Here is a 110342-nt window from a genome sequence, read left to right as displayed (position 1 = left end):
GTCCGGCAGGTCTGCCGCTCAACGGTTCCGGCCGGCACCGTCGAGCGCTGGACGCTGCCGTCCGAGCCCGGCTGCATCGCGCCGGCGCGCACCGGGGGCACAAATACCGGCCTGGTCATCGCGCTGCGGGGCGGCATCTACCGCGCCCGGCACTGGGGCGGTGAACTGGCGCTGCTTGCGCCCGCGCTGCACGACGCGGCCACCACGCGCTTCAACGACGGCAAGGCCGATCCGCTGGGCCGCTTCTGGGCCGGCACTATTTACGAGCCGCGCGACGCCGCCCGCGCGCAGCTTTTTTGCCTGGATGGCCGTGATGGCCGCGCGTCCGTGCTCGAACCCAAGGCCGGCAACGCTACCACGGCCAACGGCCTGGCCTGGTCGCCCGATGCGGCCACGCTGTACTGGACCGACACGCCAAGCCATGCCATCCGCGCCTGGGACTGGAACGCCGCCGGCAACACCCTGAGCCATGAGCGGGTGTTCCGGCAGTTTGCGCCCAAGCCCGCCGGCTGGCAGCCCGGCATGGCGGGCTACGGCGGCCGGCCCGACGGCGCGGCGGTCGATGTGCAGGGCAACTATTACGTCGCCATGTACGAAGGCGGGCGACTGCTCAAGCTGTCGCCGGCTGGCGAGGTACTGGCCGAGTTCGCCGTGCCCGCGCAATGCCCGACCATGCCCTGCTTTGGCGGCGCCGATCTGCGGACGCTCTACCTCACGACCGCGCGCCAGGGCCGCCCGGCCGAGGAGTTGCAGCGCTGGCCCGCCTCGGGCTGCGTGCTGTCGATGCCGGTCGAGGTGCCGGGGCTGCAGGTGAATTTCTTCATGGACTGAAGACAAAACCTGCTGTTTATTGATAAAAACAGGCTTTTGCGCATGACAGCCGTGCGTTTACAGCTATTTTATTCATAGCATTTGCGGGCTTTGCATCGCGCGTCATGGCTTTCGCGGGCGCTAGTGTCGCGTCAGGCGCAAACTGCCGGTTCTCGCTGGCCATCGCCGCGCATCGCCGCGTTGCAGCCCTTGCCAGGGCTTCAGCCCTGGCAAGGGCTGCGCCTTGCGCTGCACGCCGCTGGCGACGCGATCTCCCGACACTTTGCGCCTGACGCGACACTAGATGCCAACCCGCAAAAAACCGAACACGCTGCATTCAAAAAAATCAAAGACCCTGAACGCCGCGCACGCGTACCATTCCTGCCATGAATGCAGACACTGACACGATGACTTTGATGGCCGGGCGCGTTCGCGATGCGGCGCGGGCAGGAACACCCCTGCGTATCCGCGGTGGCGGCAGCAAGGACTTTTACGGCCAGGCGCTGACGGGCGAGGTGCTTGACATGGGCGCTTATTCCGGCGTCATCAGCTACGAGCCCAGCGAGCTGGTCGTGACGGTGCGCGGCGGAACCCCGCTGGCCGAACTGGAGGCGCTGCTGGCCGGACAAGGCCAGTGCCTGCCGTTCGAGCCGCCGCACTATGGACCGAATGCCACGGTCGGCGGCATGGTCGCCAGCGGGCTGAGCGGCCCGGCGCGCGCCAGCAGCGGCGCGGTGCGCGACTACCTGCTGGGCGCCGTGCTGCTCAACGGCAAGGGCGAATGCCTGACCTTCGGCGGCCAGGTGATGAAAAACGTCGCCGGCTACGATGTCTCGCGCCTGATGGCCGGCACGCTCGGCACGCTCGGCGTGCTGCTTGAGCTGTCGCTCAAGGTGCTGCCCGTCGCTCCCGGCGAAGCCACGCTGATGTGCAGCGGCTTGAGCCAGCAAAAGGCGCTGGACCTGCTCAACCGCTGGGGCGGCCAGCCGCTGCCGCTCAACGCCAGCTGCTGGGTGCGCGACGAAAGCGCTGCCCCGGTGCAGGACTTCCTGTTCGTTCGCCTGCGCGGCGCGCTGGCCGCCGTCGAGGCCGCGTGTCCGCGCATGATCGCCGATGTGCAGGCGGCCGGCGGCCAGGCGGTGCCGATGGAGCAGCCCCAAGCCGGCGACGACTGGAACGCCTGCCGCGAGCAGACGCTGCCGTTTTTCGCGCAGCCGCCGTCCCTTGATGCCTGCCTGTGGCGCCTGAGCGTGCCGCAGACCGCCCCTGCGATGGACTTGCCGTACGCGCCGCTGGTGGAATGGCACGGCGGCCTGCGCTGGCTCTGGGCGCCGGCGTCCGCAGCCGCGCAACTGCGCCAGCTGGCCGCGCAGGCGGGCGGCCACGCAACCCTGTTCCGGCGCGCTGCCCTGATGCCGGCGAACCTGCCGGTGTTCACTCCGCTGTCCCCGGTGCAGTCACGCATCCAGCGCGAACTCAGGAAGCAGTTCGACCCCGCCGGCATTTTCAATCCGGGCCGCATGCCGATCGACGGTTAAGGCACAAGGCAGCGCATGCGCCGTTTTCGCCACCTGACCAGCCAGCACCGGACCGCGTCCACCAACCGCCTGCTCGGCGGCATCCTGGCTTTCAATGCCGGCGCCGTCAATGCCGGCGGCTTCCTGGTGGTGGCGATGTACACCTCGCACATGACCGGCTTTGCCTCGCTGCTGGCCGACAACCTGGTGCTGGGGAACATGCGCCTGGTGCTCAACGCCATCGGCGCCTTGCTGGCCTTTACCTGCGGCGCGGCCTTCACCGCCGTCCAGGTGAACTGGGCGCGCCAGCACGGGCTGCGCAGCGAATACGCACTGCCCCTGCTGGTGGAAGCCTTGCTGCTGCTGCTGTTTGGCCTGATGGGCGCCACGCTGAACCGCCAGACGCCGTTTGCCGTTCCCCTCACCGTGCTGGTGCTGTCCTTCATCATGGGGCTGCAAAACGCGCTGGTCAGCAAGATCTCGTCGTCGCAGATCCGCACCACCCACATGACCGGCATCGTGACCGACATCGGCATCGAGCTGGGCAAGCTGTTTTACTGGAACCGCACGGGAAGCCCGTTCGAATCGCGGGTGCGCGCCAACCGCATCAAGCTGCGGCTGCTCGGCACGCTGCTGGGCGCCTTCATCGGCGGCGGCATCGTCGGCGCGGCGGGCTTTAAGTATGTCGGTTTCGTCTGGGTGCTTCCGCTGGCGCTGCTGCTGCTCGGCCTGTGCCTGCCGCCCCTGTATTCCGACCTCGTGCGCACCATCCGGCGCAAAACCGCCCGCCAAAGTACCTGAAGAACACCATGCAGACCCAACTCGCCCCCGAATTCCAGAACACCCCCGACGGCCTGCAGGCCGAGGCCATTTTGCGCAAATGCGTGCATTGCGGCTTTTGCACCGCCACCTGCCCGACCTACCAGCTGCTCGGCGATGAACTCGACGGCCCGCGCGGCCGCATCTACCTGATCAAGCAGGTACTCGAAGGCGAAACGCCGACGCGCAAGACCCAGCTGCACCTGGACCGCTGCCTGACCTGCCGCAACTGCGAAACCACCTGCCCCAGCGGCGTGCAGTACGGCCATCTGGTGGACATCGGCCGCAAGCTGGTCGATGAACGCGTGCCGCGCCCGGCCGGCGAGCGCGCGGTGCGCTGGGCGCTCAAGGAAGGCCTGCCGTCGCCGCTGTTCGCGCCGGCCATGAAGATCGGCCAGGCGGTGCGCGGCCTGCTGCCGCACAGCCTGCAAAACAAGGTGCCACCCAAACAGGACGACGGCCAGTGGCCCGTGCGCACCCATGCCCGAAAAATGCTCATGCTGGCGGGCTGCGTGCAGCCGGCCATGATGCCCAACATCAATTCGGCCACCGCCCGGGTGCTGGACGCCGCCGGCATCGAGGCCGTGCTGGCGGCCAAGGCCGGCTGCTGCGGCGCGGTGAAGTTCCACCTGAACGACCAGGATGGCGGCAAGCTTGAAATGCGCCGCAACATCGATGCCTGGTGGCCTTACGTCGAGGGCGGCGTCGAAGCGTTGGTAATGAACGCCTCGGGCTGCGGCGTCACGGTCAAGGAATACGGCCACATCCTCCAGGACGATCCGGCCTATGCCGAAAAAGCCGCGCGCATCAGCGCGCTGACGCGCGACCTGAGTGAATTGCTGCCGGTGATCACCGAATCCCTGCGGTCCAGCCGCCCTGACCTGATGGAGAAAATTGCCGCCAGCGCGCCCAAACTGGTGTTTCACCCGCCCTGCACCCTGCAACATGGCCAGCAGCTGCGCGGCGGCGTCGAGCAGCACCTGGGCAGCCTGGGCTTTGACATCAAGGTGTCCATGAACGAAGCGCACCTGTGCTGCGGTTCGGCGGGCACCTATTCGGTGCTCCAGCCGGAAATTGCCTACCAGCTGCGCGACCGCAAGCTGGCCAATCTGGGCGACATGGCACCCGAAGTGATCGTATCGGCCAACATCGGCTGCATCACCCACCTGCAAAGCGGGACCGCCACGCCGGTGCGCCACTGGGTCGAGGTGCTGGATGCGGCGCTGAGCGCGGCCTGAAGCGCCGGGGCTGGCCGCGGGGTGGGCCGCCAGCCCGCACAGGCGTGCTGCCCTCATGCAATCATGCGGGCACGGGGCGCGTCCCTGAATGCTGGACCGACGGCTGCGGCAGCGCTTATTTTTCGTAATACCCGACGCCCAGCAGCACGTCATCGACGCGCTGGATCACCGAATGCTTGGACTCGACCGCATTGGTGGCCGGGTTGCGCCAGACATAGTCCACCTGGCCGCTGCCGCTTTTTCTGGCCACTGCAATCATGTCCTGAACGATCGGCTTGCCGGCGACATCGTGCAGATCGCGCACATTCTGGCCGCTCAGCTGCGGGGCGGCGCCCGAGGCCCGGTATTTGCCATCCTCCAGGCCGATGGCGAAGACGTACAGGTCATCGCGCACAAAACCGCCTTTCGGGTCGTTGAAGGCCTTGAAGGCGGTGCCGGCGCCGGCTTTTTTCATCTCGGCCACGGCCTTGTCCAGCAGAGCCCGGGCCTGCTCGAAAGTGGCACGCGGCAGGTAGTAACCCACCACCACGACGTGGTTGCCGACCTTGCGGAATTTGGCGGTCTTGTTTTCAACACGGTTGTCGGCGCGGTTCAGCCAGTGGTACTCGATCGCCCCGCTGTCATGGCTGGCGGCCGCCTGCAGCAAGTCGCTGATCAGCGGCTTGCCGGCGGCATCGCGCAAATCGAGCACATTCTTGCCGGCCAGCACGTCCGGCGCGCCGCCGTTGGCATGCATGATGCCGTCCAGCCCGACCACATAGACGTAATACGGGCCGCTGACGAAATCGCCGCTGCGGTTGTTGAACGCTGCAAACGCCTGGTCGGGCCCCTGTTTTTGCAGGTAGTCCACCGCACGATTGAGCATCGCCTCGGCTTTTTGGGCTTCACCCCGTTCCACCGAGCCGACCGACTTCGCCGTTTTAGCCATCTCCTCGCCAGCGGCATGCAGGCAGGGCGTGACTGACAGCGCAGCGCAAAAGGTCACGGTCCATATTCCGTAGTGAGTTGTTTTCATGAGTGTTTCCCTTGCAGTAAATGATGAGCCGGTGGACCCGAAGAATGACCTTGCAACAAGGCGGCAGGGCTGAAGCGTCACACCCCATGATGATTCGGCCCCCTACAGGCCATCCCTTTTTTCGCATGCTGGAAAGGATGCGCAGGCAAACCATTGAACAGCAAGGTGTATGCCATGCCGGGTTTTGCGCCGTTCTCAGCGGGCAGGCTGCGGCCAGCGTCGTGATGTTGCGTCAAAACCTGTCATCTGTCACAAAACAGAACAACCGCTGTCCCAGCGGCACCCGGGTTGAAACGCCCTCTCAGGATGCCGTCTGCGCTGGCGAAAAATGGCTGCGGCAATTGGCAGTTTCCTGCACATATTCCGACGATCGGACTACCCTGCGCAGTCGTCTGGTGCGCGTCAATAAGCAAGCGGCGAACAAGGGTTTACCGCACATTCCGGTACAGCAGCAGCGTCAGTTCAGGTGGCACGTCCGAGCAGCATTCACAAGCTGGCCGTCAGAGCCACAAAAACGACAACAAGTAATCGAGCCTGGACAAGGGTGCGTTTCCGGCGCCCCTTACCCCATGCGGCATCAGCCGCCTTTTTGCTTGTTGGCCCCTCAGCCATCAGGACCCGAGGGAAAGCCTGGCGCTATCAAATAAAAAGCCACCCGCGCCCGCCAGTCCGGTGAAAAACACGTTTTCCATCAAAAATCAGGCAGCCAGCGCGGTCTCGATGTCCTTGGCCATATCGTCCGGCTTGTCCAGCGGCGCATAGCGCCTGATCACCCGGCCGTCCTTGCCGACCAAGAACTTGGTGAAGTTCCACTTGATGGACTTGCTGCCCAGCAGGCCGGGCGCTTCGGCTGAGAGCCACTGGTACAGCGGATGCGCGGCCGGGCCGTTGACGTCGATCTTGGACATCATCGGAAAACTCACGCCGTAGTTGACCTGGCAGAACGTGGCGATGTCGCTGTCTGGGCCCGGGTCCTGCGCGCCGAACTGGTTGCACGGGAAGCCCAAGACCACCAGCCCCTTGTCGGCATAGGCCTTGTGCAGTTCCTCCAGCCCGCCGAATTGCGGCGTGAAGCCGCACTGGCTGGCGGTGTTGACGATCAGCATCACCTTGCCCTTGAAGGCCGACAGGGCAATGTTCTGGAAGTCGATCTGGCGGGCTTCGAAGTCGTACACCGTGGATGTGTTGCTGGCCATGAATCAGGCTCCTGTTCGTGTGGATGAAGAAGGCCTATTTTGCGCCCGTTTGGCCCTTTTTCGCAGATGGCGCCACCGCCGCCAGTACCGCCGCCAGCACGATCAGGCTGCCGCCGAGCAGCACGCGCGGCGTCAGTTCGGCGGCGCCCAGGGCGGCCGACGACAGGCTGGCAAACAGGATTTCTGTCAGCATCACGATGGCCGTCGTGCCGGCCGTCAGCCGCGCCGCGCCATACAGCAGCGCGGTGTTGCTGGCCATGAAGGCCAGGCCCAGCCCGAGCATCACCGGAATGCCGGCCACCTGCAGCGCCGGGCCGGGCACCACCTCCAGCGCCATGCCGAGCAGCGCGGCCAGGGCCGCCAGCAGGCCGCTGCCGCCGAACATGGCCAGCATGCGCGCGCTGCCGGGCGTGTCGGCACACTTGCGCAGCAGCGAATTGGTCACCGCAAAACTGAAGCCGCCGGCAATGGCCAGCCAGTCGGCGGCGCCGTGCGGCACCGGCCAGGCGGAATCGGGCGTCTTCAGCACGACCAGCACGCCGGCCATGGCCAGGGCCAGCCGGAAAAGCGATGCGGCGCTCGGTTTTTCTCCCAGCAGCCACCAGGCGACCAGCACCGACCAGGCGGGCATCAGGTAGAAAAGCAGCACCACCCGCACCACGTCGCCCACCGTCACGGCCCAGTTGAAGCCGACATTCGTCAGACCCGCCGCAGCGCCCAGCAGCCACAGCTGCGGATACGCCAGAAAACCGCGCCAGGCTTTGGAATTCACGGCCATCAGGCCGGCGACGATCATCAGGTACATCAGCGCCGTGGCCCACAGCGGATGCAGGCCATGGCCCTGCAACTGGCGAAACGGCCACCAGGAAACACCCCACACCAGCGCATTGAGCACCAGCGCGCCGACCGCCAGCGCCGCCGTCTGCCCGGAGGCAGCGCGTGTCAGGCCCACCCCCGCCATCAGTGCGTCTTGTCGCTGCGGGCGATGCTGATCAGGTGGTCGAGCTGCACCTTGTGATGGATGGTGTTGCTCTTGTGCCAGCGCTGGATCAGCCACATGAAGCCGGCCACCACGATGCCAAAACCGGTGATCGCGCCAAAGGCCGACAACCCCATGCCGGTGGACAGGCTGTAGCCCGCGCCCAGGCTCAGGATGCACGCCTGCTCGTTGAAGTTCTGCACGGCAATCGACCGGCCCGCGCCCATCAGGTTGTGGCCCCGGTGCTGCAGCAGCGCGTTCATCGGCACCACCAGGAAGCCGCCCAGCCCGCCCAGCAGGATCAAAAAGGGCGCGGCCACCCAGACGTTGTCGATGAAGTTCATCAGGATCACCAGCACGCCCATGGCAATGCCCAGCGGCATGACCTTGGGGGCATGCTCCAGCCGCATGCGCATCGACGCCAGGATGGCGCCAACCGCCGTGCCGATCGCCACCACGCCCACCAGCGACGACGCCTGCGTGGTGCTGTAGCCGAGCGCCGCAGCGCTCCACGCCAGCACGATGTAGCGCAGGTTGCCCGACACGCCCCAGAACAGCGTCGTGGTGGCCAGCGAGATCTGGCCCAGCTTGTCGCGCCAGAGCGCCGAGTTGCAGCTCCAGAAATCGGGCAGCAGCTCGAACTTGTTGCGCGGCATGGGCCGCATCTCGACGCCGGTGTCGGGAATGCGCAGGTTGAACCAGGCGGCAATCGCATACAGCACGATCAGCAGCGAAATGGCCGCTTCCGGCGCGCTGTCGATGCCGGTGTTGATCAGCGGAAAGTCAAACGCCAGCAGGTGGCTGGAAATCGCATGGCCGACCAGCTGGCCGCCCAGCAGCACGCCCAGGATGATCGATGAAATCGTCAGCCCCTCGATCCAGCCGTTGGCCTTGACCAGCTGCGAGGCCGGCAGCAGTTCGGTCAGGATGCCGTACTTGGCCGGCGAGTAGGCGGCGGCGCCCAGGCCGACGATGGCATAGGCCAGCAGCGGGTGCGAGCCGAACAGCATCATCAGGCAGCCGATGACCTTGATGGCATTGCTGACGAACATGACGTTGCCCTTGGGCCGGGCGTCGGCATAGGCGCCGACGAAAGGCGCCAGAATGACGTAGAACAGCGCGAACATCGGCACCAGCGCGGCCGGTTGCCACTTGGGCGCCCCATTGGTCTTGAGCAGTTCGACGGCCGCTACAAAGAGCGCGTTGTCAGCCAGCGAACTGAAAAACTGGGCTGCCATGATGGTGTAAAAACCGCGCTTCATTGAACTGTATTGATCACCGCAGAAAAATGCACCAGTGGGTCCGGTGTCTCAAGATAGGGGGTGAATGTCTCCAAAATATCGCTGTTTATAGCATGGGGGCCAGATGTCAAAATGAAGGCTAGCCCGTAGTCCGATGCCAGCCCTGCCCGCACTTGCGCGGACCCGGCTGCCCCTGGCCGCCGATTCCTGTCCTTACCCACTTCCATTGCGCCATGCCACGTCCCATTCTTGCCACCGTTCACACCGCCGCCCTGAGCCACAATCTTGCGCGGGTGCGCGCTGGCGCGCCGGATTCCCGCGTCTGGGCCGTCGTCAAGGCCAATGCCTACGGCCACGGCATCGAGCGTGTGTTCGACGCGCTGCGCAGCGCCGACGGCTTTGCGCTGCTCGACCTGGCCGAGGCGCAGCGGCTGCGCGCGCTCGACTGGCGCGGCCCGATCCTGCTGCTCGAAGGCTGCTTTGACGCGCGCGACCTGGAGCTGTGCTCGCGCCTGGGCCTGTGGCACACGGTTCACTGCAACGAGCAGATCGACCGGCTGGCCGCGCACAAGACGCAGCTGCCGCACCGCGTGTTCCTGAAGATGAACACCGGCATGAACCGCCTGGGCTTCAGGCCCGAGCGCTTTCGCGCCGCCTGGACGCGGCTGAATGCGCTGCCCCAGGTCGAGGAAATCTCGCTGATGCAGCATTTTCCCGATGCCGACGGCCCCCGGGGCATCAGCGCGCAGCTCAAGGCCTTTGACGCCGTCACCCACGACTTGCCCGGCGAGCGCACCCTGAGCAACAGCGCGGCCATCCTGCGCCACGGCGAGATGCTGGCCGGCCGCTCCGACTGGGTCCGGCCCGGCATCGTGCTCTACGGCAGCGCGCCCGACGTTCCCGAGCACAGCGCCGCCCACTGGGACTTGCAACCCACCATGACGCTGTCGTCGCGGATCATCGGGCTGCAGCAACTGCAGGCCGGCGACACGGTCGGCTACGGTTCGAGCTTTACCGCCGAAGCGCCAATGCGCGTCGGCGTGGTCGCCTGCGGTTACGCCGACGGCTACCCGCGCCACTGCCCGACCGGCACGCCGGTGCTGGTGAACGGCGTTCGATGCCGCATGGTCGGCCGCGTCAGCATGGACATGATCACGGTGGACCTCACGCCGGTGCCGGGCGCCGGCATGGGCAGCGAGGTCACGCTCTGGGGCTGCGCGTCCGGCGGCGCGGTGCTGCCGATTGACGACGTGGCGCGGGCCGCCGGCACGGTGGGCTATGAGCTGATGTGCGCCGTTGCGCCGCGCGTGGCGTTTGCGCCGGTCCTGGCATGAACCGCCAGGCGATCCTTCAAACGCTGCAAGGCCGCGTGCCGGACCTGCTGGCCATCTACGCCTTTGGCAGCCGCACACAGGGCACGGCGGGGCCGCAAAGCGACCTGGACCTGGCGGTGCTGGTGGCCGGATACGCCGATCCGCTGGCCTTGTGGGATCTGTCGGGCGACTTGGCCGACGTAGCCGGCTGTCCGGTGGATTTGCTCGACCTGCGCTCGGCCTCGACCGTCATGCAACATCAAATCATCACCACTGGCCAACGCTGGTGGGCCGGGGATTCTCAGGCCGCTTTGTACGAGGCCGCCATTCTGAGCGAAAAAACCGCGCTTGACACCGCCCGCGCCGGCTTGCTGGACGACATTCAAAAAAGGGGAAGCATTTATGGCCGATGACGTGCTGATCAACAAGGCCGCCACCATCGAGCGCTGCGTCAAGCGCGCGCGAGAAGAATACGCACGCGACCCGGCCACTTTCGCCCTTGATTTCACCCGCCAGGATGCCGCCATCCTGAACATCCAGCGCGCTTGCGAAGCGGCGCTGGACATGGGCCAGCACCTGATTCGCCGGGAGAAGCTGGGCGTGCCGCAAAGCGCCCGCGACGTGTTTGCGCTCTTGGCGCAGGGCGGCTGGATGGATGCGGCGCTGGCCGATGGACTCAAGCGCATGGTCGGCTTTCGCAATATCGCCGTGCATGACTACCAGAGCCTTCAATTGCCCATCACGGTTGCCATCATTCAGAAGCACCTGGACGAGTTTTTGCAGTACAGCCAGGGTGTTCTGCTGCGCGATGCGGCGCAAGCAGCGCCCTAATACAGCCCCCTGACACGCGCCTTCAGCCGCGCCAGGCCGAGCAGCGCGTCAGTGAACGGCGTGGGCACCCCGGTCAGCTGGCCCAGCTCCTTGACGACCGTCACCAGCGCGTCGAGCTCCAGCGCCTTGCCGGCCTCGACATCCTGCAGCATCGACGTCTTGAAGGCGCCGAGCTTGCGGGTGATCTGGTGCCGGTCTTCGGGCTCTTGCTCGATCGGGACGCCGATGCGCGCGCCGATTTCCTTGGCCTCCAGCATCACGTGCGAGATGAAGCCGCGCACCAGCTCGTCATTCATGATCAGGTCGGTGGTGGCGCCGGTCAGCGCGCTGATCGGGTTGACGGTCATGTTGCCCCAGAGCTTGAACCAGATGTCCTTCTGGATCTGGTCGGAAACCGCCACATCGAAGCCGGACTTTTCCAGCAGCGCGGCCAGTTGCTGCACGCGCCCGGTTTTTTCGCCCGACGGCTCGCCAATGATGAGCTTGTTGCCAAAGTGGTGCTGCACCTGTCCGGGCGCATCGACCGAGCAACTGGCATGCACCACGCAGCCTATGATGTGTTTAACAGGCAGCGCCTGGGCTAGCGCGCCGTCGGGATCGACCGACGCCAGGCGCGTGCCGGCCAGCGCGCCGCCAAAGCCCTGAAGAAACCACCACGGCACGCCGTTCATCGCCGTCATGACGATGGTGTCCGGCCCGATCAGCGGGGCGATATGGCGCGCCACCTCGGGCAGCGACGGCGCCTTGACGGCGAGCACCACCAGGTCCTGCACGCTAAGTTCGGCCGGCGTGTCGGTTGAGGCCACGGCTTGCGACGTGATGGCCTTGCCCTCATGCAGGAGCAGCCCGTGAAGCTGCAGCGCATCGAGCGTGGTGCCGCGCGCCACCACGCTGACGCTGCAGCCGGCATGCGCCAGCCGGTGGGCTATCCAGCCGCCAATGGCGCCTGCGCCGTAAATGCAAACTTTCATGGTGTGGGTCTCCAGAAGTCAAAATTTAAGGGAAAAAGGCCTTTTGCGCAAGTCGGACGGGCGCGAGCAGCTATTGATTAAATAGCAAGTCAGTCCCGGCTCAGGCCGGTGTCAGGTGCGCTGGCAGGTTGTTGTGCTTGCCTTCATAGACCGGCGCGCCTTCGTCGATCTGCAGCGTCAGCCCGACGGCATGCGCTTCAAACACCGCCGCCAGGTGCGCCTTGCAGCTCGCCAGCAGCGCGTCGCCGGCGCGCTGGATCATCGCCGCACTGCGGCCCGGCGTGACGAGCAGGTTCAGGTAGATGAAGGCCCGGTCGCTCTGGCCGTCGGCCACGGCGAAATGCGGCGCTGGCCAGGCCATCACGCGCGTGCCGGCCACCGGAAACAGCGGGGCGCCGTCGTCATGGCGCAGCGCCACCAGCGTGGCCGCCAGGGTTTTGCACAGCGCGCCCATGTCGGCTGTGGCTTCAAGATTGGCGGTGTAGTCGATTCTCAGGTGCGGCATGGAAACTCCAGTGGAAAAACATCCGGCTCAATAGGTCTGGCTGGCGGCGGGCAGCGGCACGCCGCTTTTGAAGCGCGCCGCCAGCGCGCTGGTGGTCTTGGCCAGCAGGTTGGTGTCCAGGCCCACGGCGACAAAGGTGGCGCCGAGTTCCAGGTAGCGTCTGGCCTGGCTTTCGTCGGGCGTCAGGATGCCCGCCGCCTTGCCGGCCTTGACGATGCGCGCAATGCCGTCGGCAATCGCCGCCTGCACGGCAGGGTGGCCGGGGTTGCCCGCATGGCCCATCGACGCCGACAGGTCGGCCGGGCCGATGAACACGCCATCGACGCCCTCCACCCCGGCAATCGCGTCCAGGTGGCGCAGCGACAGCTCGGTTTCGGCCTGCACCAGCAGGCAGACCTGTGCATTGGCCTCATGCACATAGGCCGGGTTGCGGCCCCAGCCCGACACCCGCGCGCCGGCCATGCCGCGAATGCCCTGCGGGGGGTAGCGCATGGCGCGCACCAGTTCGGCGGCCTGTTCGGGCGTGTCCACCATCGGCACCAGCAGCGTCTGTACGCCCAGGTCGAGGTACTGCTTGACCAGCGTGGTGCCGATGTGGCCCGCGCCGACCGGAATGCGCGCAATCGGGTGCGAGGCATACGGCGCGATCGCCTGCAGCTGGCCCAGGATGCTGCGCAGGTCGTTGGGCGAGTGTTCACCGTCGATCAGCAGCCAGTCAAAGCCGGCGCCGGCGCACAGTTCGGCGCTGTACGCGTCGGCCAGGCCCAGCCACAGGCCGATCTGCGGCCGCTTGTCGGCCAGCGCTTGCTTGAAAGGGTTGACGAGGGTGGTCATGGATTCATTCCGTGGTGGTGATGGGAGTGCAGGAGCGCATGCTACAACGCTCCCGCGCCGCGTGCGGGCTTCGGGGCGCGCCGCCCGGCGCGGCAGGGCGGTCAATACACTAGCCGCATGGCCAAAGAAAAAACGATTTACACCTGCACCGAATGCGGCGGCATCAGCCCCAAGTGGCTGGGAAAATGTCCGCACTGCAACGCCTGGAACACGCTGATTGAGTCTGTCGCCGAGAACCCCGGCGCCGTCAAAAACCGCTACAGCACCCAGCGCCAGGGGCTGGCCAAGGCGTCCGAAGTCACCGCGCTGGCCGACATCGAGGCCACCGACATGAGCCGCACGCCGACCGGCCACGAGGAACTCGACCGGGTGCTGGGCGGCGGCATCGTCGAGGGCGGCGTGGTGCTGATCGGCGGCGACCCGGGCATCGGCAAATCGACGCTGCTGCTGCAGGCGCTCGACTCGCTGCAGCGCGCCGGGCTGAACACCCTCTACGTCACCGGCGAGGAAAGCGGCGCGCAGGTCGCGCTGCGCTCGCGCCGGCTCGGGCTGGACGGCTCGCAGGTGAAAGTGATGGCCGAGATCCAGCTCGACAAGATCCTCGCCACGCTCGAAGCCGTGCAGCCGGCGGTCGCCGTGATCGACTCGATCCAGACGGTGTATTCCGACCTGCTCACGTCGGCGCCGGGCTCTGTGGCGCAGGTGCGTGAATGCGCCGCGCACCTGACGCGCGCGGCCAAGTCCAGCGGCGTGTGCATCATCCTGGTCGGCCACGTCACCAAGGACGGCGCGCTGGCCGGCCCGCGCGTGCTGGAGCACATGGTCGATACCGTGCTGTATTTCGAGGGCGACACGCATTCGAGCTTCCGGCTGGTGCGCGCCATCAAGAACCGCTTTGGCGCGGTCAACGAGATCGGCGTGTTCGCCATGACCGAGAAGGGCCTGAAGGGCGTGACGAATCCAAGCGCGATGTTCCTGAGCCAGCACAGCGAGCCGGTGCCCGGCAGCTGCGTGATGGTGACGCTCGAAGGCACGCGGCCGCTGCTGGTCGAGATCCAGGCGCTGGTCGATGACGGCGGCCCGAACCCCCGCCGCCTGAGCGTCGGCCTGGACCGCGACCGGCTGGCGATGCTGCTGGCCGTGCTGCACCGCCATGCCGGCGTCGCCTGCATGGACCAGGACGTGTTCGTCAATGCCGTCGGCGGCGTGCGCATCAGCGAGCCGGCGGCCGACCTGGCGGTGATGCTGGCGATTGCGTCGAGCCTGCGCGGCAAGGCGATGCCCAAGGGTTTCCTGGCCTTTGGCGAGGTCGGGCTGGCGGGCGAGGTGCGGCCCGCGCCGCGCGGCCAGGAGCGGCTGAAGGAAGCGGCCAAGCTGGGTTTCAGCGTGGCCGTCGTGCCCAAGGCCAACGCGCCGAAAAAGCCGATCGAGGGGCTGACCATTCACCCGGTTGAGCGGATCGAGGAAGCGTTGGACCTGGTGCGCCGCCTGCAGTGAAAGAAGCCGGCGCGCCAGGGTCATCAGTGCAGCATTTTGCTATAAAAATAATAGCTGTTTGCGCATGTCCGGCGTGCGCTACAGGCCTTATTTGCTTAAATTTTGTTAACTATTGACGTTCCCAGCAAAAGGAATCAAGGAAGCATTTCAAGTTACGGTGAGCAATTCTTTGTCGCGCATCGGGACAGTTCTATCAGTTCCACCGGGCATACAGCCAGGCGCACAGCGCGGCGCCGACTGTCCAGAGCAGCCAGGTTTGCGGCACGGCATATGGGTACACCATCAACGCCACGCCGGTCCAGGTCAGCGCGGGGGCCGATGTCTTGCGGCCCCGCCGGAACGCCGCGTAGCCAATGAGGCCGAACACGATGGCGCCCAAAATATAAGCCGGGCTAGGCAAGACCAGTCCCAGCGACTGGAGGGTTTTGAGTTCGTCCATGCGGCATGGTAAACCGGACTTTCCCGGGCTCGCCCTGGCTACGCATTCCCCACAGACCGGCTGCCTGCCCAGGCTGCGAAAATAGCGCCATGAACTTCCAGAAAATATTGATTCCTGTCGCCGGCGTGGCGGCGGTGGCGCTGGCTTACCGGCAGTATGGCTGGCTTGGCGTGGCGGCGGTCGCCACCGGCCTGGTGATGTGGATGCTGCTGCATTTCACCCGCATGATGGCCGTCCTCAAGCGCGCCGCCGACCGGCCCATCGGCTATGTCGGCAGCGCCGTGATGCTTAACGCCAAGCTCAAGCCCGGCGTGACGCTGATGCATGTGATCGCCATGACGCGCGCGCTGGGCAAGCTGCAGTCCGAAAAAGACGCCCAGCCCGAGGTGTTCCGCTGGACCGACGGCACGGCCTCGCACGTCACCTGCACGTTTGTGGGCGGCAAGCTGGCGCACCACGAGTTGTTTCGGCCCGCTGAAAACGAGCTGCCGCCCGCGCCGTAGAATCATTGTTTCGGGTTTTGGCAGCGCCTGCGCCGGCTGTTTTTGTGAAGCAGCAGGCCGGCAGCGCGCCAGTCCCTTGTTCAGGCCCACACCTTTCACTCATCACAGGATCACTCATGTCCCCAGCAGCCCCTTCCATGGAAAATCGCGACGGCAAAATCTGGATGGACGGCCAGATGGTCGAGTGGCGCGAAGCCAAGATCCATGTGCTGACGCACACGCTGCACTACGGCTGCGGCGCCTTCGAGGGCGTGCGCGCCTACAAGATGCAGGGCGGCGGCACGGCGATTTTCCGGCTCGAAGAACACACCGAGCGGCTGTTCAACAGCGCCAAGATTTTGCGCATGAAAATCCCGTTCACGCCGCAAGAGGTGATGGACGCGCAACTCGCCGTGGTGCGTGAAAACAAGCTGGAGAGCGGCTACATCCGTCCGCTGACCTGGATCGGCTCCGAGAAACTCGGCGTCAGCCCCAAGGGCAACACCATCCATTTGATGGTCGCCGCCTGGACCTGGGGCGCGTACCTCGGCGAAGAGGGATTGAGGCGCGGCATCCGTGTCAAGACCAGCAGCTTCACGCGCCACCATGTCAACATCACCATGATCCACGCCAAGGCGGTGAGCAACTACACCAACTCGATCCTGGCCAACATGGAAGCGACCGACGAGGGCTATGACGAGGCGCTGCTGCTCGACCCGCAGGGTTTTGCCTCCGAAGGCGCAGGCGAGAACCTGTTCATCGTGCGCAAGGGCGTGGTCTACACGCCGGACTCCAGCGCCGGTGCGCTCAATGGCATCACGCGCAACACCATCTTTTCCATCTGCAAGGACCTGGGCGTCGAGATCAAGGAAAAGCCTATCACCCGCGACGAAATCTATATTTCGGATGAGGCGTTCTTCTCGGGAACGGCGGCTGAAGTGACGCCGATCCGTGAGCTTGACCGCATCGAGATCGGCAGCGGCTCGCGCGGCCCGATCACCGAGAAAATCCAGGCGGCGTTTTTCGACATCGTCAATGGCCGAAATCCAGCGTACGCGTCCTGGCTGACCCGCGTCTGAAGTTTCAGATCAAGACAACAACACGAAAAGCCTGAAAAATGAGCAAATCATCCTTTATCGAACTGCTGGCCAGCGACCTCAACCACCAGGGCGGCGTGTACTGCCCCAGCCCCAAGGCTGATATGAAGATATGGAACAGCCACCCCAAGGTGTATCTGGACGTGGCGCGCACCGGCGAAGCCAAGTGCTCTTACTGCGGCACGGTGTACAAGCTCAAGGCCGGCGAGCACTTTGGCGGTGGGCATTAAGCCCCCACGCTTGTCGCTTCGCGTACTGCGCTGCCCCCCGAGGGGGCTGTTGCGCCTGCGGCCCGGCAAAGCCGGTTCCGCGGCCCTGGCTGTTAGGGAAGGCATGCGCGGCTGGCGATGAGCAACGCTAAACCGGAAATGATCAACGCCCTCGTCATCGCGCCGCAGTGGATTGGCGACGCCGTCATGACCGAGCCGCTGCTGCGCCGTCTGGCCGCGCGCGGCGAACGCCTGACGGTGGGCGCCTTGCCGTGGGTCGCGCCGGTGTACCGCGCCATGCCGCAGGTGGCCGATGTGATCGAGTTTCCGTTTGCCCATGGCGGGCTGCAGTTCAAGGCGCGCCGCAGCATTGCCAAACGCATCGAAGGCCAGTTCAGCAAAGCCTACGTGCTGCCCAATTCGCTGAAAAGTGCGCTGCTGCCCTTGCTGGCGCGAATCCCCGAGCGAATCGGCTATCTCGGCGAAACCCGCATCGGCCTGCTGACGCACCGGCTGAAAAATCCAAAAGACAAGCCGCCCATGGTGGCGTTTTATTCGGCGTTGAGCGGCGAGGGCGACCTGCAGGCCGACAGGCCGGCGTTGCATATGGACGCGGCGCAGGTCGAGATGACGCTGCGTGAACTCGGCTTGCAGCGGGGCGGTTACGTGGTGTTTGCGCCGGGCGCCGAATTTGGCCCGGCCAAACGCTGGCCAGCGCGCCATTTTTCGGAACTGGCCGCCCGCCTGAGCTTGCCGGTGGTGCTGCTCGGCTCGGGCAAGGAAGCAGCGCTGTGCGACGAAATTGCCACGCCTGTGAATGCGCAGCAATCAGGAAAATGCCTCAACCTGGCCGGCAAGACTTCGCTGCCGCAGGCGCTGGCGCTGATTGCCGCGAGCCACAGCACCGTCAGCAACGACTCGGGCCTGATGCATGTGGCCGCCGCACTGGGCGTGCCGCAGGTGGCGATTTTCGGCTCGTCCAGCCCGCTGCACACGCCGCCGCTGAATGAAAAAGCCCGCGTGCTCTGGCTGAAAGCCGACCCGGCCTACCAGCCGCCGCTGGATTGCGCGCCGTGCTTTGCGCGCGAATGCCCGCTGGGACATACGCGGTGCCTGAATGACATCGACCCGCAGCAGGTGCTGAAGGCGCTGCATTCCCATTGACTGGCGGCCAAGCACGAAGCGCAAAAAAAAAGGCCACCTTGCGGTGGCCTTGTAAAAGTCCTCTCAGAAAAATCTTTTTCGGTGAAGCGCTGAATCTTTCTTGATTTGTAGCCTCGGCCGAATTTATTTTTAACTTTTTCTGGTTTCCAGTGTTGTGACAGCAACGCCTCTACTGTGCTTCAGCTTGTGTGTTCTGAACATCCCCAAAAGAGGGGATTTTTGCATTTTCAGTTGAAACTTCCAGTTTCGTGAACTAATTCACGGTCTTGTTTCCCCCACGGGCAGCTCGACAATGAATGAAGCCCCGCCGCCGGGCCTGGCTTCGCAACGCACGGTGCCGCCATGGCGCTCGCTGATCGACTTGACCAGCGCCAGCCCCAGGCCCACGCCGCCTTCGCGCTCGCTGGCGCCGGGCAGCCGGTAAAACGGCTCGAAGATACGCTTTCGCTGCTCGGCCGGCACGCCCGGCCCCCGGTCATGCACGCGGACGATGGCTTTTTGCTGTTGGCCTGCGCCGGTTTGTGCCAGCTCCAGCGTGATGTCGCCATGGCCGTAACGCCGTGCATTTTCCAGCAGATTGCGGATCAGCCGGCGCAGCAGCCGGGGCGAGCCCTGCAGCGTCAGGCTGTGCTCCGCGTCCGGCCCGGTTCCGAGTTCGGCCATCAGCTCGGCATTGACGCGCGAGCATTCCTCGGCGGCCAGTCCGGTCAGGTCCAGCGTTTCAAAAGGCTCGGCATCAGCCTGTTTGGTGTCGAGCCGGCTGGCCAGCAGGATTTCGTCGATCAGCTGGTCCAGCTCGGTGATTGAGCGCGATATTTCCATGCGCTGGGGCGACGCCTTGTCCACGCACATCAGTTCCAGCCCCATGCGGATGCGCGCCAGCGGCGAGCGCAGTTCGTGCGACGCATTGGCCAGCAGCGATTTGTGCGATTCCATCAGCGTCTCGATGCGCTCGGCGGCGTGGTTGAAGCGCCGCGCCAGGAAAGCCACCTCGTCGCGGCCTTCGGTGTTGATGCGCGCCGACAGGTCGCCCGCGCCCCAGCGCTCGACGCCGCGCTGCAGCGCCTCCAGGCGCAGCGTCAGGCGCCGCATGACCGGGTAGGCGCCCAGCGCCACGGCCAACCCGACCAGTCCCAGCATCCAGCCAAAACCGAAAGGGGGCCGGTTCCAGGAGTTGCCGGGCGGACGCTGGGGCCGGGGCAGCAGCAGGTTCAGGGTCTGGCCGTCGGTGGTCACCACGTCAAATTCAATGTCTTCGCCGCGCTGGCGGTCGGGCTTGGTCTGGGCCTTGCCGATGACTTCGCCGGCGGCGTTGTGTACCAGCACTTCACGGATCGGCAACTGGGGCGGGTCACGGCTGAATTGCCAGGCCGCGCCGACCAGGAAGGTCAGCACCATGACGGTGGCCACGACGGCCAGCCAGATGCGCACATACAGGTGGGAGGTGAAGCGGGACCAGATCTGCGAGCTCACGCGGCGCTCAGTCTTGCTGCTTGGCAAACACGTAGCCGACGCCGCGCACCGTCAGGATGCGCTTGGGGTCCTTGGCGTCGAGTTCGATGGCGCTGCGGATGCGGCCCATGTGGACATCGATGGAACGGTCGAAGGCTTCGAGTTCGCGGCCGCGCACGGCTTCCATGATCTGGTCGCGGCTGAGCACGCGGCCTGCGCGCTCGGCCAGCGCCACCAGCAGGTCGAACTGGTAGGAGGTCAGTTCACACGGATTGCCTGACACTGAAACACTGCGGGCATCGCGGTCGATCTCCAGCGAGCCGAAGCGCATCACCTTGTGGCTGCACGCCGAGGCATGGTTGCTGCCGCTGCTGTCGCCGCCCCGGCGCAGCACGGCGCGGATGCGCGCCAGCAGCTCGCGCGGCTCGAAAGGCTTGGGCAGGTAGTCGTCGGCACCGATTTCCAGGCCGACGATGCGGTCCATCGGGTCGCCCTTGGCGGTGAGCATCAGCACGGCGGTACGCGCCGCCTCGCCGCCCTGGCCCTTGATGCGGCGGCACACTTCCAGGCCGTCCATGTCGGGCAGCATCAGGTCCAGGATCACCAGGTCGGCCGGACTGTCTTGCAGCGCCTGCAGGCCGCTGCTGCCGGTGGCGGCGTGGGTGAAGCCGTAGCCGGACTGGCGCAGGTATTCGCCGACCATGCTGGCCAGGCGGGTGTCGTCTTCGATCATCAAAAGTTGTTGTGTCATGGACCGTCCTCTTATTGGAATGGCGAGTCCTTGCGCAGGACTGGTCGCCATAGGCTTTCATGGTGCGCCGGGCGCAACAATTGCGCTTGAAGCGGCCGTAAAGTTGATGTAAACAAATATTTCAATTTGCTATTTAAATAATAGCTGTTAGTGCTCGTGTTCATTGCGAAGGAGCCGTTTTTGATCGTGAAGCCAGGCCAATCAGCAACAGCACCGGCACGCCGAGCAGTGCGGTGGCGGTAAAGAAGTTGCTGTAGCCGAACGCATCCACATACGCGCCCGAATAACCGGCCAGCGTCTTGGGCAGCAGCAGCATCATCGAACTGAACAGCGCGTACTGCGTGGCCGAATAGTTGATGTTGGTCAGGCTCGACAGATAGGCGATGAAGGCCGCCGAGGCAATGCCGCTGGACAGGTTGTCGGCCGAGATCACGAAGATCAGCGCCGTGACGTCGTGGCCGGCCGTGGCAAGCCAGGCGAACAGCAGGTTGCTGGCCGCGCTCAGCACCGCGCCGAGCATCAGCACCTTCATCACGCCAAAGCGCATCGCCAGCCCGCCACCCAGAAAAGCGCCGACCAGCGTCATGATGACGCCGTAGATCTTGGTGACGGTGGCCACTTCGTCCTTGGTGTAGCCCATGTCCACGTAAAAAGGATTGGCCATGATCCCCATCACCACGTCGCTGATGCGGTAGATCGCGATCAGGCCCAGGATCAGCAGCGCCTGCTTGCCGTAGCGGCGCAAAAAGTCGGCAAACGGCTCGATCAGCGCCCCCTTGAGCCAGTCGGCGGCGTTCTTGCTGGGCGGCAGTTCGCGGTGCTGCGGCTCGGGCGAGCACAGCACCGTGACCACGCCCAGCAGCATCGACGCGGCCATGACCAGGTAAGCGGCCTGCCAGGCGCCATGCTGGTAGCTGGTCACGCCGACGACTTCGGCCCGCGCGGCAATCCACAGCGCGCCCGCGCCCGACCAGATCATCGCCATGCGGTAGCCGGTCTGGTAGCTTGCTGCCAGCGCGGCCTGGCGCTGCGTGTCGGCCGACTCGATACGGTAGGCGTCCAGCGCAATGTCCTGCGTCGCCGAGCCAAAGGCGACGGCCAGCGCGCACCACACCACCGGCATCAAGGCCACTTTCGGATCGGTCAGCGCCATGCAGACCAGCGCCGTCATGATGACCGCCTGCGACAGCAGCAGCCAGCTGCGCCGCCGGCCCAGCCAGCGCGTGAGCAGCGGAATCGGCAGCCGGTCCACCAGCGGCGCCCAGGCCCACTTGAAGCCGTAAGCCAGGCCGACCCAGCTCAGGTAGCCAATGGTGGTGCGGTCGATGCCCGCTTCGCGCAGCCAGAAGCTCAGCGTGCCGAACACCAGCAGCAGCGGCAGTCCGGCCGAAAAACCGAGCAGCAGCATGCGCAGCGTGGCCGCTTCGGCATAGACGCGCCAGACCTCGCGCCAGCCGGGCTTGGGCGCTGGCGCCGGATCGGTTTGCGCAGCGAGCGTTGCCGTGGGAGATGGCGACGTGGGGAGAGGGGGAGAAAAGGTTTTGTCTGACATGGGGATTGCGGTTTGTGGCTATTATTCCCGCATGTGCTTTTTATGCGATGTCAAACACTCTGCCTGGCCTGGCCGGCGTGGCTTTTTGCTGGCGGCTGCCGGTTCTGCGGCCACGCTGGCCACCACGCCCTTGCTGGCCCAGGTGGACGTGGGCGGGTCGTCGAGCCTGCGCAACCTGGTGCCGGCCGAAGAACTTGAAGCCGCGTCCACCCAGCAATATGCAAAACTCCTTGCCGAAGCCAAATCGCAGGGCGCGCTGGCGCCGGCTGGCAACGCGCAGTTGCAGCGGTTGAACGCCATTTCCAGGCGCCTGATTCCCCATACCGCGCAATGGAACGACCGCGCCAGGCAATGGCGCTGGGAAGTCAACCTGATCGGCAGCAAGCAGATCAACGCGTTTTGCATGCCCGGCGGAAAGATTGCCTTTTACACCGGCATCCTGGAGCAGCTCCAGCTTACCGACGACGAAGTCGCCATGATCATGGGCCACGAAATGGCCCATGCCCTGCGCGAGCATGCCAGGGCGCGCATCGCCAAGAGCCAGGGCACCGGCACGCTGCTGTCGCTGGGCGCGCAACTGCTGGGGCTGGGCGAACTGGGCAACGTGGCGGCCAATGTCGGCACCGAACTGCTCACGCTGCGCTTTAGCCGCGACGACGAAAGCGACGCCGATCTGGTCGGGCTGGAGCTGGCCGCGCGCGGCGGCTTCAACCCGCAGGCCGCCGTCAGCCTGTGGCAAAAAATGGCAAAGGCTGGCGGCGGCGCCAGCGGGCCGAGCTTTTTGTCAACCCACCCCTCGGGTCCGCAGCGCATCCAGGAACTGCAGTCCAACGTGCCCAAGGTGCAGGGCTTGTACCAGCGCGCACGCAGCTAGCAGACGGCTCAAACCCTGTTTTTTCAGGGTTCCGGCGTTCCCCGAACGCTCGCTTTTCCTGGTCTTGGTGAAGGCTGGAGAAACATTTTCCAAATATCAGTTCCGGCCCCGGGACGGTAAACGCCAAACCGCCCGGCAACCGCCTGCATTAGTAATGCAGGGCTGACTTGGGGCAGGCCGAAAAGCATTGCGCCATCAGTGCAAACGCCTCGTGCAGCAAATTCGCAGCGCTGTGAAGCGCCATGCGCCCGCCATTCAGCATCACGCGCTTTTCAAGGCGGCGCCGACGGACGCCCTGCAAGGTGTCTGTTTCCGTCATCTGCCGCCTCAGGCCACTCAAAACGTAAGCGTGAATCAAGTTGATTACATATAGTGACAACTTAGATACATGGAAACATTTTTATTCAAACTCCGGCATGCATTTCGGCGGTGTTCTGGCCTCTCTCAAAATCACTCGCGCACCACCCAAAAGCGAGCAAACAAGTTAACTACTTCTCATATACCCAGTACAAGGCTAAAAGTTGTGCGGCAAAACGTTTCCGGTGGCAGAATTTAATCAACGCTTCCCCAGGAAAAAGCTTACTAAAAAGACAATTGAACGCCTGGGACTTGGGACGGCAAGAAAGCAAAAAATAAAAATACAGGTGCATTTGTTTTTTTAATAAGCACCTGAAAGTTGACAGTGATAAAAGTTTCCTGTGTAAGCCACAAAAAAATGAACAAGGGAGTTGAGGGAATGAACATTGCGCTGTCGTATGTCGAGTCGTCCGAGCCTGTCAAAGAGGAATCGGACGAGCAGGGCTGGTATGTCGCCTATACCCAGCCGCAGCGCGAGCAGCTTGCCCAGATTAATCTGGCGCTTCAGGGATTTGACGTATATCTTTGCCAATATAAAGCATTCAAAAAATCACCGGAGGGTTTGCTTGAAGTCTGGCAGCCCATGTTTCCACGTTATATATTCTTCAGGCCGGCACATGCCGGGCAATCCATTTCGGTGGTGCGTTCAACACGCGGCATTGCCTTTGTGCTGCGGTTCGGGGTGACGCCCGCCATGTTGAAACCCGAAGAGCTTCGCATGCTCAAGGCGCTGGAAAGCGCGCAAAACCAGGCTGACGCCGGGCAAAACAGTCCCTTTCAGCCAGGACTCAAGGTGCGCTTGAAAAACTGCGGCCTGAGCGGTCTTGAAGGATTGGTCCATTCCGTTTCCAGCAAGCGAGTTACTTTGCTGATCGAGTTGCTGGGGCGAGAGAAAAAACTGCATCTGGAACATCACCAGGTCGAACTGCTGGATCAATAAACATTGCGTTTGAAAAGATAGCGAGGACAGCGTTGTCTGGACTCTGCTGTTTGCGTTGGCAGGTGAATGGGATTGAAGTGGGTTGAGTGAGTGCAAGGAAAGAAGAAAAAAAGTGTTTTTGAGCCTTAAAAAGCCGAAAACACTGCGGTAGCCATCCCTTTTTAGTTTTTTAGTCAAAAAATCGGGTTGTGAGTCACTGAATCACCGGTATTCCAGTGAAATAAAAATCACCATAAATCTGGCTGACTTAAATTTTGCTGTATCTGTCCATTGTTTTCAAATCTCAATAACCTGAGCCTGCTGTAATTCTCCCGATCAAACTGATTTTTTAAATTTGCCTTGAAAATATACGGAAGATTTTTATCTCCGTTGGCATTATAAAAAATTAGCGGCAGATGATTTTCTGCAGCTTTGAATCCGTTTTTCTTTATTGCAATGGCTGGGGTGTGTTCACTTTGACACATCCGCACTGTCTCTCCTTGGTCAAGCAAATTCTGTTTTTACTGTAACTGGGCTAACACTGCCCGATTCAAAAAGCGAGGTCCGTGATGTACATCCAGCAGTTAAGCCTTCCGTCGCCCCAGCCGGTCGTGTTACAGGAGCCTGAAACCACTTTGTCCGATCTGATGGGCGTGGTGGCCGAAAACCGCTGGCTGATCGCCGGCGTCACTGCGGTGGCATTGCTTCTTGGAGGGGCGTATGCCGCCCTGACGACGCCCGTGTACGAAGCCAATGCCCTCATACAGGTGGAGGAAACCAAGGAAAACACGACCACCACGGGCAGCGCGCTGGGAGCGGCCGCCAACCTGTTTGAAATCAGATCGCCGGCGTCGGCCGAAATGGAAATCCTGCGCTCGCGCCTGGTCGTCGGACAGGCCGTGCAAAGCCTCAACCTGGATTTGGCGGTCTGGCCCAAATACGTTCCCCTGATCGGCAAGTGGCTAGCGCGCGGGGCCACCTCGCCCTCCGAGCCAGGTTTCCTGGGCCTGAAGGGTTACGTCACCGGCAACGAATCTTTGAAAGTGGAAAGTTTTGTGGTTCCAGCCAAGTTGGAAAACAAACGCTTTTTGGTCCGGCTCAGCGGCGATGGCTACGACCTGGTGTCGCCCGATGGCGCCGTCCTGGCCAGTGGCCGCTTTGGAACGCCACTTGCGTTCACGGTGGGCGGTCAAAAAGGGCAATTGCTTGTCAGCGCGGCCGTGGGAAAGCCTGGGGCTGAATTCAATCTCGTGCGGTTTCCAAAACTGGCGGTCATCGAAAGGTTGCAGCACTCGCTCCTGATTGTTGAGCAAGGCCGCCAGTCGGGCGTCATTCTGACCAGCCTGACTGGCAACGATCCGGAAATCATTGCGCAAACCCTCAATGAAATCGGCTCGATGTATGTCCGCCAGAACGTGGCGCGCAAAGTGGCCGAGGCTGAAAAAATGCTGGCTTTCCTTAAAACCAATTTGCCGCAGCTGCGCGCAAAGATTGAACTGTCCGAAAGCAAGTTCAACCAGTTTCGCAACCGTAACGGCTCTTTTGACCTGACCACCGAATCCAAGGTGGTGCTTGACCAGTCCATCAAGCTGCAGACGTCATTGCTCGACCTGCAGCAAAAGCGCTCAGACCTGGACGCGCGCTTTGGTCCACAGCATCCCAGCATTCAAACCATTGACGTGCAGATCAGGAGCTTGACCAATGAATTGAACACCATCAACAACCGCATGAAATCGTTCCCAGCGGTGGAGCAGGATTATTTGCGAATGACTCGCGACATGAAGGTGGACACGGAACTGTATGCCAGCTTGCTCAACAGTTCGCAGCAGCTCCAGCTGGTCACGGAAGGCAAAGTCGGAAACGTGCGCATCGTCGATGTGGCGGCGGTGCCCCAGGTTCCCATCAGGCCCCTGCCCATGAACATCACGGCCATCGCCGGCATGCTGGGCCTGCTGACGGGCCTGCTGTTTGCATTTTTGCGAAACAGCAGGCGCGATGGAATCAGGCGTCCGGCTGATATTGAACAGCGCACGGGGCTGCACGTGTTTTCGAGCATCCCGTTCAGCAAGGCACAGGCCAGGCAATTCGTCAGGATTGGCAACCGCACCATCGGGCAGCGCATCTTGGCACTGACGTCGCCGGATGAGCCGGCCATTGAAAACCTGCGCAGCCTGCGCACTTCGCTGCAGTTTGCGATGCTCGATGTCGCCACCCCCATCGTGCTGGTGACCGGCGCCACGTCGGGCAGCGGCAAGTCCTTCATCAGCACCAACTTTGCGGCAGTCATGGGCGCTGCCAATAAAAAAGTGCTGTTGATTGATGCGGACCTGCGCAAAGGCCACCTCCATCAATATTTTGGCCTGGCCAAGGGCAGCGGGTTCAGCGATGTCCTGGGCGGCACGGTCAAGCTCGAAGACGCGCTGCACCGCAAAATCGCGCCCAATGTTGACTTTCTGGCCGCCGGAACCGCGCCCTCCAATCCGGCGGAGCTGCTGATGACCGACGCCACGCAGCAGTTGCTGCAACTGGCCTCCCAGTACTACGACCTGGTCATCGTGTGCTCGGCTCCCGTGCTGGCCGTCTCGGATGCCGCGATCCTGGCGCCGATGGCGGGGGCCGTGTTTCTGGTGGCGCGCGCCGAAGACACCAGCCTGGGCGAGCTTCATGAGTCGGGCAAACGCCTCTCGCAAAACGGTGCTTCCGTGAAGGGCGTCATCTTCAACGGGCTCGATGCCAGCAAGAACCGTTACAGCCGTGGCTATGCCTTCGAGGGGCACAACCGCTACTCCACCAGCAACCAGACCTGAGGTGCGCACCATGTTCCAAGCCCCTGAACTCTCAGCCCATTATTTCAGCGGATTGCCTGCTGATCACCATGTGGTGCAGCCGGTCATTCTGTGCGGCGGCTCGGGCACGCGCCTGTGGCCCCTGTCAAGAAAGTCGTTCCCCAAGCAGTTTGTCCCCCTGATCGGCGACAAGAGCCTGCTGCAGCTGACGCTTGAGCGCGTCGCCCAGCTGGGCGGCGCCACGGCCGTCGAGGTGCTTTGCGTGGCGGCTGAAGAACACCGCTACCTGGTGGTCGAGGCCATGCAGGCCGCCAGGGTCAGCGGCTCGGTGATTCTGGAGCCGGTGGCGCGCAACACGGCGGCGGCCATGGCGCTGGCTGCGCTGAAGGCGCAACCCAGCCAATGGCTGCTGTTTTGTCCGGCAGACCACCATATTCCCGACGCGCGGGCCTTTGCCGCCATGGTGGAGCAGGGCAAGTCGGCAGCGGGTGCGGGCGCCATTGTTTCGTTTGGCGTCAAGCCGAGCTATCCCAGCACGGCGTATGGCTATATCGAGCAGGGCGAACTGCGTTGCGACAGCAGCTACTCGGTGGCGCGCTTCATTGAAAAACCCTTGCTGCACAAAGCCCAGGACCTGATCTTGCAAGGCAATGTGCTCTGGAACGCGGGCATCTTCCTGTGCAAGGCCGCTACCCTGCTTGAAGCGCTTGGCCAGCATGCCCCGGACATCCTGGCCAGTTGCCGCAAGGCCATGGACGCCGCCGTTTCCGATGAACCGTTCATTCGCCCCCAGACGCAGGCCTTCACCGCCTGCCGTGCGCAAAGCATTGACTACGCGGTGATGGAGCACCACGCGAACATTGCCGTGGTGCCTTTCGCCGGCGCCTGGAGCGACGTGGGCAGCTGGAACGCGGTGGCCGACATGACCGTGGCCGATGCGGATGGCAACCGGGTCGCCGGCCAGGGCCTGGCCATCGAGGCGACCAAGACCTATATCCATGCCCCTTACCGCCCGGTGGTGGCGCTGGGCACCCACGACCTGCTCATCATCGACACGCCCGATGCCGTGCTGGTGGCCACCGCCGACCATGCCGAAAGCGTGAAGATCGTGGTGGCTGAACTCGAAGCGCGCCGCACGCCGCAGGCCGCCATGCACCGCAAGGTGTCGCGTCCCTGGGGCTCGTACGACAGCATCGACACCGGCGAAAGGTTTCAGGTCAAGCGCATTGTCGTCAAGCCCGGCGGGACCCTGAGCCTGCAAAAGCACTACCACCGGGCCGAGCACTGGATCGTCGTCAAGGGCACGGCGAAGGTGACCTGCGGCACTGAAACATTCCTGCTGACTGAAAACCAGTCCACCTACATTCCCATCGGCGAGCTGCACCGTCTGCACAACCCCGGCAAGACGCAGCTGGAAATGATCGAAGTGCAGTCCGGAAGCTACCTGGGCGAAGACGACATCGAGCGGTTTGAAGACAGCTACGGCCGCGTGATTCCGGTTGAAGCAGCCAAGAAACGGGCTTGATGCCTGCCCCAACACAAAGCCACCCCATGAAAAACAACAACACCCAAAAAGTCGCCCTGATCACCGGCATCACCGGCCAGGACGGCTCCTACCTTGCTGAACTCCTGCTGGCCAAAGGCTATGTGGTGCATGGCATCAAGCGGCGCGCCAGCCTGTTCAACACCACGCGCGTTGACCATATCTACCAGGACCCGTGCATCAACAACCGCAACTTCGTATTGCATTACGGCGACCTGAGCGACAGCTCCAACCTGATCCGGATCGTCCAGCAGACCCAGCCCGACGAAATCTACAACCTGGGCGCGCAAAGCCATGTGGCGGTGAGCTTCGAACTGCCCGAATACACCGCCGACGTCGATGCCCTGGGCACGCTTCGGCTGTTAGAGGCCATACGCATCCTGGGGCTGGGAAAGAAAACCCGTTTCTACCAGGCGTCCACCTCCGAGCTGTACGGCCTGGTGCAGGAAGTGCCGCAAAAGGAAACCACGCCGTTCTACCCGCGCAGCCCCTATGCGGTGGCCAAGCTGTATGCCTACTGGATCACCATCAATTACCGCGAAGCCTATGGCATGTATGCCTGCAACGGCATTTTGTTCAACCACGAAAGCCCGCGACGCGGTGAGACCTTCGTCACCCGGAAAGTCACGCGCAGCCTGGCCAACATCGCGTTCGGGCTTGAGAACTGCCTTTACATGGGCAACATCGACGCGCTGCGCGACTGGGGCCATGCCCGGGACTACGTACGCATGCAGTGGCTCATGCTGCAGCAGGACCAGCCGCAAGACTTCGTGATTGCCACGGGCCAGCAGGTCAATGTGCGCGACTTCATCACGCGCAGCGCGGCGCAGCTGGGCATCACCCTGGCCTTTGAAGGGCACGGCCTGGACGAGGTCGGCATGGTCCAGGCCATCAGCGGCGACAACGCGCCAGCCCTGGCCGTGGGCGACGTCATCGTGAAGATTGACCCGCGCTATTTCCGGCCCACCGAAGTCGAAACCCTGCTGGGCGACCCGACCAAAGCCAGAGAGACCCTGGGATGGGTGCCGGAAATCACCCTGGACCAGTTGATTGCAGAAATGGTGGCCCACGACCTGGACCACGCCCGTCGCCATGCGCTGCTCAAGACGCACGGCTATCCCATGACCGTCAGCGCGGAGTAAACCAGCATGCTCAATGAACCCCGGATTTTCGTGGCAGGCCATCGCGGCATGGTCGGCAGTGCCGTTTTGCGCTGCCTCGTGGCCAAGGGCCGAAAAAACATCGTGACCCGCACCAAGGCAGAACTGGACTTGACGCAGCAGCAAGCCGTCCGCGACTTTTTTGCCAGGGAAAAGATTGACCAGGTGTACCTGGCCGCCGGCAAGGTGGGCGGCATTCATGCCAACAACACCTATCCCGCCCAGTTCATCTACCAAAACCTGATGATGGAAGCCAATGTGATCCACGAAGCGTGGCATGCCGGCGTGCAAAAAATGCTGTTCATGGGCAGCAGCTGCATCTACCCCCGGATGGCGCCGCAACCCATGGCGGAAAACGCCTTGCTGGGTGGGCAGCTGGAGCCCACCAACGAGCCCTACGCCATCGCCAAGATTGCCGGCATCAAGCTGTGTGAAAGCTACAACCGCCAATACGGCCAAAGCCATGGCACCGATTACCGCAGCGTCATGCCGACCAACCTGTACGGGCCTGGCGACAACTACCACATTGAAAACAGCCACGTCATTCCCGCGCTGATCCGCCGCTTTCACGAAGCCAGACTCCACCAGGCCCCTGCCGTGACCATCTGGGGTTCCGGAACGCCGCTGCGCGAGTTTCTCTACGTCGGGGACATGGCCGCCGCCAGCGTGCATGTCATGGACATTGACAAGGCAACCTATGACGCGCACACGCAGCCCACGCAAAGCCACATCAACATCGGATTTGGCAGCGACATCAGCATCTCGACCCTGGCTTTCGCGGTGGCAAAGGTCGTGGGCTACACCGGCCACATCGATTTTGACAAAAGCAAGCCCGACGGACCGCCCCGCAAGCTGCTGGAATCATCCAAGCTCAAGAACCTGGGCTGGCGTCCGAAGGTCGAACTCGAAGCCGGTCTGGCACTGGCTTACGCTGATTACTGCAAAACTGATTCAGTCCTGAACCTTCCCATCGTCGTGAAGGAAAAGAAGCAATCAATCAGTGAATTTGCCTCTCCCTGGTTAAGGGATGTCACACCGGGCGCGGCAATGAACCACCACCTGAACGGCGCCCATGCACCCCAGGCCGGCAACGCCTGATCAATTTCCCCGCATGGGCGCAAGCCCGGTGGCAAAAGCAAAACCGGGACTTTGATTAAACCTGCAACGGGTGGTCGGGCTTGCTTTTAGTCTGTCCGGCCTGTTGCTGCAACCAGGGAAAGCGCTCATGTCCGTTGTCAAAAGAGTCGTTTCCGGAAGTCTGGCGTCGTGGATGCGGATAGCGGTGACGATTTTCAGCCAGATCATCGCAGTGCCCATTTACCTGCACTACTGGTCGGTTGAAACCTACGGTGCATGGATTCTGGTGCAGAGCATCGTCAGTTTTCTGACGATATTCGACATTGCGCACCACAATTACCTGGGCAATGAATTCATGAAAATAGGCGCCCAGAAACGCGATGAAATGGCGGCGGTATTTTCTACCGGCATGGTGGTGGCGTTCATCGTCTCCATCATCACGTTCAGCATTATTTGTGCCTTCACGCTTTCTGGAACCATCAGCCAGTGGGTGGGAATCCATGCCGCTATCGTTCAGCCTTTTGAAACCGCGCTTTTGCTGACCTGCGCCACCTGGGTTCTCACCATCACGTTCACCGGCCTGCTGGGCCGGGTGCTCAATCCATTCGGCCATTTCCCCTTGTCCGCCTGGAGCGGGGTCTTGTTTGCCATCGTGTCCACTGCGGCGTCCGTGGCGGCTGTCCATTTTGGCGCCGGCCTTGTGGCCACCACCGTTGCCACCTGCATCGTGACATTCATATGCCACAGCACGCTGGCGGTCGTTCTTTATCGACTGGCGAGGCAGGAAAAACTGATTTCCACCGAGCTGGAAATGGCCAGGGGATTTTCAAGATTCTATGCATCGCTTGCGCTGGGCGCGCAGTCGGGGCTGGAGATTCTCCGGCAGCAGGGGGTGCGTTTCATCTTGCTGCCTTTGTCGGGCATGGCCCAGATGATTGCGTTTTCGACCATGCGCACCGGCGCAAACCTGGCTTTGCAGGGTGTGGGAACCATCACCGCGCCCTTGATGCCCGAACTGATGTCATTTTTGGTAAATCGCGACCAGCCGCGAACCGAAAGCGCGTTTTCAGTCATCTGGCTGATGCTGTGCGTGGTGCTGGTGCCCGCCGTGCTGGTGGTTCAATACCTCGCGCCCGCGCTGTTTCCGCTGTGGACGCAGGGCAAGATCGAATTCGATCCGGTTTTGTTTGCCTTGCTGTCGCTGGCTGTGCTGGTATATGCCCTGGTGCAGCCTGCCATCGCCGTGGTGAATGGAAACAATCTGATCCGCGAGCAGGTCGTGATTTCCACCATTGCCACGGTCATCACGGTGGGCGCCATCTACCTGCTGGTTCCGCTCATGGGGGTCAGGGGTGCGGCGCTGGCCCTGTTGGCAGGAGAAGCCAGTTCCTTGTTTTTCTATGTGCGCGCGGCAAAAAAATGGCTTGCCGGCGTGGCGATGCGCTGGCCGACTTCGGCTTTTGCCAATGCTTCCCTGTCGCTGGTCGTTGCCGCTGCCGGCATGGGTTCGATCATCGTGTTTCAAAAATTTGCCGGCGCGTGCCTGCTGGCGGCATTGATTGCCCAGGTTTTTATAGTGATCGGCTACTGGTCGCAACTGCCTTCGATTGCCCGCGAGGCGGCAGCAGCGCAGGCATCCCGATTTTTACCCCGGTTGTTGCGAAAACAACGGGACAAGGCCGTAGGCAGAACCAGTTGATCATCTTTCCTGTCTGGAGTGACGAGCCATGCGAATTTCAGTGCTTATTCCTGTTTACAACGGCATCCTTTATATTGCCGAAGCCGTGGATTCGGTGCTGGCCCAGGATTGCCAGGACTGGGAACTGGTGATCAGCGACAACGGCTCGAAGGACGGAACGCGTGATTATTTGCGCACCTTGTGCGACCCCCGCATCCGGGTCCATGAGCAGCCGGTGAATCTTGGCATCATGGGCAACCTGAATTTTCTGCTGGCCCAGGCCCAGGCCCCGATTGCAAAAATCCTGGGCCACGACGACACCTTGCTGAGCGGGTCGCTCGAACGCATTGCACGCTTCATGGAGGAACGCCCCGACTGCGCCGTGAGCCGTTGCTGGGCGCTGGGGGATGAACGTCGCTACTCAAAAGGCGGACAGCTGGAGTGGGAAGGCCTGCTGCCGTCCAGGCTGGAGCCCGCCGCATCGATCCTGGCATTTGCCACCTTCGGCAATCTGGTCGGCAATATCTGCCGGGCGGCATGCCGCCCGCGCATGGTGCTGCAAGCCGGCGGATTTGACCTGAAATATCCTTCGGCGGGCGACTATGAAGGCTGGAAGCGCGTGGCGGGCATGTTTGGAATATGTTTGCAGAATGAAGAACTCGTCTTTGAGCGCATCCATGCATTGCAGGATTCCAACGTGCTCACGCAAAGAAATGAATTAGACACGCAGGTCAATTCAATCATTGAAATACTGGCCAGGGAAGTGGACCCTTCGCTGCTTCACGTGTTGCGGCGCCACTGGACCATCCATGTTTTTTCGCACAGGTGTTCACGGTTTGCGAGGCAGCTGTTCAGTGGCCGGTTTTTCCTGGCCGCCTCGGTCTGGAAAAATTTGCCTTCGGGGGTGTCGGCGTTTTCAAGCATTGCAGCGTATCCGCTGGTCAAGCTGAAACTTGTCCAGGCCAATACGACCACCCATTACCTGTTGAACCATATTTTAAAAAATAACAAAGCCTGCCATTGCCAGTAAGCCAGGCACCACTGATTTTTAATAAAAGTTTGAATCCTGCACTGACTCATCATTTCAAGAATTGACATGAAATATCTTACAAGCGGGTTTTTGCAGCTTTTATATTGTGGTCTGTTGCTGGTCGCCATGCCCGACAGCCCCATGGTGTTTTTTCTTATTGCACTGGCCATGAGTGTTGTGGCGGTAAATAATATATATAAATATATTAAAAGGCCCGGCAATGTGTGTCTTTTTGATTTTTTTGCAACTTCCATTTTATTGGCTTATGCGCTCAGCACGGTGACGACGCAGGTCAAAATCTATTCACTCTATTCCATGGATGTGGGGCAATACTTTCATCTTTCCCAGTATTCCCTTTCGATTGCGCTGGCAGGCGTTTCATTCACCTCGGCCGTTCTGATTGGCCTGAGCTATCTGTTTCCTTCGCCGGTTCAGCTTCCGGGCTTCAGCAGGCAGCAACTCAAGGAAGGCGTGCTGGTCGTTTTCATGGTGTTGCTCGCCAGTATTTATTGCATACTGACCGGGTTGATGGCATTTCAGGGTCTGATGTTCACCGATGCCGAGCATTCGTCCATATCCCCTTTTGCATCCATGGTGAGTTTCGCCATTGCACCCGCAGGGGTGGTGGCCATGTTCCTGGCTTCAGGAAAGTATGAAGTGAGCCGGGTGAACCGCTGGCTTTTGTACGCATTGGCTGCTTCCTTGTGGCTGGTGACTTTTACCCAAGGCCGCCGCCTGCTGGTGTACCTAGCATTGCTTTACCTGATTTTTTACGCTTACGATTCCTCGGGGCGGCTGGTATGGCGCAATAAATTATTATTCATAGGCGTTGTCGGCTTTGTAGCTTATTTTGGGGTGAAGATTTTCTTTGCCTTCCGGGTGGCCGGCTGGGAGTCTCCGGGCACAAAAGATGCCATGCAGCTGATTTATTCTGCAATTGATATTTTGCAAAATCCTTCCCGCTACGATTATGACTACCTGCTCAGCGCAACGTCGCTTGAGCGGCCTTTCGTCATCAAATACTTTTCCCAGATTATAGAAAAAGCCAGTTTCGACAAATGGCTGTCGGGCGAGGCGATTCATGCGACCGTCATGTTCAGCATTCCTTCAGCCATGATCGGACTGAAAACATTCCTGATTGACGAGGAATTGATTCATCCCCGGCTTGGGCTTCCCATTGATGACGACGCAAACACCATTTTGACAACGGGTGTTGCCGATTTCGGATGGGCTGGAATGATTTTTTATCCAATACTTATCGTGCTGGTATTGAAATGCCTGATTTTAGTGGTCAGGGCATCACACATCAAATGGCTTGATTATTTCACGCAGTTTGGCGTCCTGTTCCTTTTGCTGAACGTGGAATGCTCGATGTCTTCATACTGGTTTTTTGTAAGAAGCACATTGATTGTGCTGATCGTGGCGTATGCCGCCAAAGTGCTGATCAACAGCATGGTTGTCCGCCATGTCAAATTAAGCTGAACTGTTCATCCCATGGCCCGCATACTTTATATAGGCAACTCTGGCACTGGCGGCACCAGCCGGCATCGGGCGGATGCGTTGAGGCGATTGGGCCATGAGGTGCTTGTCGCTGATCCTTACCTGGCGCTGAAGGCATCGCTTGAAAATCGGTGGCTGGGCGCTTTTCATTACCGCACGGGTTACTGTTTTCTTCAATCCGCTGTCGAGCACTGGATGCGTCGCTTGCTTGCGGAAGCAAAAGATGTTGATATCGCCTGGGTGGACAACGGTGAACTGCTGGGTTCCAGGTCTGTGCGCATGTTGAATGCCGCAGGGCTGACCACGCTGCTTTTCAACCACGACGACCCTGCCGGAAAGCGCGATGGCCGGCGGTTTGACTCCATGCTCAAGGCGCTAGCGTTTTACGACCTTTGCGCGGTGGTGCGTCAACAAAACATTCAGGAATACCAGGCTCTCGGCGCAAAAAACGTGCTGCGCATCTGGATGAGCTACGACGAGATCGTGCATGCGCCTTATCCCGACCCAGCCGGCATACCGGACATTTTTCGTTCAGAGGTGGTGTTCATCGGAACCTGGATGCGCGGCGAAGGGCGCGACCAGTTCGTGCTGGACCTGCTTGAGCGTGGCATACCGGTTTCCATCTGGGGCCAGCGGTGGGAAAAGTCGCCACTGTGGGAGCAGCTCAAGGGTTGCCATCGTGGCGGCAACCTGAGCGGCCGAGACTATGTGGCGGCCATCCAAGGGGCCAAGGTGTGTCTGGGGATGCTGTCCAGGGGAAACCGCGATCAGCACACCACCCGGTCCATGGAAATTCCCTACGCAGGCGGCGTGCTGTGCGCCGAACGCACCAGCGAACACCTCGAACTTTACCGGGAAGAGGTTGAAGCCGTTTTCTGGAGTAGCGCGGACGAATGCGCCCGGAAGTGCCGGCGCCTGCTGGCCGATGCCCCGTGGCGGGAATCCGTTCGCCTTGCCGGCATGGCGCGCATCAGGGCTTCCCGCCATGGGCATGAAGATGTCTGCCGCCTGCTGGTCGAGGCTGCGCTGCGCGAACAGGCCGTGCCGCCAGCCGCCGCCATCCTTGCCATGAATTAGCGCCAGATTCGCGCCACCCTGACCGCGACTTTGAATGGAAAAAATTCATGCACATTGTTCAGTTCGTCCATCCGGATTTTCTCAATTCACAAAGCATGCCGCGCTTTGCAAAAATGATTGCCGAAGGCATGCGGGCACGGGGCCATGACGTCGATACCTGGACGGCCAGGCCCCTGGCCTACAGTTTTCCCGCACCGGCGCGCCTGAAAAAGTGGCTGGGCTACATCGACCAGTTCATCTTTTTTCCGCTCCTGGTGCGCTGGCGCCTTCGCCGGCTTGCGGCCGATACCTTGTTCGTTTTTGGCGACCAGGCCCTGGGGCCATGGGTTCCCCTGGTAGCGTGCAGGCCGCATGTGATCCATGTGCATGACTTCATGGCGCTGCGCTCGGCGCTGGGCGAGTTTGCGCAAAACCCGACAGGCTGGGCCGGGCGCCAATACCAGGCGCTGATCCGGCGCGGGTTCAGCCAGGGAAGCTATTTTGTGTCGGTGTCCGACAACACGCGGCGCCAGTTGCAGCGTTTTTTGCCGCACCAGCCTGACGTGTCGGAGGTGATTTACAACGGGCTGAACTATCCGTTTCGGCGCATGAGCGCGGCCGAAGCCCTGGCTGAACTGCTACCTGCCGGGCTGGTGCCGCCGCCGCAGGGCTTCCTGCTTCATGTGGGTGGCAACGAATGGTACAAAAATCGCCAGGGCGTGCTGGAGATCTACCACGCCTATGCGAGGCACGCCCAAAATCCCTTGCCGCTGTGGCTGGTGGGAACCGAACCCACGGCCGACTTGAAAGCGCTGGCCCAGCGCGTGGAGGGAAAAGGCACGGTCCGGTTTGTTTCCGGCCTGTCGAACAAACAGGTTTGCGCTGCGTATTCGGCGGCGCGCTTGATGGTGTTTCCCAGCCTGGCCGAAGGCTTTGGCTGGCCGATTGCCGAGGCCATGGCCTGTGGCTGCCCGGTGCTGACCACTGGCGAGGCGCCCATGACGGAAGTGGGCGGCGATGCCGCGTTCTACATTCCTGCCAGGCCCGCGCATGGTGCCCAGGCATGGGCCGAACAAGCCGCTGCCCGCGTGGTGGAAATACTCCAGGTCACGCTTGATGAAACCAGCAGCCGCCGGCAATCGGGCTACCGGCAGGTCGCTCAGTTCGATGCCGAGCAGACGCTCAATGCCTATGAGCGAATTTACCGGCAAGCGCTTGGAAAAACCCGGGCTTGAGCTTTTTGCAGAGCGTCTTCGTTTTCGCCAGCCCACAAAATTCAAGCATCAAATAGGCTTCTTGCGCACGTCTGGCATGCGCAAGCAGCTATTAATTCAGTAGCATAAACCATTGGCTGCCTCATTCGCGCCAATGTGGCGTGGTGCCATTGGCATGCTAGACAAGCCAAAACACCTGTTTTCAAAGCAAAAATAGCTTTTCACGCAACAGTGGCGGGCATTGACGGCTATTGATTTTGTAGCGTCGTAAGCCGCCTGCCTCGCTGAAATTTGGCCAGCCGTCCTCCTATTTGAATCTTTCCGCGCCATTCGCCTGGCGCCGCCCTCCCATGAAACTCCTTCAGGTCATCTCTTCCACGAATCCCCGGGACGGCGGTCCGATTGAAAGCGTCAGGCAGCTTTGCGAGCCCTTGAAGGAATTGGGCGTGAGCGTGGAAATTGTCTGCTGCGACGCCCCGGATGCGCCCGACCATACGGCAGACGGCATGCCCACCGTGCATGCGCTCGGGCCTTCGCATCTGGGTTATGCCTACACGCCCAGCCTGGTGCCCTGGCTGCGCCGCAACGCCACGCGCTTTGACGCCGTGATTGTCAATGGCCTGTGGCAGTACAACGGTCTGGCGGTGCAGCAGGCGCTGGCGGACAGCAAGGTTCCGTATTTTGTTTTTTCGCACGGCATGCTCGACCCCTGGTTCAAGCGCACTTATCCGATCAAGCACCTCAAGAAATGGCTCTACTGGCCCTGGGGCGAATACCGGGTATTGCGCGATGCGCGCGCGGTGATCTTCACCTGCGAGGAAGAGCGCCTGCTGGCACGGCAGTCGTTCTGGCTGTACCGCGTCAAGGAGGCGGTGACTGCTTTTGGCACGTCCACCCCACCGGCCAATGGCCGCGAACTGGCGCAAAAGTTCCTGGCAACCCAGCCGCATTTGCAAGGCAAGCGGATTGCCCTGTACCTGAGCCGCATCCATGAAAAAAAGGGCTGCGACCTGCTGGTTGACGCCTTTGCCCGGGTGGCCGACCGGGACGAACGCCTGCACCTGGTCATGGCCGGACCTGACCAGACCGGCTGGGCGGCCGATCTGAAGGCACAGGCGGAAAAACTGGGCATTGCCGACCGCATCAGCTGGCCCGGCATGTTGCAGGGCGATGAAAAATGGGGCGCTTTCAACGCGGCCGAGGTGTTTTGCCTGCCTTCGCACCAGGAAAATTTTGGCATCGTAGTGGCCGAGGCCCTGGCCTGCGGCAAGCCTGTCCTGATCAGCAACCAGGTCAACATCTGGCGTGAAATCGAATCGGATGACGCCGGCTTTATCGACGAAGACACCGTGGCGGGCACCGAGCGCAGCCTGCGTCGATGGCTGGCGCTCGATGCCCCGGCGTATGCGCAAATGGCTGAACGGGCAAGTCTGTGTTTTGCCCGGCGCTTTCACATCCGGCGGGCCGCCGAGCGGCTGGTGGAGATTGTCATGGAGCATGGGTGATGCTGATGTCTTCCAAGCCTTTGCGCGCCACCCCCGAAGCGGACCAGTTTGATGTCATCCCGCATAGAAAAGGTTACAGCGGCCCCACCTTCACCCTGAAAAACAGGGTGAAAAGGGTGGCGTGGAAGCTGGCCTGGCTGTTTGCCGCCCGCTGGACGCCGCCGCCTTTGCACCGCTGGCGGGTGCTGGTGCTGCGCCTGTTTGGCGCCAGGGTGTCATGGCGGGCAGCGGTTTACCCGAACGTGGACATCTGGGCGCCCTGGAACCTGACCATCGAGGACTACGGCTCGCTGGGGCCGGGTGTCAGGTGCTACAACATTGCCCCCGTCAAGCTGGGCGAGCATGCCAACGTTTCCCAGGGAAGCTACCTGTGCACCGGCACCCATGATTTCCGGACGCCGGAATTTCCGCTGACCGCGCAACCCATCACGATTGGGCGGCGTACCTGGATTTGCGCCGATGCGTTTGTCGGGCCAGGCGTGGTTGCAGGGGACGGCGCGATTCTGGCGGCCAGGGGCGTTGCCTTCGATCACCTGCAAGCCTGGACCATCTACAAAGGCAATCCTGCCGTGGCGGTGCGTCAACGACCCGTGATTGACGCATGAAGGCAGCTCAGTATTGCAATCAAAACATCAGGAACCCCATGGCAACACCATTGCAGGCCATCATTGTCAATGCCGATGATTTTGGCTACGACCAAGACAGCACTCAGGCAACCATTGACTGCTTCAAGGCAGGCGCTCTCACCAGCGCCACGATCATGCCCAAAATGCCGGCCACGGAACTGGCCTTCAAGTTCGCACGGGAACATCCCGAGCATGCCTTCGGCGTTCATTTGACATTTGTCCGCGACACGGTGGAGTCGCCCGTTGCCGACCCCCGCCTGATTCCTGCGCTGGTCGGCAACGACGGGGCTTTTCGCCCTTCGCACCAATTGCGGCTGATGGCGCTGCTGGGACGCATTCCAGTCGAGCAGATATGCACAGAAGTTTCCGCGCAAATCGAACGTGTCCTTGACAGCGGCATCCCGATCAGCCATGTGGATTCGCATGGCCACCTGCACAAGTTCAAGCCCTTTGTCGCGGCGCTGGCCAAAACGCTCCCCAGGTACGGCATTTCCAGGGTCAGGAATGTGCAAAACCAGTACACCATCAAACCCTTCAACAGTCCAACCTACTGGATGGGCGCTTTCTGGCGGCGAAGAATCATGCATCACTTCCTGACCACGCCGCATTTCTTCATGGGTACGAACGCCAACGATCCCCAGTGGATCGAAAAAATACTGGCGCGCCCCCTGAACGGCGTGCTGGAAGTGGGTTTTCATCCGGGAAGCCCGCAGCACAGTGAAGCCTGGCGAAACCAGGAGCGGCTGGCCTGCCTGGCTTTTGCAGAGCAAGCACGCAAACGGCACGTTTCCTTCATCAGCTGGAACGACATGTCCGTACCGCCGGACGTCTTTGCGTCCCGCGCCGTCATCTGAACACTACAAAAACCGCCGCACAGGCAGGGTTCAAGCCGCCTGGCTTGGATGCCCACAGTATTTGCCGCGCCCACCGAGTCGGCGCATTTCACCACCAGAGGAGTTTTAAATGCCCGCCATCTCCATCCTTGTCCATACCAAGAATGAACAGCTTGACATCCTGGCCTGCCTGCAAAGTGTTGCCTGGTCGGACGACATCCATGTGTTTGACTCGGGCAGCACCGACGCCACCGTGGCGATTGCCCGCCAGTTTGGCGCCCATGTCATCGAGCGCAGTTATGGCGACAACAAACTGCCTTATGGCGGCGACGAGGCCGGGCACCGCAACTGGGCGCTGCAAACCATTCAGTTCAAGCACCCATGGATTTACCTCATTGATGCCGATGAACGAATGACGCCTGCGCTGGTCAAGGCGGTCGAATCGGCCATTGCATCGCCCGGGGATGCTGTCGCGTTCCGGATTCACCGGCATGACCACTTCCTGGGCACCTGGATCAAGCATGTGACGCCATCGCCTTTCAATATCCGGCTTTTTCTGCATGAAAAAGTGCATTACGAGCGACTGGTCAATTCGATCACCGTCGTCGATGGGCCGGTTGGTGAAATCAACGAGCATTTCAACCATTTTCCCTTCAGCAAGGGAATGAGCAACTGGTTCGACAGGCATAACCGGGCCAGCTCATCGGAGGCGGCCCAGATCGTCCTCAATACCAACAGCCGCGCCAGCTTCAGCGTCTGGAAGGCTTTCTTTTCAAAGAGCATCAATGAGCGGCGCTTTCACCAGAAAGAAATGTATTACCGGGCACCGCTGCGGCCGGTATTGATGTTTGTGCTTTTGTACATCTTCAAACGCGGTTTTCTCGATGGCCGGGCCGGTTTCACCTATGCCTTGCTGCGCTCCATCTATGAATACATGATTGTCCTGAAAGTGCGGGAAATGAAGGCGCTTCAACCCGGCATCAAGGATGAGGTTCCCCAGGCTGCCGTTTCCAGCTGATCCGGGCAGCGTCTTTTTTGCGCTGGAATTTCTCCCTCGTTTCAACAGTCCTTTCCAACCGCGGCAAACGTCGCCCACGCCTGTGAAAATCCTAATCTACTGCATCAATTTCGCGCCCGAACTCACGGGTATCGGCAAGTACACCGGCGAGATGACCGCCTGGCTGGCGGCGCGCGGCCATGAGGTGCGGGTGGTGACGGCGCCGCCGTATTACCCGGACTGGAAGGTCGGCGCGGGCTACTCCGGCAAGTTCTGGCAGCGCGAGCGCTGGCAGGGCGCCGATGTGTGGCGATGCCCCTTGTGGGTGCCGTCGCGTCCGGGAGGCATCAAGCGCGTGCTGCACTTGGCCAGCTTTGCACTCAGCAGCCTGCCGGTGATGCTGCGCCAGCTGCTGTGGCTGCCCGATGCCGTGTGGGTGGTGGAGCCGCCGCTGTTTTGCGCGCCCACCGCGTGGGCGGTAGCGCGGCTGTCGGGGGCGCGCGCCTGGCTGCACATTTCCGATTACGAAGTCGATGCGGCATTCGACCTGGGCTTGCTCAAGGGCAAAACGCTCAAGCGCGTGGTGCTTGCCGCCGAGCACTGGCTGATGCGCCGCTTTGACGTGGTATCGACGGTTTCGCAGCGGATGCTGGAGCGTGCGCTGTCCAAGGGCGTCGATGCCCAACGGCTGGTGGCGTTTCCCAACTGGGTCGATGTGGGCGCCTTCATTTCGGCCAGTGGACAGGCTTACCGCGAAGAACTCGGCATACCGCCTGACGCGGTGGTGGCCTTGTATTCAGGCAACATGGGGCGCAAGCAGGGCCTGGAAATCATGGCCCAGGTGGCGCTGTCATGCGCAGAGCAGCGGCAGGGCAGCGACAGGCTGTGGTTTGTCTTTTGCGGCAACGGCGTGGGCAGGGCTGACCTGCTGGCCCAGTGCGAAGGCATTCCCAATGTGCGGTTCATGGATTTGCAGCCTGCTGCGCGCTTGGCCGATCTGCTGGCGATGGCCGACATCCACCTCATGCCCCAGCGGGCGGGCGCGGCTGACCTGGTCATGCCCAGCAAGCTGACCGGCATGCTGGCCAGTGCCCGGCCAGTGGTGGCCACCGCGCTTGCCGGCACGGAGCTTGCCAATGTGGTTCAGATGTGCGGCATTGTCGTGCCGCCTGAAGATCCGGCAGCCATGACCGGCGCCGTCCTGGCTTTGGCAGCCAATGCGTCATGGCGCGAGCAGCTTGGCATTGCAGGCAGGAATCACGCGGTGCATCAGATTGACCGTGAATCCGTGTTGCGGCGGTTTGAAAAATGTCTGGCCGACATACCCGGGAGCGCAGTCCAGCAGATGTAGCGCATGCACCCTTGCCACAGGCAGCCTGTCGCCTGTGCCGCTTGCCTTGCTGCAGAAACTGGGACCGCCATTGCCACTTCACTTTGGTGGGCATTAAAACGATTGCTGAATTGCTCATCACCACCCTGCATGGGCAGTTGCATTTTGATGGTTGGCAACGATAAAAATAAATAAGCAACTTGATTGAATGCGATGTTAAAACTCGAAAAACTGGACGCATTGAGAGGCATGGCTGCCCTTTATGTAGTTATTCACCATTCAGTTTCAAAAAGCATCATGCTTTTTGGCCTGAACATCGCCAATCTATTCCGGTTTGGCGAGGAAGCAGTTATCTTATTTTTTCTGCTGTCCGGGTTTGTCATAAATTTTTCTTTCGTCAATAGCCGGGACAAAACGTTTCGAACTTATTTTTTCAAGCGTGTCACGCGCATCTACATACCACTTTTGATCGTCATGATGCTGGGCTATCTGATGGAGTGCTATGACGCCGGTGAAGCCGTCAATGCACATCCCAGGGAGTTAATGCTGAACCTGTTAATGTTGCAGGACATAAGCAGCTTGAAGCCGAATGTGGTTGTCGATCCCTATATGCACAACTCGCCTTTATGGTCGTTGTCATATGAGTGGTGGTTTTACATGCTGTATTTTCAGGTGCAAAAATATATTTCATCCAATAACCAAAAAGATGTTTTTGTATTTTGCCTGTCGATAGTCGCAGCATGCGTCTATGTATATTTTCCTACATTTCTTCCCCGACTGCTCATGTACATGAGCATATGGTGGCTTGGAGTCATGCTGTCAAACAGGTATATGGCGGGTGAACCAATAAGCCTGAAATCAATCGCCATGCCACTGTATGGAATCGGGGTGATTTTACTGATCTGCGGATTCGGTGTTTACCGCGCTGCAATGGCCGGGACCTTGGCAGGCATAGGGGTCCATCCCATACTGGAGATGAGGGATCATTTTTCTGCACTTGTCATCGTGGTCATTGCCATTTTCTGGAAATCAGGAAACTGGATTTTTTTTGACAAGATAGTAAAGCCTTTTCTGCTTTTTGCGCCAATATCTTATGTTGTGTATATAAGCCATCATTATTTCGTGGTGAGTGCGCATTACTTTTCTTTCATGGGAAATAAATTTTTGGAGTTCACGGCTTATATGGCGATGCTGTTGGCATTTTCATACGTGGTAGAAATCATTGCTTACCCACGAATGTTGAAGCAGTTTTCTGGCGTGCTGAAAAGGCCTGCCAAGGCGCTTTGAAATGATTCCTGGCGTGTAATGTCGTCAAAAACTCCTGCGGTATTCTCAACAAGAAAGCGCACGGAAACTTAAGACAAGACACTGAAATTTTGCATTCTAAATGTCTATTGACGCAGCGAGATGCCGCCCTATGTTGACAAACCCCATTCCCCTGAAAAGCAGCCATGAATCCACAACAGCCAAGCCCGCGAGAAGCTACCTTGCTGGAATGGCTGAAGGTGTATTTATTGCATTGATTCTGGTCTTGTCGCTGTGGGTACTGGCATTTTATTTTGAACATTCGCTGCGCCCAGCCTATATGGCTGTTTCTGTCGTGGTCTTTTTACTGGCTGTCTGGAGCACGATGCAGTTCAAGTCATCGGTTATGGAAAATGTGTTGAATATTTTGATTTTCTGGTGCTGTGCTGCGATACTTTTCAGGCTGGGTGATTTTTCTGCCCACTACACCCGGTATTTTTCCAAAGAGGTTGTCGTCAACTGGCTGTGGATTGCACCGCTTTCACAGATTGGTGCGCATATTGTCCTTCGCGGCATTTTTCCCGGATTGTTCAAAGTGCCGTTGCCATCGCGCAGGATGGTTATTGTGGGCATGAACAGACAAGGAATTGCGCTTGCAAAAAAAGTCGAGTTTGCACCTTACGCCGACACGGCCTTTCTCGGGTTTTTTGAAGACCGGGGCATGGATCGCATCAGCAAGGAAGATCGATACCGGGTGCTGGGAAAGATAGAGAACCTGGCCGCCTATGTCAAAAAACACCGGGTCCAGTCTGTCTACCTGTCCTTGCCCATGACGGCGCAGCCAAGAATACTGGAAATTCTTGATGATCTCAAGGACACGACTTGCTCTATCTATTTTGTTCCCGACATGTTCATCACTGACTTGATTCAGGGACGCAGCCAGTCGGTATGTGGAGTCGATGTCATCTCTGTCTGCGATACCCCTTTCAGAGGTTTCAGGGGTTTCCTGAAGCGCGCGAGTGACATCATTCTTTCAATTTTCATACTGCTGCTCATTTGCCCCTTGCTGCTGTTGATCGCTGTGATGGTCAAGTCCACTTCACCAGGCCCCGTCATTTTCAGGCAGCGACGGTATGGCCTGGATGGCGAACAGATTGTGGTTTACAAGTTTCGTTCCATGGCGGTCACTGAAGACGGCAACACGATTCAGCAAGCCACGAAAAACGATTTGCGAATTACCCGGCTGGGCGCATTTTTGCGAAAGACGTCACTCGATGAACTGCCGCAATTCATCAACGTATTGCAAGGCCGCATGAGCATTGTGGGTCCGCGTCCCCATGCGGTCGCGCACAACGAGATGTACCGTACATTGATCAAGGGCTACATGGTCAGGCACAAGGTCCGGCCCGGCATTACTGGCTGGGCACAAGTGAATGGCTTGCGCGGTGAAACCGACAAGCTGGAAAAAATGCAGGCCCGTGTCGATTTTGACCTGGACTATCTGCGCAAATGGTCATTGATGCTTGACATGCTGATTATTCTGAAGACCATTCGCCTCGTCTTTAAAGACAGTACTGCATATTGACAAGAAATATAAAAATATCGAAATGGCGGGTTTTTAAATGAACGCACCTGAAATAGTGTTTGTGGCATTTTTTATTATGTTGGTGCTGGCAGAACTGTAAGCCCCTGCCAATTCATCCACAAGCCACACCACACAAGCCCAGCAATCTTGTGCTTTGCACTTCTCAAAAAACCAGGATCTCTGCGTGACCCAGGACTTTTCGACGGCTTCCGGTTTTCGAAGCGACATCAATGGCTTGCGGGCCTGGGCCGTAGCAGCGGTCACTTTTTATCACTTTGGCATCCCTGGCTTTCGCGGCGGCTTTGTCGGGGTCGATGTGTTTTTCGTGATTTCGGGCTTTTTGATGACCGGCATCGTGGTCAGCGGTCTGGAGCGCGGGGGATTTTCCCTTTTTGCTTTCTACCTGGCAAGGGCGCGCCGCATTTTTCCCGCGCTGATGGTGCTGTGTGCGGTGCTGCTGGCGCTGGGCTGGTGGGTGTTGCTGCCCGTTGAGTACGAGCTGCTGGGCACCCAGGCAGTGTTCAGCCTGGCTTTTCTTTCCAACATCAAGTTCTGGTTGGAGGCGGGTTATTTTGACGCGGCTTCGCACGAAAAATGGCTGCTGCACACCTGGTCGCTGGCAGTGGAGTGGCAGTTTTACCTGTTGCTGCCGCTGGTGCTGCTGGCTGTCTGGAAGTGGCGCCCCGGCCGACGTCCCCTGACCTTGGTGGTGGTGGTGGTGGCGGCGTGCTTGCTGGTCTCGTTTGCCTTGTCAGTGGCGGCGACGCCGCTGGTGCCCACGGCGGCTTTTTACCTGCTGCCCACGCGCGCCTGGGAAATGCTGGCTGGCAGCCTGGCTTATTTGCTGGCCAACCGCTGGGCGCTGACGGACAGGCAGCGCACCGCGCTTGAAGCGGCTGGCATGGCCCTGGTGATAGGCTCATTCGCCGGCTTTGACACCACATCGCCCTGGCCGGGCTGGCGTGCGCTGGTGCCGGTGCTGGGAACGGCCGCCGTACTGCTGGCCGCCCGATCTGTTTCGGCATGGACCGGGAACGTTTTCGCGCAGTGGCTGGGCACCCGCTCGTATTCGCTCTACCTCTGGCATTGGCCGATTGCGGTGGCGCTGACCTATCTGGAATGGCGGGACGACTCGAAGGCGATTGCTGCCGGTTTGATGTTGACGCTGATCCTGGGTGATCTGTCTTACCGGCTGGTGGAAACACCGGCCCGGGTTCATTTGGGTCGGCTTCGGATGGGTTGGGGCGCAATGACGTTGCTGGGAACTGTGGTGGCCGTGACAGCGCCGGGGGTCGGGGTCCGTCTGAAAGAGGGCGTGCCTGGACGGTTTTCGCCGGAGATTGAACGCATGCAGCAAGGCGCGCTGGACATCAATCCCAGGCGAGACGAATGCTGGGTTGCCACTGGATCAGTCTCGCCCTCGTGTATGCACGGCGGGAGTCGTCTGGGCGCCATTGTGATGGGCGACAGCCACGCAAATGCCCTTGTTTCTGCAGTGGCTGCCAACGCCCAGGACGCCGGGACGGGTGTCATGGAGTGGTCATACTCCGGGTGTCCCACGCTTGAAAATGTGACCAGCCGGTGGCCAGAAAGAAACTGTGGCGGCTACAACGAATGGATGCTGCAGCAGCTGAAAAATGTGCCGCGTGACATCCCGCTGGTTGTGGTCAACCTTCATGGCTTGTACGCCATCGGAGAGAATGGAAACCCCAAACTCATCAACGGGCCCTGGGTCTATCTGTCTCGTCCCTACCTGAACTCAGAGCCCGAATTTCTTGAAGAATACGCAAACGCGATTTCGCAAATGGCCTGTCGGCTGGCCAGGGATCACCGTGTTTATCTGGTCCGACCCATTCCCGAGATGGGCGTTGAGGTGCCCAAGGCCATGTCACGTGCCATGTTATTCGGCCGGCACGAGGAAATCTCGGTTTCCGTGGCCGACTACCATCAGCGCAACGCCTTCATCTGGGCCGCCCAGGACGCTGCGCGCGACCAGTGCAGCGTGAAAATCCTTGACCCCTTGCCCTATCTTTGCCCGGATGGTCGCTGCCTTGGCGTAAAAAATGGACGGCCGCTTTATTACGATGAAAATCATTTGAGCGAGTACGGCAACAAATTTCTTGTGCCCATGTTTGCCGAGGTTTTCCAATCCCAGGGCAATGGCGCGCCCAAGCTGGACAATCCCCGGATCAAAAACCAGGTTTCCTTTTTCAGGTGATTGAACACCTTGAAATGCTGGCCATGCTACCCAACCGCTACCGGGCGCGCCACCAGCCCCGGTTCCGGTTCCAGCCAGGGCACAACCGGCAAAATTTCAGAGAAATATGGATTTTGCGCTTTCTCTGCTTGCATATGCTGCTATTTTTTAAATAGCAGCATATGGCTTTTCAGCTCACCCGGATCAGCTTCTTGTTGACGAATTCCTGAATGCCCGCGCCCGACAGTTCACGGCCATAGCCGGAATTCTTCACGCCGCCAAACGGCAGTTCCGGTGACGACGAGGCGCTTGAATTGATGAACACCATGCCGGTGTCGATGCGCCGCGCCAGACGCTTGCCGCGCTCGATGTCCTGCGTGAACACCGAGCCGCCCAAGCCGAACGGCGAGTCGTTGGCCAGCGCCACCGCCGCATCCTCATCGGCCACGCGGAAGAACAGCGCCACCGGGCCGAAAAATTCCTGCATGTAGGCCGGGTTGGCCTTGTCGATGTTGGTCAGGATCGTCGGCTGCATGAAGGAGCCGTCAAGGCCGTCAATGCGCCCGCCGCCGGTCAGCACGCGCGCGCCGCCGGCCACCGCCTCGTCCACCTGGACGAGCAGGTTCTTCAGCGCGTCAACGGACGACAGCGGCGCCAGCGTGGTCTGCTTGTCCATCGGGTCGCCGGGCTTGAAGTCTTCCAGCGCCGCCTGGAATTTCTCCAGGAAGCTGTCGGCCATCGACTCGACCACGATGAAGCGCTTGGACGCGGTGCAGGCCTGGCCCGAGTTGCCCATGCGGCCGCTGACGGCCTGCTTGACCGCCTTGTCGAGGTCGGCGTCGTCGAGCACGATGAAGGCGTCGCTGCCGCCGAGCTCCATCGTCGTCTTCTTCAGGTTCTGGCCGGCGCGCGCGGCCACCACGGCGCCGGCGGCTTCGCTGCCGGTCAGCGCCACGGCGCGGATGCGCGCATCGTCAATCACTGAGGCCACCTGGTCCTTGGAGATGAACAGGTTGGTGTAGGCGCCAGCGGGCGCGCCGGCTTCCAGCATCAGGCGCTCCCAGGCCAGAGCGCACTGCGGCACGCTGGAGGCATGCTTGACCATGACCACGTTGCCGGCCATCAGGTTGGGCGCGGCAAAGCGGGCGATCTGGTAGTACGGGTAGTTCCACGGCTCGACGCCGAACAGCACGCCGATGGGGCTGCTTTCGACCATCGCTTCGCCGCGCGGCGTGGCGATTTTTTCGGGTGCCAGGAAACGCTCGGCATGCTCGGCGTAGTAGTCGAGGATGGCCGCGCTCAGGGCAACCTCGCCCAGGCTTTGCGGCAGCAGCTTGCCCATTTCCAGCGTGATCAGTTCGGCAAACTCCTGCGGGCGTTCGCGCAGGATGGCGGCAGCGCGCGCCAGCACGGCAGAGCGCTCGGCAAAGCTTTTGCAGCGCCAGTCGTTTTCAAAACAGCTGGACGCCTGGCTGAGCTTTTCCTCAAGCTGCGCGTCGCTGATTTCGTCGAATTTCTGCAGGACTTTCCCGTTGTAGGGGTTGGTACTTTGGTATGCCATGAATTCCTTTTTGATCAGTTAACAGGTGAACTATTGGACCCGTGGGCGGCTTGCCCGGCCATCGGCTATCAGGCTGCATGCCCGTAGGTCAATGCTTGACTATTCGCCTTTCAGCTGGCGCAGCACGGCCTGCGCCGCAGGCTCTGACGACGCCGGGTTCTGGCCGGTGATGAGCTTGCCGTCGGTGACGACATACGGCTGCCAGTCGGCGCCCTTGCTGTAATGGCCGCCGTTTTTCACCAGCATGTCTTCGACCAGGAAGGGCACGATGTCGGTCAGCTGCACCCCTTCTTCTTCGGTGTTGGTAAAGCCGGTGACGTTTTTGCCCTTGACCAGCGGTGTGCCGTCGGCGGCCTTGACATGGCGCAGCGCGCCGGGCGCATGGCAAACGGCTGACACGGTCTTGCCGGCGGCGAACATGGATTCGATCAGTTTGATGGAGTCGGCGTCTTCGGCCAGGTCCCACAGCGGGCCATGGCCGCCGGGGTAGAACAGCGCGTCAAAGCCGTCGCCGGACACCTCCGACAGCTTGCCGGTATGGGCCAGCGCCTGCTGCGCGGCCGGGTCGGCCTTGAAACGGCGCGTGGCGTCGGTCTGCGCGTCGGCCTCGTCGCTCACCGGGTCGAGTGGTGGCTGGCCGCCTTGAGGGGAAACCAGCGTGATGTCGGCGCCCGCGTCCTTGAACGCGTAGTAGGGCGCGGCAAATTCTTCCAGCCAGAAGCCGGTTTTCTTGCCAGTGTCGCCGAGCTGGTCGTGCGAGGTGAGAACCATCAGGATGTTCATGTCGTCTCCATTCGTTTCGGGGTCCGCTCTCTGCCCGGGGCGGGACGAAGAGGGCGGTTCACGGGGTTGAAAAGCGCTGCGAAACCGCTGTTTATCAATGAAAAAGTGCTTTTGCGCAAGCGCCACGGTTGCAGCCAGCTATATTTTTGATAGCTGAATGGCAAGTGTCCATGCCTCAGGCCGGCTGCAGGTCCAGTGTCGGATAATCGGTGTAACCGTGCGCGCCACCGCCGTAAAACGTCGTGCGGTCGGGGGTATTGAGCGCGGCGCCCTGGCGGAAACGCTCGGCCAGGTCGGCATTGGCAATGAACGGCCGGCCGAATGCCACGGCATCGGCCGTGCCTTTTGCAATCAGCGCCTCGGCCTCGGCGGCCGTGTAGCCGCCGCAAAAGATCAGTGCGCCGTTGAAGGCCGCGCGGAGTTGCGCGCGAAAGGCATCGGTCAGTTCGGGACCGCCGGCCCAGTCGGGCTCGGCGATATGCAGGTAGGCGACGCCGCGTTCGCTGAAGGCCCGCGCCAGGTACAGCGCGCTGGCCTCGGCTTCAGCGTCGGCGATGTCCATGGCGGCAAAGTGCGGTGACAGCCGCACGCCGACCTGCGACGCGCCCACCACCCCGATCAGCGCATCGAGCGCTTCCAGCGTCAGGCGGGCGCGGTTTTCCAGGCTGCCGCCATAGGCGTCGGTGCGCTGGTTGCTGTTGGTGGACAGGAACTGGTGCAGCAGATAGCCGTTGGCCGCATGCAGTTCCAGAAAGTCAAAACCGGCCCGCTTGCCGCGCCTGGCGGCCTGGCGGTACTGGTCCACGATGCCGGGCAGCTCTTCGGTCGCCAGCGCGCGCGGCGTTTCGGTCGGCACGTTTTCGGCCTTGCCGTCGGGCTGGATCACGAAGCACTGGGCGCCTTTTGCAATCAGCGCTGAAGGCGCGACCGGTGCCGCGCCGTTTTCCTGCAGCAGCGAATGCGAGATGCGGCCGACATGCCAGAGCTGCAGCGCGATGTGGCCGTACTGGGCATGCACCGCCTGAACGACCTTTTTCCAGCCGCCTTCCTGCGCGTCGGTGTAGATACCGGGCGTCAGGGCGTAGCCCTGGCCTTGCCGGGAAACCTGCGTGGCTTCGGTGACGATCAGGCCGGCCGTGGCGCGCTGCGTGTAGTACTCCACATTGAGCGCATTTGGAATGTCGCCGGGCTGGCCGGCTCGCGAGCGGGTCAGCGGCGCCATGATCACGCGGTTGGGAATGGTTTGGTTGCCGATTTTCAAGGGGGAAAGCAGTTTTTTCAGCATGGGTTTCTTTGGTTGGTGGGGTTAAAAAATAAGACCGGGTTTTGCGCTGCCAGCGGTGAGGCCGGCGGCCTGCGCACTTCAGCCGCAGGCGCCCGGGTGGTGGGCTTGCCTTACAGCGCCGCCTGCAAAATGGCGCGGCTGACTTCCAGGCTGATGTCCTTGTGCTCGCCAAGCGCGGTCATGCCGTGCGCTTCAAGCTGGGCGACCACCGCATCGACGGCTTCCTGGCCCAGCGCGTAGCCGGACAGCTGCGTTTGAATGCCCAGGCTTTCGAAGAATGCGCGGGTGCGCGCAATTGCCGCGTCAATCCGCTCGTCATCGGTGCCGCTGGTGATGTGCCAGACGCGCTCGGCATACTGCAGCAGCTTGGCGCGCTTGGTTTCGCGCTTCACCTTGAGCAGCGAGGGCAGCACGATGGCCAGGGTTCGCGCGTGGTCGATGCCGTACAGGGCGGTCAGTTCGTGGCCAATCATGTGGGTCGCCCAGTCCTGCGGCACGCCGGCGCCGATCAGGCCATTGAGCGCCAGCGTGGCGGTCCACATCAGGTTGGCGCGGGTGTCGTAGTCCTCGGGCTCGGCCAGGGCCTTGGGCGCGATTTCAATCAGCGTCTGCAGCAGCCCTTCAGCGAAGCGGTCCTGCGGCAGCGCCTGCACCGGGTAGGTCAGGTACTGCTCGACGGTATGCACGAAGGCGTCGGCAATGCCGTTGGCGATCTGCTTGGTCGGCAGGGTGTAGGTCTTGGTCGGGTCCAGCACCGAGAATTGCGGAAAGACATGGCGGCTCATGAAGGCCAGCTTGGTGTGCGTGGCCTTGCGGGTAACGACCGAGCCGCTGTTCATTTCGGAGCCGGTGGCCGGCAGCGTCAGCACCGTGCCGAACGGCAGGGCCTGCTGCACCTGGCCGCCGCCCTTGAGCAGGATGTCCCACGGCTCGCCGTCAAAACAGGCTGCGGCGGCGACGAACTTGGCGCCGTCAATGACCGAGCCGCCGCCCACGGCCAGCAGGAAATCGATCTTTTCGCGCTTGACCTGCTCGACCGCCTTCATCAGCGTTTCATAGGTCGGATTCGGCTCGATACCGCCGAATTCGTGCACCGAGCGCGAACCGAGCGCCGCCTTGACCTCGTCCAGCGTGCCGGTTTTCTGGGCGCTGGCGCCACCGAAAAGGATCAGCACCCGCGCCGCTGCAGGGACCAGATTGGCCAGTTCGGCGACCCTGCCGGGGCCGAAGACGATTTTGGTGGGGTTGTAAAACTCGAAATTTTTCATGGGGTTCTTTCTGAATAGACCGGTCGGCTAATGATTGGTTACAAAAAATCCGCTCGCAAGGTGGATGGTTGGGCATCCTGTGCGGGCGGGAAAAGGTGGGGAAATCGAAGATTGAAAGAGGCGCTCAAGCCGTGAGCCGACGCGGCAGATTCAACAGACCCAAAGTAGCCCTCATGGCCGCATCCAGTGCGCTGCGCTCGCGCCTCAGTTTGGTCAGCAGGGCAGCGCCCAGCCACAACTCGTACAGCGCCAGCGCGGTGTGATGCGCGTCAAACTCTCCAGACAGCGAGCCGTCGGCCAGCCCTTCCAGGATGCAGTTGCCCAGCCGTTCAACGATCAGGTTGGTGCCGCGCAGCAAGGCCACGCGCATCGCCTCGGACATGTCCGACACCTCGCCGCTCAGTTTCACGACCAGGCAGTTGCATTGCGCGCTCTCGCTTTCGCCGGTCGTCATCCAGCTGCTCCAGTAGCGCAGCAGGCGCTCGGCGGCCGGGGAGCCATCGGGCTGAAGCAGGGCGTCGATATGCGTCAGGTAATCTGCCACATAGCTGTCTACCAGCGCTTCGCCAAACGATTCCTTGGACTTGAAGTAATGGTAGAACGAGCCCTTGGGTACCCGCGCTGCAGACAAGATCTCGTTCAGGCCGACGGCCGTGAACCCTTTGCCCAAAATGATGGCCCTGCCGGTGTCGAGGATGTGCTGTTTGACGTCTAGGTGGTCGTGACTCATAAAGCGCATTGTACATAAAATTAGACCAGTCGTCTAGTGCGGGGTGGAACCAGCGGCCGGGCAGGGGACAATGGCGTTCATGAAAGCACCTCCAAGACTGCAATCCCTCGTTGAAGAGGGCCTGATCGATACCGTCGTCCGCCAGCTCATGAGCGGCAAGGAAGCGATGGTTTACGTCGTTCGCTGCGGCGATGAAACGCGTTGCGCCAAGATCTACAAGGAAGCCGACCAGCGCAGCTTTCGCCAGGCGGTCGACTACACCGAGAACCGCAAGGTCAAGAACAGCCGCCAGGCCCGGGCCATGGCCAAGGGAACCAAATTCGGCCGGCAGGCCAGCGAAGCCGCCTGGCAAAGCGCCGAGGTCGATGCGCTGTACAAACTGGCCGACGCGGGCGTGCGCGTACCCCAGCCCTACAACTTTTGCGACGGCGTGCTGCTGATGGAACTGGTGACCGACGCGAACGGCGACGCGGCCCCGCGCCTGAACGACGTGGACTTCACGCCCGAGCAGGCGCGCCGGCACCATGCTAGATTGATCACCGAAGTCATCCGCATGCTGTGCGCCGGCATCGTCCATGGCGACCTGTCCGAGTTCAACATCCTGCTGGCCGACGACGGCCCGGTCATCATCGACCTGCCGCAGGCGGTCGATGCCGCGGGCAACAACCACGCCAGCCGTATGCTGCTGCGCGACGTCGCCAACCTGCGCAACTTCTTTGGCCGCTTTGCGCCCGACCTCTTGGCCATCGACTACGGCAACGAGATGTGGGACCTGTACCAGCGCGGCGTGCTGTATCCCGACACGGTGCTGACCGGCCATTTCAAGCGCAAGACCGGTCCGGTCGATGTGCGCGGCGTGCTGCGCGAGATCGACGACGCCAGCGCCGAGGAAGCCGCGCGCCGCGTGCGCATGGCGCAGTCGTAACGGCTAGTCGTCGATTGACGCCACCGCAGCGTGCCGGCTCGGCCGTTCGCCGATCTGCTGGCGCCACATGGCGTAGTACAGCCCCTTGGCGTCGAGCAGTTCCACATGGCTGCCGCTTTCCACGATGCCGCCCTTTTCCAGCACGAAGATGGTGTTGGCATGCATGATGGTCGAGAGGCGGTGGGCAATCAGCAGCGTGATGCGGCTGCTGCTGGCCGACAGCTGGCGCACCGTGCGGGTGATCTGCTCCTCGGTGATCGAATCGAGCGCCGACGTGGCCTCGTCAAAAATCAGCAGGCGCGGGTGGCGGATCAGGGCCCGGGCAATCGACAGCCGCTGCTTTTCGCCGCCCGACAACTTCATACCTGACTCGCCGATGACCAGGTCCAGCCCCTCGGGCGACTTGTCCAGTAGGTAGGCGCAAGACGCCTGCTCCATCGCGGCGATGATTTCGGCGTCGGTCGCGTCGGGCTTGACGAACTGGAGGTTCTCGCGCAGCGTGCCGGCAAACAGGTGCGTTTCCTGCGTGACAAAGCCGATTTGCCGCCGCACCTCGTTGTAGCGCAGGTCGCGGGTCGAAATACCGTTGTAGAACACCTGGCCGCTGGCCGGCGAGTACAGGCCGACCAGCAGCTTGACCAGCGTGGACTTGCCCGAGCCCGACGGGCCGACAAACGCGATGGTGTCGCCCAGCCCGGCCGAAAACGACAGCGACTCCAGCGCGTTGTCGGCGGCGCCCTTGTGGCGAAAGCTGACATCGGTGAAGCGCACCGACGTGACCGGCCCGATCTTGACCGGCGACTCGGGCCGCCGCTCGACCGGCTTGTTCATCAGCGCGTCAAAGTTCAGCAGCGATGTCTCGACTTCGCGGTAGGCGACGATGACATTGCCCAGTTCCTGCAGCGGCGCAAAAATCGCCACCGAGATGAACTGCATGGCGATCAGCTCGCCGGTGCTCAGCACGTCGCGAAAGATCAGCCACAGCAGGGCAAACAAGATTGCCAGCTTGAGCAGGCTCAGCGTGCTTCCCTGCAGGAAGGACAGCCACCGGATGCGCCTGACCTTCTTCATCTCCAGCGCAAAGATTTTCATCGTCTGCGCCTGCAGCCGCCGTATCTCCGGAAAGGTCAGGCCCAGGCTCTTGATCAGTTCAATGTTGCGCAGCGACTCGGTGATGAAGCCCGAGTTGCGGTTGGTCTCGCGAACGATGGAGCGCTGCTGGGTCTTGATCTCGCGGCTCAGCAGCCCGGTCAGCCCGCCCATCAGCAGCACGCCGACTAGGAACACCGGCACCAGCAGCCAGTGCTTGGTCACCGAATACCAGGTCAGGAACGCAATGCCGACGATGGCCGCGAACAGTGTGTTGATGAAGGCGTTGATGAAGCGCTCGCTGTCGGCGCGCACCTTTTGCAGCAGCGACAGCGTTTCACCGCTGCGCAGGTCCTCGAATTCCTGGTATTTCAGCCGCAGCACCTGGCGCAGGCCATCGTTGAAGATCTGCGTGCCGAATTTCTGCACCAGCAGCCGCGTCGCATAGTCCTGCAGCGTCTTGGCCAGCCGCGACAGCACGGCCACCCCCACCGCCAGCCCGAGCAGCGTCAGCACGCCCGACACCAGTTCTTCTTCGGTCTTGCCAGCGCGGCCGATGGCGTAGTCGTCGATGATCCTGCCGAAAATGATCGGATCGACCAGCGCCAGCACCTGGCTGATGGCGGCCAGCAGCAGCGCAAGCGCCGCAAGCGCGCGGTGCGGCCGCAGATAGGTCCAGAGGATGTGCATGGCTTATTCTTCAGGGCGGATCATGCGCTGCAGTATCCCAAAATCCCCTGTCAGGCCATCGCACAGAGCCGTCAACGGCTTTCTAGCCGGGTGGTCAGGTTACCGCGCCGTGCATGAAGTTACATTTATTGACGAAAAAAACACTTAAATCCCTTGTCGAGGGGATGTTTTCATCGGCTGAACTACCCTAAATTACATCCCCTTGCTGTTGGGTTTTCCAGGTAACGCAAGTTGCACCCGACAACGGCCATGCTTTTCCCCCAACTGCTCGCGAGAGCCGGCGTGAACAAGTTCTGGTCAGGTTGATAACTATTAAAGACAAGGGTTTTTCATGTCCACTCCCAAATACCGGATCGAAAGCAGCGGCACGCTGACCAGCAACTTGCTGCTGTCGATTGATTTCGACCATCTTTACGACAACAGTTCGCTGGCTGTGGCGGTGGCGGCCAAGAGCCTGACCCGGCCGTTCCAGACGGAAGTTCGGGTGGTGCGCGTTCCCGATGGAGAAGTGATTTTTCGCACCAAGAGCGCCGCCACGGCCTAAACGGGCAGATCAATACACGGCCGTATCAGGACTCGGAAGCAGGCCTGATTCGCTCAGGCAATCTGGAATAATCTGGCCGGCGGCAGGCGCTTGCAATTACAGGCGCCGGCACCGCGAACGGCTGCCATGTTGTGCATGGCACAGCATCTGCAGTTAACCTGGATTGCCATGTCTGAAAATTTCAAAGCAATCCGAAAGTCGAACATCTCACGGTTCGCACTGGCAACCGGTGTGCTCTATGGCGTGCTCGGATGCCTGTGGATCCTTGCTTCGGACTCCCTGGTATCGTCCATTTCCAGCGACCCGGCATGGGTGGCAACGGCGCAGCGGTACAAAGGGCTCTTTTATGTTCTCGCGACCTCGCTGGGTTTGATTTTCCTGATGCGCACGGGTTTTCAGCGGCTGTTGCGGGCATCCAGCCACGCCGAGGACTCCGATTTGCAGGTCCGTGACCTGTTCATGCAGCATCCCAAGCCCATGTGGGTGTATGACCGGCAGACCCTGGAATTCATCGCCGTGAATGACGCTGCCGTCCTGTTTTACGGCTATACGCGTGAAGCGCTGCTGTCCATGAAACTGGCCGACTTGTCGCCGGCCGAGGACCATTCGCACCTGCAGGCGCTCATGCACGGCCCGCACCAGAGCCACCGCGACATGGGCGTGGTGCGTCACCGCAGGAAGTCCGGCGAACAGGTGTCTGTCCACCTCACCGCGCATGCGGTGGAGTTCTTGCAGCGCAAGGCGGAAATGGTGATGGCCATCGACGTCACGGCCGAAGTGCTGTCCAAGCACGCCCTTGAGCGCCAGGAGTCGCAGTTTCGCCAGCTTCACCAAAGCCTTGCCAGCGTGCTGTGGATGGCCTCGGCTGACGGGCGGACCGTGCTGTATGTCAGCCCGGCGCTGGAACGGGTCTATGGGGCGAGCCCGCAAGCGATGATGGCCAACCCGGACCTCTGGCTGCAGGCCGTGCATCCGCAGGATGCGGACATCGCCAGTGCGTCGCACCGGGTACTTCAAGCAACAGGCGAATCCAATTGCGAATACCGTATCCGCATGCCATCAGGCGAGGTCAAGTGGGTTCTGGACCGCAAGCGGCTCATCGTCGATGCCGAAGGCCTGGTGACATTGATGGGCGGCATCGTGGAAGACATCACGGCTGAAAAAGCACACGAAGCGCTGCGTGCGCAAACGCATGTCGAACTCGAACGGCTGGTTGCCGCGCGAACGGTCGAGCTGGTGCGCGTCAATGCCGAGCTCGACGCCTTTGCCCGGACCATCGCCCATGACCTGAAGTCGCCGCTGCTGTCGGTCGTCGGTTTTACCCAGATTTTGCAAAAACGCTACGGCGCCGTGTTGAATGAAGATGGCGCCCGCCTGACCGGCCGCATCGAGCGTGCAGCCAAGCAGATGGCCAGCCTGGTCAATGAACTGCTGGCGCTTTCGCGGGTGTCCACGGCCTTACTCGCCATCGAGGACGTGGACCTGATTCCGGTTGCATATGACATCCTGGAAGAACTCCAGGCGCAGGAGCCGCACCGCCAGGTGCGCTTTGACTCGCCCGTGTCGCTGCAGGTGCGCGCGGACCCGGGCCTGGTTCGGCCGCTGCTGGCCAATTTGCTGGGCAACGCCTGGAAGTTCACCGGCAAGCGCGACGATGCGTGCATTGCGCTGCTGCTGGAGGCGCAGGCGCCCGAGGTGGTGTTTTGCGTTCAGGACAATGGGGTGGGCTTTGACGCGAGCCAGGCCGAAGGGCTGTTCAAGCCCTTTCAGCGCTTTCACACGCTGAGCGAATTCAGCGGAACCGGCATCGGGCTGACGACCTGCGAGCGCATCACGGCCCGGCACCACGGGCGCATCTGGGTGCAATCGGCGCCGGGCGAAGGCACCTCGGTGTTTGTCACCTTGTCGCCTTCTGCCACCGCATCCTGCCCTGAAGATGCCGAAAGCCTGCAAGCTGTCTGACGCCAGGCCTGCGTTCAAAGCGTCCAGTCGTAGTCAATCGTCAGCGGCGCATGGTCGCTGAAGCGCTGCGCCTTGTGAATCGCCGCCGACCGGGCGGTGGCGCCAAATCCGGGCGTGGCCAGGTGGTAGTCCAGCCGCCAGCCGACGTTCTTCGCATAGGCCTGGCCCCGGTTGCTCCACCAGGTGTAGGCGTCGCCGGTGGTGGCCGGGTGCAGTTGGCGGTAGACATCGACCAGGCCACCACCCTTTGCCGGACTGTCCAGGGCAGTTGCAGTTGCAGTTGCAGTTGCAGGTGCAACGGCGACGGTCATAGAAGTCTCTTGCAAGCCGGGGCCGCGGAACCGGCTTTGCCGGGTCGCAGGCGCAGCGGCCCCTTCGGGGCTGAAGGCTGCGGCTCCGAGCCCGCCTGCGCGGGCTTGGACAGCCTGCAGATGCGCCGCCTCCGGCGGCGTGGCGCCCTGCAAGGGCAGCGAACCACACGCAGTGGGGAGCGTGGGGGTCAATAGACCGCTCATCCAGGCGCGCTCTTCGGGCAGAAAGCCGCTGTTCTTGCGGTTGCCCTTGAAGTTCTTCAAGTCTATTTCCTGGTGCGCGATGTTGATGTCGCCGCACAGCACGAATTCGCGCGGGGTGCCGCCGCACTGCCTCAAGGCCGCCAGGTGCGGATACAGTTCGGCCAGGAAGCGGAACTTGGCCGCCTGGCGTTCCTCGCCCGACGAGCCGCTGGGAAAATAGCAGCTGATGATGGACAGTTTCGGGCTGTGCGCGCGGCCGGGCCGGTCAAAGCGCAGCTCGACATATCGGCCTTCGGCATCGAACTCGGTCGAGCCGTAGCCGACGATCACGTCGCTCGGTTCGTGGCGGGTGTAGATGCCGACGCCCGAATAGCCTTTTTTCTCGGCAAACTGAAAATAGCCCTTGTGTCCGGCAATTTCTTCAAATCGCCCGCTCAGGTCGGCCGCCTGCGCCTTGAGCTCCTGCACGCAAATACAATCGGGCAGTGACTCGGCCATCCATTGCTGAAGGCCCTTGGTGGCGGCGGAACGAATGCCGTTGAGGTTGAGGCTGGTTAATCTAAACATAGCGTGAACATGGGATTTTCAATGAATACGACAACAGGGCGGGCAGGCCATCAGGACGTGGAAACGCCGGCGAACAGCAGCTTGGCCCAGGAATTCGTGCAGTTTGCCGTCGAATCGGGGGTGCTGCGCTTCGGCCAGTTCAAGACCAAGGCCGGCCGCATGAGCCCCTACTTTTTCAACGCCGGCCTGTTTGACGACGGCGCCAAGCTCGGCCGGCTGGCGCAATTTTATGCGCGCGCGCTGCTGGCCGAAGAGCAGCGCAGCGGACTGGCGTTCGACATGATCTTTGGCCCGGCTTACAAGGGCATTCCGCTGGCCGCAGCCGTCGCCATCGAACTGGCGCGGCTCGGCCGCAACCTGCCGTTCGCCTACAACCGCAAGGAGGCCAAGGACCACGGCGAGGGCGGCACGCTGGTCGGGGCAAAGCTTGCGGGGCGGGTGCTGATCGTCGATGACGTGATGTCCGCCGGAACCGCCGTGCGCGAGTCGATCGCGCTGATCCAGGCGGCCGGCGCCACGCCGCACGCGGTGGCGATTGCGCTGGACCGCCAGGAAAAAGCCACTGAAAACGGCGTGGACGTCGAGCACAGCGCGGTGCAATATGTCACGCGGCAACTCGGATTGCAGGTTTGCGCCATTGCGCGGCTGAGCGACTTGCTGCAGTATCTGGCTTTGCACAGCGACCCGGCAACTGGCGGCGAAAGCGCCGATGCGGCGCAGCTGAAAGACCATTACCAGTCTGTTCTGGCCTACCGTGAACGCTACGGCGTCAACTGAAGAAACCAAATTGCGCCTGTCCTCACTGCTCACGCCCGCTCTGGCAGGGCTGGCTTTTTTGCTGGGTGGCGTTGCGGCGGCGCAGGACATCTACTCCTGCGTGGATGCGAGGGGCCGCACCCTCACCGCCGACCGGCCGATTGCCGAATGCACCGACCGCGCCCAGCGCGCGCTGTCGCCGTCCGGCATGGTCAAGCGCCAGATCGGCCCCTCGCTGACCGCGCATGAACAGTCCGCGCAGGATGAAAAGGACAGGCGGGCGGCCGAGCTGCGCGCCCGCGAAGCCGAGGAGCGGCGCCGCGACAAGGCGCTGCTGCTGCGCTATCCCACGCCTGAAGTGCATGACCGCGAACGCGCGGCCGCGCTGCTGCAGATCGATGAAATCATCAAGGCATCAAACAAGCGGCGCGGCGAACTGGCTGACCAGCGCAAGTCCCTGGGCGGTGAACTGGAGTTCTACGTCAAGGACCCGTCCAAAGCGCCCGGATCGCTCAAGCGCAGGCTGGAAGAAAACGCGGGGGACGTCGCCATCCAGCAACGCTTCATTGCCGACCAGGAACAGGAAAAAAAGCGCGTCAACCAGCGCTTTGACGAAGAGCTCGCCAAGCTCAGGCTGCTGTGGGCGCTGGCGAATCCGCCCGCCGGTAGCGGCGCCAGCGGTTCCCGGACCGTCAGGAACTGAATTTTTAAGCCGGATTGCCTGTTTACGCAATACTGGCATGCATTTGCAGCTACAGTTTCAATAGCATTTTGATGGCTGGAAAGCCGGGCGTCAAGCCAGCTTTTTCTTCAGCAATTCATTCACCTGCGCCGGGTTGGCCTTGCCCTTGGTCGCCTTCATGGCCTGGCCGACCAGGGCGTTGAAGGCTTTGCTATTGCCGGCGCGCACTTCCTCGACGTTCCTGGCATTCGCCGCGAGCACGCCGTCGATGATGGTTTCGAGTTCGCCGGTGTCGCTCATTTGCTTGAGGCCCTTGGCGTCGATCAGCGCGTCCACGTCCTGGCCTTCGCCCGTCCACAAGGCGTCAAACACCTGCCGGGCCGCATTGTTGGAGATTGTTCCGTCGGCGATGCGGCCAATCAGCGCCGCCAGTTGCGCCGTGCTGACGGCCGAAGCCTCAATCGATTTTTCTTCCGTGTTCAGGCGGCGCGACAGCTCGCCCATCACCCAGTTGCTGGCCAGCTTGGCTTGCCCGCTGGCGCTCGCCACCGCTTCGAAATAGGCCGCCGTCGCGTTGCTCTGCGTCAACTGGCCGGCATCGTACTCGCTCAGTCCGTAGTCGGCGATGAAGCGTGCCGCCATCACGCGCGGCAGTTCCGACATTTCCGAGCGGGTCTTTTCCACCCAGTCGCGGCCAATCACCAGCGGCGGCAAGTCCGGGTCGGGGAAATAGCGGTAGTCGGCCGCGTCTTCCTTGCTGCGCATGCTGCGCGTCTCGCCCGTGTCCGGATCGAACAGCACGGTCGCCTGCTGGATTTCATGGCCGTCCTCGATCTGCTCGATCTGCCAGCGCACCTCGTAGTCCATCGCCTGCTGCATGAACTTGAAGCTGTTCAGGTTCTTGATCTCGCGGCGCGTGCCGAGCTCGGCGCCGGGCTTCCTGACCGACACGTTGGCGTCGCAGCGAAAACTGCCTTCCTGCATGTTGCCGTCGCAGATGCCGATCCAGGTGACGATCTTGTGCAGCTCCCTGGCATAGGCCACGGCCTCAAGCGTTGAGCGCATGTCGGGTTCGGTGACGATTTCGAGCAGCGGCGTGCCGGCGCGGTTCAGGTCGATGCCGCTCATGCCGATGAAGTCTTCATGCAGCGACTTGCCGGCGTCTTCTTCCAGGTGGGCGCGCACCAGCCGCACGGATTTTTTCTCGCCATCCAGGAAAAACTCGACCACGCCGCCCTGCACCACGGGAATCTCGAACTGGCTGATCTGGTAGCCCTTGGGCAGGTCGGGGTAGAAGTAGTTCTTGCGGGCAAAGATGCTTGTTTCGGCAATGTGCGCGTTCACCGCCAGGCCGAACTCGATGGCACGCTGGACCGCGCCCTTGTTCATCACCGGCAGCGCGCCGGGCAATGCGAAGTCCACGGCGGACGCCTGGGTATTGGGCTCGGCGCCAAAGGCGGTCGAGGCGCGGCTGAAGATTTTCGACTGCGTCGTCAGCTGGGTGTGGGTTTCAAAGCCGATGACGACTTCGTAGCCCTGCACCAAGAGGGATGGGGTGGTCTTGCTCATGCTGCGGCTCCTGGGGCTTTCTGGTGCCAGTCGGTCGCCAGCTGAAACTGGTGCGCCGCGCCCAGCAGCTGCGCTTCCTTGAAATAGTTGCCGATCAGCTGCAGGCCGACCGGCATGCCGCCCGCGCCAAAGCCGGCCGGAATGCTCATGCCGGGCAAACCGGCCAGGCTGGACGACAGGGTGTAGATGTCGGCCAGGTAGCTGGCGACCGGATCGTCGGATTTTTCGCCGATTTTCCAGGCGACCGTGGGCGACACCGGCCCGGCAATCACGTCGCACTGCGCAAAAGCGGTCTGGAAATCCTGCGCGATCAGGCGGCGGATTTTTTGCGCCTTCAAATAGTAGGCGTCGTAGTAGCCGTGGCTCAGCACGTAGGTGCCGATCATGATGCGGCGCGTCGCCTCGTCGCCAAAGCCTTCCGAACGCGACTTCTTGTACATGTCGGTCAGGTCGGTGTAGTGCGCTGCGCGGTGGCCGTAGCGCACGCCGTCGAAGCGGCTCAGGTTGCTGCTGGCCTCGGCCGGGGCGATCACGTAATAGACCGGTATCGACAATTCCGTCAGCGGCAGGCTGACATCGACCAGCGTGGCGCCGAGCTTTTCAAACTCGGCCAGCGCCGCGCGCACGGCGGCCAGCACGTCGGGCGCGCAGCCGGCGCCGAAAAACTGTGTGGGCAGGCCGATTCGCAAGCCTTTTAGGGGCTTTTCGCTTGTCCCATCTGCGGGAGTAGCTATTAAATTCGTAGCGTAATCGACCGCCGGCAGGTCCAGCGAGGTCGAGTCGCGGTCCGGGTCCGGCCCGGCCATGGCGGACAGCAGCAGCGCGCAGTCGAGCGCGCTGCGTGCCATCGGGCCGGCCTGGTCCAGGCTGGAGGCAAACGCCACCATGCCGTAGCGCGAGCAGCGGCCGTAGGTCGGCTTGATGCCGGTGATGCCGGTCAGCGATGCCGGCTGGCGGATCGAGCCGCCGGTGTCGGTGCCGGTGGCGGCGGGCACGAGGCGCGCCGCCACAGCCGCCGCCGATCCGCCCGAGGAGCCGCCCGGCACGCGGCTGGTGTCCCACGGGTTTTGCACTTTTTGGTAGGCGCTGTTCTCGTTGCCCGAACCCATGGCGAATTCGTCGCAATTGAGCTTGCCCAGCGTGACCATGCCGGCGCCGCCGGGGCCAACGCCCAGCCGGCTGACGACGGTCGCATCGAACGGACTGCGGTAGTGCTCCAGCATTTTGGAGCCGGCGGTGGTCGGGAAGTCGCGGGTGACAAACACGTCCTTGTGCGCCAGCGGCACGCCCAGCAGCGGCGTGCGTTCGCCGGCGGCCAGCCGCGCATCGGCGGCTCTGGCCTGTGCCAGCGAGACTTCCGGGTTGACCGAGAGGAAAGCGCCCAGGCCGGCGTGCTGCCCGATGCGGTTCAGGAAATGCTGCGTGACTTCGACGCTGGAGATGCTGCCTGCGGCCAGTTGGGCGGCGAGCGTTGCAACGCCAAGGTCATGCAGGTCAAGGTTCATGGGAGTGGAGCTGCTCATTCGATCACTTTCGGCACAAGAAACAGGCCGCGCTCGACGGCCGGGGCGCTGGCCTGGCTGGCCTCGCGCTGGTTGGGTTCGCTGGCGATGTCGTCGCGCAGGCGCAGGGCGACCTCGCCCAGCACCGCCGCCGGATGCGCGAGCGGCTCCACGCCGTCGGTATTGACCGCCTCCATCTGCGCGACCAGTGCAAAAAATTCGTTGAGCTGGCTCAGCGTGCGCTCGGTTTCGTCGGGCCGGAGTTCCAGCCGCGCCAGATTGGCCACGCGTTCTATGTCTTTAAATGTTAATGCCATAAGCGCTTGTGAAGTGATGCAGAGGAGGGAAAAAGCGCCTTGAACAAGGCGCGGAAACAGCAATTGAAACCAGCTGTAACGCCAAAAAAACGGGCATTGTGCCACGCTGAATCGGGTGGATGCGTTATTATCCCGCCTTTGGCGTGAATTCAAGGCCTGATCCACCCTTTAGGCGCTTTTTAGACGCTTCAAACAGGTTGCGCAACCTGGTCTCCTACGTCCTCCCTTTCCACTGCTGATTAATAATAAAAGGCGATGCGGCAACGAAGTTTGCCCATGCCCCAACCGGATTCCTGAACATGTTTGAAGCATTCCGTCGGTACTTTTCCACCGACCTGGCGATTGATCTGGGCACCGCCAACACCCTGATCTTTGCGCGCGACAAGGGTATTGTGCTGGATGAGCCGTCGGTGGTCGCGATCCGCCACGAAGGCGGTCCCCACGGAAAAAAGGTGATCCAGGCCGTCGGCCGCGAAGCCAAGGCCATGCTGGGCAAGGTGCCCGGCAACATCGAGGCCATCCGCCCGATGAAGGACGGCGTGATCGCCGACTTCGTCATCACCGAGCAGATGATCAAGCAGTTCATCAAGATGGTGCATCCGCGCCGCCTGCTCACGCCGAGCCCGCGCATCATCATCTGCGTGCCCTGCGGCTCGACCCAGGTCGAGCGCCGCGCCATCAAGGATGCGGCCGAAGCTGCCGGCGCCGCCGCCGTCTACCTGATCGAGGAGCCCATGGCTGCCGCATTGGGCGCCGGCTTGCCGGTGTCGGAGGCCAGCGGCTCGATGGTGGTCGATATCGGCGGCGGCACCACCGAAGTCGGCGTGATCTCGCTCGGCGGCATGGTCTATAAAGGCAGCGTGCGCGTCGGCGGAGACCGATTCGACGAGGCCATCATCAACTACATCCGCCGCAACTACGGCATGCTGATTGGCGAGCCCACCGCTGAAAACATCAAGAAAACCATCGGGTCTGCCTTTCCGGGCTCCGAGGTCAAGGAAATGGAAGTCAAGGGCCGCAACCTGTCCGAAGGCGTGCCGCGCAGCTTCACCATCTCCAGCAATGAAATCCTCGAAGCGCTGACCGACCCGCTCAACCAGATCGTCTCGGCCGTCAAGAACGCGCTGGAGCAGACGCCGCCCGAACTCGGCGCCGACATTTCCGACCGGGGCATGATGCTGACCGGCGGCGGCGCGCTGCTGCGCGACCTGGACCGCCTGCTGGCCGAGGAAACCGGCCTGCCGGTGCTGGTCGCCGAGGACCCGCTGACCTGCGTGGTGCGCGGCTGCGGCATCGCGCTGGAGCGCATGGACCGCATGGGTTCGATCTTCACCACGGAATAGGCTTTTTCCACCACGCCATCCTCAAGCCCGTCCCATGCAGTGCGCTTGCACCAGGGCACCAGACCGGCTTGACCCCGCACCATGGCTTTAGGAACCCTCGACCGATCCCTGCCGCCCTTTTTCAACCAGGGGCCGTCGGTATTTTCCAAGCTGATTTTCTTTGGCGCGCTGTCACTGTTCCTGATGGTGGCCGACGCGCGCTTCAACGTCACCCAGCCCATCCGCGCCGCCATTGCCACCGCCCTATACCCGGTGCAGTGGCTGGCCCTGCAGCCGGTCCATGCGGTGCGCAGCAGCAGCAGCTATTTCACCGACCTGGGCCAGGCGCAGTCCGAAAGTGCCCAGGCGCGGGAAAAACTGGCGCTGCAGTCACTGCGCGCCGGCCAGGTCGAGCTGTTGATGCAGGAAAACAACCGCCTGCGCAAGCTGCTCGATCTCAAGGAGCAACTCGCGATGCCGGTCATCGCCGCCGAGGTGGTGTACGACGCGCCCGATCCCTACACCCGCAAGGTCATCATCGACAAGGGGCAGGCCCAGCACGTCGCCCTGGGCTCGCCGGTGCTTGACGAATCCGGCGTGCTGGGGCAGGTGACGCGCGTGCATCCGCTGGTCAGCGAGGTGACGCTGGTGGTGGACCGCGACCTGGCGATTCCGGTGCTCAATGTGCGCACCGGCGCGCGCAGCGTGGCCTACGGTGACCCGACGGTGGGCGGCAGCGGCATGGAACTGCGCTTCATGGGCAGCAATGCCGATGTGCAGGAAGGCGACCTGCTGACCACCAGCGGCGTCGATGGCGTGTACCCGGCCGGCCTGCCGGTGGCGCGGGTCAGCCGCATCGAGCACCGGGCCGAATCGGCGTTTTCCAAGATCTACTGCGTGCCGCAGGCGCTCACCACCGGCGCGCGCCATGTCATCGTCGTCCAGCCGGTCACGGCGGACCTGGCGCTGCCGCCTTCGAGCATCCTGCCGGCCGTGCCTGCCCGAAGGGGGTATGCCAAATGATCATGCGCTCGGGCCAGCAGCTGCTGCTGCCCGCCAATCCGGTGTTCATCTGGAGCAGCCTGGTGGCCGCCTTGCTGCTCAACATGCTGCCGCTGGGCCGGGTGCCGTGGATGCCTGATTTCCTGGCGCTGGTGCTGGTGTTCTGGAGCGTGCATCAGCCGCTCCGGGTGGGCATCGGCATCGCCTTCATGTTCGGTCTGGCGATGGATGTTCACCAGACTTCGCTGCTGGGGCAGCATGCGTTTTCCTATGTCGCGCTGAGCTTCTTCGCGTCCATGATCCAGCGCCGGCTGCTGTGGTTCAAGGTGCCGCTGCAGGCCCTGCAGGTGCTGCCGCTGTTTGCGGCGGCGCATGCCGTCGAGCTGGTGTTGCGGCTGCTCGGCGGCGGCATTTTTCCGGGCTGGATCGTGGGGGTCGCGCCGCTGGCCGAGGCGCTGCTGTGGCCGGTGGCGAGCGTGCTGCTGCTGGTGCCGCAGCTGCGAACGCCAGACCGCGATGAAAATCGACCTCTGTGATGCCCCCACGCTTGTCGCTTCGCGTACTGCGCTGCCCCCCGAGGGGGCGGCTGCGCCTGCGGCCCGGCGAAGCCGGTTCCGCGGCCCTGGCTGGTAGGGGAGTCAGTTGCTTCCACGCTTGTTGCTTCGTGTGCTGCGCTGCCCCTAACTGATCAAATGCATTCCTCCCCGGCACTTTTTGACTCGCGCTGAATCCCAAACCCATGACTGAACTCCGAAACGTTGAAGCCGAGCTGTCGCGTTTTCGCGTCCGGGTGCTGGTGGCCGGGCTGGTGGTTTTTCTGTGCTTTTCGCTGGTGGTGGCACGGCTGGCCTACCTGCAGGTCCATCGCCACGAAGACCTGCGCGCGCAGGCCGAAAGCAACCGCACGGCGATTGTCCCCATCGTGCCGAACCGGGGCCTCATTCTGGACCGCAACGGCATCGTGCTGGCGTCCAACTATTCGGCCTATACGCTGGAAATCACCCCGTCCAAGGTCGCGGACCTGGACGAGACCATCGCCGCGCTGGAAAAGCTGGTCGATATCCAGCCGCGCGACAAGCGCCGCTTCAAGCGCCTGCGCGAGGAATCGAAGAACTTCGAGTCGATTCCGCTGCGCACCCGCCTGAGCGACGAGGAAGTGGCGCGCTTCGCCGCCCGGCGCTTCAGCTTTCCGGGCGTGGACATCAAGGCCCGGCTGTTCCGCAGCTATCCGTATGGCGAACTGGGCAGCCATGTCGTCGGCTACATCGGCCGCATCAACCAGGCCGAAAAGGACGCCATCGAGGAGCGCGAGGAAGAAGGCAATTACCGGGGCACCGACTACATCGGCAAGCTGGGCGTCGAACAAAGCTTCGAGCAGCAGCTGCACGGGCAGACCGGTGTCGAGCAGATGGAAACCTCGGCCGGCGGGCGCGCGCTGCGCAAGCTGGCGACCCATCCGGCCACGCCGGGCAACACCGTGATGCTGTCGCTGGACATCGGCCTGCAAAAGCTGGTCGAGGACATGTTCGGCGCGCGGCGCGGCGCGCTGGTGGCGCTGGACCCCCGAAACGGCGAGGTGCTGGCGTTTGTCAGCAAGCCGACCTTCGACCCCAACCTGTTCGTCGATGGCATCGACCAGGAAAGCTGGCAGGCGCTCAACGAGTCGATCGACAAGCCGCTGCTCAACCGCGCGCTGCGCGGCACCTACCCGCCGGGCTCGACCTACAAGCCCTTCATGGCCATGGCCGCGCTGCAGACCGGCAAGCGTTCGCCCAGCGCCATCATCAACGACCCGGGCTTCTTCATGTTCGGCGGCCACCGCTTCGGCAGCCCGGAAAACGAGCGCGGCGGCGCCATGGACATGAACCGCGCGATTGTCGAGTCGAGCAATGTGTATTTCTACACGCTGGCCAACGAGATGGGCGTCGAGGCGATCCACGACTTCATGGCACCGCTGGGCTTTGGCCAGGCCACCGGCATCGACATCAATGGCGAGGTGCGCGGCGTGCTGCCCAACCAGGCCTGGAAGCGCGCTTATTTCAAGCGGCCCGAGCAGCAGAAGTGGTTTGCCGGCGAAACCATCTCGCTGGGCATCGGCCAGGGCTACAACAGCTTCACCATGCTGCAGCTGGCGCAGGCCACCGCCACCCTGGCCAACAACGGCATCAAGCACAAGCCCCGGCTGGTGATGGGCACGCAGGACACGGTGACGCGTGCGCTGCATCCGCTGCCGGCCGACCCGCCGGTCAGCCTGGGCTACAAGCCCGAACACGTGGCCATCATCCGCAAGGCCCTGGTCGGCGTGACGCAGGGCGGAACGTCCACCAAGGTGTTTGCCGGCGCGCAATACCTGTCCGGCGGCAAGACCGGCACGGCCCAGGCCGTGAGCATTGGCAAGAACGACAGGTACAACAAGTCCCGGCTGGAAGAGCATCAGCGCGACCATGCGGTGTACATGGCATTCGCCCCGGCTGACAACCCGAAGATCGCCCTGGCGGTGATTGTTGAAAATGCCGGCTGGGGCGGCGGCGTGGCCGCGCCGATTGCCCGCAGGGTGTTTGACTATGTGCTGCTGGGCCAGTACCCGAGCGAGGAAGACATGCTGGCGGTGCAGACGGGCCGGGCTGCGGCACCGATTGGCAAGCCACGCCTGGCGCTTGACATGAATGCGCTGCTGGTCGGCGACACGCCGGGCGCCACGGTGTCGGCCGCAGCGCAAAAAGCCGCCGCCGTTCAAAAAGCCGAGCCGGCCGGCGCCAAGGGCAAAGCTGTCCAGGCCGCAAAACCGGTCAAGGCTGCCAAGGCCACGGCCATCCAGAAGCCGGTCAGGCCGGATTCTGCGGTCATTCCTGCACCAGACAGCGCGCCTTAAGCTGCGCGCAACCCGGCCGCCGGTGCGCTCAAGGCTATTTCAGGAAAGCGTCAAAACCGGTTTTCAGGATCAGCGCGCCGACCACGCCAATGAACACCAGCCGCACGAAGCCTGCCCCGTGCCTGAGCGCCAGGCGCGCGCCCAGCAGGCTGCCCGCGACATTGGCCACGGCCATGGTCAGCGCAAAGTGCCACCAGACATGCCCCTTCCAGGCAAACAGGCCCAGGGCCGCCAGGTTGGTCGCGGTATTGAGCAACTTGGCCGACGCCGAGGCATTCAGGAAGTCGTAGCCCAGCCAGCGCACGAACAAAAAGACAAAAAAGCTGCCCGTGCCAGGACCGAAAAACCCGTCGTAAAACCCCAGTACCAGGCCGATGCAGCAGGCCGCCAGGGTTTCGGCATGGCCGGTAAAACGCGGCGTGTGGTGGCGGCCCAGGTCTTTTTTGACCAGCGTGTAGGCCAGCACGGCCAGCAGCACGAAAGGCAGGACCTTGCGCAGGAAGCCGGGATCGATCACCGTGACCAGCCAGGCGCCCGCCAGCGAGCCGCCAAACCCGGCCCCCGCCGCCGGCAGCAGCGCCGACCAGCGCATCTGCACCCGGCGCGCGTACTGCGTCGTGGCGACCGCCGTTCCCCAGACCGACGCGCCCTTGTTGATGCCGAACAAGGTGGCGGGGTGGGTGGTGGGAAAGACGGCGAACAGCGCCGGCACCAGAATCAGGCCGCCGCCGCCGACGATGGCGTCCACAAAACCGGCCAGCAGCGAGGCCATCGAAACAAGCAGTAATTCCATGGCGGCGATTGTCGCACCCGCTGGGTCGGGTTTTAGCTCTTTTATTGATAGCAATAGACGCATGCACAGCAAGCGCAAAAGCCTTTTTTAATGCTTGAAAAGCAAGGGCTGGACGAAAAAAAGCGCTGGGGTTGCCAGCGCTTTTTGTCAAACAAACATTTTTTGCAATGCCGTGCTTCTATTTTTAAATGTCTCCTCGACTCCCCGCATTGCGAGCAGCAAGGCCCGACAGCAAGTTCTCCAATGTAACGGATGCACTGAGACAGTGCATCAGGGATTTCCCGCAGGCAAAACGTTCAAAAGCGCACCGCTGCAAAAACCCATGAAGCGCTGGCGATAGGGCCAATCGCTGCATTTTCAGGCATGCCTTCACTGATTTTTCACTGTTTTTACCCGTTCGGACAAACCGGCACAGATCATGCTTTTTGTTACGGCCGTGAAATTTTTGTAAGCATCTCTCAAGAAAGTCAGGTCTGTATGCACGCAATGCGATGGATTGCACTGAGTTTGTTTTTCTGGCTGGGCATGGGCCTGGCAACGCAGTCGGCTAGGGCCCAGTCGCCTTCGGGCGTGGCGCTGGCCGCAGCGGCCAGCGCCACGCCGGCCGCTGCGGCCCCCATGACGCAGCCGGGCCGGGTCGGGCTTGAGACCCTCAACAGCGCCGACACCGGCTGGATGATGACCGCGACCGCGCTGGTGCTGCTCATGACGCTGCCGGGCATTGCGCTGTTTTATGGCGGCATGGTGCGGCGCAAGAGCGTGCTCAACGTCATGGCCTGCGTGGTGGCCACCTGCGCCATTGTCAGCCTGCTGTGGTTCGCCGTGGGGTATTCGATTGCCTTCACCCCCGGCAACGGTGCGCTGGGCCATGTGCTTGGCGGCACCGAACGGCTCTGGTTTTCAGGGCTGGACTACGTCAAGGACACGCAAAAGGTCGCGGTCAGCCATATCGCGCCGAATATTCCCGAATCGGTCTACGCCATGTTCCAGCTCAGCTTTGCCATCATCACGGCGGCGCTGGTGGTCGGCGCCTTTGTCGAGCGCATGCGCTTTTCGGCCACGCTGATCTTCATGTCGCTGTGGACGGTCGCGGTTTATGCGCCGATTGCCCACTGGGTCTGGGAACCCAACGGCTGGCTGGCCCGCCTGGGCGCGCTGGATTTTGCCGGCGGGTCGGTGGTACACGTCAACGCCGGCGTGGCCGGGCTGGTCTGCGCCTATGCGCTCGGACCGCGCAGGGGCTATGGCGTCGAACCGTTCTCGCCCTTCAACCTGGGCCTGACCATGGCCGGCGCGGGCTTGCTGTGGGTCGGCTGGTTCGGCTTCAATGCCGGTTCCGCCGTGGCGGCCGACGGGCGCGCCGGGCTGGCCATGGCGGTCACGCACATTGCCGCTTCCGCCGGCGCGCTGTCGTGGATGGCGGCCGAATGGCTGGCGCGCGGCCGTCCCTCGCTGCTGGGCCTGTGCTCAGGGCTGGTGGCCGGGCTGGTGGCCATCACGCCGGCGGCCGGCTATGTGTCGCCGGGTTCGGCCGTGGTCTTTGGCCTGGTCGCCGGCGTCGCCTGCTACTGGGGCGCGACCGGCCTGAAGCGCCTGCTCAAGGCCGACGATTCGCTCGATGTGTTTGGCGTACACGGTGTCGGCGGCATCGTCGGTTCCCTGCTCACCGGCGTGTTTGCCAGCCGTACCATTTCGGGGGTTGAAGGCAGCGTATGGATTCAGTTTGTCGGCGTTGCCTGCGTCATGGCCTACAGCCTGGTGATGACGGCCCTGCTGCTGTGGATCACGTCGCTGTGCGTGCGCCTGCGCGTGGACGAGACGGCCGAAAGCGATGGCCTGGACATTGACCAGCATGCCGAGCGCCTGGGAACCTGACCGACTGGCTGACCTTCAACAAGGAGCATTGACGATGTCCTCGAATGAAAAACTGGCGATTGCCGCCCACCTGCATGTGCTGATGCGCCGCAAGACCGGCCGCGTGACCGACACCGAATGGCTGGCCAGCAACCCGGCCTATGCGGCTGAAATCATCCGCCTGGCGCATCACAAAGCGGCCGAAGGCGGCCATGACGACCTCGGCCAGCTGGCCGACAGACTGGAGGCGGCCATGGCCTTTCCCGACGCGCCGGTCTACCGGCCGCTGGCCCAGAGGCTCGCCGATGCCGCCAAGGAGCACCATGCCCGCGCGCAGGGCGCCCGGCCGGCGCTGGCGGTTGCCCCGAGCGGCAACAGCGTGTTTGGCGACAGCCAGCCGGGCGCGGATGGCGCGCAGCGGCCGAACGCGCCGCGCTATATCAAGGGGCTGCGCTAGCGCGGCATCACCTGGGCGGCCATCACGGCGCTCAGGATATCCGACTTTTTGCTATTGATTTTATAGCTGCTTGCGCATGCAGTGCGTGCGCAATAGGCGTATTTGATGCTGAAATGGTGCTGGCTGGTTAAAACCAGCGTGCGCAGGCCGCTCTAGACGCCGGCCTGTATCCACTGCGCCGCCTTCTCGGCAATCATCAGGGTCGGCGAGTTGGTGTTGCCGCTGGTGATCAGCGGCATCACGCCGGCATCGACCACGCGCAGGCCGCGAATGCCGCGCACCCGCAGGTGCGAATCGACCACCGCCATCGGGTCGTCGGCGCGGCCCATTTTGGTGGTGCCGACCGGGTGGAAAATCGTCGTGGCAATGTCGCCGGCCAGCCGCGCCAGGTCCTCGTCGGTCTGGAACTGCACGCCGGGCTTGAATTCCTCGGGCTGGTATCTGGCCAGCGCGCCCTGGCTGACGATCTTGCGCGTGATGCGCAGCGAATCGGCCGCCACCTGCCGGTCTTCGGCGGTGCTCAGGTAATTGGGCGAAATGGCTGGCGCGTCGGCAAAGGCGCCGGTCTTGAGGCGAACGCTGCCCCGGCTGGTCGGGTTCAGGTTGCAGACGCTGGCGGTGAAGGCATTGAAGCGGTGCAGCGGCTCGCCGAAGGCGTCGAGCGACAGCGGCTGGACGTGGTACTGGATGTTCGGATACGGCTGGTCGGGCGAGCTGCGCGTGAAGGCGCCCAGCTGCGACGGCGCCATGCTCATCGGCCCGGTGCGGCGCAGCGCGTATTCCATGCCGATGCGCGCCTTGCCCCAGAGCGAATTGGCCATGGTGTTGAGCGACAGGCCCCAGCGCTTGCTGTCCTGGTGTCCCTGGATCTTGTACACCGAGCGGATCTGCAGGTGGTCCTGCAGGTTGGCGCCCACGCCGGGCAAATCCTGCACCACCGCGATGCCGTGCTGCTGCAGCAGACCGGCCGGGCCGATGCCCGAGAGCTGCAAAATGTGCGGCGAGCCAATGCTGCCGGCGCACAGCAGCACCTCGCCCATGGGGCCGGAGTCGCGCGTCGCCAGCGCCGTGACCTTTTCCTGTCCGGTCCAGACCTCCACGCCGGTGCAGCGCTGGCTGCCGTCAGCTTGCCGCTCGATCACCAGCTTGCTGACCTGCGCATTCGTCCAGAGCTCGAAATTCGGCCGGCCCAGGCAGGTCGGGCGCAAAAAGGCCTTGGCGGTGTTCCAGCGCCAGCCGTTCTTCTGGTTGACCTCGAAGTAGCCCACGCCTTCGTTGCTGCCCCGGTTGAAGTCCGGCGTGGCCGCAATGCCGGCCTGGGTCGCCGCCTCGGCGAACGCATCGAGGATGTCCCAGCGCAGGCGCTGCTTTTCCACGCGCCATTCGCCGCCGGCGTTGCGGTGGCGCAGGATTTGGGGGTAGGGCCGGGTTTTGTCCTGCATCAGCGCCGGCGCCGTGCCGCGCGCGCCGTGCAGCGCGTCGGCGCCCTTGTAATGGTCTTCGTGCAGCTTGAAGTGGGGCAGGGCGTTGTCCCAGGTCCAGTCGCTGTCGCCCGTCAGCTCGGCCCAGCGGTCGTAGTCGCGCGCCTGGCCGCGCATGTAGATCATGCCGTTGATGCTGGAGCAGCCGCCCAGCGTCTTGCCGCGCGGATAGCGCAGCGAGCGGCCGTTCAGGCCCGCGTCGGGCTCGGTGTTGAACAGCCAGTCGGTGCGCGGGTTGCCGATGCAGTACAGGTAGCCGACCGGAATGTGAATCCAGTGGTAGTCGTCCTTGCGCCCGGCCTCGATCAGCAGCACGCGCTTGGACGCGTCGGCACTCAGCCGGTTGGCCAGCAGGCAGCCGGCCGTGCCCGCGCCGATGATGATGTAGTCGAAAGTCAGGTTCTGGTCGTGCATGAAATAGGGTTCTGGTGGGCTTGCCTTGATTGTGGCAAAACCCGGCTGTGCGGTGTGACGGGGATTACCCGTTTACCTGCCGGGCTGACGACGGCCGGCCCAGCCTGCGGGCAGGCGTCAACCCCTGTAGGACCATGGCGAATCCGGGCCGAATGCCGATATTGCGCATTTCCAGCAGTTACCATGGCTGCTTTTGCGTTGAATCCCCCCCCCTCGCCTTTTGGTGTCCGCTCCACCCTGTTGCCTGAATGCCCCTTGACGACTCACCGCCGCGCCTTGAAGTTCAGGACCTGCCTGAAGGACGGGTCGTGCGCCTGCTGGGAAGCTGGACCGCCGCCAGGCTGACGCTGGCGCCCGCCTGGGCTGCGCTGAGCGCGCAGCTCGACAGCTTGGTGCCAGGCGCGTCCACGCCTGCCCGGTGGCGCCTGGACGACATTGAAAAACTCGACTACCTGGGCGCGCAGGTGGTGTGGACGGCGTGGCGCCATCGCTGGCCGGCCGACCTGCAGCTGGCGCCCGAACAGCGGGAAATGCTGGAGACGGTGGAAAAACTCACTGTTGCCCTGCCGCCGCCGCGCCGCTCGCCCTGGTCTGAACCGCTGCTGATGCTCGGCGGGCGGCTGCTCGGCCTGCTCGGCCATGTCAAGGGCATGCTGCGCCTGCTGGGCCAGCTGCTGCTCGACCTGCTGCGGCTGATCCGCCATCCGCAGCAGGGGCCGTGGCGCGACCTGTCGGGCCATCTTTACCATTTCGGCGCGACTGCGCTGCCCATTACCGCGCTGGTGGGCTTTTTGATCGGCGTGGTGCTGGCCTACCTGATTTCGCAGCAGCTGCGCCAGTTCGGCGCCGACGCCTTCATCGTCAACATCCTGGGCATTTCGCTGATCCGCGAACTCGGGCCGGTGCTCGCGGCCATCCTGATCGCCGGGCGCAGCGGATCGGCCATCACCGCGCAGATCGGCGTGATGCGCGTGACCGAAGAACTCGACGCGATGCGCGTCATGGGCATTGCGCAGGGCTTTCGGCTGGTGATGCCGCGCGCCATCGCGCTGGCGGTGGTGATGCCGCTGATCAGCGTCTGGACCACGATTGCCGCGCTGCTCGGCGGCATGCTGGCGGCCGACATTTCCATGGGCGTAACGCCATCATTTTTCATCAACGCGCTGCCGGCCGCCGTCAGCGTGTCCAACCTGACGCTGGCGACCGCCAAGTCGGTGGTGTTCGGCCTGCTGATCGCGCTGGTCGGCTGCCACTACGGCCTGCGCGTCAAGCCCAACACCGAAAGCCTGGGCCAAGGCACGACGGCGTCGGTGGTCACGTCGATCACCATCGTCATCCTGGTCGATGCGCTGTTTGCGGTGCTGTTTAAAAGCGTGGGTATATGACCCCCACGCTTGTCGCTTCGCGTACTGCGCTGCCCCCCGAGGGGGCCGCCCCGCCTGCGGCCTGGCAAAGCCAGTTTCGCGGCCGGAACTTGCACGAGCGGGGAGGGGTTAAGTGATGGAACCTGTCGTTGAAATCCGCAAGCTGTGGACGGTGTTTGAAAACGACGACAAGAAAACCGTGGTACACAAGGACCTCGACCTGACGGTCGCGCGCGGCGAGGTGCTGTCGCTGGTCGGCGGATCGGGCACCGGCAAGACGGTGCTGCTGCGCCAGATGCTGGGGCTGGAAACGCCGACGCAGGGCGAGATCACCGTGCTGGGCAAGCCGGCCGCCGAACTCGGCAAGCGCGGCGCGGCCAGCCGGGTCGGCATGCTGTTCCAGCAGGGCGCGCTGTTCTCGGCCTTCACCGTGCTGGAGAACATCGCTTTTCCGCTGCGCGAACTCAACTGCCTGCCCGCCGAGCTGATCCGCGAGGCGGCCATGGTCAAGCTGCAGATGGTCGGCTTGCCGCTTGACGCGGCCGGCAAGATGCCGAGCGACCTGTCCGGCGGCATGGTCAAGCGCGTGGCGCTGGCGCGCGCGCTGATCATGGATCCGCCGCTGCTGCTGCTTGACGAGCCGACGGCCGGACTTGACCCCGAAAGCGCCGACAGCTTTTGCGCCCTGCTGCGCTCGCTGCACCAGGGCATGGGGCTGACGGTGGTGATGGTCACGCACGACCTGGACACGATTTTTGAGCTCAGCACGCGCATCGCCGTGCTGGCGTCGCAGAAAGTCATCATCAATGACGTGCCGCGCAAGGTGGTGGCGTTCGAGCATCCCTTCATTCACGACTTTTTCCTGGGCGAACGGGGGCAGCGGGCGATGGCGCTGCTGAACCCCACCCCCGCCCCTTCGATCTAGAAAGGTTTTTCAATCATGGAAAACAAGGCCCATGCGCTGATTGCCGGCGCGTTCGTGGTGCTCGTCACCGCCCTGCTGGCATTGCTGGCCATCTGGCTCACGCGCGACAACACCGAGCGCAACCTGTACGAGATGAGCACCTCCGAGACCGTTTCCGGCCTGCAGCCGCAGGCCACGGTGCGCTATCGCGGCGTGGCCGTCGGCAAGGTCGAGCGCATCGGTTTTGACGACAAGGTCAAGGGCAACGTGCTGATACGCGTGTCGATTGACGAGGCCGCGCCGGTGACGCGCTCGACCTTCGCCACCGTGGCGTCCCAGGGCGTGACCGGCCTGGGCTTCATCCAGCTCGACGACGACGGCAGCTCCAGCCAGCGGCTGGTGCCCAACGACGACGACCCGCCGCGCATTCCGCTCAAGCAGGGCGGCCTCGACAAGCTGCTCAAGCAAGCCGATGTGATCTTCGACCAGGCCGAGCAGGCGGCCACGCGCATCAACCAGCTGCTCTCAAGCCAGAACGAAGCGGCGATCAACACCGCCGTCACGCAGCTCGCCGAAGCCGCCGGCAGCATCAACCGTGTGGCCAAGGCGCTGGAGCCGGCCGTGGCGACGCTGCCCGCGCTGTCCAAGGACGCGCAGGCCGCCCTGCGCTCGGTCAAGACCGTGACCGATGAAGTCGGCCTGACCGCGCGGCGCCTGAACGAACAAGGCGGCGCGCTCGACCGGCTCAAGGACGGCGGCGCGGCGCTGGCGGCCGGAGTGGAAACCTTCAGCGCGGCCACGCTGCCCAAGCTCGGCGAGGTGGCCGACGAAACTGCGCGCACCATGCGCCAGCTGCGCCGCACCGTGAACGCCGTCGATGACAACCCGCAAGCGCTGATCTTTGGCAACGGCCCGGTCGTGCCGGGCCCTGGCGAAACCGGCTTCAACGCCAACGGAGAAAAACCATGATGGCTTTCAAGCTTCCTTTTTATGCTATTAATTCAATAGCTACTAGCGCCCGCCAGCATTGCGCAAGGCGGGTTTTTTGCTTGATAAGCGTGCTGGCGCTCGCCACCGGGTGCTCAGTGATCGACAAGCCGACCCGCGCCACGACCTACGACTTCGGGCCGGGCGAGCTGTCCACGCAGGCCCTGGCATCGCCCCCGGTGCCCGCCTTGTCGCCGCTGGCGATTGCCGACATCGCCACCTCGGGCGGCGCGCTGGAAAACCAGGCGGTGCTCTACCGGCTGGGCTATGTTGACGCCCAGCAGCTGCGCCCCTATTCGCAGGCGCGCTGGACCATGCCGCCGGCGCAGCTGGTGCGCCAGCGCATGCGCGATCGCCTGAGCCAGCAACGCGTGGTGCTCAATGCGCGTGAAGGCGTGGCGCTGAACCGCAGCCAGAACACCAATTTGCCGATGCTGCGGCTGGAACTGGAAGAATTCAGCCAGCTGTTCAGCGCGCCCGATGCCAGCGTCGGCCTGCTTCGCCTGCATGCCACGCTGGTCGAGATCACGCCCGCCGGGGAACGGCTGGTCGCGCAGCGCAGCTTGTCGGTGCAGCGGCCGGCGACCAGCGCCGATGCGGCCGGTGGCGTGCGCGCCCTGACGGCGGCCACCGATGCGGCGATTGACGAGCTGGATGCGTGGCTGCGGCAGATGCCGGCGCGTTGATTGAATTGCTTGCTATTGGAACGGTAGCTGTTGGTGCTTGCTGGGTTGGCTTCTCGCGGATTGGCTGGCCGGGGGTTGCCCGGCAGCAACTCACTTTTCTTTGCTTCGCCAAAGAAAAGTAAGCAAAAGAAAGGCGACCCGGCTGTCTGGGTCCCTGCGCTTCGCTTCGGGCAACCTGCGCTGCCTGAGAAAAATGGGGGTCCGCGCAAACTCGCTTCACTGCGTTGCGCTCAAACAGCGCGCGGCCCTGATCCCATTTTTCTCAGGCATCACAGGCCCAGCCAGAACGGGAGTGGCGGGGATAAAAATCCAAACAGCCAAACAGCCAAACAGCCAAACAGCCAAACAGCCAAACAGCCAAACAGCCAAACAGCCAAACAGCCCCAGCGCCGGTTTTAAATACCGAATGCTACAAATTTAATAGCTGCTTTCGCAGTCGCAGCAAGCGAAAGAGGCACTTTTTATGCATAAATGCCGCAATCCGGCCCCGAATCCGCTCCCGCAAGTCCCGTTCTGGCTGGGCCTGTGATGACCCGGGGAAGCGGGATCAGGGCGAGCGATTGTCTGAGCCGCAGGCGAGTTCGAGCTCGACCCCCGCTTCCCCGGGTCATCACAGGTTGCCCGTAGCGAAGCGAAGGGACCCGGACAGCCGGGTCGCCTTTCTTTTGCTTACTTTTCTTTGGCGAAGTAAAGAAAAGTGAGTTGCCGCCGGGCAACCCCCGGCCAGCCCAACCCCGAAAAGCCAACCCAGCAAAAATCAACCACAGGCTTCCACCAAGCCAAGCCAAGCCAAGCCAAGCCTTGCATCAGCCCCCAGCCTGAGCCTGTCCCGGTAAAAAAATCTCAATGCCGCAGGATAGGAAACAGCTTGCCCAGACCGTCGGCCATCACCTCGACCGCCAGCGCGGCCAATATCAAGCCCATCAGCCGCGTCATGACATTGATGCCGGTCTTGCCCAGCACCCGCGAAATCGGCTCGGCCAGCGAAAAGCACAGCGCGGTTGCCAGGCCAATCACCAGGCCGTAGCCGACCAGCGTGCCCAGCTGCAGGAAGGTCTTGGCTTTTTCGGCATAAATCACCACTGTGGACATGGTGGCCGGCCCGGTCAGCAGCGGAATCGTCAGCGGCACCACCGCGATGCTGGCGCCCTGGGCGGCTTTTGCGGCGCCGTCTTCATACTCGTTGGTCAGCGGCTTGGCCTCGGCCGGCTGGGCATTGAGCATGTTCATCGCGCTGATCAACAGCAACAGGCCGCCGCCGACCTGGAAACTGGCCAGCGAGATGCCGAAGAATTCCAGGATCTGCAGGCCCAGCAGGGCGCTGACGGCAATCACCACGAAGGCGCTGAACGAGGCCACCGCCACCGTGCGCTGCCGCTGCGGCCTGGAAAAGCCCTGCGTGTAGTGGATGAAGAACGGCACGATGGCCAGTGGGTTGACGATGGCCAGCAGCGTCACTAAAGGTTTGAAGTCCACGAATCAACTCTTTTTAAATTGGGAACCTAGGACAAGCAACGAGCGCAGACTTCCTGCCAGCAGGGGCCGCGGAACTGGCTTTGCCAGGCCGCAGGCGCAGCAGCCCCCTCGGGGGGCAGCGCAGTACGCGAAGCGACAAGCGCGGGGAAACTCTCCCCCAGCAGGGGCCGCGGAACTGGCTTTGCCAGGCCGCAGGCGCAGCAGCCCCCTCGGGGGGCAGCGCAGTACGCGAAGCGACAAGCGTGGGGAAACTCTCCCCCCAGCAGGGGCCGCGGAACCGGCTTCGCCGGTCCGCAGGCGCAGCGGCCCCCTTGGGGGGCAGCGCAGTACGCGAAGCGACAAGCGTGGGGGCCACTTACCTGCCACCCGTCACGTCGAGCAATGCGCCGGTGGTGTAGCTGGATGACGCGCCCAGCAGCCAGACGATGGATTCGGCCACTTCCTCGGCACTGCCGGCGCGCTGCATCGGCACCAGCGGCGCCATGTCGCGCGCGCGGTCGGGCAGGCCGCCGGAGGCGTGGATGTCGGTCTCGATGATGCCCGGCCGCACCGCATTGACGCGAATGCCCTCGGCCGCCACTTCCTTGGCCAGGCCCACGGTGAAGCTGTCGATCGCGCCCTTGGCCGCCGCATAGTCCACGTATTGCCCGGGCGCGCCCAGCTTGGCGGCGACGCTGGACACATTGACGATGGCGCCGCCCGCGCCGCCATGGCGCGTGCTCATGCGCCGCACGGCCTCGCGGGCGCACAGGAAGGAGCCGAACACATTGATCTCGAACATCCGTTGCAGGCGCGCCAGGGTGATGGCCTCGACCCGCGTGGTCTGGTCCACCACGCCGGCGTTGTTAACCAGCGCGCTCAAACGGCCGAACCTGGCGTCGATCTTTTCAAACATCGCCACCACCTGCGCCTCGATGGCCACGTCGGCCTGCACCGCCATGGCCTGGCCGCCGGACTGGCGGATTTGCCGCACCACCTCGTCGGCGGCCAGCGAATTGGCGCTGTAGTTGACGGCGACCGCATAGCCGTGCCGTGCGGCCAGCAAGGCCGTGGCCGCGCCAATGCCGCGCGAGCCGCCGGTGATCAAAACAAGTTGGGACAAACCAGTCTCCTGCAAAAAGTGGCAATCCCGGTTACAAAGGGAATCGCGCCAAAGCCCTGACTGTAATGAATTCCTGACCACCACCGGAGAAAAACCTTGAGCACCACCGTGGACTACTACTTCACCCCGCAAAGCCCCTGGGCCTACCTGGGCCATGAGCGATTCGCAGACATCGCGCGCCGGGCGGGCGCCACGGTCCGTATCCTGCCCATTGACCTGGGCGGCAAGGTGTTCCCGATTTCAGGCGGCTTGCCGCTCGGCCAGCGCGCGCCGCAACGCCAGGCTTACCGCTTGCTGGAACTGCGGCGGCATGCGGACTTCCTGGGCTTGCCGCTGCATGTCAAGCCTAGATTCTTTCCGGTCTCTGGCGACGATGCCTCGCGCCTCATCATTGCGGTGGACCTGCACGACGGCCTGGACGCCGCCATGAAGATCAGCGGCGCGGTCTTTCGCGCCTGCTGGGCGCAGGAGCGGCACATTGCCGACGAAAAAGTCCTGGCCGAGCTGCTGGCCGAATGCGGCCTAGAGGCCAGCCGGCTGGAGCAGTCCTACAGCCAGGCGGTGCAGGAGCGCTACGAGGCCAATACCGGGCAGGCGATCGAGGCCGGCGTCTTCGGCGCGCCCAGCTACCTGATCGACGGCGAATTGTTCTGGGGCCAGGACCGGCTCGATTTTGTCGAGCGCCGGCTCCAGGCCGTCTGACTGAATCGTCCGGTTTTCCTCTTTTTTTCCTTCCCCCGCTTTCCAAACAACTTCCAACAGGAGCTTTTCACACCATGGGTCAATTCACCAAACTCAAGTCCGCCGACGGTTTCACGGTTTCCGCCTATGTGGCGGAGCCCGCAGGCAAGCCGCGCGGCGCCATCGTCGTGGTGCAGGAAATTTTCGGCGTCAACTCGCACATCCGCTCGGTGGCCGACCGTTTTGCCGCCGAGGGCTACCTGGCGGTGGCGCCGGCCACTTTTGACCGGGTCAAGCCCGGAGTGGAACTGGCCTACACCGAGGACGACATGACGGCCGGGTTTGAGCTCAAGACCGCCGTCGATGCGCTGCCGGGCGCCGGCGTGCTGCTAGATATCCAGGCTGCCATCGACCATGCGGCGCAGCTCAGTGGCGGCAAGGTTGGCATCATCGGTTTTTGCTGGGGCGGCCTGCTCACCTGGAAGGCCGCGTGCCTGCTCAAGGGCCTGTCGGCGGCGGTTCCCTACTATGGCGGCGGCATCACGGCCGAGAGCGAAATCGCCCGCCAGCCGCAATGCCCGGTGATGGCCCATTTCGGCGACCAGGACCACTGGATTCCGATGGAAGGCATCGAGGCATTCAGCAAGGCGCACCCGGAAGTCGCGGTGCATGTGTATTCGGCCAATCACGGCTTCAACTGCGACCAGCGCGCCTCTTACGACGAAGCTGCCGCCCAGTTGGCGCGTGAGCGCACGCTGGCCTTCCTGGCCGAGCAGCTCGGCTGAGGGCCTGAAAAAGCGGTTGCGCGGGCCGACTGCAAGGTGACTTCCTCGACTCGATGCGTCCCCTTCTCTTTTGTCATTGCGGGCCTGACCCGCAATCCATCAGTGAGCAGTTAAACGCGCGGTGAATTCCAACCGCTGCCTGGCTGTGGCTTGGTTGAGGTGCCGTGGATTGCGGGTCAAGCCCGCAATGACAGAGGGGAGAGCATGTTTTAAGCCGTTTGCGCAATACCAGCCAGCATGTGAAGCTATGCTATCAATAGCAATCTACTGCCGGCAAGGCCAAGGCCTGGCACGTCGGACGCTCAAACCGCAGGCGGCTTCAACGGGCTTTCCTGCTGGGCCTGCTCGATCTGGGCAATCAGTTTTTCGGGATGGGTGACCTGCTTGAGAAAGCGCAGCTCGGCGTCCATGCTGACATCCACTCCGAGCTTGGCGGCAATCTGCTCCAGCAACTGCAGCGTCTTGGTGTTTTCCTGCTCGGTCAGCAGGTTGATCTGCAGGTCGAGCTGGTTGCGCCGGTCGCTGATGCGCAGCTCGTAGTTCTGGCTGATCAGGATGAAGGCGGAGAGAAAAATCGCCTCCAGCGAAACCACCAGCGTCAGAAAAGTGTACGGGTAGGGGTCGAAATGCCGCAGCCCCGGCCACGAATTCCAGGCCAGCCAGCCGCAAAAAATCAGCACATGCAGCCAGACAAAAGGCATGGAACCGCAAAAGGTCGCCACGAAGGCGGCAATGCGGTCCGCCCGGCTGCGCTTGTCCATGGCCTGCGCCTCGACCCGGCGCATCGACTCGACGTTGTCCCGCGTCAGGTCATCGGCGCTGGCCTCGGCGGTGCCGGGGTCGGCGGTGAATAAAACGGGCATCAACTGTCCTTGTGGGTGGTGCGGCTCAGCCCTTGCACGGTGTACAGGGCGTCTTCAATGGCGGCAGCTTCGGCGGTGTTGTCAAAGATGCACCAGACGGCGGCGTCAAGTGTTGCCGCCAGCCGCAGCCGGGCGACCAGCGCATCGAGCACGGCGCGATCATAGGCCGAGTAATACATGCGTGGCGAGCCGTGCAGGCGCACATAGACCAGGCCGGCAAAGCCGCCCGGCAGCCGGCCGGCTTCATGCACCACCGGGTCGGCCAGCACGCGGCCGACCTGCCAGGCGTTCAGCAGCGGGTCGGCCGGCGCGGTGAACCAGCTGGCATGGCGCGGCTCCAGCGCCACCGGGCCGGCGTGGCGCTCGCGCAGGAGGCGCAGAAAATCCCGGACCCGCGCGGCATCGAAGGCCAGGCTGGGCGGCAGCTGCACCAGCAGGCAGCCCAGTTTTTCACCCAGGCCGCCGGCCTGCGCCAGAAAGTCGTCGAGCAGCCCGGTGCAGTCGGCCAGGCGCTGCTGGTGCGTGATGGTCTTGGGCAGCTTGACCGAAAAACGGAAGTGGTCGGGAACGCTGGCCGCCCAGCGCGCATAGGTGGCCGTCTGGTGCGGCCGGTAAAACGACGAGTTGATCTCCACCGCGTTGAAACGGGCGGCATAGCGCTGCAGATGCGTGCCATCGGCCGGAAATTCAGGCCACATGGGGCGCGGCAGGCTCCAGCCGGCGCAGCCGACCTGGATGCGCGCAGGCGGCGCCGCCTTCGCGCAAGCAGGGCGTTCGTCGGGAAAGAGGCTGGCTTGCATGGCGGCAAACACCCGGCCAGGGTTCAGCGGCTGGTCCGCGCCAGGTAGCGCTTGCGCCAGAACACCGACACGACCACGACCACCAGCAGCAGCATCAGGCCAAAGGTCCACCAGAAACCGGTCGCGCTGTGGATGGCCGGCAAAAACTCGAAGTTCATGCCGAAGAATCCGGTGATCAGGTTCAGCGGCAAAAACACCGCCGTCAGCGCCGTCAGCGTGCGCATGATGTCGTTGGTACGGTGGCTCTGCGCCGAAAAATGCATCTGCACCGCTGTTTCAGCGCTTTGCTCCATGCGCCGCACATGGTGTACGACGCGCTCGATATGCTCCAGCACATCGCGCGACCGTACCTTGAGCAGATCGCGCTCACGTTGTGCGGCCGGCGTGTCGGCGTCCGGCCAGGTTTCAATCGAATCAATCCAGTCCTGCAGGGCCGCGCGCTGGTCTTCGCAAATCTCGTCGAGCTGGTGCAGCGCCAGCCGGGCGTCGAGCACCGAATTCCAGTTGTTGAAACGCGTGCCGGGATTGAGCAGCTCGGACTGCCAGTGGTCCATCTGGCGCGTGAGTTCGCGCCGCAGATCAAGGTAGCCATCGACCATCTGGTTGACAATGCGCATCATCAGGTCGGCCGGGCTGCTGGGCAGCTTGACGCCGTTGGCGCGTGCTTCGCTCGATGTGGCGTTGAGCAGCTTGAGCGCATAGGCTTCGCGCACGGCGCAGCCGGCCGGATGCACTGTCAGCAACACCCGGTCAAACACCGCAAAACCCACCGGGCTGGTGTCGATCCGCTTGAGCACCGGCGGGCCGCTGCGCTTGGCGGGCTGGTGCAGCGGTTCGCCGGGCTGGGCCAGATCGGTTTCGGTGCGGCCTGCTGCCAGCCGCCGGAACACCAGCATGTCGTACTGCGAGGTGTAGTCGTAATGCGAGGGTAGCTGGTTGTTCAGCAGATCGGAGACATGCAGATCGACCAGCTGGGTTCCGCACAGACGCTGCAGCGTGGCCTGAATCGGCGCTTGCATGACCTCGAACTCGCGCCGCGCGCAGGCAATCCAGACGAAACCCTGTGCCGGCAGTTCGGTCGGCAGGGAATCGGTCTCCAGGACGCCCTGGCTGCCGGAGTGGATGGTGAACACGCGCATGAAGGCTCGAATCCCTTGGTTAAGTATTAAAAAGGCCTTTTGCGCATATTCCACGGGCGCAAGCAGCTACTATTTTGATAGTAAATTTCGCACGCCCGGTGGAGGCGCTTCAGCCTTGGCGAAGCTTTCGCGCCGCGTCGATGGCGAAGTAGGTCAGCACGCCATCGGCGCCGGCGCGCTTGAAGGCCAGCAGGCTTTCCATCATCACCGCGTCATGGTCGAGCCAACCGTTCAGCGCGGCGGCCTTGAGCATGGCGTATTCGCCGCTGACCTGGTAGGCGAAGGTCGGCACCTGGAATTCGTCCTTCACGCGGCGCACCACGTCCAGGTAAGGCATGCCGGGCTTGACCATCACCATGTCGGCGCCTTCGGCAATGTCCATGGCGACTTCGCGCAGCGCTTCGTCGGAGTTGCCCGGGTCCATCTGGTAGACCTTCTTGTCGGCCTTGCCCAGGTTGCCGCTGGAGCCGACCGCGTCGCGGAACGGGCCGTAGAAGGCGCTGGCGTACTTGGCGCTGTAGGCCATGATGCGCGTGTGGACCAGGTCCTGGCTTTCCAGCGCGGCGCGGATCGCGCCGATGCGCCCGTCCATCATGTCGCTGGGCGCGACGATGTCCACGCCGGCCTCGGCCTGCGTCAGCGCCTGCTGCACCAGCACTTCGAGCGTCTCGTCATTCATGATGTAGCCGTTGGCATCCGGCAGGCCGTCCTGGCCGTGGCTGGTGAACGGGTCCAGCGCCACGTCGGTCATCACGCCGAGTTCGGGAAAGCGCCGCTTGAGTTCGCGCACCACATGCGGCACCAGGCCTTCGGGGTTCAGCGCTTCGCGGCCGTCCTCGGTTTTCAGCGAGGCGTCGATCACCGGGAACAGCGCCATCACCGGAATGCCCAGCTTCACGCACTCCTCGGCCACCGGCAGCAGCAGGTCCAGGCTCAGGCGCTCGACGCCGGGCATGGAGCCGATCGGCTCGCGCCGGTGCTGGCCGGCCAGCACGAATACCGGGTAGATCAGGTCGTGCGCGGTGAGGGCGTTTTCACGCACCAGGTTGCGCGTGAAGCTGTCACGGCGCAGGCGACGGGGGCGGCCCATCGGGAAAGGAGCGAAGTTGGTGGCATGCAGGGTCATGGGGCAAATTGTGCCAAAGCTTTGCGTCCTGGCGCGAATGCCTGGCGCAGTGCCCTTTTGGCGCCAGGAATGTGCCAGTCTTTACAAGCCCTTACTGCCGTGGGTGTCAACGCTATATGGCGGTATGCGGGGCCCGGGACTAGAATGAAAACGTGCGGTTACCAGTGTATGGCGATTGCATCCCGCTTTTCCTCCCTGAGCGGGGCCTTTGCGTGTGACAGCAAAAAGGCGTTTCAATCCCGGCGGGCCATCAGGTCGCCGGGATTTTTTTTGCCCGCTTCCAGGCGCGCCGGCGGGTGAAATCGGGAGGGCTAAACTAGGCCGATGCTCTGGGTCAAATCCTTTCACATCGTTTTCATCGCCAGCTGGTTCGCCGGCCTTTTCTACCTGCCGCGCATTTTCGTCAACCTGGCCATGGTGCCGCCGCAAAGCATTGCCGAGCGCGAGCGGCTGCTGCTGATGGCCAAGAAGCTGATGCGCTTCACCACCATCCTGGCGGTGCCGGCGATTGTCCTGGGCTTGTGGCTGTACCTCGGTTACGGCATCGGGCGCGGCAGTTACTGGATGCATGCCAAGCTGGCCGTGGTGGTACTGGTAATGGGTTACCACCATGCCTGCGGCCGCATGCTGGCGAAGTTCGTCGCCAACCGCAACACCCGCAGCCATGTCTGGATGCGCTGGTTCAACGAAGTGCCGGTGCTGCTGCTGACGGTCGCCGTCGTCCTGGTGATTGTCAAGCCGTTCTGACGGCCCGGCTCAATCCAACACGACGTGGCCACCGATTCCCCCCCAGCAGACGCAGGCAGGCCGGCTTCGCCGGATGCCATGCGTCGCCCCCTGCAAGGGGGGGCGGAACTACACGAAGCGCAGCGCAGTGAGGACGTCGGGGGTGTGCCAATTCTTCTGCAAGGGGGAAAGGAAGTACACGAAGCGAAGCGCAGTGACAACGATGGGGGTGTGCAACAGACCACCGCCTGGCCGCTGGCGCTGGCGCTGGTCTGCCTGATCATCTACGCCAGCCTGTATCCGTTTTCGGAGTGGCGCAACCAGGGCATTTCGCCGCTGCGCTTCCTGGCCTCGCCCCTGCCGAAATACTGGACCGGCTTTGACGTCGGCATCAATTTGCTGGGTTATGCGCCGCTCGGTTTCCTGCTGGCCGTGTCGGCGCTGCGCAGCCGGCGCGTGGCCTGGGCGGTCAGTGTTTCGGTGCTGGGCGCCGGCCTGCTGTCGCTGGCGATGGAAACGCTGCAGAACTACCTGCCGTCGCGCATTCCCTCGAATGTCGATCTGGCGCTGAACACGCTGGGCGCCTGGATCGGGGCCTGCTGCGCGCTGGCGCTGGAGCGCTCCGGACTGATCGACCGCTGGAGCCGCTTGCGGGCGCGCTGGTTTTCACCCGATGCGCGCAGTGTGCTGGTGCTGCTGCTGCTCTGGCCGGTGGCCCTGCTGTTTCCGGCGTCGGTCCCGATGGGGCTGGGGCAGGTCTTTGAACTGCTGGAGTCGGCGCTCGCCGATGCGCTGGCCGACACGCCCTTTCTGGAATGGATGCCCATGCGCGAGGTTGAGCTCCAGCCCCTTGTGCCGCTGGCCGAACTGGTGTGCGTGGCGCTGGGCGCGCTGATTCCATGCCTGCTGGGCTATTGCGTGATTCGCCGGCTCGGACAGCGCGCGGTGTTTGCCGTCGCTGCCCTGGCCATCGGTCTGGGCGTATCGGCGCTGTCAGCCGCCCTCAGCTACGGACCCGAGCATGCCTGGGCCTGGCTGGATGTGCCGGTCCAGGCCGGCATCGGCATGGCCGTGGTGCTGGCCGCGCTGCTGCTGGCCGTGCCGCGCCGCGCGGCTGCCGCGCTGGCGCTATTGGCGCTGGCGACTCACCTGAGCCTGCTCAACCAGGCGCCGGCCAACCCCTACTTTGCCCAGACGCTGCAGATCTGGGAGCAGGGCCGCTTCATCAAGTTTTACGGGCTGGTGCAGTGGCTCGGCTGGTTCTGGCCCTATGCCGCGCTGGCCTGCATGCTGGCGCGGCTTTCCAGCCAGGAGCCGAAGGCGCTCGCCAGCGAAACGTAAAATTGCCGCATGACCCTTTCCACTGCCACTAACCCTTCGCCAGATGGCGTCCAGCCCGCCCCTGCGGCTTCGTACTACGAGCGGCACATCTTCTTTTGCCTGAACCAGCGCGGCAAGGGCGAAGCCTGCTGCGCCGACCAAGGCGCCGAGCAGGCTTTTGACCGCTGCAAGAAGCTGGTCAAGGCTGCCGGGCTGTCCGGGCCGGGCCAGGTGCGGGTCAACAAGGCCGGCTGCCTGGACCGCTGCGCCGGCGGGCCGGTGGCGGTGGTGTATCCGGAAGCCGTCTGGTACAGCTATGTGGACGCCAGCGACATCGACGAGATTGTCGAGTCGCACCTGAAAAACGGCCAGGTGGTCGAACGCCTGCTGACGCCACCCGGTCTGGGGCGCTAAAGCCCGGCAACGCGGCTGAATCGATAAAAACAGCATGATTTAAGCCATTTGCGCAATACCGGCGGGCGCAGGCAGCTATTATTTATATAGCACTTTCCTGCCAGCGAAAGAAAGCGTTTTCCATGAACTCCAAAACCCAGAAGACCACCATCGCCGGCCCGGCCGGCGCGCTGGACCTTGCCCTGGACCTCCCTGCGGGCGAATCGCGCGGCATTGCGGTCATCGCCCATCCGCATCCGTTGTTTGGCGGCACGCTGGACAACAAGGTGGTGCAGACGCTGGCGCGGGCCTTCGTGCAGTCCGGCTGGACGGCCGTGCGCTTCAACTTTCGCGGCGTCGGCGGCAGCGCTGGCAGCCACGACGAAGGCCGGGGCGAACTGCAAGACCTGCTGGCGGTGGTGCAGCATGCCGCGCCTGCAGGCGTTGGGCAGGCGGCGCTGGCGCTGGGCGGCTTCTCGTTCGGCGCGTTCGTCACCACGCATGCGTTTGCCCGGCTGCAGGCCAGCCGCCCGATTGACAAGCTGGTGCTGGTCGGCACCAGCGTCAGCCGCGCGCCCGCCGCGCCCATCGATGCCGCCGCGCACAATCGCACGCTGGTGGTGCATGGCGAGCAGGACGACACCGTTCTGCTGTCCGACGTGTTCGACTGGGCGCGCCCGCAGGCACTGCCTGTTACGGTTGTCCCCGGGGTGGGTCATTTCTTTCATGGACAATTGCCGCTGCTGAAAAACCTGGTGCTCCGCCACCTGGCTTCGCCTGTGAATTGAATCTTTTGCGGCGAGCGCGGTCCATTCCGCTCTGCCTCGCCTTTTCTCCCTTTTTTCTTTCTTTTTACCGGTTTTTTTGACATGCAATGCTTCCTCAAGGCCCCTGCCGGCCTGCGCTCTCTGGCCACCACGCTGGTCCTGTTTGTCTCGGTCGCGCTTCCGGCAGCGCATGCCCAGGCACCTGCAGTGCCTGAAATCGCCGCCCGTTCCTATCTGCTGCTCGACGTCACGGCCAACCAGATCCTGGCCGCCAAGGACATCGATTCGCCGGTCGAACCCGCGTCGCTGACCAAGCTGATGACCGAATACCTGGTGTTTGACGCGCTCAAGTCCAAGAAAATCACCTTGAGCCAGACCTTTGGCGTGAGCCCGCGCGCCTGGAAGATGCCGGGTTCGCGCATGTTCATCGACCCCAAGATGCAGGTTCCGGTCGAAGACCTGATCAAGGGCATGATCGTTCAGTCCGGCAACGACGCCACCATGGCGCTGGCCGAAGGCGTGGGCGGAACGGCCGAGCATTTCGTCGAGCTGATGAACCAGCAGGCCAAGGCGCTGGGCATGAAATCAACCAGCTACAAGAATCCCGAAGGCCTGACCGAGCCCGGCCACACCACCACGGCGCGCGACCTGAGCATCTTGTCCACGCGCCTGATGACCGATTTTCCCGACTACATCGGCTACTCGGCGATCAAGAAATACCGCTATCCCGGCACGCCGGCGACCAACGACACCAACCGCAACACGCTGCTGTTCCGCGACCCGACGGTCGATGGCCTGAAAACCGGCCATACCAATGCCGCCGGCTACTGCATGATTGCCACGGCCCGGCGCGAGTTTCCGAACCTGGGCGCGGCCGGCAAGCCCGGCGGCCGGCGTTTGCTGGCGATCGTGCTGGGCGCGTCGAGCGACAGCGCCCGCGCCAATGAAACGCAAAAGCTGCTGAACTGGGGCTACACCGCCTTCGAGGCGGTCAAGCTGTTCGATGCCGGCCAGGCCGTCGTCACGCCCGCAGTCTGGAAGGGCAAGGACGCGGTCGTCAAGCTGGGCCGCCCCGAAGCGATCGTGGTGTCCGTGCCGGCCGGCAGCGCGTCAAAACTCAAGACCCAGGTCGCCCGGCCCGAGCCGCTGGTCGCGCCTTTCAAGCAAGGCCAGCTGGTCGGCAGCCTGAAGATCATGAACGGCGACGACCCCGTGCCAATGGCCGAAGTGCCGCTGATGGCGCTGGAAACCGTGGAAGAGGCCGGCATCATGGGCCGCGCCTGGGATTCGATCCGGCTGTGGATCAAGTAAACAATGGTTTTCAGGCAGAAACGATGCTTGCCGTCCTCCTGTCCTGAGCGAAAAAACGGGCGCTGCATCAAGCCGTGCCTGTGCAGCCAAGCCCCGTTATGGCGTAATCCTTGAGGCTTTTGGCTAACCGGCTTATACTAGAAAGCTTTTCCGCTTTTGGTGCGGAGAAGTTTTCCGTATTTTTATATCGTTTTTCAGACGTTTAGGGACGTTTTTCAATGCCAACCATCAATCAATTAGTTCGTCAGGGGCGCGAGGTCGAAAAGATCAAGTCAAAAAGCCCCGCGATGGAAAATTCTCCACAGCGCCGCGGTGTTTGCACCCGCGTGTACACCACCACGCCTAAAAAGCCTAACTCTGCGCTGCGTAAAGTTGCCAAAGTTCGCCTGACCAATGGATTTGAAATCATTTCCTACATCGGCGGCGAAGGCCACAACCTGCAGGAACACAGCGTCGTGCTGGTTCGCGGCGGCCGGGTCAAGGATTTGCCGGGTGTGCGTTACCACATCGTTCGCGGATCACTCGATTTGCAAGGCGTGAAAGACCGCAAGCAGTCGCGCTCCAAGTACGGCGCGAAGCGTCCAAAAGCCAAGTAATTGGTCCATCGGTTCGAACTTCACCGTTCGCGCCCGAAGAAGCTGTCAAAAGTCTTTTCAAAAAAAACAGGTGCTTGACTCACCCTGGCCGGTGTTTTGAGCGAAGTGACCCAAGTGCAAGTTGTTTGTGCCGGTCGAGTAAGTGGGAGTTTGCTAACTCTCGCGGTGCTGTCCAAAGCAGTGCCAACTGAAGCAAAGAGGTGAAAAAATGCCACGTCGTCGCGAAGTCCCTAAACGTGAAATTCTTCCTGATCCAAAATTTGGCGATGTCGATCTTGCCAAATTCATGAACGTGATCATGCAAGGCGGCAAGAAAGCCGTCGCAGAGCGCATCATTTATGGCGCTCTGGAGCAAATCGAGAAAAAGAACCCCGGCAAAGATCCGCTGGAGGCTTTCCACATGGCCATCGGCAACATCAAGCCCATGGTTGAAGTGAAGTCCCGCCGCGTCGGTGGTGCAAACTACCAGGTGCCGGTTGAAGTGCGTCCTGTCCGTCGTATGGCCCTGGCCATGCGCTGGTTGAAAGAGGCCGCCAAGAAGCGCGGCGAGAAGTCGATGTCATTGCGCCTGGCCAATGAATTGATGGAAGCCACCGAAGGCCGTGGCGGCGCCATGAAAAAGCGTGACGAAGTTCACCGCATGGCCGAAGCCAACAAGGCCTTCAGCCACTTCCGCTTCTAATATCGATTGCAGTGCTGACTGCGCTTGCTTGACGGGCTGCCCCCAGGCATCAGGTGACCAAAACACCTTGATTTCTGGCGGTTCAACCCCAACTCCTGCCGGCCCGGCGCCAAAAGCGCCCGGCCGGCAGACGCGTAGAAAAACAAGAGAACTATCTTGGCAACGAGTCTTTGTTCGTAACACCGAACTGAAAGTAATTTATGTCCCGCGCTACCCCCATTAAAAACTACCGCAACATTGGTATTTCCGCGCACATTGACGCTGGCAAGACCACCACCACCGAGCGGATCCTCTTTTACACCGGCGTGAGCCACAAGATTGGTGAAGTCCATGACGGCGCGGCCACCATGGACTGGATGGAGCAGGAGCAGGAGCGTGGCATCACGATCACCTCCGCCGCGACCACGTGCTTCTGGAAAGGCATGGACAAGTCCTTCCCTGAGCACCGTATCAACATCATTGACACCCCGGGCCACGTTGACTTCACGATTGAAGTCGAGCGCTCGATGCGCGTGCTTGACGGTGCCTGCATGGTTTATTGCGCCGTGGGTGGCGTGCAGCCCCAGTCTGAAACCGTCTGGCGTCAGGCCAACAAGTACAAAGTGCCACGCCTGGCCTTTGTCAACAAGATGGACCGTACGGGCGCCAACTTCTTCAAGGTCGTCGAGGGCATGAAGCTGCGCCTGAAGGCCAGCCCGGTTCCCATGGTCATCCCTATTGGCGCTGAAGAAAACTTCACCGGCGTCGTTGACCTGATCATGATGAAGGCCATCATCTGGGATGAAGCTTCGCAGGGCATGAAGTTTGAATACCGTGAGATTCCAGCTGAACTGCTGGAGTTGGCCAAGGAATGGCGCGAAAAGATGGTCGAGGCTGCTGCCGAAGCCAACGAAGAACTGATGAACAAATACCTTGAAGAGGGTGATTTGTCCGAAGAAGAGATCAAGTTCGGCATCCGTACGCGCACCATTGCCAGCGAAATCCAGCCGATGTACTGCGGTTCTGCCTTCAAGAACAAGGGCGTGCAGCGCATGCTGGACGCCGTGATCGACTTCATGCCTTCGCCCGTTGACATTCCGCCCGTCAAGGGCACCGATGATGATGAAGAGCCCGTCACCCGCAAGGCTGACGACTCGGAAAAATTCTCGGCGCTGGCCTTCAAGCTGATGACCGACCCGTTCGTGGGCCAGTTGACCTTTGTGCGCGTCTATTCCGGCGTGCTGAAAAAGGGCGATACCGTTTACAACCCCATCAAGGGAAAGAAAGAGCGTATCGGTCGTATCGTGCAGATGCACGCCAACGAGCGTCAGGAAGTCAGTGAAATCGTCGCGGGTGACATCGCTGCCTGCGTGGGCCTGAAAGACGTGACCACCGGCGAAACGCTGTGCGATCCGGACGCCATCATCATGCTGGAACGCATGGTCTTCCCCGAGCCTGTGATTGCCCAGGCCGTCGAGCCAAAAACCAAGGCTGACCAGGAAAAAATGGGCATCGCACTGCAGCGCCTGGCTGCGGAAGATCCATCGTTCCGCGTCAAGACCGACGAAGAATCGGGCCAGACCATCATCGCCGGCATGGGCGAGCTGCACCTGGAAATCATCGTTGACCGCATGAAGCGCGAATTCGGTGTGGAAGCCAACGTCGGCAAGCCGCAGGTGGCCTACCGCGAAACCATCCGCAAGACCATCGAAGATGCCGAAGGCAAGTTCGTTCGTCAATCGGGCGGCAAGGGCCAGTACGGCCACGTCGTGCTCAAGATCGAGCCGAACGAGCCCGGCAAGGGCATCGAGTTCATCGACGCGATCAAGGGAGGCGTGGTGCCGCGCGAGTACATTCCTGCGGTTGAAAAGGGCATCAACGAAGCCGTGACGGCTGGCGTGCTCGCCGGTTATCCGGTGGTCGATGTCAAGGTGACGCTGCATTTCGGCTCCTACCATGACGTGGACTCGAACGAACTCGCGTTCAAGATGGCAGCCATCTTTGGTTTCAAGGAAGGCTGCCGCAAGGCCGGTCCGGTCATTCTGGAGCCGATGATGGCTGTGGAAGTCGAGACGCCTGAAGACTACGCCGGCAATGTGATGGGCGATCTGGCCTCACGCCGTGGCATGGTGCAGGGCATGGAAGACATGATTGGTGGCGGCAAGGTCATCAAGGCCGAAGTGCCATTGTCCGAAATGTTCGGCTACTCGACCACGCTGCGTTCGGCAACCCAAGGCCGTGCCACGTATTCGATGGAGTTCAAGCACTACACCGAAGCACCGCGCAATGTGTCGGAAGCCATCATGGCTGCGAGAGCCAAGTAAAGAAATTGCGGGACAGACCGAAGGACGCGCAAAGCGCCCCTTCGCTCTGTCCCCAACTGACCAGTCCCCGAATTAGATTCCCTGTCTGCGATTACGCGCCTTTCACTGCCCGTGGTGAAAAACAAAGCAGCGTAGTGCAAACATTAAACCGTACACGGGCAAGTTCTTTATCTGGAGATAAAAATGGCAAAAGAGAAATTTTCGCGGACCAAGCCGCACGTCAACGTCGGCACGATCGGCCACGTCGACCATGGCAAGACCACGCTGACGGCGGCAATCGCCACCGTGCTGGCGGCCAAGTTCGGCGGCGAAGCCAAGGCCTACGACCAAATTGACGCGGCTCCGGAAGAAAAAGCGCGCGGCATCACCATCAACACCGCCCACGTCGAGTACGAAACGGCCTCCCGCCACTATGCGCACGTTGACTGCCCAGGCCACGCCGATTATGTGAAGAACATGATCACCGGTGCTGCCCAGATGGACGGCGCTATTCTTGTTTGTTCGGCCGCTGACGGCCCGATGCCCCAGACGCGCGAGCACATCCTGCTGGCCCGCCAAGTCGGCGTGCCTTACATCATCGTGTTCCTGAACAAGTGCGACATGGTGGACGATGCCGAACTGCTCGAACTCGTTGAAATGGAAGTGCGCGAGCTGCTCGACAAGTACGATTTCCCCGGTGACGACACCCCGATCATCCACGGCTCGGCCAAGCTCGCCCTCGAAGGCGACAAGGGTCCGCTGGGCGAAGAAGCCATCATGAAGCTGGCCGACGCACTGGACAACTACATTCCCCTGCCAGAGCGCGCTGTCGACGGCGCCTTCCTGATGCCCGTGGAAGACGTGTTCTCGATCTCCGGCCGCGGCACCGTGGTGACCGGCCGTATCGAGCGCGGCATCATCAAGGTCGGCGAGGAAATCGAGATCGTCGGCATTGCCGACACGCAAAAGACGATTTGCACCGGCGTGGAAATGTTCCGCAAGCTGCTCGACCAGGGCCAGGCGGGCGACAACGTCGGCATCTTGCTGCGCGGCACCAAGCGTGAAGACGTGCAGCGCGGCCAGGTGCTGTGCAAGCCCGGTTCGATCAAGCCGCACACGCACTTCACCGGCGAGATCTATGTCCTGTCCAAGGACGAAGGCGGCCGCCACACGCCCTTCTTCAACAACTACCGCCCACAGTTCTACTTCCGCACGACGGACGTAACCGGCGCGATCGAGTTACCAGAAGGCAAGGAAATGGTCATGCCAGGCGACAACGTGTCGATCACCGTCAAGCTGATCAACCCGATTGCCATGGAAGAAGGCCTGCGTTTCGCCATCCGCGAAGGCGGCCGTACCGTGGGCGCTGGCGTTGTGGCCAAGATCCTCGCGTAATTCCCCAGAACAACCCAAGGAATTACAATGGCCACCAAGCAAAAAATCCGCATCCGTCTCAAAGCGTTTGACTACAAACTGATTGACCAGTCAGCCGCCGAGATCGTTGACACTGCCAAGCGCACCGGCGCGATTGTCAAGGGCCCCGTGCCTTTGCCAACCCGCATGAAGCGTTTCGACATCCTGCGTTCGCCCCACGTCAACAAGACGAGCCGCGACCAGTTGGAAATCCGCACGCACCAGCGCCTGATGGACATCGTTGACCCCACCGACAAGACCGTCGATGCGTTGATGAAGCTCGACCTGCCCGCTGGCGTGGACGTCGAGATCAAGCTGCAGTAAGCGAAAAACGAAGCGGCCTGCAGGTTGGGTGAAAATCCAACACCGGCCACTTCAATTTCTTCTGTCTAGCGCAGATTTGCCATTTATGGCAGTCTGCGCTATACTTTTGGGCTGTCCTAAATTCGCTGTAAAAAACACGTAAATTTGGGAGCAGTTTTATTAACAGTCTTTCACATCAAAACGCTTGCCACCAATTGAAGTGGCAACGGTGAAAGTTACGAAAGAACACATCATGAGTCTGAGCAACTCCCTCGGGTTGCTGGGCCGCAAGGTTGGCATGATGCGTCTGTTCACTGATGATGGGGACACAGTTCCTGTCACGGTGGTGGACGTATCCAACAACCGCGTGACCCAGGTTAAAACCGAAGCAAATGACGGCTACGATGCCCTCCAAGTGGCATTCGGTTCGCGCAAAGCATCGCGCGTGACCAAGCCGGCCGCTGGCCACCTTGCGAAAGCAGGCGTTGAAGCTGGTGAAATCCTGAAAGAATTCCGCGTGACGGCTGACGTTGCAGGAAAATACGCCGCTGGTGCTGTTGTACCCGCTGCCGATATTTTCGCTGTGGGCCAACTGGTGGACGTGCAGGGCACTTCCATTGGTAAAGGCTTTGCCGGCACCATCAAGCGTCACAACATGAAGTCGCAGCGCGCGTCGCACGGTAACAGCCGTTCGCACAACGTTCCCGGCTCCATTGGCATGGCGCAGGATCCCGGTCGCGTGTTTCCTGGTAAACGCATGACGGGCCACATGGGCGACTGCACCATCACCACGCAAAACCTCGACATCGTGCGCATTGACGAAGCTAGGCAACTGCTGATGATTCGCGGCGCTGTACCTGGTTCCAAAGGCGGTTTTGTGACGGTTCGTGCCGCCATCAAGGCCAAATCAACCGCTGCTAAAGGAGCGAACTGATGCAGGTCGAACTCCTGAATGACCAGGGTCTGTCATCGTCCAAAGTGGACGTGTCCGACACCGTTTTTGGTCGCGAATACAACGAAAGCCTGATTCATCAGGTGATCGTGGCCTTCCAGGCCAATGCCCGCCAGGGCACACGTGCCCAGAAGGACCGTGAGCAGGTTCGTCACTCGACCAAGAAGCCTTTTAAACAAAAGGGCACTGGCCGCGCACGTGCAGGTATGACGTCTTCCCCGCTGTGGCGCGGAGGCGGTCGCATCTTCCCGAACATGCCTGATGAAAACTTCACGCACAAGATCAACAAGAAAATGTATCGCGCCGGCATGGCGTCGATCTTTTCGCAGCTGGCGCGCGAAGGCCGCCTAGCGGTGGTCGATTCGCTGACCGTGGATTCACCCAAGACGAAAGTCCTGGCTGACAAATTCAAGGCCATGAACCTCAACTCGGTGCTGGTGATTGCTGATCAGGTTGACGAAAACCTGTACCTGGCATCGCGCAACCTGGTCAACATCCTGGTTGTCGAGCCCCGCTATGCCGACCCGCTGTCGCTGGTGCACTACAAGAAGGTGCTCGTGACCAAGGCCGCCATGGACCAACTCAAGGAGATGTTCGCATGAGCGCAGCCAACAAATTCAATAGTACCCGTGTCAAGTTTGACGAAGGTCGTCTGATGCAGGTGCTGGTCGCTCCCATCGTGTCCGAAAAGGCCACGATGATTGCGGAAAAATCCAATTCGGTCACTTTCAAGGTCCTGCAGGACGCTACCAAATTTGAAATCAAGGCCGCTGTGCAATTGATGTTCAAGGTAGATGTCAAGGCAGTGGCAGTCGTGAACATCAAAGGCAAGACCAAGCGCTTTGGCAAGTCTGTAGGCCGCCGGGACAACCTGCGCAAAGCCTACGTGACGCTGCAGGCCGGTCAAGAGCTGAACCTCGGTGGGGAGTCCGCATAATGGCCGTCATTAAGATGAAACCCACCTCGCCGGGTATGCGCGGCATGGTGAAGATCTCCCGGGATCACCTGCACAAGGGTGAGCCTTATGCGCCGCTGCTGGAGCCTCAGTTCCAGAAGTCCGGCCGTAACAACAACGGGCACATCACGGTTCGCCACAAGGGCGGTGGTCACAAGCACCACTACCGCGTGGTTGACTTCAAGCGCAACAAGGACGCCATTCCGGCCAAGGTCGAACGTATTGAGTACGACCCCAACCGCACGGCCCACATTGCACTGATCTGCTACGCCGACGGCGAACGCGCCTACATCATCGCCCCCCGTGGCCTTGAAGTCGGCGCCACGATCCTGAGCGGCTCGGAAGCACCCATCCGTGTCGGCAACACGCTGCCTATCCGCAACATTCCGGTCGGCTCCACGATCCACTGCATCGAGATGCAAATCGGCAAGGGCGCGCAAATCGCACGTTCCGCTGGCACATCCGCCACGCTGCTGGCCCGTGAAGGCACCTACGCCCAAGTGCGCATGCGCTCCGGTGAAGTTCGCAAGATCCACATCGAGTGCCGCGCCACCATCGGTGAAGTCGCCAACGAAGAGCACAGCCTGCGCCGTCTCGGCAAGGCCGGTGTCAAGCGCTGGATGGGTATTCGTCCAACCGTTCGCGGTGTCGTCATGAACCCGGTCGATCACCCACACGGTGGCGGCGAAGGCAAGACCGGCGAAGGTCGCCATCCTGTCGATCCATGGGGTAACCTGACCAAGGGCTACCGCACCCGCAACAACAAGCGCACGCAAGTGATGATTGTTTCGCGTCGCAAGAAGTAAGGCTAACCCATGACACGTTCACTCAAAAAAGGTCCATTTGTTGACCTTCATCTGGTAGCCAAAGCCGACAAGGCCGTTGCCAACAAAGACAAAAAGCCGATCAAGACCTGGTCGCGCCGCTCCATGATCCTGCCCGAGTTCATCGGCCTGACCATCGCCGTGCATAACGGCAAGCAGCACGTCCCTGTCTACATCACCGATCAAATGGTTGGCCACAAGCTGGGCGAGTTCGCACTCACCCGGACTTTCAAAGGTCATCCGGCTGACAAAAAAGTTGTGAGAAAGTAAGGAAAGACCATGGAAACACGTGCAACCCTCCGGGGCGTTCGTCTGTCGGTCGACAAGGGCCGTCTGGTCGCTGACCTGATCCGCGGCAAGAAAGTGGATCAAGCACTCAACATCCTGAACTTCACGCAGAAAAAAGCTGCTGGAATCATCAAGAAGGTTGTGGAGTCCGCCATCGCCAACGCTGAACACAACGACGGTGCCGACATCGACGAGTTGAGGGTGAAAACCATCTACGTCGAGCAAGGCGCCACGCTCAAGCGTTTCTCCGCGCGCGCCAAAGGCCGCGGCAACAGCATCAGCAAGCCTACGTGCCATGTGTACGTGGTCGTTGGCAACTAAGGACAGCAGGACATGGGACAAAAAATCAACCCAACCGGTTTCCGGCTGTCAATCAGCCGCAACTGGTCCAGCCGCTGGTACGCCAACAACCGTGACTTCGCCGGCATGCTGGCCGAAGACATCAAGGTGCGCGAGTACCTGAAGAAAAAGCTGAAGAATGCTGCGGTTTCGCGCGTTCTGATCGAGCGTCCCGCCAAGAATGCCCGCATCACGATTTTCTCGGCTCGTCCGGGCGTCGTGATCGGCAAAAAAGGCGAGGACATCGAAGCCCTGAAGAAGGAACTGAGCCGCCAGCTGGGTGTGCCGGTTGCCGTGAACATCGAAGAAGTTCGCAAGCCTGAAATTGATGCCAAGCTGATCGCCGACAGCATCACCCAACAGCTTGAGAAACGCATCATGTTCCGCCGCGCCATGAAGCGCGCCATGCAAAACGCCATGCGTCTGGGTGCCCTGGGCATCAAGATCATGTCGTCGGGCCGCCTGAACGGCATTGAAATCGCGCGTTGCGAGTGGTACCGCGAAGGTCGCGTGCCCCTTCACACGCTGCGCGCCGACATCGACTACGGCACCTCCGAAGCACAGACCACCTACGGCATCATCGGTGTCAAGGTCTGGGTCTACAAGGGTGACACGCTCGGCCGCAACGACGGCACGGGCGCCAAGATGGTCGAGGTCGCTGACGAAGAACGCAAGCCGCGCGGCCCGCGTCGTGATGCCCGTCCTGGTGACCGTCCTGACCGTGGAGCGCCTCGCGGCGCACCGCGCGCCCCGCGCAGCGCAGTCGGTGGCAACACCGCACCGGCTGACGGCAGCGACAAGCCGGCTGAGGCGTCTGGCGCCGAAGCCCCGAACAACACCGTTAAGCGCGTCCGCAAAGCCGCGCCAGCTGCAGCAGCTGACGGTGCCAAGACCGAGTAATCGGTCTACTAACGGAGAATATAAATGCTGCAACCCGCTCGCAGAAAATACCGCAAAGAGCAAAAAGGCCGTAACACGGGTGTCGCCACCCGTGGCAACACCGTTGCATTTGGTGACTTCGGTCTCAAGTGCACCGACCGTGGCCGCCTGACCGCTCGCCAACTCGAAGCCGCACGCCGTGCGATTTCCCGTCACGTCAAACGTGGCGGCCGTATCTGGATCCGTGTCTTCCCGGACAAGCCGATTTCCCAAAAGCCTGCTGAAGTGCGCATGGGTAACGGTAAAGGCAATCCAGAGTACTACGTGGCTGAAATCCAGCCCGGCAAGATCGTTTTCGAAATTGTCGGCGTGACTGAAGAACTGGCTAGAGAAGCGTTCCGCCTGGCGTCCGCCAAGCTGCCGCTGCGCACCACGTTCGTCAGCCGCATGATCGGCCAGTAATCAGGAGAATGAAGAAATGAACACTACTGAACTGCGCCAAAAAGACGTTGACGGCTTGAGAGCCGAAGTCAAAGAGCTGCAAAAAGCCCACTTTGGCCTGCGTATGCAAAAAGCCACGCAGCAACTGACCAACACCGCCACGCTGCGCTCGACGCGCCGTGTCATCGCCCGCGCCAAGACCATCCTGGCCGAAACCATCGTCAAGCAAGGAGCAAAATAATGACGGAAGTTAAAAAATCCCTCAAGCGCACCTTGATTGGCAAGGTGGTCAGCGACAAGCGCGCCAAGACCGTCACGGTTCTGGTCGAACGCCGCGTGAAGCATGAGCTCTACGGCAAGATCGTGTCCCTGTCGAGCAAGTACCACGCCCATGACGAAAAGGGCGAGTTCAAGACAGGCGACGTGATCGAGATCACCGAGAGCCGTCCGATCTCCAAGACCAAGAACTGGGTTGTGACCCGTCTGGTGCAAAAGGCCGGAATCGTCTAAGTCGCAGGACTCTGGCGTGATGCCCTCGAAAAAAGGCCCACTGTGTGGGCCTTTTTTGTGGGCCTCTAGCAGCAATGCCACGCTGGCCCGGTTTCAAAGACCATAGTGGCGCGGCACTTGCTGCGCTAGGACAAAATGGCGTCGCAACGTGATTTTTCGTTGAAACCAAAACCAGGAGCATCCATGATTAAAGTAGGCGACACCCTTCCAGCAGCCACGTTGATGGAGTATGTCGAAGTTGAAGGCAACGGCTGCAGCCTGGGCCCGAATCCGGTCGATGTGGCGCAGGCCAGTGCCGGCAAGACGATCGCCCTGTTTGCCGTGCCAGGCGCTTTCACGCCGACCTGTTCGGCCAGGCATGTACCCGGTTATGTGGCGAAGTTCGCTGAATTCAAGGCCGCTGGCGTTGATGAAATCTGGTGCCTGAGCGTGAACGATGCGTTTGTGATGGGCGCCTGGGCGCGCGACCAGAAAACCGACAGCAAGGTACGCATGCTGGCCGATGGCGATGCCGCCTTTGCCAAGGCCACCGGCCTGACGCTGGACCTCAACGGCAAGGGACTGGGCCTGCGCAGCAACCGCTACTCGATGCTGGTCAGGGACGGCAAGGTCGTGAGCCTCAATGTCGAAGGCCCGGGCAAGTTTGAAGTCAGCGATGCCGAAACGCTGCTGGCCCAGGCCACTGCCTGACATCGGTCTGCTTCGCCAAGCCGCCTTTCTTGAAAAAGGCGGCTTTTTTCATGGCCAATGCTTTTGTCCAAGATGGCCTGAATTCCAGGAATTTACTATGCTTTTAATAGCTGTCTGTGCACTGTAGACGCGCGTAAAAGCCATTTTTCGTTTGAATTCTGGCTATAAATCGACCTTCAGGTAGTGGGCACCGGCCACGGGATTGTGATAGTAGGGCGGAATGTCCTCAAAGCCCAGTTCGGCATACAGCGCCCGGGCCGACTCCATGTCGTCCAGGGTATCGAGCAGCACGCTCTGGTAGCCCGCCATGCGCGCCATGTCCAGCATTGCTTCGGCCAGTTGCCGGCCCAGGCCAAAGCGGCGAAACGCCTTGCGCACATACAGCCGCTTCATTTCGGCGACATTCGGATAGTCCACCGAATCCAGGGCGCGCAGACCGCAGCAGCCGGCGATTTCACCATCCACCAGTGCCAGCAGCAAGGCGCCTCGGGGTTCGCTGTATTCACCCGGCAGGTCGGCCAGTTCAGCATCGAAATTCTGAAAGCACAGGTCGATGCCCAACTGCGTGGCGTATTCGGTGAAGATCTGCCGCGTGGCGGCCAGTAGCTCGTGAGAGTTGGGCGTGATGAACTGGAGGGTGGGTCGTGGCACGGTGTGGCTTGGAGGGAAATCGGCCACCAGTTTAGCGCGATGCCATGGATGGGCTTTTCAGAACGCGGCGCTTTCCAGCGTGGAAACCCAATAGCTCAGTCCCGCGCACAGCATGAAGACCAGCAGCGCCGCCGTGCGCGACACCAGGTCATCGCGCGAGGCGGGCACCGGCCGCACCACTTCCTTGTCGCCGTGCAGCATCGCCTGCACCAGCTTGTGCTTGCGCAAGAGGTAGAACACGATGGCCGCGATGTGCAGCGCCACCAGGCCCAGCAGTATCCATTTGCCAATGTTGGCATGGTAGTTGGTGGCCAGGCCGACCGTGGCATTGGAGACGAAGGCCGTCAGCGGTCCGGCGAAGGCAATCTCGTCGTCGCTGATCAGGCCGCTGCCGACCTGAAGCGCGAGGAACCCCAGCATTGCAAAGACCGACAGGGCGCCGACCGGGGTGTGGCCCACGCCGTGCTCGGGCTTGCCCTTGCCCTTGAGGTAGTCGATGAGGCTTTGCGGCGCATAGATGAAGGCGCCAAAACGTGACCAGCGGCCACCTACCAGCCCCCAGACGATGCGAAACAGCAGCAGTGCGAGCACCGCATAGCCAAAGCGGAAATGCCAGACCATGGCGTTTCCGCCGACCGTGCCGCTGATGGCCAGTCCGGTGATGCCGGTGGTCAGTGCCCAGTGGAAAAGCCGCGTCGGCAAGTCCCAGACGCGTACCTTGGTCAATGTCTTGTTGTTGTACATCCGTATCCGATTCATTTTCTTGCAGGGAAGGCGCGCCCGGTTGAACGCTGGGCGGTTGGTGCTTTCCCGCAGCCGGGAAGTTCCAGCGGAACTTGTCGGCACTGGCTAAACTCCAGCAGTCCGGCAACAAGCGTAACAGTGTTGCCGTTCTGCCCACTTTTGAAAAAGCACAAGGAATCTCATGAAAATTTTCGCCTGTCTGGCCGCTGCGGCCACCTTGCTGGCCATGGCCGCTCCGGCCTCGGCCCAGTTCGCCAAGCCTGAAGATGCCGTCAAATACCGCCAGAGCGCGCTGTCCGTCATGGGCACGCATTTTGGCCGCCTCGGCGCCATGGCCAACGGCAAGGTGCCGTTCGATGCCAAGGTGGCTGCGGAGAATGCCCAGCTGGTCGCCGTGATGGCCAGGCTGCCATGGGCCGGTTTCGGTCCCGGCACCGACAAGGACTCCCGCAGCAAAGCCATGTCCGAAGTCTGGACCGAGCAGGCCAAGTTCAAGTCCGAAGGCGACACTCTGGTGGCTGAGGCCGACAAGCTTGCCGCCGCCACCAAGACCGGCAACCTTGAAGCCCTGAAGACCTCGTTCGCGGCAACGGCCAACACCTGCAAGTCGTGCCACGACGCCTTCCGGAACAAGTAAGCCCCCACGGTCGTTCGCTTCGCGTAACTCCCTGCCCCCCGAGGGGGCCGCAGAAATTGAGCCCCACAGTCGATTCGCTTCGCGTAACTCCTTGCCCCCGAGGGGCCGCTGCGCCTGCGGTCTGGCGAAGCCAGTCCCGCGGCCCCTGCTGGGTGAAGAGTGCCTGCGATAGCATTCTGTGGGTTCGATAAAAAGGCCGGCCCCTTGCGGAGCCGGCCTTTTTCATGGGCGCTTGAAGTGAGGCGGTTCAGGTCTCGGCCAGCAGCTTTTCAATCAGCTGGTGCAGCGCGGTAAAGTCCGGCTCGCCGACAAACTGCTTGACGATCTGGCCGCGCTTGTTGACCAGGAAGGTCGTGGGCGTCAGCTGCACGTCGCCCCAGGCCTTGGCATTGGCGCCGGTGTTGTCGATGGCGACCTTGAACGGCAGCTTCCGGGTTTCTGCGTAATTGACGACGTAGGCTGGCGGGTCGTAGCGCATGGCAATGGCCAGCGTGTCGTAGCCCTGGGCCCGGTATTTGTTGTGGGTGGAAATGAGCTTGGGCATTTCGGCCACGCAGGTCACGCAGCTGGTCGCCCAGAAATTCACCAGCGTGACCTTGCCCTTCAGGTCGGCCGTGGTCTGCTTGCTGCCGTCGAGCAGCACGAAGGTTGACTCGGGCGCGGGCTGCGCGCCGCTGCAGCCCGCCAGGTACGCTGCCCCCCCGAACGCCAGTGCGCCCGCCAGCACCATGCGGCATACTGCCACGGGAGAAATTCTTTTCATTGGAGACCTCTTCATGCAACGTCGAAATTTTAACCAGGCAGGTGCCGGCGTGCTGGGCCTGCTGATTCTGGCGACCTACGGCCAGGCCCATGCCCTGTCGCTTGGCGACCTGAGCAACGCCGAAGCCGGCAGCGGCCTGAAAACCGCGCTGGAAAAAGGCGTTTTGGCGGCCGTTGCCCTGCTCGGCAAGCCTGATGGATTCCTGGGCAACCCAAAAGTTCGCATCCCTTTGCCCGGCTACCTGGAAGACGCGTCAAGACTGCTGAAGAATTTTGGGCAGGGCCGGCGCATCGATGAGCTGGTCACGGCCATCAACCGCGCCGCCGAATCGGCCGTGCCGATGGGCAAGGACCTGCTGGTGGGCGCCGTGCGCGCCATGAATGTCAACGACGCCAAGAACATCCTGACCGGCGGCGACACCTCGGTCACGGCCTTTTTTGCCGAAAAGACGCGTGCGCCGCTGGGCGTGAAATTCCTGCCGGTGGTCAACCGGGCGACGGAAAAGGTCGGCCTGGCCAGCAAGTACAACGAATTCGCCGGCAAGGCGGCCGGCTTCGGCCTGGTGAAAAAGGAAGACGCCAACATCCAGCAGTACGTGACTGGCAAGACGCTCGACGGCCTGTACCTGGTGATTGGCGAGGAGGAAAGGAAAATCCGCCAGGACCCGGTCGGCACCGGCAGCGCCATTTTGCAGAAGGTGTTTGGCGCGCTGAAATAGGGCGGCGCGGAAAAATATGGGTTAAATTGGCAGTTTGCGCACGTGCAGCGGGCGTAAGCAGCTATTAAAAACAGAGCGACTGCCCGGCGCTCAGGCTGTGCCGCATCAGCCGGCTGAGCAAGCATAAAAACCGCATAAGCTTGCAACCCAGCCGCATTGGACCACCGCTACCCGGCCTGTTAGGCTCGAACTTTTTTGCACAGGAAAACAATGAAAATCGAGACCATCGCCGTTCACGGCGGCTACACGCCCGACCCCACCACCAAAGCCGTCGCGGTGCCGATCTACCAGACGGTGGCTTATGCGTTTGACGACACGCAGCATGGCGCCGACCTGTTCGACCTGAAGGTGGCGGGCAACATCTACAGCCGCATCATGAACCCGACCAATGCGGTGCTGGAGGCGCGCATGACGGCGCTCGAAGGCGGCATTGGCGCGCTGGCGGTGGCCTCGGGCATGGCGGCGATTGCCTATGCCATCCAGACCATCACCGAAACCGGCGACAACATCGTCGCCTCGTCGGCGCTCTACGGCGGCACCTACAACCTGTTCGCCCACACCTTTCCGCAAATGGGCATCGAGGTGCGTTTTGCCGACCCGCGCGACCCGGCCTCGTTCGCGCCGCTGATCGACGCGCGCACCAAGGCGGTGTTCTGCGAATCGGTCGGCAATCCGCTGGGCAACGTGACCGACATCGCCGCGCTGGCGGCTGTGGCGCATGCCGGCGGCGTGCCGCTGATCGTTGACAACACCGTGTCCAGCCCCTACCTGTGCCGCCCGTTCGAGCATGGCGCCGACATCGTGGTGCATGCGCTCACCAAGTACCTGGGCGGCCACGGCACCACGCTGGGCGGCGTGATCGTTGACAGCGGCAAGTTCCCGTGGGCCGAGCACAAGGCGCGCTTCAAGCGCCTGAACGAGCCCGACGTGAGCTACCACGGCGTGGTGTACACCGAGGCGCTGGGCGCCGCCGCCTACATCGGCCGGGCGCGCGTGGTGCCGCTGCGCAACATGGGCGCGGCGCTGAGCGCCATGGCGGCGTTCCAGATCCTGCAGGGCATCGAGACGCTGGCGCTGCGCATGGACCGCATCTGCGACAACGCGCTGGCCATCGCCTATTTCCTGAAGAACCATCCGAAGGTGGCCTGGGTCAACTACGCCGGCCTGCCCGAGCACCGCGACCATGCGCTGGTGCAAAAGTACATGGCCGGCAAGGCGTCGGGCATCGTCAGCTTTGGCGTGAAGTCGGCGGTCGATGCCATGGCGGCCGGTTCGCGCTTTCAGGATGCGCTGCAGCTGTTTACGCGCCTGGTCAATATCGGCGATGCCAAGTCGCTGGCCTGCCACCCGGCTTCCACCACGCACCGCCAGCTCAATGCGGCTGAACTGGCCAAAGCCGGCGTGAGCGTGGACATGGTTCGGCTGTCGGTCGGCATCGAGCACATCGACGACCTGCTGGCCGACCTGGAGCAGGCGCTGGCGGCGGTCTGATGCCCGGCCCCGACCGCGACCGGGGCTGGGAGCGGTTGGGCGCTGACAAGGTACACGCGCTGCCAGAGCGCAAGGCGCTGCAACTCAGCATTGCCCACCCCGGCCCGTCGGATGCTTCCTACTTTTCAAAGGCCCCAATGCCGACGGCCGGGCCGATGGACCGGCTTGCACACTTGAGTTTCCTTTTTTCCAACAACCTCAGGAAACCCATGCCCAACAATCCAGACAATCCCCAGGATATGGACAGCCGCAGCCAGCGCCAGGCTTCCGGCCGTCGCGGCTTTGCCTCCATGGACCCGGAGCGCCAGCGCCAGATCGCCAGCCGGGGCGGCAAGGCGGCCCACGCTAGCGGCAATGCGCACCAGTTCAATGCCACCGAAGCCCGCGAAGCCGGACGCAAGGGCGGGCTGGCCGGCCGGCGAAACCCGGGCTCCCAGCAGGAGCCCTGAACCGCCGGGAAGGCCCGCAGTTCCAACCGCAGTTCTGCGGGGGCAGTTTGAAAGACATCGGCGCGATGTTGCTGAAGTGCAACATGCCGCGCCTGCTGACGACGTGATTTGTTGATCTATCGCAAGCTTGCGTTGCGCGCAGGTGCGGGCTTGCCAGCCTTTGCGCCATGTCAAACATGGCAGGGGTCCCGGGCGCGTCCAATAAGTGTTGGGAATGTTCCCTGCCCTTTATTCGCTGCCCATCATGAAAAAACAACTCATCGCCGCCGCCATTTTGTCCACCCTGCTGTCGGGTGCCGCTTTCGCCCAGCAAACCACCGAAGGCCCGTGGATGGTGCGCGCTCGTGCGGTGCATCTGAACAGCGACAACGGCGGCAGCACCAATCTGGCGGGTGTGGGTGATTTGGGCCTTTCCATGAACAATAAGTGGATGCCCGAAGTGGACGTCAGCTATTTCTTCAGCCCGAACGTGGCGGTTGAACTGATTCTCACGGTGCCGCAAAAACAGACCCTGACTTCCAGCAAGCTGGGCAAGGTTGGCACCTTCAAGCACCTGCCGCCTACGCTGCTGGCGCAGTACCACTTTCCGATGAATGGTTTCAAGCCTTACGTGGGCGCCGGCATCAACTACACGCGTTTCAGTTCCGTGGATCTGCTTCCCGGCGTCACCATGGACAAGGACAGCTGGGGCGGAGCCCTGCAGGTCGGCGTGGACATTCCGCTGAGCAAGAGCCTGTACCTCAACCTTGATCTGAAAAAAGTCATGATCCGTACCGATGTGAAGGTGGCGGGCAACAAGATCGGCGACTTCAAGGCCGACCCGCTGCTGGTTGGTGTGGGCTTGGGCTGGCGCTTCTAAGTTCTGCGGCCCCTTCACAGAATAATATAAAAAGCCCTGTCGCGTATTGACGCGACAGGGCTTTTTTGCTGCCGGCTTCAAGCCTTGCATGGCCTCGGCCCGCACCCTGCGCGCCGCGACCGGCAAGCCAAGCGGCTAGACTGCCCGGCATGCAGCCTTCTTCCGACCTTCAACAGCAGCTGGACTCCGTCGAGGATGCCCTGCGGCGCACCCGGCTGCGCACCATGCAGCGGATGGCGGGCGGCCTGCTGCTGCTGGCGTTTCTTGTGTTTTGCCTGGCCCGCAGCCTGCTCGGGCTTCATCCTGCCTGGGGTTATGTGTCGGCCTTCGCCGAAGCGGCCATGGTCGGCGCGGTGGCCGACTGGTTTGCCGTCGTGGCGCTGTTTCGCCATCCGCTGGGGATTCCGGTGTGGCACACGGCGATCATTCCGAACAGCAAGGACGACATCGGCCGCAACCTCGGGCAGTTCGTCGAAAGCCATTTCATCACCGAGCAAGGCATTGCCGAGCGCATCCGCCAGGCCAATCCCGCCGGCCTGCTGGGCGCCTGGCTGCTGGCGCCCGGCCATTCAGCGCAGCTGGGGCTGGCCATGGCCAAGGCCGCGCGGGTGGTGCTCAATGCGCTGGACCATGAGGCCATGGGCCTGCTGGTCCAGGGTGCGGCCACCCGGCAGCTGTCGCAGTTCGACATTGCTGCGACTGCGGGCAAACTGCTGGACCTGCTGATGGCCGGGGGCAGCCACCAGCAATTGCTCGACAGCGTGCTGCGCGAACTCTCCAGCTACCTCGACGAGGAAAAAAACCAGCAGCAGGCCATCGACTTCCTGATTGCCGCGTTCGGCGTCGAGAACGTGTTCTACAAGGTGGGAACCGCCGCGATAGGCCCCCGGGCGCTGCGTTCGCTGGCCAGGTCAGCCCATGAAGTCTTGCTGGACCCGGCCCATCCGGCTAGGGCACGTTTCACGAACTGGCTGCAGGAGTTTGTGCTGCACCTGAAAGACGATCCGGCATGGCATGAATTCATCGCCCGGCACCAGCAGGAAACCCTGGCGAGTGCGCGTGTCCAGGACTTGCTGGGCAGCCTGTGGGGCGTGCTCAGGGACCGGCTGCTCGATGACCTGGGCCGGGACGATCCGGCCACGGCCCGGCAGATTGCGATGCTGGCTGGCAAGGTCGGCGATGCGCTGGCGCACGACGAGCGGCTGGTCGAGGGGCTCAACCGCGCCATCGAATCGGGCAGCGTCCTGCTGGTGCGCAACCACCGGGGCGAGGTGGGGCAGTTCATTGAGACGCAACTGGCCCGCTGGAGCCGCGAGGAAATGAGCGACCGCATTGAACTGGCCATCGGGCGCGACCTGCAGTTCATCCGCATCAACGGCACGCTGGTCGGCGGGCTGGTGGGGCTGGCTATTTACTCGGCGACGCGGCTGCTGGGCTAGCGCACCCCCCTTTTCAGCCGGCAACGAATTATTTGCAGCCACTAACGCTTTCGGTTTCTGCTTTTTTGGGCTTTGGGCTTTGGTTGGGTTCTTTTGTGGTTTGAGGGGTGAGCGCCTTCCCGGCGGGGGGTAACTTTCTTTTCTGGCAAAAAAGAAAGTCACGGCGGATTCAAAGACCAAGTGCAACAGTAGGGATAAGGCCGGCTTTTGCCATGCTGGCATCGTCGTAGAACACCTCTGCAGCGCTGCGCCAGCCGAGGCTCTTTCGGGGGCGCGTATTGAGCTCCCAGGCCATCTCATCGAGCTCTCGCTGGGAGTACACGCCCAGGTCCGTGCCCTTGGGCAGGTACTGGCGCAGCAACCCGTTGGTGTTCTCGTTGAGGCCCCGTTGCCAGGGGCTGTGGGGGTCGCAAAAGTAGATTGTCATCCCGGTGTTGTCGGCCAGGCTTTTGTGCAGCGCCATCTCCTTGCCCTGGTCGTACGTCAGCGTCTGGCGCAACTCCTGCGGCAGCGCACAGAACGCCCTGGTGAAGCCGTCGAGCACGTCTGCAGCCTTGCTGCTGCCCAGTTTGACCATCATGGTGAACAGCGACTTCCTGCACACCAGCGTGCTCCAGCAGTCCGGCAACAAGCGTAACAGTGT

111 protein-coding genes (1 of these 111 only partly in view) are annotated in these 110342 nt (G+C 62.2%); 76 read left to right on the top strand and 35 right to left on the bottom strand.

Annotated features, from left to right (window positions below):
* The 4 genes from EC86_RS0115565 to glcF all read left to right on the top strand — a co-directional run.
* Positions 1-831, top strand: the 3' portion of a protein-coding gene (locus EC86_RS0115565) for an SMP-30/gluconolactonase/LRE family protein (protein ID WP_029526671.1). 96 nt of this gene lie to the left of the window's left edge; the window shows 831 of its 927 coding nt (coding positions 97-927); its start codon lies off the left edge, out of view; the stop codon is at positions 829-831.
* A gap of 365 nt (positions 832-1196) precedes the next feature.
* A complete protein-coding gene (gene glcE / locus EC86_RS0115560) occupies positions 1197-2348 on the top strand; it encodes a glycolate oxidase subunit GlcE (protein WP_029526670.1) in 1152 nt (383 codons plus the stop codon).
* Positions 2349-2363: 15 nt separating this feature from the next.
* On the top strand, positions 2364-3128 hold the full coding sequence (locus tag EC86_RS0115555) for a YoaK family protein (protein ID WP_029526669.1): 765 nt from the start codon (positions 2364-2366) through the stop codon (positions 3126-3128).
* Between the two features lie 8 nt (positions 3129-3136).
* Positions 3137-4384 carry a glycolate oxidase subunit GlcF gene (gene glcF, locus EC86_RS0115550; RefSeq protein ID WP_029526667.1) on the top strand — a complete coding sequence of 416 codons (1248 nt, stop codon included), beginning with the start codon at positions 3137-3139 and terminating at the stop codon, positions 4382-4384.
* Positions 4385-4499: 115 nt separating this feature from the next.
* Here glcF and EC86_RS0115545 read toward each other — a convergent pair whose 3' ends face one another.
* Positions 4500-5399: a cache domain-containing protein gene (locus EC86_RS0115545; RefSeq protein WP_029526666.1), complete on the bottom strand. Its 900-nt coding sequence runs from the start codon at positions 5397-5399 to the stop codon at positions 4500-4502.
* Between the two features lie 86 nt (positions 5400-5485).
* Here EC86_RS0115545 and EC86_RS28900 point away from each other — a divergent pair, with 86 nt between their 5' ends.
* Positions 5486-6046, top strand: a complete 561-nt coding sequence (locus EC86_RS28900) for a hypothetical protein (protein ID WP_156955332.1) — start codon at positions 5486-5488, stop codon at positions 6044-6046.
* A gap of 51 nt (positions 6047-6097) precedes the next feature.
* Here EC86_RS28900 and EC86_RS0115540 read toward each other — a convergent pair whose 3' ends face one another.
* Genes EC86_RS0115540 through lplT form a run of 3 tightly spaced genes read right to left on the bottom strand, consistent with a single transcriptional unit; the run spans position 6098 to position 8836 of the window.
* A complete protein-coding gene (locus EC86_RS0115540) occupies positions 6098-6595 on the bottom strand; it encodes a glutathione peroxidase (protein WP_029526664.1) in 498 nt (165 codons plus the stop codon).
* A gap of 34 nt (positions 6596-6629) precedes the next feature.
* Complete coding sequence (locus tag EC86_RS0115535; RefSeq protein WP_029526663.1) at positions 6630-7556, bottom strand: DMT family transporter; 927 nt, start codon at positions 7554-7556, stop codon at positions 6630-6632.
* Positions 7556-8836 (bottom strand): lysophospholipid transporter LplT, encoded by a 1281-nt coding sequence (gene lplT, locus EC86_RS0115530; RefSeq protein WP_029526661.1) that lies wholly within the window; start codon positions 8834-8836, stop codon positions 7556-7558. Before lplT ends, EC86_RS0115535 begins: the two co-directional genes overlap by 1 nt.
* A 212-nt stretch (positions 8837-9048) precedes the next feature.
* Here lplT and alr point away from each other — a divergent pair, with 212 nt between their 5' ends.
* Genes alr through hepT form a run of 3 tightly spaced genes read left to right on the top strand, consistent with a single transcriptional unit; the run spans position 9049 to position 10959 of the window.
* The gene (gene alr, locus EC86_RS0115525) at positions 9049-10149 is read left to right on the top strand and encodes an alanine racemase (RefSeq protein WP_029526660.1); all 1101 of its coding nucleotides are present in this window, start codon (positions 9049-9051) and stop codon (positions 10147-10149) included.
* Positions 10146-10541, top strand: coding sequence for a type VII toxin-antitoxin system MntA family adenylyltransferase antitoxin (gene mntA, locus EC86_RS0115520; RefSeq protein WP_029526659.1), 396 nt, complete (start codon positions 10146-10148; stop codon positions 10539-10541). Before alr ends, mntA begins: the two co-directional genes overlap by 4 nt.
* Entirely contained in the window at positions 10531-10959 is a 429-nt protein-coding gene (gene hepT / locus EC86_RS0115515; RefSeq protein ID WP_029526656.1) for a type VII toxin-antitoxin system HepT family RNase toxin, read from the top strand. Before mntA ends, hepT begins: the two co-directional genes overlap by 11 nt.
* On the opposite strand, the gene EC86_RS0115510 is transcribed toward hepT, so the two are convergent.
* The 3 genes from EC86_RS0115510 to EC86_RS0115500 all read right to left on the bottom strand — a co-directional run bounded on the left by EC86_RS0115510 (position 10956) and on the right by EC86_RS0115500 (position 13269).
* On the bottom strand, positions 10956-11930 hold the full coding sequence (locus EC86_RS0115510; RefSeq protein WP_029526654.1) for a 2-dehydropantoate 2-reductase: 975 nt from the start codon (positions 11928-11930) through the stop codon (positions 10956-10958). The two genes, hepT and EC86_RS0115510, sit on opposite strands and share 4 nt — an antisense overlap.
* A gap of 100 nt (positions 11931-12030) precedes the next feature.
* Positions 12031-12435, bottom strand: coding sequence for a 5-carboxymethyl-2-hydroxymuconate Delta-isomerase (locus EC86_RS0115505; protein ID WP_029526652.1), 405 nt, complete (start codon positions 12433-12435; stop codon positions 12031-12033).
* Between the two features lie 27 nt (positions 12436-12462).
* Positions 12463-13269: an aldolase/citrate lyase family protein gene (locus EC86_RS0115500; protein ID WP_036772252.1), complete on the bottom strand. Its 807-nt coding sequence runs from the start codon at positions 13267-13269 to the stop codon at positions 12463-12465.
* A 117-nt stretch (positions 13270-13386) separates the two neighbouring features.
* Here EC86_RS0115500 and radA point away from each other — a divergent pair, with 117 nt between their 5' ends.
* Positions 13387-14766: a DNA repair protein RadA gene (gene radA, locus EC86_RS0115495; protein WP_029526649.1), complete on the top strand. Its 1380-nt coding sequence runs from the start codon at positions 13387-13389 to the stop codon at positions 14764-14766.
* Between the two features lie 193 nt (positions 14767-14959).
* Here the strand turns inward: radA and EC86_RS0115490 are convergent, their stop codons facing one another.
* Positions 14960-15205, bottom strand: a complete 246-nt coding sequence (locus EC86_RS0115490; RefSeq protein ID WP_029526647.1) for a hypothetical protein — start codon at positions 15203-15205, stop codon at positions 14960-14962.
* Between the two features lie 89 nt (positions 15206-15294).
* On the opposite strand from EC86_RS0115490, the gene EC86_RS0115485 reads away from it, so the two are divergent.
* From EC86_RS0115485 to waaF, 4 genes are all read left to right on the top strand, one after another.
* Positions 15295-15708: a hypothetical protein gene (locus tag EC86_RS0115485; protein ID WP_029526644.1), complete on the top strand. Its 414-nt coding sequence runs from the start codon at positions 15295-15297 to the stop codon at positions 15706-15708.
* A gap of 116 nt (positions 15709-15824) precedes the next feature.
* Positions 15825-16766 carry a branched-chain amino acid transaminase gene (locus EC86_RS0115480; protein ID WP_029526642.1) on the top strand — a complete coding sequence of 314 codons (942 nt, stop codon included), beginning with the start codon at positions 15825-15827 and terminating at the stop codon, positions 16764-16766.
* A gap of 38 nt (positions 16767-16804) precedes the next feature.
* Complete coding sequence (locus EC86_RS0115475; RefSeq protein ID WP_029526640.1) at positions 16805-17014, top strand: zinc-finger domain-containing protein; 210 nt, start codon at positions 16805-16807, stop codon at positions 17012-17014.
* A gap of 117 nt (positions 17015-17131) precedes the next feature.
* Positions 17132-18157 carry a lipopolysaccharide heptosyltransferase II gene (gene waaF / locus EC86_RS0115470; RefSeq protein ID WP_408633904.1) on the top strand — a complete coding sequence of 342 codons (1026 nt, stop codon included), beginning with the start codon at positions 17132-17134 and terminating at the stop codon, positions 18155-18157.
* 258 nt (positions 18158-18415) lie between these two features.
* On the opposite strand, the gene EC86_RS0115465 is transcribed toward waaF, so the two are convergent.
* The 3 genes from EC86_RS0115465 to EC86_RS0115455 form a co-directional block, all read right to left on the bottom strand.
* Positions 18416-19618 carry an ATP-binding protein gene (locus EC86_RS0115465; protein ID WP_029526638.1) on the bottom strand — a complete coding sequence of 401 codons (1203 nt, stop codon included), beginning with the start codon at positions 19616-19618 and terminating at the stop codon, positions 18416-18418.
* A gap of 19 nt (positions 19619-19637) precedes the next feature.
* Positions 19638-20360: a response regulator gene (locus EC86_RS0115460; RefSeq protein WP_029526637.1), complete on the bottom strand. Its 723-nt coding sequence runs from the start codon at positions 20358-20360 to the stop codon at positions 19638-19640.
* A gap of 160 nt (positions 20361-20520) precedes the next feature.
* On the bottom strand, positions 20521-21912 hold the full coding sequence (locus EC86_RS0115455; protein ID WP_029526636.1) for an AmpG family muropeptide MFS transporter: 1392 nt from the start codon (positions 21910-21912) through the stop codon (positions 20521-20523).
* A 31-nt stretch (positions 21913-21943) separates the two neighbouring features.
* On the opposite strand from EC86_RS0115455, the gene EC86_RS0115450 reads away from it, so the two are divergent.
* Positions 21944-22786, top strand: coding sequence for a M48 family metallopeptidase (locus EC86_RS0115450; RefSeq protein WP_029526634.1), 843 nt, complete (start codon positions 21944-21946; stop codon positions 22784-22786).
* Between the two features lie 148 nt (positions 22787-22934).
* On the opposite strand, the gene EC86_RS28895 is transcribed toward EC86_RS0115450, so the two are convergent.
* Complete coding sequence (locus tag EC86_RS28895) at positions 22935-23105, bottom strand: hypothetical protein (protein ID WP_156955331.1); 171 nt, start codon at positions 23103-23105, stop codon at positions 22935-22937.
* A gap of 417 nt (positions 23106-23522) precedes the next feature.
* On the opposite strand from EC86_RS28895, the gene nusG reads away from it, so the two are divergent.
* Positions 23523-24083 (top strand): transcription termination/antitermination protein NusG, encoded by a 561-nt coding sequence (gene nusG, locus EC86_RS0115440; RefSeq protein ID WP_084181573.1) that lies wholly within the window; start codon positions 23523-23525, stop codon positions 24081-24083.
* 227 nt (positions 24084-24310) lie between these two features.
* Here nusG and EC86_RS28890 read toward each other — a convergent pair whose 3' ends face one another.
* Positions 24311-24574: a hypothetical protein gene (locus EC86_RS28890; protein WP_156955330.1), complete on the bottom strand. Its 264-nt coding sequence runs from the start codon at positions 24572-24574 to the stop codon at positions 24311-24313.
* A 57-nt stretch (positions 24575-24631) separates the two neighbouring features.
* Here EC86_RS28890 and EC86_RS0115435 point away from each other — a divergent pair, with 57 nt between their 5' ends.
* The 17 genes from EC86_RS0115435 to EC86_RS0115355 all read left to right on the top strand — a co-directional run bounded on the left by EC86_RS0115435 (position 24632) and on the right by EC86_RS0115355 (position 47445).
* Positions 24632-26869: a polysaccharide biosynthesis tyrosine autokinase gene (locus EC86_RS0115435; RefSeq protein WP_029526631.1), complete on the top strand. Its 2238-nt coding sequence runs from the start codon at positions 24632-24634 to the stop codon at positions 26867-26869.
* A 10-nt stretch (positions 26870-26879) separates the two neighbouring features.
* Positions 26880-28373 carry a mannose-1-phosphate guanylyltransferase/mannose-6-phosphate isomerase gene (locus EC86_RS0115430; RefSeq protein WP_084181571.1) on the top strand — a complete coding sequence of 498 codons (1494 nt, stop codon included), beginning with the start codon at positions 26880-26882 and terminating at the stop codon, positions 28371-28373.
* Positions 28374-28399: 26 nt separating this feature from the next.
* A complete protein-coding gene (gmd, locus tag EC86_RS0115425) occupies positions 28400-29533 on the top strand; it encodes a GDP-mannose 4,6-dehydratase (protein ID WP_029526628.1) in 1134 nt (377 codons plus the stop codon).
* Between the two features lie 6 nt (positions 29534-29539).
* Positions 29540-30649, top strand: coding sequence for a GDP-L-fucose synthase family protein (locus tag EC86_RS0115420; protein WP_084181380.1), 1110 nt, complete (start codon positions 29540-29542; stop codon positions 30647-30649).
* Between the two features lie 127 nt (positions 30650-30776).
* Complete coding sequence (locus tag EC86_RS30685; protein ID WP_156955329.1) at positions 30777-32327, top strand: lipopolysaccharide biosynthesis protein; 1551 nt, start codon at positions 30777-30779, stop codon at positions 32325-32327.
* A gap of 28 nt (positions 32328-32355) precedes the next feature.
* A complete protein-coding gene (locus EC86_RS27095; protein ID WP_051675962.1) occupies positions 32356-33336 on the top strand; it encodes a glycosyltransferase family 2 protein in 981 nt (326 codons plus the stop codon).
* A gap of 66 nt (positions 33337-33402) precedes the next feature.
* The gene (locus tag EC86_RS0115405; protein ID WP_156955328.1) at positions 33403-34818 is read left to right on the top strand and encodes a hypothetical protein; all 1416 of its coding nucleotides are present in this window, start codon (positions 33403-33405) and stop codon (positions 34816-34818) included.
* A gap of 12 nt (positions 34819-34830) precedes the next feature.
* Positions 34831-35913, top strand: coding sequence for a CgeB family protein (locus EC86_RS0115400; RefSeq protein WP_051675960.1), 1083 nt, complete (start codon positions 34831-34833; stop codon positions 35911-35913).
* 47 nt (positions 35914-35960) lie between these two features.
* On the top strand, positions 35961-37127 hold the full coding sequence (locus EC86_RS0115395) for a glycosyltransferase (protein ID WP_029526622.1): 1167 nt from the start codon (positions 35961-35963) through the stop codon (positions 37125-37127).
* Positions 37128-37456: 329 nt separating this feature from the next.
* The gene (locus EC86_RS0115390) at positions 37457-38611 is read left to right on the top strand and encodes a glycosyltransferase (RefSeq protein ID WP_029526621.1); all 1155 of its coding nucleotides are present in this window, start codon (positions 37457-37459) and stop codon (positions 38609-38611) included.
* Complete coding sequence (locus EC86_RS0115385; RefSeq protein ID WP_232229909.1) at positions 38611-39216, top strand: LbetaH domain-containing protein; 606 nt, start codon at positions 38611-38613, stop codon at positions 39214-39216. The genes EC86_RS0115390 and EC86_RS0115385 overlap by 1 nt, the downstream gene beginning before the upstream one ends.
* Positions 39217-39254: 38 nt before the next feature.
* Positions 39255-40091, top strand: a complete 837-nt coding sequence (locus EC86_RS27090; RefSeq protein ID WP_198026799.1) for a carbohydrate deacetylase — start codon at positions 39255-39257, stop codon at positions 40089-40091.
* A 109-nt stretch (positions 40092-40200) separates the two neighbouring features.
* On the top strand, positions 40201-41088 hold the full coding sequence (locus EC86_RS0115375) for a glycosyltransferase family 2 protein (protein WP_029526618.1): 888 nt from the start codon (positions 40201-40203) through the stop codon (positions 41086-41088).
* A gap of 82 nt (positions 41089-41170) precedes the next feature.
* Entirely contained in the window at positions 41171-42418 is a 1248-nt protein-coding gene (locus EC86_RS0115370; RefSeq protein ID WP_051676179.1) for a glycosyltransferase WbuB, read from the top strand.
* Positions 42419-42610: 192 nt separating this feature from the next.
* Complete coding sequence (locus tag EC86_RS27085) at positions 42611-43684, top strand: acyltransferase family protein (RefSeq protein ID WP_051675956.1); 1074 nt, start codon at positions 42611-42613, stop codon at positions 43682-43684.
* Between the two features lie 130 nt (positions 43685-43814).
* Positions 43815-45227, top strand: a complete 1413-nt coding sequence (locus tag EC86_RS0115360) for an undecaprenyl-phosphate glucose phosphotransferase (RefSeq protein WP_232229907.1) — start codon at positions 43815-43817, stop codon at positions 45225-45227.
* 184 nt (positions 45228-45411) lie between these two features.
* The gene (locus tag EC86_RS0115355) at positions 45412-47445 is read left to right on the top strand and encodes an acyltransferase family protein (protein ID WP_029526614.1); all 2034 of its coding nucleotides are present in this window, start codon (positions 45412-45414) and stop codon (positions 47443-47445) included.
* Between the two features lie 169 nt (positions 47446-47614).
* On the opposite strand, the gene EC86_RS0115345 is transcribed toward EC86_RS0115355, so the two are convergent.
* The 5 genes from EC86_RS0115345 to EC86_RS0115325 all read right to left on the bottom strand — a co-directional run bounded on the left by EC86_RS0115345 (position 47615) and on the right by EC86_RS0115325 (position 53051).
* Positions 47615-48985, bottom strand: a complete 1371-nt coding sequence (locus EC86_RS0115345) for an NAD-dependent succinate-semialdehyde dehydrogenase (RefSeq protein ID WP_029526613.1) — start codon at positions 48983-48985, stop codon at positions 47615-47617.
* A 99-nt stretch (positions 48986-49084) separates the two neighbouring features.
* A complete protein-coding gene (locus EC86_RS0115340; RefSeq protein ID WP_029526612.1) occupies positions 49085-49768 on the bottom strand; it encodes a type 1 glutamine amidotransferase domain-containing protein in 684 nt (227 codons plus the stop codon).
* A 175-nt stretch (positions 49769-49943) separates the two neighbouring features.
* Complete coding sequence (locus tag EC86_RS0115335) at positions 49944-51053, bottom strand: alkene reductase (RefSeq protein ID WP_029526611.1); 1110 nt, start codon at positions 51051-51053, stop codon at positions 49944-49946.
* Between the two features lie 110 nt (positions 51054-51163).
* Positions 51164-52321, bottom strand: a complete 1158-nt coding sequence (locus EC86_RS0115330) for an iron-containing alcohol dehydrogenase (RefSeq protein WP_029526610.1) — start codon at positions 52319-52321, stop codon at positions 51164-51166.
* Positions 52322-52445: 124 nt separating this feature from the next.
* Complete coding sequence (locus tag EC86_RS0115325; protein WP_029526608.1) at positions 52446-53051, bottom strand: TetR/AcrR family transcriptional regulator; 606 nt, start codon at positions 53049-53051, stop codon at positions 52446-52448.
* Positions 53052-53130: 79 nt separating this feature from the next.
* On the opposite strand from EC86_RS0115325, the gene EC86_RS0115320 reads away from it, so the two are divergent.
* Positions 53131-53976 carry a PA4780 family RIO1-like protein kinase gene (locus EC86_RS0115320; RefSeq protein WP_029526607.1) on the top strand — a complete coding sequence of 282 codons (846 nt, stop codon included), beginning with the start codon at positions 53131-53133 and terminating at the stop codon, positions 53974-53976.
* Positions 53977-53979: 3 nt separating this feature from the next.
* On the opposite strand, the gene EC86_RS0115315 is transcribed toward EC86_RS0115320, so the two are convergent.
* Positions 53980-55755, bottom strand: a complete 1776-nt coding sequence (locus EC86_RS0115315) for an ABC transporter ATP-binding protein (RefSeq protein WP_029526606.1) — start codon at positions 55753-55755, stop codon at positions 53980-53982.
* A 331-nt stretch (positions 55756-56086) separates the two neighbouring features.
* Here EC86_RS0115315 and EC86_RS0115310 point away from each other — a divergent pair, with 331 nt between their 5' ends.
* The gene (locus EC86_RS0115310) at positions 56087-56299 is read left to right on the top strand and encodes a hypothetical protein (RefSeq protein WP_029526605.1); all 213 of its coding nucleotides are present in this window, start codon (positions 56087-56089) and stop codon (positions 56297-56299) included.
* Between the two features lie 168 nt (positions 56300-56467).
* The gene (locus EC86_RS27080; protein ID WP_198026798.1) at positions 56468-58261 is read left to right on the top strand and encodes a sensor histidine kinase; all 1794 of its coding nucleotides are present in this window, start codon (positions 56468-56470) and stop codon (positions 58259-58261) included.
* A 14-nt stretch (positions 58262-58275) separates the two neighbouring features.
* Here the strand turns inward: EC86_RS27080 and EC86_RS26210 are convergent, their stop codons facing one another.
* Positions 58276-59343 (bottom strand): exodeoxyribonuclease III, encoded by a 1068-nt coding sequence (locus tag EC86_RS26210; protein WP_036772245.1) that lies wholly within the window; start codon positions 59341-59343, stop codon positions 58276-58278.
* A 21-nt stretch (positions 59344-59364) separates the two neighbouring features.
* On the opposite strand from EC86_RS26210, the gene pyrE reads away from it, so the two are divergent.
* On the top strand, positions 59365-60120 hold the full coding sequence (gene pyrE / locus EC86_RS0115295; protein ID WP_051675952.1) for an orotate phosphoribosyltransferase: 756 nt from the start codon (positions 59365-59367) through the stop codon (positions 60118-60120).
* Between the two features lie 10 nt (positions 60121-60130).
* Complete coding sequence (locus EC86_RS0115290; RefSeq protein WP_029526598.1) at positions 60131-60802, top strand: DUF4124 domain-containing protein; 672 nt, start codon at positions 60131-60133, stop codon at positions 60800-60802.
* A gap of 90 nt (positions 60803-60892) precedes the next feature.
* Here EC86_RS0115290 and gatB read toward each other — a convergent pair whose 3' ends face one another.
* From gatB to gatC, 3 genes are read right to left on the bottom strand one after another with little or no spacing between them, the layout of a single operon-like run.
* Complete coding sequence (gatB, locus tag EC86_RS0115285) at positions 60893-62350, bottom strand: Asp-tRNA(Asn)/Glu-tRNA(Gln) amidotransferase subunit GatB (protein ID WP_029526596.1); 1458 nt, start codon at positions 62348-62350, stop codon at positions 60893-60895.
* Positions 62347-63873: an Asp-tRNA(Asn)/Glu-tRNA(Gln) amidotransferase subunit GatA gene (gene gatA, locus EC86_RS0115280; RefSeq protein WP_029526595.1), complete on the bottom strand. Its 1527-nt coding sequence runs from the start codon at positions 63871-63873 to the stop codon at positions 62347-62349. Before gatA ends, gatB begins: the two co-directional genes overlap by 4 nt.
* Positions 63870-64169, bottom strand: a complete 300-nt coding sequence (gene gatC / locus EC86_RS0115275; RefSeq protein WP_029526594.1) for an Asp-tRNA(Asn)/Glu-tRNA(Gln) amidotransferase subunit GatC — start codon at positions 64167-64169, stop codon at positions 63870-63872. The genes gatA and gatC overlap by 4 nt, the downstream gene beginning before the upstream one ends.
* Before the next feature lie 299 nt (positions 64170-64468).
* Between gatC and EC86_RS0115270 the strand changes: the two genes are divergently transcribed.
* The 4 genes from EC86_RS0115270 (at position 64469) to mrdA (ending at position 69365) form a co-directional block, all read left to right on the top strand.
* The gene (locus tag EC86_RS0115270; RefSeq protein ID WP_029526592.1) at positions 64469-65512 is read left to right on the top strand and encodes a rod shape-determining protein; all 1044 of its coding nucleotides are present in this window, start codon (positions 64469-64471) and stop codon (positions 65510-65512) included.
* Positions 65513-65593: 81 nt separating this feature from the next.
* A complete protein-coding gene (gene mreC / locus EC86_RS0115265) occupies positions 65594-66514 on the top strand; it encodes a rod shape-determining protein MreC (protein WP_029526591.1) in 921 nt (306 codons plus the stop codon).
* Positions 66511-67029 (top strand): rod shape-determining protein MreD, encoded by a 519-nt coding sequence (mreD, locus tag EC86_RS0115260; RefSeq protein WP_029526590.1) that lies wholly within the window; start codon positions 66511-66513, stop codon positions 67027-67029. The genes mreC and mreD overlap by 4 nt, the downstream gene beginning before the upstream one ends.
* A 203-nt stretch (positions 67030-67232) precedes the next feature.
* Entirely contained in the window at positions 67233-69365 is a 2133-nt protein-coding gene (gene mrdA, locus EC86_RS0115255; RefSeq protein WP_051675951.1) for a penicillin-binding protein 2, read from the top strand.
* Between the two features lie 34 nt (positions 69366-69399).
* Here the strand turns inward: mrdA and EC86_RS0115250 are convergent, their stop codons facing one another.
* Positions 69400-70158 carry a sulfite exporter TauE/SafE family protein gene (locus EC86_RS0115250; protein WP_029526588.1) on the bottom strand — a complete coding sequence of 253 codons (759 nt, stop codon included), beginning with the start codon at positions 70156-70158 and terminating at the stop codon, positions 69400-69402.
* Between the two features lie 525 nt (positions 70159-70683).
* Here EC86_RS0115250 and EC86_RS0115245 point away from each other — a divergent pair.
* Together EC86_RS0115245 and EC86_RS0115240 are read left to right on the top strand one after the other, a co-directional pair.
* Complete coding sequence (locus EC86_RS0115245) at positions 70684-72033, top strand: ammonium transporter (protein WP_029526587.1); 1350 nt, start codon at positions 70684-70686, stop codon at positions 72031-72033.
* Between the two features lie 34 nt (positions 72034-72067).
* Complete coding sequence (locus EC86_RS0115240; RefSeq protein WP_156955327.1) at positions 72068-72469, top strand: hypothetical protein; 402 nt, start codon at positions 72068-72070, stop codon at positions 72467-72469.
* Positions 72470-72621: 152 nt separating this feature from the next.
* Here the strand turns inward: EC86_RS0115240 and EC86_RS0115235 are convergent, their stop codons facing one another.
* Positions 72622-74364: a GMC family oxidoreductase gene (locus tag EC86_RS0115235; protein ID WP_029526585.1), complete on the bottom strand. Its 1743-nt coding sequence runs from the start codon at positions 74362-74364 to the stop codon at positions 72622-72624.
* Positions 74365-74612: 248 nt separating this feature from the next.
* Between EC86_RS0115235 and EC86_RS0115230 the strand changes: the two genes are divergently transcribed.
* The 4 genes from EC86_RS0115230 (at position 74613) to EC86_RS0115215 (ending at position 78305) form a co-directional block, all read left to right on the top strand.
* Positions 74613-75749 (top strand): MlaE family ABC transporter permease, encoded by a 1137-nt coding sequence (locus tag EC86_RS0115230; RefSeq protein ID WP_029526584.1) that lies wholly within the window; start codon positions 74613-74615, stop codon positions 75747-75749.
* Between the two features lie 115 nt (positions 75750-75864).
* On the top strand, positions 75865-76653 hold the full coding sequence (locus EC86_RS0115225) for an ABC transporter ATP-binding protein (protein ID WP_029526583.1): 789 nt from the start codon (positions 75865-75867) through the stop codon (positions 76651-76653).
* A gap of 15 nt (positions 76654-76668) precedes the next feature.
* Positions 76669-77601, top strand: a complete 933-nt coding sequence (locus EC86_RS0115220) for an MlaD family protein (protein ID WP_029526582.1) — start codon at positions 76669-76671, stop codon at positions 77599-77601.
* Entirely contained in the window at positions 77598-78305 is a 708-nt protein-coding gene (locus EC86_RS0115215; protein ID WP_029526581.1) for an ABC-type transport auxiliary lipoprotein family protein, read from the top strand. Before EC86_RS0115220 ends, EC86_RS0115215 begins: the two co-directional genes overlap by 4 nt.
* A gap of 843 nt (positions 78306-79148) precedes the next feature.
* On the opposite strand, the gene EC86_RS0115205 is transcribed toward EC86_RS0115215, so the two are convergent.
* Both EC86_RS0115205 and EC86_RS0115200 read right to left on the bottom strand, forming a co-directional pair.
* Positions 79149-79781: a MarC family protein gene (locus EC86_RS0115205; protein WP_029526580.1), complete on the bottom strand. Its 633-nt coding sequence runs from the start codon at positions 79779-79781 to the stop codon at positions 79149-79151.
* A gap of 355 nt (positions 79782-80136) precedes the next feature.
* On the bottom strand, positions 80137-80883 hold the full coding sequence (locus EC86_RS0115200; protein ID WP_029526579.1) for an SDR family oxidoreductase: 747 nt from the start codon (positions 80881-80883) through the stop codon (positions 80137-80139).
* 96 nt (positions 80884-80979) lie between these two features.
* Between EC86_RS0115200 and EC86_RS0115195 the strand changes: the two genes are divergently transcribed.
* Entirely contained in the window at positions 80980-81585 is a 606-nt protein-coding gene (locus EC86_RS0115195) for a 2-hydroxychromene-2-carboxylate isomerase (protein WP_029526578.1), read from the top strand.
* A gap of 74 nt (positions 81586-81659) precedes the next feature.
* Positions 81660-82349, top strand: coding sequence for a dienelactone hydrolase family protein (locus EC86_RS0115190; protein WP_029526577.1), 690 nt, complete (start codon positions 81660-81662; stop codon positions 82347-82349).
* 302 nt (positions 82350-82651) lie between these two features.
* Here EC86_RS0115190 and EC86_RS0115185 read toward each other — a convergent pair whose 3' ends face one another.
* The 4 genes from EC86_RS0115185 to hemB form a co-directional block, all read right to left on the bottom strand.
* Positions 82652-83212 carry a DUF1003 domain-containing protein gene (locus EC86_RS0115185; RefSeq protein WP_029526575.1) on the bottom strand — a complete coding sequence of 187 codons (561 nt, stop codon included), beginning with the start codon at positions 83210-83212 and terminating at the stop codon, positions 82652-82654.
* Entirely contained in the window at positions 83212-84012 is an 801-nt protein-coding gene (locus tag EC86_RS0115180) for a DUF72 domain-containing protein (protein ID WP_029526574.1), read from the bottom strand. Before EC86_RS0115180 ends, EC86_RS0115185 begins: the two co-directional genes overlap by 1 nt.
* A 23-nt stretch (positions 84013-84035) precedes the next feature.
* On the bottom strand, positions 84036-85151 hold the full coding sequence (locus EC86_RS0115175) for a magnesium transporter CorA family protein (RefSeq protein WP_029526573.1): 1116 nt from the start codon (positions 85149-85151) through the stop codon (positions 84036-84038).
* Between the two features lie 109 nt (positions 85152-85260).
* A complete protein-coding gene (gene hemB / locus EC86_RS0115170; RefSeq protein ID WP_029526572.1) occupies positions 85261-86277 on the bottom strand; it encodes a porphobilinogen synthase in 1017 nt (338 codons plus the stop codon).
* A gap of 324 nt (positions 86278-86601) precedes the next feature.
* On the opposite strand from hemB, the gene EC86_RS0115165 reads away from it, so the two are divergent.
* The 21 genes from EC86_RS0115165 to EC86_RS0115065 all read left to right on the top strand — a co-directional run bounded on the left by EC86_RS0115165 (position 86602) and on the right by EC86_RS0115065 (position 101948).
* Positions 86602-87024 carry a CopD family protein gene (locus tag EC86_RS0115165; protein ID WP_029526571.1) on the top strand — a complete coding sequence of 141 codons (423 nt, stop codon included), beginning with the start codon at positions 86602-86604 and terminating at the stop codon, positions 87022-87024.
* 210 nt (positions 87025-87234) lie between these two features.
* Complete coding sequence (locus EC86_RS0115160) at positions 87235-88344, top strand: VanZ family protein (protein ID WP_036772237.1); 1110 nt, start codon at positions 87235-87237, stop codon at positions 88342-88344.
* Positions 88345-88353: 9 nt separating this feature from the next.
* A complete protein-coding gene (locus tag EC86_RS0115155) occupies positions 88354-88737 on the top strand; it encodes a (2Fe-2S) ferredoxin domain-containing protein (protein ID WP_029526569.1) in 384 nt (127 codons plus the stop codon).
* A 122-nt stretch (positions 88738-88859) separates the two neighbouring features.
* Positions 88860-89504: an alpha/beta hydrolase gene (locus tag EC86_RS0115150; protein WP_029526568.1), complete on the top strand. Its 645-nt coding sequence runs from the start codon at positions 88860-88862 to the stop codon at positions 89502-89504.
* Positions 89505-89585: 81 nt separating this feature from the next.
* Positions 89586-90794: a D-alanyl-D-alanine carboxypeptidase family protein gene (locus tag EC86_RS0115145; RefSeq protein WP_029526566.1), complete on the top strand. Its 1209-nt coding sequence runs from the start codon at positions 89586-89588 to the stop codon at positions 90792-90794.
* A 218-nt stretch (positions 90795-91012) separates the two neighbouring features.
* Positions 91013-91390 carry a 30S ribosomal protein S12 gene (gene rpsL / locus EC86_RS0115140; RefSeq protein WP_011799633.1) on the top strand — a complete coding sequence of 126 codons (378 nt, stop codon included), beginning with the start codon at positions 91013-91015 and terminating at the stop codon, positions 91388-91390.
* A gap of 208 nt (positions 91391-91598) precedes the next feature.
* Positions 91599-92072 (top strand): 30S ribosomal protein S7, encoded by a 474-nt coding sequence (gene rpsG, locus EC86_RS0115135; protein WP_011799634.1) that lies wholly within the window; start codon positions 91599-91601, stop codon positions 92070-92072.
* Between the two features lie 200 nt (positions 92073-92272).
* Positions 92273-94375, top strand: a complete 2103-nt coding sequence (gene fusA, locus EC86_RS0115130) for an elongation factor G (protein ID WP_029526564.1) — start codon at positions 92273-92275, stop codon at positions 94373-94375.
* Between the two features lie 183 nt (positions 94376-94558).
* A complete protein-coding gene (tuf, locus tag EC86_RS0115125) occupies positions 94559-95749 on the top strand; it encodes an elongation factor Tu (RefSeq protein WP_029526562.1) in 1191 nt (396 codons plus the stop codon).
* Positions 95750-95776: 27 nt separating this feature from the next.
* Positions 95777-96091, top strand: coding sequence for a 30S ribosomal protein S10 (gene rpsJ, locus EC86_RS0115120; RefSeq protein ID WP_007838118.1), 315 nt, complete (start codon positions 95777-95779; stop codon positions 96089-96091).
* Between the two features lie 232 nt (positions 96092-96323).
* A complete protein-coding gene (gene rplC, locus EC86_RS0115115; protein WP_029526561.1) occupies positions 96324-97004 on the top strand; it encodes a 50S ribosomal protein L3 in 681 nt (226 codons plus the stop codon).
* The gene (gene rplD, locus EC86_RS0115110) at positions 97004-97624 is read left to right on the top strand and encodes a 50S ribosomal protein L4 (RefSeq protein ID WP_011799638.1); all 621 of its coding nucleotides are present in this window, start codon (positions 97004-97006) and stop codon (positions 97622-97624) included. The genes rplC and rplD overlap by 1 nt, the downstream gene beginning before the upstream one ends.
* Entirely contained in the window at positions 97621-97959 is a 339-nt protein-coding gene (gene rplW / locus EC86_RS0115105) for a 50S ribosomal protein L23 (RefSeq protein WP_029526560.1), read from the top strand. Before rplD ends, rplW begins: the two co-directional genes overlap by 4 nt.
* The gene (gene rplB, locus EC86_RS0115100; RefSeq protein ID WP_029526559.1) at positions 97959-98783 is read left to right on the top strand and encodes a 50S ribosomal protein L2; all 825 of its coding nucleotides are present in this window, start codon (positions 97959-97961) and stop codon (positions 98781-98783) included. Before rplW ends, rplB begins: the two co-directional genes overlap by 1 nt.
* Before the next feature lie 9 nt (positions 98784-98792).
* Complete coding sequence (rpsS, locus tag EC86_RS0115095) at positions 98793-99071, top strand: 30S ribosomal protein S19 (RefSeq protein ID WP_029526558.1); 279 nt, start codon at positions 98793-98795, stop codon at positions 99069-99071.
* 9 nt (positions 99072-99080) lie between these two features.
* On the top strand, positions 99081-99410 hold the full coding sequence (gene rplV / locus EC86_RS0115090; RefSeq protein ID WP_011799641.1) for a 50S ribosomal protein L22: 330 nt from the start codon (positions 99081-99083) through the stop codon (positions 99408-99410).
* 12 nt (positions 99411-99422) lie between these two features.
* Positions 99423-100328: a 30S ribosomal protein S3 gene (gene rpsC, locus EC86_RS0115085; RefSeq protein ID WP_029526556.1), complete on the top strand. Its 906-nt coding sequence runs from the start codon at positions 99423-99425 to the stop codon at positions 100326-100328.
* Positions 100329-100352: 24 nt separating this feature from the next.
* Positions 100353-100769 carry a 50S ribosomal protein L16 gene (rplP, locus tag EC86_RS0115080; protein WP_029526555.1) on the top strand — a complete coding sequence of 139 codons (417 nt, stop codon included), beginning with the start codon at positions 100353-100355 and terminating at the stop codon, positions 100767-100769.
* 16 nt (positions 100770-100785) lie between these two features.
* Positions 100786-100989: a 50S ribosomal protein L29 gene (rpmC, locus tag EC86_RS0115075; protein WP_029526554.1), complete on the top strand. Its 204-nt coding sequence runs from the start codon at positions 100786-100788 to the stop codon at positions 100987-100989.
* A complete protein-coding gene (gene rpsQ / locus EC86_RS0115070) occupies positions 100989-101258 on the top strand; it encodes a 30S ribosomal protein S17 (protein WP_029526553.1) in 270 nt (89 codons plus the stop codon). The genes rpmC and rpsQ overlap by 1 nt, the downstream gene beginning before the upstream one ends.
* A gap of 183 nt (positions 101259-101441) precedes the next feature.
* Entirely contained in the window at positions 101442-101948 is a 507-nt protein-coding gene (locus tag EC86_RS0115065; protein WP_029526552.1) for a peroxiredoxin, read from the top strand.
* 162 nt (positions 101949-102110) lie between these two features.
* Here EC86_RS0115065 and EC86_RS0115060 read toward each other — a convergent pair whose 3' ends face one another.
* Positions 102111-102599, bottom strand: a complete 489-nt coding sequence (locus EC86_RS0115060) for a GNAT family N-acetyltransferase (RefSeq protein ID WP_029526550.1) — start codon at positions 102597-102599, stop codon at positions 102111-102113.
* A gap of 57 nt (positions 102600-102656) precedes the next feature.
* Entirely contained in the window at positions 102657-103343 is a 687-nt protein-coding gene (locus EC86_RS0115055) for a cytochrome b/b6 domain-containing protein (RefSeq protein ID WP_029526548.1), read from the bottom strand.
* 181 nt (positions 103344-103524) lie between these two features.
* On the opposite strand from EC86_RS0115055, the gene EC86_RS0115050 reads away from it, so the two are divergent.
* On the top strand, positions 103525-103980 hold the full coding sequence (locus EC86_RS0115050; protein WP_029526546.1) for a c-type cytochrome: 456 nt from the start codon (positions 103525-103527) through the stop codon (positions 103978-103980).
* 247 nt (positions 103981-104227) lie between these two features.
* On the opposite strand, the gene EC86_RS0115045 is transcribed toward EC86_RS0115050, so the two are convergent.
* Complete coding sequence (locus EC86_RS0115045; protein ID WP_029526544.1) at positions 104228-104743, bottom strand: TlpA family protein disulfide reductase; 516 nt, start codon at positions 104741-104743, stop codon at positions 104228-104230.
* A gap of 13 nt (positions 104744-104756) precedes the next feature.
* On the opposite strand from EC86_RS0115045, the gene EC86_RS0115040 reads away from it, so the two are divergent.
* The 5 genes from EC86_RS0115040 to EC86_RS0115015 all read left to right on the top strand — a co-directional run bounded on the left by EC86_RS0115040 (position 104757) and on the right by EC86_RS0115015 (position 109699).
* The gene (locus EC86_RS0115040) at positions 104757-105461 is read left to right on the top strand and encodes a DUF4197 domain-containing protein (RefSeq protein WP_029526543.1); all 705 of its coding nucleotides are present in this window, start codon (positions 104757-104759) and stop codon (positions 105459-105461) included.
* A 210-nt stretch (positions 105462-105671) separates the two neighbouring features.
* Complete coding sequence (locus EC86_RS0115035; protein ID WP_029526542.1) at positions 105672-106952, top strand: O-acetylhomoserine aminocarboxypropyltransferase/cysteine synthase family protein; 1281 nt, start codon at positions 105672-105674, stop codon at positions 106950-106952.
* The gene (locus tag EC86_RS29955) at positions 106952-107401 is read left to right on the top strand and encodes a con-10 family general stress protein (RefSeq protein ID WP_232229905.1); all 450 of its coding nucleotides are present in this window, start codon (positions 106952-106954) and stop codon (positions 107399-107401) included. The genes EC86_RS0115035 and EC86_RS29955 overlap by 1 nt, the downstream gene beginning before the upstream one ends.
* A 244-nt stretch (positions 107402-107645) precedes the next feature.
* Positions 107646-108260, top strand: a complete 615-nt coding sequence (locus tag EC86_RS0115025) for an OmpW/AlkL family protein (RefSeq protein WP_029526538.1) — start codon at positions 107646-107648, stop codon at positions 108258-108260.
* A 149-nt stretch (positions 108261-108409) separates the two neighbouring features.
* Positions 108410-109699, top strand: a complete 1290-nt coding sequence (locus EC86_RS0115015) for a DUF445 domain-containing protein (RefSeq protein WP_051675949.1) — start codon at positions 108410-108412, stop codon at positions 109697-109699.
* Positions 109700-109868: 169 nt separating this feature from the next.
* Here the strand turns inward: EC86_RS0115015 and EC86_RS29950 are convergent.
* On the bottom strand, positions 109869-110342 hold a 474-nt coding region (locus EC86_RS29950; protein ID WP_408633903.1), incomplete at its 5' end, for an IS30 family transposase.

This window comes from Polaromonas glacialis (genome assembly GCF_000709345.1).
Classification (GTDB): Bacteria; Pseudomonadota; Gammaproteobacteria; order Burkholderiales; family Burkholderiaceae_C; genus Polaromonas; species Polaromonas glacialis.
This window is presented reverse-complemented; position numbering and strand designations above follow the sequence as displayed.

What these genes read in the sequence shown, in the direction of transcription:
- glcE (WP_029526670.1), top strand. Translation starts at nt 1,197, where the DNA reads ATGAATGCAGACACTGACACGATGACTTTGATGGCCGGGCGCGTTCGC.
- EC86_RS0115555 (WP_029526669.1), top strand. Translation starts at nt 2,364, where the DNA reads ATGCGCCGTTTTCGCCACCTGACCAGCCAGCACCGGACCGCGTCCACC.
- glcF (WP_029526667.1), top strand. Translation starts at nt 3,137, where the DNA reads ATGCAGACCCAACTCGCCCCCGAATTCCAGAACACCCCCGACGGCCTG.
- EC86_RS0115545 (WP_029526666.1), bottom strand. Translation starts at nt 5,399, where the DNA reads ATGAAAACAACTCACTACGGAATATGGACCGTGACCTTTTGCGCTGCG.
- EC86_RS28900 (WP_156955332.1), top strand. Translation starts at nt 5,486, where the DNA reads ATGATGATTCGGCCCCCTACAGGCCATCCCTTTTTTCGCATGCTGGAA.
- EC86_RS0115540 (WP_029526664.1), bottom strand. Translation starts at nt 6,595, where the DNA reads ATGGCCAGCAACACATCCACGGTGTACGACTTCGAAGCCCGCCAGATC.
- EC86_RS0115535 (WP_029526663.1), bottom strand. Translation starts at nt 7,556, where the DNA reads ATGGCGGGGGTGGGCCTGACACGCGCTGCCTCCGGGCAGACGGCGGCG.
- lplT (WP_029526661.1), bottom strand. Translation starts at nt 8,836, where the DNA reads ATGAAGCGCGGTTTTTACACCATCATGGCAGCCCAGTTTTTCAGTTCG.
- alr (WP_029526660.1), top strand. Translation starts at nt 9,049, where the DNA reads ATGCCACGTCCCATTCTTGCCACCGTTCACACCGCCGCCCTGAGCCAC.
- mntA (WP_029526659.1), top strand. Translation starts at nt 10,146, where the DNA reads ATGAACCGCCAGGCGATCCTTCAAACGCTGCAAGGCCGCGTGCCGGAC.
- hepT (WP_029526656.1), top strand. Translation starts at nt 10,531, where the DNA reads ATGGCCGATGACGTGCTGATCAACAAGGCCGCCACCATCGAGCGCTGC.
- EC86_RS0115510 (WP_029526654.1), bottom strand. Translation starts at nt 11,930, where the DNA reads ATGAAAGTTTGCATTTACGGCGCAGGCGCCATTGGCGGCTGGATAGCC.
- EC86_RS0115505 (WP_029526652.1), bottom strand. Translation starts at nt 12,435, where the DNA reads ATGCCGCACCTGAGAATCGACTACACCGCCAATCTTGAAGCCACAGCC.
- EC86_RS0115500 (WP_036772252.1), bottom strand. Translation starts at nt 13,269, where the DNA reads ATGACCACCCTCGTCAACCCTTTCAAGCAAGCGCTGGCCGACAAGCGG.
- radA (WP_029526649.1), top strand. Translation starts at nt 13,387, where the DNA reads ATGGCCAAAGAAAAAACGATTTACACCTGCACCGAATGCGGCGGCATC.
- EC86_RS0115490 (WP_029526647.1), bottom strand. Translation starts at nt 15,205, where the DNA reads ATGGACGAACTCAAAACCCTCCAGTCGCTGGGACTGGTCTTGCCTAGC.
- EC86_RS0115485 (WP_029526644.1), top strand. Translation starts at nt 15,295, where the DNA reads ATGAACTTCCAGAAAATATTGATTCCTGTCGCCGGCGTGGCGGCGGTG.
- EC86_RS0115480 (WP_029526642.1), top strand. Translation starts at nt 15,825, where the DNA reads ATGTCCCCAGCAGCCCCTTCCATGGAAAATCGCGACGGCAAAATCTGG.
- EC86_RS0115475 (WP_029526640.1), top strand. Translation starts at nt 16,805, where the DNA reads ATGAGCAAATCATCCTTTATCGAACTGCTGGCCAGCGACCTCAACCAC.
- waaF (WP_408633904.1), top strand. Translation starts at nt 17,132, where the DNA reads ATGAGCAACGCTAAACCGGAAATGATCAACGCCCTCGTCATCGCGCCG.
- EC86_RS0115460 (WP_029526637.1), bottom strand. Translation starts at nt 20,360, where the DNA reads ATGACACAACAACTTTTGATGATCGAAGACGACACCCGCCTGGCCAGC.
- EC86_RS0115455 (WP_029526636.1), bottom strand. Translation starts at nt 21,912, where the DNA reads ATGTCAGACAAAACCTTTTCTCCCCCTCTCCCCACGTCGCCATCTCCC.
- EC86_RS0115450 (WP_029526634.1), top strand. Translation starts at nt 21,944, where the DNA reads ATGTGCTTTTTATGCGATGTCAAACACTCTGCCTGGCCTGGCCGGCGT.
- EC86_RS28895 (WP_156955331.1), bottom strand. Translation starts at nt 23,105, where the DNA reads ATGACGGAAACAGACACCTTGCAGGGCGTCCGTCGGCGCCGCCTTGAA.
- nusG (WP_084181573.1), top strand. Translation starts at nt 23,523, where the DNA reads ATGAACATTGCGCTGTCGTATGTCGAGTCGTCCGAGCCTGTCAAAGAG.
- EC86_RS0115435 (WP_029526631.1), top strand. Translation starts at nt 24,632, where the DNA reads ATGTACATCCAGCAGTTAAGCCTTCCGTCGCCCCAGCCGGTCGTGTTA.
- EC86_RS0115430 (WP_084181571.1), top strand. Translation starts at nt 26,880, where the DNA reads ATGTTCCAAGCCCCTGAACTCTCAGCCCATTATTTCAGCGGATTGCCT.
- gmd (WP_029526628.1), top strand. Translation starts at nt 28,400, where the DNA reads ATGAAAAACAACAACACCCAAAAAGTCGCCCTGATCACCGGCATCACC.
- EC86_RS0115420 (WP_084181380.1), top strand. Translation starts at nt 29,540, where the DNA reads ATGCTCAATGAACCCCGGATTTTCGTGGCAGGCCATCGCGGCATGGTC.
- EC86_RS30685 (WP_156955329.1), top strand. Translation starts at nt 30,777, where the DNA reads ATGTCCGTTGTCAAAAGAGTCGTTTCCGGAAGTCTGGCGTCGTGGATG.
- EC86_RS27095 (WP_051675962.1), top strand. Translation starts at nt 32,356, where the DNA reads ATGCGAATTTCAGTGCTTATTCCTGTTTACAACGGCATCCTTTATATT.
- EC86_RS0115405 (WP_156955328.1), top strand. Translation starts at nt 33,403, where the DNA reads ATGAAATATCTTACAAGCGGGTTTTTGCAGCTTTTATATTGTGGTCTG.
- EC86_RS0115400 (WP_051675960.1), top strand. Translation starts at nt 34,831, where the DNA reads ATGGCCCGCATACTTTATATAGGCAACTCTGGCACTGGCGGCACCAGC.
- EC86_RS0115395 (WP_029526622.1), top strand. Translation starts at nt 35,961, where the DNA reads ATGCACATTGTTCAGTTCGTCCATCCGGATTTTCTCAATTCACAAAGC.
- EC86_RS0115390 (WP_029526621.1), top strand. Translation starts at nt 37,457, where the DNA reads ATGAAACTCCTTCAGGTCATCTCTTCCACGAATCCCCGGGACGGCGGT.
- EC86_RS0115385 (WP_232229909.1), top strand. Translation starts at nt 38,611, where the DNA reads ATGCTGATGTCTTCCAAGCCTTTGCGCGCCACCCCCGAAGCGGACCAG.
- EC86_RS27090 (WP_198026799.1), top strand. Translation starts at nt 39,255, where the DNA reads ATGGCAACACCATTGCAGGCCATCATTGTCAATGCCGATGATTTTGGC.
- EC86_RS0115375 (WP_029526618.1), top strand. Translation starts at nt 40,201, where the DNA reads ATGCCCGCCATCTCCATCCTTGTCCATACCAAGAATGAACAGCTTGAC.
- EC86_RS27085 (WP_051675956.1), top strand. Translation starts at nt 42,611, where the DNA reads ATGTTAAAACTCGAAAAACTGGACGCATTGAGAGGCATGGCTGCCCTT.
- EC86_RS0115360 (WP_232229907.1), top strand. Translation starts at nt 43,815, where the DNA reads ATGTTGACAAACCCCATTCCCCTGAAAAGCAGCCATGAATCCACAACA.
- EC86_RS0115345 (WP_029526613.1), bottom strand. Translation starts at nt 48,985, where the DNA reads ATGGCATACCAAAGTACCAACCCCTACAACGGGAAAGTCCTGCAGAAA.
- EC86_RS0115340 (WP_029526612.1), bottom strand. Translation starts at nt 49,768, where the DNA reads ATGAACATCCTGATGGTTCTCACCTCGCACGACCAGCTCGGCGACACT.
- EC86_RS0115335 (WP_029526611.1), bottom strand. Translation starts at nt 51,053, where the DNA reads ATGCTGAAAAAACTGCTTTCCCCCTTGAAAATCGGCAACCAAACCATT.
- EC86_RS0115330 (WP_029526610.1), bottom strand. Translation starts at nt 52,321, where the DNA reads ATGAAAAATTTCGAGTTTTACAACCCCACCAAAATCGTCTTCGGCCCC.
- EC86_RS0115325 (WP_029526608.1), bottom strand. Translation starts at nt 53,051, where the DNA reads ATGAGTCACGACCACCTAGACGTCAAACAGCACATCCTCGACACCGGC.
- EC86_RS0115320 (WP_029526607.1), top strand. Translation starts at nt 53,131, where the DNA reads ATGAAAGCACCTCCAAGACTGCAATCCCTCGTTGAAGAGGGCCTGATC.
- EC86_RS0115315 (WP_029526606.1), bottom strand. Translation starts at nt 55,755, where the DNA reads ATGCACATCCTCTGGACCTATCTGCGGCCGCACCGCGCGCTTGCGGCG.
- EC86_RS0115310 (WP_029526605.1), top strand. Translation starts at nt 56,087, where the DNA reads ATGTCCACTCCCAAATACCGGATCGAAAGCAGCGGCACGCTGACCAGC.
- EC86_RS27080 (WP_198026798.1), top strand. Translation starts at nt 56,468, where the DNA reads ATGTCTGAAAATTTCAAAGCAATCCGAAAGTCGAACATCTCACGGTTC.
- EC86_RS26210 (WP_036772245.1), bottom strand. Translation starts at nt 59,343, where the DNA reads ATGTTTAGATTAACCAGCCTCAACCTCAACGGCATTCGTTCCGCCGCC.
- pyrE (WP_051675952.1), top strand. Translation starts at nt 59,365, where the DNA reads ATGAATACGACAACAGGGCGGGCAGGCCATCAGGACGTGGAAACGCCG.
- gatB (WP_029526596.1), bottom strand. Translation starts at nt 62,350, where the DNA reads ATGAGCAAGACCACCCCATCCCTCTTGGTGCAGGGCTACGAAGTCGTC.
- gatA (WP_029526595.1), bottom strand. Translation starts at nt 63,873, where the DNA reads ATGAGCAGCTCCACTCCCATGAACCTTGACCTGCATGACCTTGGCGTT.
- gatC (WP_029526594.1), bottom strand. Translation starts at nt 64,169, where the DNA reads ATGGCATTAACATTTAAAGACATAGAACGCGTGGCCAATCTGGCGCGG.
- EC86_RS0115270 (WP_029526592.1), top strand. Translation starts at nt 64,469, where the DNA reads ATGTTTGAAGCATTCCGTCGGTACTTTTCCACCGACCTGGCGATTGAT.
- mreC (WP_029526591.1), top strand. Translation starts at nt 65,594, where the DNA reads ATGGCTTTAGGAACCCTCGACCGATCCCTGCCGCCCTTTTTCAACCAG.
- mreD (WP_029526590.1), top strand. Translation starts at nt 66,511, where the DNA reads ATGATCATGCGCTCGGGCCAGCAGCTGCTGCTGCCCGCCAATCCGGTG.
- mrdA (WP_051675951.1), top strand. Translation starts at nt 67,233, where the DNA reads ATGACTGAACTCCGAAACGTTGAAGCCGAGCTGTCGCGTTTTCGCGTC.
- EC86_RS0115250 (WP_029526588.1), bottom strand. Translation starts at nt 70,158, where the DNA reads ATGGAATTACTGCTTGTTTCGATGGCCTCGCTGCTGGCCGGTTTTGTG.
- EC86_RS0115245 (WP_029526587.1), top strand. Translation starts at nt 70,684, where the DNA reads ATGGGCCTGGCAACGCAGTCGGCTAGGGCCCAGTCGCCTTCGGGCGTG.
- EC86_RS0115240 (WP_156955327.1), top strand. Translation starts at nt 72,068, where the DNA reads ATGTCCTCGAATGAAAAACTGGCGATTGCCGCCCACCTGCATGTGCTG.
- EC86_RS0115235 (WP_029526585.1), bottom strand. Translation starts at nt 74,364, where the DNA reads ATGCACGACCAGAACCTGACTTTCGACTACATCATCATCGGCGCGGGC.
- EC86_RS0115230 (WP_029526584.1), top strand. Translation starts at nt 74,613, where the DNA reads ATGCCCCTTGACGACTCACCGCCGCGCCTTGAAGTTCAGGACCTGCCT.
- EC86_RS0115225 (WP_029526583.1), top strand. Translation starts at nt 75,865, where the DNA reads ATGGAACCTGTCGTTGAAATCCGCAAGCTGTGGACGGTGTTTGAAAAC.
- EC86_RS0115220 (WP_029526582.1), top strand. Translation starts at nt 76,669, where the DNA reads ATGGAAAACAAGGCCCATGCGCTGATTGCCGGCGCGTTCGTGGTGCTC.
- EC86_RS0115215 (WP_029526581.1), top strand. Translation starts at nt 77,598, where the DNA reads ATGATGGCTTTCAAGCTTCCTTTTTATGCTATTAATTCAATAGCTACT.
- EC86_RS0115190 (WP_029526577.1), top strand. Translation starts at nt 81,660, where the DNA reads ATGGGTCAATTCACCAAACTCAAGTCCGCCGACGGTTTCACGGTTTCC.
- EC86_RS0115185 (WP_029526575.1), bottom strand. Translation starts at nt 83,212, where the DNA reads ATGCCCGTTTTATTCACCGCCGACCCCGGCACCGCCGAGGCCAGCGCC.
- EC86_RS0115180 (WP_029526574.1), bottom strand. Translation starts at nt 84,012, where the DNA reads ATGCAAGCCAGCCTCTTTCCCGACGAACGCCCTGCTTGCGCGAAGGCG.
- EC86_RS0115175 (WP_029526573.1), bottom strand. Translation starts at nt 85,151, where the DNA reads ATGCGCGTGTTCACCATCCACTCCGGCAGCCAGGGCGTCCTGGAGACC.
- hemB (WP_029526572.1), bottom strand. Translation starts at nt 86,277, where the DNA reads ATGACCCTGCATGCCACCAACTTCGCTCCTTTCCCGATGGGCCGCCCC.
- EC86_RS0115165 (WP_029526571.1), top strand. Translation starts at nt 86,602, where the DNA reads ATGCTCTGGGTCAAATCCTTTCACATCGTTTTCATCGCCAGCTGGTTC.
- EC86_RS0115155 (WP_029526569.1), top strand. Translation starts at nt 88,354, where the DNA reads ATGACCCTTTCCACTGCCACTAACCCTTCGCCAGATGGCGTCCAGCCC.
- EC86_RS0115150 (WP_029526568.1), top strand. Translation starts at nt 88,860, where the DNA reads ATGAACTCCAAAACCCAGAAGACCACCATCGCCGGCCCGGCCGGCGCG.
- EC86_RS0115145 (WP_029526566.1), top strand. Translation starts at nt 89,586, where the DNA reads ATGCAATGCTTCCTCAAGGCCCCTGCCGGCCTGCGCTCTCTGGCCACC.
- rpsL (WP_011799633.1), top strand. Translation starts at nt 91,013, where the DNA reads ATGCCAACCATCAATCAATTAGTTCGTCAGGGGCGCGAGGTCGAAAAG.
- rpsG (WP_011799634.1), top strand. Translation starts at nt 91,599, where the DNA reads ATGCCACGTCGTCGCGAAGTCCCTAAACGTGAAATTCTTCCTGATCCA.
- fusA (WP_029526564.1), top strand. Translation starts at nt 92,273, where the DNA reads ATGTCCCGCGCTACCCCCATTAAAAACTACCGCAACATTGGTATTTCC.
- tuf (WP_029526562.1), top strand. Translation starts at nt 94,559, where the DNA reads ATGGCAAAAGAGAAATTTTCGCGGACCAAGCCGCACGTCAACGTCGGC.
- rpsJ (WP_007838118.1), top strand. Translation starts at nt 95,777, where the DNA reads ATGGCCACCAAGCAAAAAATCCGCATCCGTCTCAAAGCGTTTGACTAC.
- rplC (WP_029526561.1), top strand. Translation starts at nt 96,324, where the DNA reads ATGAGTCTGAGCAACTCCCTCGGGTTGCTGGGCCGCAAGGTTGGCATG.
- rplD (WP_011799638.1), top strand. Translation starts at nt 97,004, where the DNA reads ATGCAGGTCGAACTCCTGAATGACCAGGGTCTGTCATCGTCCAAAGTG.
- rplW (WP_029526560.1), top strand. Translation starts at nt 97,621, where the DNA reads ATGAGCGCAGCCAACAAATTCAATAGTACCCGTGTCAAGTTTGACGAA.
- rplB (WP_029526559.1), top strand. Translation starts at nt 97,959, where the DNA reads ATGGCCGTCATTAAGATGAAACCCACCTCGCCGGGTATGCGCGGCATG.
- rpsS (WP_029526558.1), top strand. Translation starts at nt 98,793, where the DNA reads ATGACACGTTCACTCAAAAAAGGTCCATTTGTTGACCTTCATCTGGTA.
- rplV (WP_011799641.1), top strand. Translation starts at nt 99,081, where the DNA reads ATGGAAACACGTGCAACCCTCCGGGGCGTTCGTCTGTCGGTCGACAAG.
- rpsC (WP_029526556.1), top strand. Translation starts at nt 99,423, where the DNA reads ATGGGACAAAAAATCAACCCAACCGGTTTCCGGCTGTCAATCAGCCGC.
- rplP (WP_029526555.1), top strand. Translation starts at nt 100,353, where the DNA reads ATGCTGCAACCCGCTCGCAGAAAATACCGCAAAGAGCAAAAAGGCCGT.
- rpmC (WP_029526554.1), top strand. Translation starts at nt 100,786, where the DNA reads ATGAACACTACTGAACTGCGCCAAAAAGACGTTGACGGCTTGAGAGCC.
- rpsQ (WP_029526553.1), top strand. Translation starts at nt 100,989, where the DNA reads ATGACGGAAGTTAAAAAATCCCTCAAGCGCACCTTGATTGGCAAGGTG.
- EC86_RS0115065 (WP_029526552.1), top strand. Translation starts at nt 101,442, where the DNA reads ATGATTAAAGTAGGCGACACCCTTCCAGCAGCCACGTTGATGGAGTAT.
- EC86_RS0115055 (WP_029526548.1), bottom strand. Translation starts at nt 103,343, where the DNA reads ATGTACAACAACAAGACATTGACCAAGGTACGCGTCTGGGACTTGCCG.
- EC86_RS0115050 (WP_029526546.1), top strand. Translation starts at nt 103,525, where the DNA reads ATGAAAATTTTCGCCTGTCTGGCCGCTGCGGCCACCTTGCTGGCCATG.
- EC86_RS0115045 (WP_029526544.1), bottom strand. Translation starts at nt 104,743, where the DNA reads ATGAAAAGAATTTCTCCCGTGGCAGTATGCCGCATGGTGCTGGCGGGC.
- EC86_RS0115040 (WP_029526543.1), top strand. Translation starts at nt 104,757, where the DNA reads ATGCAACGTCGAAATTTTAACCAGGCAGGTGCCGGCGTGCTGGGCCTG.
- EC86_RS0115035 (WP_029526542.1), top strand. Translation starts at nt 105,672, where the DNA reads ATGAAAATCGAGACCATCGCCGTTCACGGCGGCTACACGCCCGACCCC.
- EC86_RS29955 (WP_232229905.1), top strand. Translation starts at nt 106,952, where the DNA reads ATGCCCGGCCCCGACCGCGACCGGGGCTGGGAGCGGTTGGGCGCTGAC.
- EC86_RS0115025 (WP_029526538.1), top strand. Translation starts at nt 107,646, where the DNA reads ATGAAAAAACAACTCATCGCCGCCGCCATTTTGTCCACCCTGCTGTCG.
- EC86_RS0115015 (WP_051675949.1), top strand. Translation starts at nt 108,410, where the DNA reads ATGCAGCCTTCTTCCGACCTTCAACAGCAGCTGGACTCCGTCGAGGAT.